Annotated in this window: 123 protein-coding genes, 1 tRNA gene and 1 pseudogene (1 of these 125 only partly in view); 83 read left to right on the top strand and 42 right to left on the bottom strand. The window is 65.6% G+C overall.

The features are described 5' to 3' along the window. Positions 1-164 precede the first annotated feature (164 nt). The 7 genes from ACLNGM_RS09665 to pyc all read left to right on the top strand — a co-directional run bounded on the left by ACLNGM_RS09665 (position 165) and on the right by pyc (position 9,259). Complete coding sequence (locus ACLNGM_RS09665; protein ID WP_416358152.1) at positions 165-572, top strand: ribbon-helix-helix domain-containing protein; 408 nt, start codon at positions 165-167, stop codon at positions 570-572. Positions 573-628: 56 nt separating this feature from the next. Beyond that, positions 629-2,395: a D-lactate dehydrogenase gene (gene dld, locus ACLNGM_RS09670; protein ID WP_416358153.1), complete on the top strand. Its 1,767-nt coding sequence runs from the start codon at positions 629-631 to the stop codon at positions 2,393-2,395. A 165-nt stretch (positions 2,396-2,560) separates the two neighbouring features. Then, the gene (locus ACLNGM_RS09675; RefSeq protein WP_090966869.1) at positions 2,561-2,956 is read left to right on the top strand and encodes a VOC family protein; all 396 of its coding nucleotides are present in this window, start codon (positions 2,561-2,563) and stop codon (positions 2,954-2,956) included. Between the two features lie 71 nt (positions 2,957-3,027). After that, entirely contained in the window at positions 3,028-3,570 is a 543-nt protein-coding gene (locus tag ACLNGM_RS09680; protein ID WP_416358154.1) for a gluconate 2-dehydrogenase subunit 3 family protein, read from the top strand. A 104-nt stretch (positions 3,571-3,674) separates the two neighbouring features. Continuing rightward, positions 3,675-5,243, top strand: a complete 1,569-nt coding sequence (locus ACLNGM_RS09685) for a GMC family oxidoreductase (protein WP_416358155.1) — start codon at positions 3,675-3,677, stop codon at positions 5,241-5,243. 126 nt (positions 5,244-5,369) lie between these two features. Continuing rightward, on the top strand, positions 5,370-5,798 hold the full coding sequence (locus ACLNGM_RS09690; RefSeq protein WP_090966863.1) for a pseudoazurin: 429 nt from the start codon (positions 5,370-5,372) through the stop codon (positions 5,796-5,798). After that, a complete protein-coding gene (gene pyc, locus ACLNGM_RS09695) occupies positions 5,798-9,259 on the top strand; it encodes a pyruvate carboxylase (RefSeq protein ID WP_416358156.1) in 3,462 nt (1,153 codons plus the stop codon). Before ACLNGM_RS09690 ends, pyc begins: the two co-directional genes overlap by 1 nt. A gap of 286 nt (positions 9,260-9,545) precedes the next feature. Here the strand turns inward: pyc and ACLNGM_RS09700 are convergent, their stop codons facing one another. The 4 genes from ACLNGM_RS09700 to ACLNGM_RS09715 form a co-directional block, all read right to left on the bottom strand. Then, entirely contained in the window at positions 9,546-10,544 is a 999-nt protein-coding gene (locus tag ACLNGM_RS09700; RefSeq protein WP_416358157.1) for an ABC transporter permease, read from the bottom strand. Continuing rightward, positions 10,528-12,021 (bottom strand): sugar ABC transporter ATP-binding protein, encoded by a 1,494-nt coding sequence (locus ACLNGM_RS09705; RefSeq protein WP_416358158.1) that lies wholly within the window; start codon positions 12,019-12,021, stop codon positions 10,528-10,530. The genes ACLNGM_RS09700 and ACLNGM_RS09705 overlap by 17 nt, the downstream gene beginning before the upstream one ends. 82 nt (positions 12,022-12,103) lie before the next feature. Continuing rightward, complete coding sequence (locus tag ACLNGM_RS09710) at positions 12,104-13,288, bottom strand: substrate-binding domain-containing protein (protein WP_416358159.1); 1,185 nt, start codon at positions 13,286-13,288, stop codon at positions 12,104-12,106. Between the two features lie 70 nt (positions 13,289-13,358). Continuing rightward, the gene (locus tag ACLNGM_RS09715; RefSeq protein WP_416358160.1) at positions 13,359-14,273 is read right to left on the bottom strand and encodes an alpha/beta fold hydrolase; all 915 of its coding nucleotides are present in this window, start codon (positions 14,271-14,273) and stop codon (positions 13,359-13,361) included. Positions 14,274-15,173: 900 nt separating this feature from the next. Between ACLNGM_RS09715 and ACLNGM_RS09720 the strand changes: the two genes are divergently transcribed. After that, complete coding sequence (locus ACLNGM_RS09720; protein WP_416358161.1) at positions 15,174-16,292, top strand: Gfo/Idh/MocA family protein; 1,119 nt, start codon at positions 15,174-15,176, stop codon at positions 16,290-16,292. A gap of 131 nt (positions 16,293-16,423) precedes the next feature. Here the strand turns inward: ACLNGM_RS09720 and ACLNGM_RS09725 are convergent, their stop codons facing one another. Continuing rightward, complete coding sequence (locus ACLNGM_RS09725) at positions 16,424-16,657, bottom strand: hypothetical protein (RefSeq protein ID WP_416358162.1); 234 nt, start codon at positions 16,655-16,657, stop codon at positions 16,424-16,426. Between the two features lie 202 nt (positions 16,658-16,859). Between ACLNGM_RS09725 and ACLNGM_RS09730 the strand changes: the two genes are divergently transcribed. Next, positions 16,860-18,371, top strand: a complete 1,512-nt coding sequence (locus ACLNGM_RS09730; RefSeq protein WP_416358163.1) for a YcaO-like family protein — start codon at positions 16,860-16,862, stop codon at positions 18,369-18,371. Here ACLNGM_RS09730 and ACLNGM_RS09735 read toward each other — a convergent pair. The 5 genes from ACLNGM_RS09735 to ACLNGM_RS09755 all read right to left on the bottom strand — a co-directional run bounded on the left by ACLNGM_RS09735 (position 18,368) and on the right by ACLNGM_RS09755 (position 23,370). Beyond that, complete coding sequence (locus ACLNGM_RS09735) at positions 18,368-19,273, bottom strand: carbohydrate ABC transporter permease (RefSeq protein WP_416358164.1); 906 nt, start codon at positions 19,271-19,273, stop codon at positions 18,368-18,370. The two genes, ACLNGM_RS09730 and ACLNGM_RS09735, sit on opposite strands and share 4 nt — an antisense overlap. After that, entirely contained in the window at positions 19,270-20,142 is an 873-nt protein-coding gene (locus ACLNGM_RS09740; RefSeq protein ID WP_416358165.1) for a carbohydrate ABC transporter permease, read from the bottom strand. Before ACLNGM_RS09740 ends, ACLNGM_RS09735 begins: the two co-directional genes overlap by 4 nt. A 40-nt stretch (positions 20,143-20,182) precedes the next feature. Next, entirely contained in the window at positions 20,183-21,448 is a 1,266-nt protein-coding gene (locus tag ACLNGM_RS09745) for an extracellular solute-binding protein (RefSeq protein ID WP_416358166.1), read from the bottom strand. 451 nt (positions 21,449-21,899) lie between these two features. After that, a complete protein-coding gene (locus ACLNGM_RS09750) occupies positions 21,900-22,826 on the bottom strand; it encodes a hypothetical protein (RefSeq protein WP_416358167.1) in 927 nt (308 codons plus the stop codon). A 235-nt stretch (positions 22,827-23,061) separates the two neighbouring features. Continuing rightward, positions 23,062-23,370 (bottom strand): GNAT family N-acetyltransferase, encoded by a 309-nt coding sequence (locus tag ACLNGM_RS09755; protein ID WP_416358423.1) that lies wholly within the window; start codon positions 23,368-23,370, stop codon positions 23,062-23,064. A gap of 26 nt (positions 23,371-23,396) precedes the next feature. Between ACLNGM_RS09755 and ACLNGM_RS09760 the strand changes: the two genes are divergently transcribed. The 5 genes from ACLNGM_RS09760 (at position 23,397) to ACLNGM_RS09780 (ending at position 26,518) form a co-directional block, all read left to right on the top strand. Continuing rightward, positions 23,397-24,496 (top strand): IS3 family transposase gene (locus ACLNGM_RS09760; protein WP_416356741.1). Its coding sequence is split into 2 segments (ribosomal slippage): positions 23,397-23,658 and positions 23,658-24,496, totalling 1,101 coding nucleotides; the frame shifts between segments, so codons are not numbered across the junction. A gap of 133 nt (positions 24,497-24,629) precedes the next feature. Beyond that, positions 24,630-24,800 carry a hypothetical protein gene (locus ACLNGM_RS09765; RefSeq protein WP_416358424.1) on the top strand — a complete coding sequence of 57 codons (171 nt, stop codon included), beginning with the start codon at positions 24,630-24,632 and terminating at the stop codon, positions 24,798-24,800. Between the two features lie 89 nt (positions 24,801-24,889). Continuing rightward, positions 24,890-25,225, top strand: coding sequence for a hypothetical protein (locus ACLNGM_RS09770; protein WP_416358168.1), 336 nt, complete (start codon positions 24,890-24,892; stop codon positions 25,223-25,225). Positions 25,226-25,276: 51 nt separating this feature from the next. Then, positions 25,277-25,480 (top strand): hypothetical protein, encoded by a 204-nt coding sequence (locus ACLNGM_RS09775; RefSeq protein ID WP_416358425.1) that lies wholly within the window; start codon positions 25,277-25,279, stop codon positions 25,478-25,480. 318 nt (positions 25,481-25,798) lie between these two features. Further along, positions 25,799-26,518 carry a response regulator transcription factor gene (locus ACLNGM_RS09780; RefSeq protein ID WP_416358169.1) on the top strand — a complete coding sequence of 240 codons (720 nt, stop codon included), beginning with the start codon at positions 25,799-25,801 and terminating at the stop codon, positions 26,516-26,518. Positions 26,519-26,539: 21 nt separating this feature from the next. Here the strand turns inward: ACLNGM_RS09780 and ACLNGM_RS09785 are convergent, their stop codons facing one another. Both ACLNGM_RS09785 and ACLNGM_RS09790 read right to left on the bottom strand, forming a co-directional pair. Next, entirely contained in the window at positions 26,540-29,197 is a 2,658-nt protein-coding gene (locus ACLNGM_RS09785) for an ATP-binding protein (protein ID WP_416358170.1), read from the bottom strand. Positions 29,198-29,752: 555 nt separating this feature from the next. Continuing rightward, entirely contained in the window at positions 29,753-30,310 is a 558-nt protein-coding gene (locus tag ACLNGM_RS09790; protein WP_416358171.1) for a hypothetical protein, read from the bottom strand. Positions 30,311-30,767: 457 nt separating this feature from the next. Between ACLNGM_RS09790 and ACLNGM_RS09795 the strand changes: the two genes are divergently transcribed. From ACLNGM_RS09795 to ACLNGM_RS09825, 7 genes are all read left to right on the top strand, one after another. After that, entirely contained in the window at positions 30,768-31,070 is a 303-nt protein-coding gene (locus ACLNGM_RS09795; RefSeq protein ID WP_416358172.1) for a hypothetical protein, read from the top strand. 503 nt (positions 31,071-31,573) lie between these two features. Beyond that, positions 31,574-32,227, top strand: a complete 654-nt coding sequence (locus ACLNGM_RS09800; RefSeq protein WP_416358173.1) for an SOS response-associated peptidase — start codon at positions 31,574-31,576, stop codon at positions 32,225-32,227. Positions 32,228-32,353: 126 nt separating this feature from the next. After that, a complete protein-coding gene (locus ACLNGM_RS09805) occupies positions 32,354-33,838 on the top strand; it encodes a sensor histidine kinase (protein WP_416358174.1) in 1,485 nt (494 codons plus the stop codon). A gap of 15 nt (positions 33,839-33,853) precedes the next feature. Then, positions 33,854-34,243, top strand: coding sequence for a response regulator (locus ACLNGM_RS09810; protein ID WP_416358175.1), 390 nt, complete (start codon positions 33,854-33,856; stop codon positions 34,241-34,243). Positions 34,244-34,377: 134 nt separating this feature from the next. Then, positions 34,378-34,650 carry a hypothetical protein gene (locus ACLNGM_RS09815; RefSeq protein WP_416358176.1) on the top strand — a complete coding sequence of 91 codons (273 nt, stop codon included), beginning with the start codon at positions 34,378-34,380 and terminating at the stop codon, positions 34,648-34,650. A 350-nt stretch (positions 34,651-35,000) separates the two neighbouring features. Next, positions 35,001-35,195, top strand: a complete 195-nt coding sequence (locus ACLNGM_RS09820; RefSeq protein ID WP_416358177.1) for a hypothetical protein — start codon at positions 35,001-35,003, stop codon at positions 35,193-35,195. Next, positions 35,192-35,773 (top strand): hypothetical protein, encoded by a 582-nt coding sequence (locus ACLNGM_RS09825; RefSeq protein WP_416358178.1) that lies wholly within the window; start codon positions 35,192-35,194, stop codon positions 35,771-35,773. Before ACLNGM_RS09820 ends, ACLNGM_RS09825 begins: the two co-directional genes overlap by 4 nt. 227 nt (positions 35,774-36,000) lie before the next feature. Here ACLNGM_RS09825 and ACLNGM_RS09830 read toward each other — a convergent pair whose 3' ends face one another. The 17 genes from ACLNGM_RS09830 to ACLNGM_RS09910 form a co-directional block, all read right to left on the bottom strand. Next, complete coding sequence (locus tag ACLNGM_RS09830) at positions 36,001-36,270, bottom strand: hypothetical protein (RefSeq protein ID WP_416358545.1); 270 nt, start codon at positions 36,268-36,270, stop codon at positions 36,001-36,003. A gap of 100 nt (positions 36,271-36,370) precedes the next feature. Continuing rightward, complete coding sequence (locus ACLNGM_RS09835; protein WP_416358179.1) at positions 36,371-36,874, bottom strand: ImmA/IrrE family metallo-endopeptidase; 504 nt, start codon at positions 36,872-36,874, stop codon at positions 36,371-36,373. 559 nt (positions 36,875-37,433) lie between these two features. After that, positions 37,434-39,116, bottom strand: a complete 1,683-nt coding sequence (locus ACLNGM_RS09840) for an SNF2-related protein (protein WP_416358180.1) — start codon at positions 39,114-39,116, stop codon at positions 37,434-37,436. Beyond that, on the bottom strand, positions 39,113-39,481 hold the full coding sequence (locus ACLNGM_RS09845) for a hypothetical protein (RefSeq protein ID WP_416358181.1): 369 nt from the start codon (positions 39,479-39,481) through the stop codon (positions 39,113-39,115). The genes ACLNGM_RS09840 and ACLNGM_RS09845 overlap by 4 nt, the downstream gene beginning before the upstream one ends. Next, positions 39,481-40,521, bottom strand: a complete 1,041-nt coding sequence (locus ACLNGM_RS09850) for a DUF5131 family protein (protein ID WP_416358182.1) — start codon at positions 40,519-40,521, stop codon at positions 39,481-39,483. The genes ACLNGM_RS09845 and ACLNGM_RS09850 overlap by 1 nt, the downstream gene beginning before the upstream one ends. Continuing rightward, a complete protein-coding gene (locus ACLNGM_RS09855) occupies positions 40,521-40,886 on the bottom strand; it encodes a hypothetical protein (protein WP_416358183.1) in 366 nt (121 codons plus the stop codon). Before ACLNGM_RS09855 ends, ACLNGM_RS09850 begins: the two co-directional genes overlap by 1 nt. Further along, the gene (locus ACLNGM_RS09860) at positions 40,883-41,521 is read right to left on the bottom strand and encodes a hypothetical protein (protein WP_416358184.1); all 639 of its coding nucleotides are present in this window, start codon (positions 41,519-41,521) and stop codon (positions 40,883-40,885) included. Before ACLNGM_RS09860 ends, ACLNGM_RS09855 begins: the two co-directional genes overlap by 4 nt. Continuing rightward, complete coding sequence (locus tag ACLNGM_RS09865) at positions 41,518-42,012, bottom strand: DUF1643 domain-containing protein (RefSeq protein ID WP_416358185.1); 495 nt, start codon at positions 42,010-42,012, stop codon at positions 41,518-41,520. Before ACLNGM_RS09865 ends, ACLNGM_RS09860 begins: the two co-directional genes overlap by 4 nt. After that, the gene (locus ACLNGM_RS09870; protein ID WP_416358186.1) at positions 42,009-42,527 is read right to left on the bottom strand and encodes a hypothetical protein; all 519 of its coding nucleotides are present in this window, start codon (positions 42,525-42,527) and stop codon (positions 42,009-42,011) included. Before ACLNGM_RS09870 ends, ACLNGM_RS09865 begins: the two co-directional genes overlap by 4 nt. After that, entirely contained in the window at positions 42,524-43,087 is a 564-nt protein-coding gene (locus tag ACLNGM_RS09875) for a hypothetical protein (protein ID WP_416358187.1), read from the bottom strand. The genes ACLNGM_RS09870 and ACLNGM_RS09875 overlap by 4 nt, the downstream gene beginning before the upstream one ends. Next, on the bottom strand, positions 43,077-43,685 hold the full coding sequence (locus ACLNGM_RS09880) for a hypothetical protein (protein ID WP_416358188.1): 609 nt from the start codon (positions 43,683-43,685) through the stop codon (positions 43,077-43,079). Before ACLNGM_RS09880 ends, ACLNGM_RS09875 begins: the two co-directional genes overlap by 11 nt. A gap of 104 nt (positions 43,686-43,789) precedes the next feature. Beyond that, positions 43,790-44,032: a hypothetical protein gene (locus ACLNGM_RS09885; protein WP_416358189.1), complete on the bottom strand. Its 243-nt coding sequence runs from the start codon at positions 44,030-44,032 to the stop codon at positions 43,790-43,792. Beyond that, positions 44,029-44,235: a hypothetical protein gene (locus ACLNGM_RS09890; protein ID WP_416358190.1), complete on the bottom strand. Its 207-nt coding sequence runs from the start codon at positions 44,233-44,235 to the stop codon at positions 44,029-44,031. Before ACLNGM_RS09890 ends, ACLNGM_RS09885 begins: the two co-directional genes overlap by 4 nt. A 240-nt stretch (positions 44,236-44,475) precedes the next feature. Further along, a complete protein-coding gene (locus tag ACLNGM_RS09895; RefSeq protein ID WP_416358191.1) occupies positions 44,476-44,907 on the bottom strand; it encodes a helix-turn-helix domain-containing protein in 432 nt (143 codons plus the stop codon). Further along, positions 44,904-45,140, bottom strand: a complete 237-nt coding sequence (locus tag ACLNGM_RS09900) for a hypothetical protein (RefSeq protein WP_416358192.1) — start codon at positions 45,138-45,140, stop codon at positions 44,904-44,906. Before ACLNGM_RS09900 ends, ACLNGM_RS09895 begins: the two co-directional genes overlap by 4 nt. A 3-nt stretch (positions 45,141-45,143) precedes the next feature. After that, positions 45,144-45,614 carry a hypothetical protein gene (locus ACLNGM_RS09905; RefSeq protein ID WP_416358193.1) on the bottom strand — a complete coding sequence of 157 codons (471 nt, stop codon included), beginning with the start codon at positions 45,612-45,614 and terminating at the stop codon, positions 45,144-45,146. Between the two features lie 618 nt (positions 45,615-46,232). Next, positions 46,233-46,973 (bottom strand): helix-turn-helix domain-containing protein, encoded by a 741-nt coding sequence (locus ACLNGM_RS09910; RefSeq protein ID WP_416358194.1) that lies wholly within the window; start codon positions 46,971-46,973, stop codon positions 46,233-46,235. A gap of 77 nt (positions 46,974-47,050) precedes the next feature. Between ACLNGM_RS09910 and ACLNGM_RS09915 the strand changes: the two genes are divergently transcribed. The 11 genes from ACLNGM_RS09915 to ACLNGM_RS09965 all read left to right on the top strand — a co-directional run bounded on the left by ACLNGM_RS09915 (position 47,051) and on the right by ACLNGM_RS09965 (position 54,383). Then, positions 47,051-47,287 carry a YdaS family helix-turn-helix protein gene (locus ACLNGM_RS09915; protein WP_416358195.1) on the top strand — a complete coding sequence of 79 codons (237 nt, stop codon included), beginning with the start codon at positions 47,051-47,053 and terminating at the stop codon, positions 47,285-47,287. Continuing rightward, the gene (locus ACLNGM_RS09920) at positions 47,284-47,889 is read left to right on the top strand and encodes a helix-turn-helix transcriptional regulator (protein ID WP_416358196.1); all 606 of its coding nucleotides are present in this window, start codon (positions 47,284-47,286) and stop codon (positions 47,887-47,889) included. Before ACLNGM_RS09915 ends, ACLNGM_RS09920 begins: the two co-directional genes overlap by 4 nt. Then, positions 47,886-48,356, top strand: coding sequence for a hypothetical protein (locus ACLNGM_RS09925; protein WP_416358197.1), 471 nt, complete (start codon positions 47,886-47,888; stop codon positions 48,354-48,356). The genes ACLNGM_RS09920 and ACLNGM_RS09925 overlap by 4 nt, the downstream gene beginning before the upstream one ends. Positions 48,357-48,729: 373 nt before the next feature. After that, entirely contained in the window at positions 48,730-49,161 is a 432-nt protein-coding gene (locus ACLNGM_RS09930) for a TerB family tellurite resistance protein (protein WP_416358198.1), read from the top strand. A gap of 7 nt (positions 49,162-49,168) precedes the next feature. Further along, positions 49,169-49,321 (top strand): hypothetical protein, encoded by a 153-nt coding sequence (locus ACLNGM_RS09935; protein WP_416358199.1) that lies wholly within the window; start codon positions 49,169-49,171, stop codon positions 49,319-49,321. A 13-nt stretch (positions 49,322-49,334) separates the two neighbouring features. Next, entirely contained in the window at positions 49,335-49,676 is a 342-nt protein-coding gene (locus ACLNGM_RS09940; protein WP_416358200.1) for a hypothetical protein, read from the top strand. Positions 49,677-49,689: 13 nt separating this feature from the next. Then, complete coding sequence (locus ACLNGM_RS09945; protein WP_416358201.1) at positions 49,690-50,082, top strand: hypothetical protein; 393 nt, start codon at positions 49,690-49,692, stop codon at positions 50,080-50,082. Then, entirely contained in the window at positions 50,079-52,607 is a 2,529-nt protein-coding gene (locus tag ACLNGM_RS09950) for a DNA methyltransferase (RefSeq protein WP_416358202.1), read from the top strand. The genes ACLNGM_RS09945 and ACLNGM_RS09950 overlap by 4 nt, the downstream gene beginning before the upstream one ends. Then, positions 52,607-52,768, top strand: coding sequence for a hypothetical protein (locus tag ACLNGM_RS09955; protein WP_416358203.1), 162 nt, complete (start codon positions 52,607-52,609; stop codon positions 52,766-52,768). The genes ACLNGM_RS09950 and ACLNGM_RS09955 overlap by 1 nt, the downstream gene beginning before the upstream one ends. After that, entirely contained in the window at positions 52,765-53,166 is a 402-nt protein-coding gene (locus ACLNGM_RS09960; protein WP_416358204.1) for a hypothetical protein, read from the top strand. Before ACLNGM_RS09955 ends, ACLNGM_RS09960 begins: the two co-directional genes overlap by 4 nt. After that, positions 53,163-54,383, top strand: coding sequence for a phosphoadenosine phosphosulfate reductase family protein (locus ACLNGM_RS09965; protein ID WP_416358205.1), 1,221 nt, complete (start codon positions 53,163-53,165; stop codon positions 54,381-54,383). The genes ACLNGM_RS09960 and ACLNGM_RS09965 overlap by 4 nt, the downstream gene beginning before the upstream one ends. An 11-nt stretch (positions 54,384-54,394) precedes the next feature. On the opposite strand, the gene ACLNGM_RS09970 is transcribed toward ACLNGM_RS09965, so the two are convergent. Both ACLNGM_RS09970 and ACLNGM_RS09975 read right to left on the bottom strand, forming a co-directional pair. Beyond that, a complete protein-coding gene (locus ACLNGM_RS09970) occupies positions 54,395-54,802 on the bottom strand; it encodes a type II toxin-antitoxin system HicB family antitoxin (RefSeq protein WP_416358206.1) in 408 nt (135 codons plus the stop codon). 45 nt (positions 54,803-54,847) lie between these two features. Next, a complete protein-coding gene (locus tag ACLNGM_RS09975; RefSeq protein ID WP_416358207.1) occupies positions 54,848-55,054 on the bottom strand; it encodes a type II toxin-antitoxin system HicA family toxin in 207 nt (68 codons plus the stop codon). Between the two features lie 89 nt (positions 55,055-55,143). On the opposite strand from ACLNGM_RS09975, the gene ACLNGM_RS09980 reads away from it, so the two are divergent. From ACLNGM_RS09980 to ACLNGM_RS10135, 32 genes are all read left to right on the top strand, one after another. Then, entirely contained in the window at positions 55,144-56,241 is a 1,098-nt protein-coding gene (locus ACLNGM_RS09980) for a helix-turn-helix domain-containing protein (RefSeq protein WP_416358208.1), read from the top strand. Further along, positions 56,219-56,839: a hypothetical protein gene (locus ACLNGM_RS09985; RefSeq protein ID WP_416358209.1), complete on the top strand. Its 621-nt coding sequence runs from the start codon at positions 56,219-56,221 to the stop codon at positions 56,837-56,839. Before ACLNGM_RS09980 ends, ACLNGM_RS09985 begins: the two co-directional genes overlap by 23 nt. A 39-nt stretch (positions 56,840-56,878) precedes the next feature. Continuing rightward, positions 56,879-57,415 (top strand): hypothetical protein, encoded by a 537-nt coding sequence (locus tag ACLNGM_RS09990; protein ID WP_416358210.1) that lies wholly within the window; start codon positions 56,879-56,881, stop codon positions 57,413-57,415. A 214-nt stretch (positions 57,416-57,629) separates the two neighbouring features. Beyond that, complete coding sequence (locus ACLNGM_RS09995) at positions 57,630-58,235, top strand: hypothetical protein (protein WP_416358211.1); 606 nt, start codon at positions 57,630-57,632, stop codon at positions 58,233-58,235. After that, positions 58,228-58,422, top strand: coding sequence for a hypothetical protein (locus ACLNGM_RS10000; RefSeq protein ID WP_090964647.1), 195 nt, complete (start codon positions 58,228-58,230; stop codon positions 58,420-58,422). Before ACLNGM_RS09995 ends, ACLNGM_RS10000 begins: the two co-directional genes overlap by 8 nt. A gap of 529 nt (positions 58,423-58,951) precedes the next feature. After that, positions 58,952-59,251 carry a hypothetical protein gene (locus tag ACLNGM_RS10005; RefSeq protein ID WP_416358212.1) on the top strand — a complete coding sequence of 100 codons (300 nt, stop codon included), beginning with the start codon at positions 58,952-58,954 and terminating at the stop codon, positions 59,249-59,251. Beyond that, the gene (locus ACLNGM_RS10010) at positions 59,248-59,580 is read left to right on the top strand and encodes an HNH endonuclease signature motif containing protein (RefSeq protein WP_416358213.1); all 333 of its coding nucleotides are present in this window, start codon (positions 59,248-59,250) and stop codon (positions 59,578-59,580) included. The genes ACLNGM_RS10005 and ACLNGM_RS10010 overlap by 4 nt, the downstream gene beginning before the upstream one ends. Then, a complete protein-coding gene (locus ACLNGM_RS10015) occupies positions 59,577-59,834 on the top strand; it encodes a hypothetical protein (protein WP_416358214.1) in 258 nt (85 codons plus the stop codon). Before ACLNGM_RS10010 ends, ACLNGM_RS10015 begins: the two co-directional genes overlap by 4 nt. A 126-nt stretch (positions 59,835-59,960) precedes the next feature. Then, positions 59,961-60,392: a P27 family phage terminase small subunit gene (locus ACLNGM_RS10020; protein WP_416358215.1), complete on the top strand. Its 432-nt coding sequence runs from the start codon at positions 59,961-59,963 to the stop codon at positions 60,390-60,392. After that, entirely contained in the window at positions 60,364-62,193 is a 1,830-nt protein-coding gene (locus tag ACLNGM_RS10025; RefSeq protein ID WP_416358216.1) for a terminase large subunit, read from the top strand. Before ACLNGM_RS10020 ends, ACLNGM_RS10025 begins: the two co-directional genes overlap by 29 nt. A 14-nt stretch (positions 62,194-62,207) precedes the next feature. Beyond that, positions 62,208-62,390, top strand: coding sequence for a hypothetical protein (locus ACLNGM_RS10030; RefSeq protein ID WP_416358217.1), 183 nt, complete (start codon positions 62,208-62,210; stop codon positions 62,388-62,390). Continuing rightward, entirely contained in the window at positions 62,390-63,688 is a 1,299-nt protein-coding gene (locus tag ACLNGM_RS10035) for a phage portal protein (protein WP_416358218.1), read from the top strand. The genes ACLNGM_RS10030 and ACLNGM_RS10035 overlap by 1 nt, the downstream gene beginning before the upstream one ends. Further along, positions 63,678-64,364: an HK97 family phage prohead protease gene (locus ACLNGM_RS10040; RefSeq protein WP_416358219.1), complete on the top strand. Its 687-nt coding sequence runs from the start codon at positions 63,678-63,680 to the stop codon at positions 64,362-64,364. The genes ACLNGM_RS10035 and ACLNGM_RS10040 overlap by 11 nt, the downstream gene beginning before the upstream one ends. A gap of 28 nt (positions 64,365-64,392) precedes the next feature. Next, positions 64,393-65,775, top strand: coding sequence for a phage major capsid protein (locus ACLNGM_RS10045; protein WP_416358220.1), 1,383 nt, complete (start codon positions 64,393-64,395; stop codon positions 65,773-65,775). A gap of 94 nt (positions 65,776-65,869) precedes the next feature. Then, complete coding sequence (locus tag ACLNGM_RS10050) at positions 65,870-66,283, top strand: hypothetical protein (RefSeq protein ID WP_416358221.1); 414 nt, start codon at positions 65,870-65,872, stop codon at positions 66,281-66,283. A gap of 86 nt (positions 66,284-66,369) precedes the next feature. Further along, positions 66,370-67,086 carry a hypothetical protein gene (locus ACLNGM_RS10055; RefSeq protein ID WP_416358222.1) on the top strand — a complete coding sequence of 239 codons (717 nt, stop codon included), beginning with the start codon at positions 66,370-66,372 and terminating at the stop codon, positions 67,084-67,086. A gap of 2 nt (positions 67,087-67,088) precedes the next feature. Then, complete coding sequence (locus tag ACLNGM_RS10060; RefSeq protein ID WP_416358223.1) at positions 67,089-67,700, top strand: hypothetical protein; 612 nt, start codon at positions 67,089-67,091, stop codon at positions 67,698-67,700. Then, positions 67,697-68,035, top strand: coding sequence for a hypothetical protein (locus ACLNGM_RS10065; protein WP_416358224.1), 339 nt, complete (start codon positions 67,697-67,699; stop codon positions 68,033-68,035). The genes ACLNGM_RS10060 and ACLNGM_RS10065 overlap by 4 nt, the downstream gene beginning before the upstream one ends. Then, positions 68,032-68,685 carry a hypothetical protein gene (locus ACLNGM_RS10070; protein ID WP_416358225.1) on the top strand — a complete coding sequence of 218 codons (654 nt, stop codon included), beginning with the start codon at positions 68,032-68,034 and terminating at the stop codon, positions 68,683-68,685. The genes ACLNGM_RS10065 and ACLNGM_RS10070 overlap by 4 nt, the downstream gene beginning before the upstream one ends. Next, complete coding sequence (locus ACLNGM_RS10075) at positions 68,685-69,080, top strand: phage tail terminator-like protein (protein ID WP_416358226.1); 396 nt, start codon at positions 68,685-68,687, stop codon at positions 69,078-69,080. The genes ACLNGM_RS10070 and ACLNGM_RS10075 overlap by 1 nt, the downstream gene beginning before the upstream one ends. Positions 69,081-69,089: 9 nt before the next feature. After that, positions 69,090-69,326: a hypothetical protein gene (locus tag ACLNGM_RS10080; protein WP_416358227.1), complete on the top strand. Its 237-nt coding sequence runs from the start codon at positions 69,090-69,092 to the stop codon at positions 69,324-69,326. 92 nt (positions 69,327-69,418) lie between these two features. Further along, entirely contained in the window at positions 69,419-69,874 is a 456-nt protein-coding gene (locus ACLNGM_RS10085) for a hypothetical protein (RefSeq protein WP_090964622.1), read from the top strand. Positions 69,875-69,981: 107 nt separating this feature from the next. Then, positions 69,982-70,341 (top strand): hypothetical protein, encoded by a 360-nt coding sequence (locus ACLNGM_RS10090; RefSeq protein ID WP_416358228.1) that lies wholly within the window; start codon positions 69,982-69,984, stop codon positions 70,339-70,341. 723 nt (positions 70,342-71,064) lie between these two features. Next, positions 71,065-73,968 carry a phage tail length tape measure family protein gene (locus ACLNGM_RS10095; RefSeq protein ID WP_416358229.1) on the top strand — a complete coding sequence of 968 codons (2,904 nt, stop codon included), beginning with the start codon at positions 71,065-71,067 and terminating at the stop codon, positions 73,966-73,968. After that, complete coding sequence (locus ACLNGM_RS10100) at positions 73,917-77,222, top strand: hypothetical protein (protein ID WP_416358230.1); 3,306 nt, start codon at positions 73,917-73,919, stop codon at positions 77,220-77,222. The genes ACLNGM_RS10095 and ACLNGM_RS10100 overlap by 52 nt, the downstream gene beginning before the upstream one ends. Beyond that, positions 77,219-78,757 (top strand): hypothetical protein, encoded by a 1,539-nt coding sequence (locus ACLNGM_RS10105; protein ID WP_416358231.1) that lies wholly within the window; start codon positions 77,219-77,221, stop codon positions 78,755-78,757. Before ACLNGM_RS10100 ends, ACLNGM_RS10105 begins: the two co-directional genes overlap by 4 nt. After that, complete coding sequence (locus tag ACLNGM_RS10110) at positions 78,754-79,644, top strand: hypothetical protein (RefSeq protein WP_416358232.1); 891 nt, start codon at positions 78,754-78,756, stop codon at positions 79,642-79,644. Before ACLNGM_RS10105 ends, ACLNGM_RS10110 begins: the two co-directional genes overlap by 4 nt. Beyond that, positions 79,641-80,747, top strand: a complete 1,107-nt coding sequence (locus tag ACLNGM_RS10115; RefSeq protein WP_416358233.1) for a hypothetical protein — start codon at positions 79,641-79,643, stop codon at positions 80,745-80,747. Before ACLNGM_RS10110 ends, ACLNGM_RS10115 begins: the two co-directional genes overlap by 4 nt. Then, complete coding sequence (locus ACLNGM_RS10120; protein WP_416358234.1) at positions 80,747-81,931, top strand: hypothetical protein; 1,185 nt, start codon at positions 80,747-80,749, stop codon at positions 81,929-81,931. The genes ACLNGM_RS10115 and ACLNGM_RS10120 overlap by 1 nt, the downstream gene beginning before the upstream one ends. Positions 81,932-81,933: 2 nt before the next feature. Continuing rightward, positions 81,934-82,581 (top strand): hypothetical protein, encoded by a 648-nt coding sequence (locus ACLNGM_RS10125; protein WP_416358235.1) that lies wholly within the window; start codon positions 81,934-81,936, stop codon positions 82,579-82,581. Between the two features lie 3 nt (positions 82,582-82,584). Beyond that, a complete protein-coding gene (locus ACLNGM_RS10130) occupies positions 82,585-83,076 on the top strand; it encodes a hypothetical protein (RefSeq protein WP_416358236.1) in 492 nt (163 codons plus the stop codon). Next, positions 83,076-83,426, top strand: a complete 351-nt coding sequence (locus ACLNGM_RS10135; RefSeq protein WP_416358237.1) for a DUF1353 domain-containing protein — start codon at positions 83,076-83,078, stop codon at positions 83,424-83,426. The genes ACLNGM_RS10130 and ACLNGM_RS10135 overlap by 1 nt, the downstream gene beginning before the upstream one ends. Before the next feature lie 3 nt (positions 83,427-83,429). On the opposite strand, the gene ACLNGM_RS10140 is transcribed toward ACLNGM_RS10135, so the two are convergent. Then, positions 83,430-83,630, bottom strand: coding sequence for a hypothetical protein (locus ACLNGM_RS10140; protein ID WP_416358238.1), 201 nt, complete (start codon positions 83,628-83,630; stop codon positions 83,430-83,432). Between the two features lie 93 nt (positions 83,631-83,723). Here ACLNGM_RS10140 and ACLNGM_RS10145 point away from each other — a divergent pair, with 93 nt between their 5' ends. Next, complete coding sequence (locus ACLNGM_RS10145) at positions 83,724-86,057, top strand: polysaccharide deacetylase family protein (protein ID WP_416358239.1); 2,334 nt, start codon at positions 83,724-83,726, stop codon at positions 86,055-86,057. 481 nt (positions 86,058-86,538) lie between these two features. Here ACLNGM_RS10145 and ACLNGM_RS10150 read toward each other — a convergent pair whose 3' ends face one another. Both ACLNGM_RS10150 and ACLNGM_RS10155 read right to left on the bottom strand, forming a co-directional pair. After that, on the bottom strand, positions 86,539-86,733 hold the full coding sequence (locus ACLNGM_RS10150) for a hypothetical protein (protein ID WP_416358240.1): 195 nt from the start codon (positions 86,731-86,733) through the stop codon (positions 86,539-86,541). A 567-nt stretch (positions 86,734-87,300) separates the two neighbouring features. Continuing rightward, a complete protein-coding gene (locus tag ACLNGM_RS10155; protein ID WP_416358241.1) occupies positions 87,301-87,549 on the bottom strand; it encodes a DUF6894 family protein in 249 nt (82 codons plus the stop codon). Positions 87,550-89,246: 1,697 nt separating this feature from the next. On the opposite strand from ACLNGM_RS10155, the gene ACLNGM_RS10160 reads away from it, so the two are divergent. Then, positions 89,247-91,784: a hypothetical protein gene (locus tag ACLNGM_RS10160; RefSeq protein WP_416358242.1), complete on the top strand. Its 2,538-nt coding sequence runs from the start codon at positions 89,247-89,249 to the stop codon at positions 91,782-91,784. Between the two features lie 200 nt (positions 91,785-91,984). Here ACLNGM_RS10160 and ACLNGM_RS10165 read toward each other — a convergent pair whose 3' ends face one another. Further along, on the bottom strand, positions 91,985-92,170 hold the full coding sequence (locus ACLNGM_RS10165) for a hypothetical protein (protein WP_416358243.1): 186 nt from the start codon (positions 92,168-92,170) through the stop codon (positions 91,985-91,987). A 90-nt stretch (positions 92,171-92,260) separates the two neighbouring features. Here ACLNGM_RS10165 and ACLNGM_RS10170 point away from each other — a divergent pair, with 90 nt between their 5' ends. The 6 genes from ACLNGM_RS10170 to ACLNGM_RS10195 all read left to right on the top strand — a co-directional run bounded on the left by ACLNGM_RS10170 (position 92,261) and on the right by ACLNGM_RS10195 (position 95,329). Beyond that, a complete protein-coding gene (locus ACLNGM_RS10170) occupies positions 92,261-93,094 on the top strand; it encodes a tyrosine-type recombinase/integrase (RefSeq protein ID WP_416358244.1) in 834 nt (277 codons plus the stop codon). Between the two features lie 71 nt (positions 93,095-93,165). After that, the gene (locus tag ACLNGM_RS10175; RefSeq protein WP_090966524.1) at positions 93,166-93,390 is read left to right on the top strand and encodes a hypothetical protein; all 225 of its coding nucleotides are present in this window, start codon (positions 93,166-93,168) and stop codon (positions 93,388-93,390) included. After that, a complete protein-coding gene (locus tag ACLNGM_RS10180; RefSeq protein WP_416358245.1) occupies positions 93,387-93,929 on the top strand; it encodes a lysozyme in 543 nt (180 codons plus the stop codon). Before ACLNGM_RS10175 ends, ACLNGM_RS10180 begins: the two co-directional genes overlap by 4 nt. A gap of 77 nt (positions 93,930-94,006) precedes the next feature. Then, positions 94,007-94,219 carry a DUF6527 family protein gene (locus ACLNGM_RS10185; RefSeq protein WP_416358246.1) on the top strand — a complete coding sequence of 71 codons (213 nt, stop codon included), beginning with the start codon at positions 94,007-94,009 and terminating at the stop codon, positions 94,217-94,219. Beyond that, a complete protein-coding gene (locus ACLNGM_RS10190) occupies positions 94,216-94,668 on the top strand; it encodes a hypothetical protein (RefSeq protein WP_416358247.1) in 453 nt (150 codons plus the stop codon). Before ACLNGM_RS10185 ends, ACLNGM_RS10190 begins: the two co-directional genes overlap by 4 nt. Positions 94,669-94,843: 175 nt before the next feature. Next, complete coding sequence (locus tag ACLNGM_RS10195) at positions 94,844-95,329, top strand: hypothetical protein (protein ID WP_416358248.1); 486 nt, start codon at positions 94,844-94,846, stop codon at positions 95,327-95,329. Positions 95,330-95,361: 32 nt separating this feature from the next. Here the strand turns inward: ACLNGM_RS10195 and ACLNGM_RS10200 are convergent, their stop codons facing one another. The 5 genes and pseudogenes from ACLNGM_RS10200 to ACLNGM_RS10220 form a co-directional block, all read right to left on the bottom strand. Continuing rightward, positions 95,362-96,570: a helix-turn-helix domain-containing protein gene (locus tag ACLNGM_RS10200; RefSeq protein ID WP_416358249.1), complete on the bottom strand. Its 1,209-nt coding sequence runs from the start codon at positions 96,568-96,570 to the stop codon at positions 95,362-95,364. Then, positions 96,560-97,213, bottom strand: coding sequence for a hypothetical protein (locus ACLNGM_RS10205; protein WP_416358250.1), 654 nt, complete (start codon positions 97,211-97,213; stop codon positions 96,560-96,562). Before ACLNGM_RS10205 ends, ACLNGM_RS10200 begins: the two co-directional genes overlap by 11 nt. A gap of 116 nt (positions 97,214-97,329) precedes the next feature. Further along, positions 97,330-98,580, bottom strand: coding sequence for a molecular chaperone (locus ACLNGM_RS10210; protein ID WP_416358546.1), 1,251 nt, complete (start codon positions 98,578-98,580; stop codon positions 97,330-97,332). Between the two features lie 24 nt (positions 98,581-98,604). Further along, a pseudogene (locus ACLNGM_RS10215) lies at positions 98,605-98,742 on the bottom strand (DUF6538 domain-containing protein); the annotation flags it as partial. Positions 98,743-98,875: 133 nt separating this feature from the next. Then, a tRNA-Ser gene (locus tag ACLNGM_RS10220) sits at positions 98,876-98,965 on the bottom strand. Positions 98,966-99,227: 262 nt separating this feature from the next. Here ACLNGM_RS10220 and ACLNGM_RS10225 point away from each other — a divergent pair. The 4 genes from ACLNGM_RS10225 (at position 99,228) to ACLNGM_RS10240 (ending at position 102,449) form a co-directional block, all read left to right on the top strand. Continuing rightward, complete coding sequence (locus tag ACLNGM_RS10225; RefSeq protein ID WP_416358251.1) at positions 99,228-99,560, top strand: hypothetical protein; 333 nt, start codon at positions 99,228-99,230, stop codon at positions 99,558-99,560. Between the two features lie 5 nt (positions 99,561-99,565). After that, positions 99,566-100,237 (top strand): peptide-methionine (S)-S-oxide reductase MsrA, encoded by a 672-nt coding sequence (gene msrA / locus ACLNGM_RS10230; RefSeq protein WP_416358252.1) that lies wholly within the window; start codon positions 99,566-99,568, stop codon positions 100,235-100,237. Positions 100,238-100,404: 167 nt separating this feature from the next. Then, positions 100,405-101,403 carry a BMP family lipoprotein gene (locus ACLNGM_RS10235; RefSeq protein WP_416358253.1) on the top strand — a complete coding sequence of 333 codons (999 nt, stop codon included), beginning with the start codon at positions 100,405-100,407 and terminating at the stop codon, positions 101,401-101,403. 110 nt (positions 101,404-101,513) lie between these two features. Continuing rightward, positions 101,514-102,449, top strand: coding sequence for a nucleoside hydrolase (locus ACLNGM_RS10240; RefSeq protein ID WP_416358254.1), 936 nt, complete (start codon positions 101,514-101,516; stop codon positions 102,447-102,449). On the opposite strand, the gene ACLNGM_RS10245 is transcribed toward ACLNGM_RS10240, so the two are convergent. Together ACLNGM_RS10245 and ACLNGM_RS10250 are read right to left on the bottom strand one after the other, a co-directional pair. Continuing rightward, positions 102,450-102,656, bottom strand: coding sequence for a SlyX family protein (locus ACLNGM_RS10245; protein ID WP_090966542.1), 207 nt, complete (start codon positions 102,654-102,656; stop codon positions 102,450-102,452). Beyond that, positions 102,653-103,087 (bottom strand): acyl-CoA thioesterase, encoded by a 435-nt coding sequence (locus tag ACLNGM_RS10250; RefSeq protein ID WP_416358255.1) that lies wholly within the window; start codon positions 103,085-103,087, stop codon positions 102,653-102,655. The genes ACLNGM_RS10245 and ACLNGM_RS10250 overlap by 4 nt, the downstream gene beginning before the upstream one ends. 156 nt (positions 103,088-103,243) lie before the next feature. On the opposite strand from ACLNGM_RS10250, the gene ACLNGM_RS10255 reads away from it, so the two are divergent. The 7 genes in view from ACLNGM_RS10255 to deoA are tightly spaced (at most 34 nt apart) and all read left to right on the top strand, a layout consistent with a single transcriptional unit that may run on beyond the window. Beyond that, positions 103,244-104,773: an ABC transporter ATP-binding protein gene (locus ACLNGM_RS10255; protein ID WP_416358256.1), complete on the top strand. Its 1,530-nt coding sequence runs from the start codon at positions 103,244-103,246 to the stop codon at positions 104,771-104,773. After that, positions 104,770-105,219 (top strand): VOC family protein, encoded by a 450-nt coding sequence (locus ACLNGM_RS10260; RefSeq protein WP_090966548.1) that lies wholly within the window; start codon positions 104,770-104,772, stop codon positions 105,217-105,219. Before ACLNGM_RS10255 ends, ACLNGM_RS10260 begins: the two co-directional genes overlap by 4 nt. Then, positions 105,216-106,355: an ABC transporter permease gene (locus ACLNGM_RS10265; protein ID WP_416358257.1), complete on the top strand. Its 1,140-nt coding sequence runs from the start codon at positions 105,216-105,218 to the stop codon at positions 106,353-106,355. Before ACLNGM_RS10260 ends, ACLNGM_RS10265 begins: the two co-directional genes overlap by 4 nt. Next, the gene (locus ACLNGM_RS10270) at positions 106,355-107,323 is read left to right on the top strand and encodes an ABC transporter permease (protein WP_090966552.1); all 969 of its coding nucleotides are present in this window, start codon (positions 106,355-106,357) and stop codon (positions 107,321-107,323) included. The genes ACLNGM_RS10265 and ACLNGM_RS10270 overlap by 1 nt, the downstream gene beginning before the upstream one ends. A gap of 34 nt (positions 107,324-107,357) precedes the next feature. Next, complete coding sequence (locus tag ACLNGM_RS10275) at positions 107,358-107,750, top strand: cytidine deaminase (protein WP_416358258.1); 393 nt, start codon at positions 107,358-107,360, stop codon at positions 107,748-107,750. Continuing rightward, positions 107,750-108,550 (top strand): purine-nucleoside phosphorylase, encoded by an 801-nt coding sequence (locus ACLNGM_RS10280; protein ID WP_416358259.1) that lies wholly within the window; start codon positions 107,750-107,752, stop codon positions 108,548-108,550. The genes ACLNGM_RS10275 and ACLNGM_RS10280 overlap by 1 nt, the downstream gene beginning before the upstream one ends. Continuing rightward, positions 108,550-109,284, top strand: the 5' portion of a protein-coding gene (deoA, locus tag ACLNGM_RS10285; protein ID WP_416358260.1) for a thymidine phosphorylase. Its footprint extends 573 nt past the window's final position; 735 of the gene's 1,308 nt are visible here — the first part of the coding sequence; it begins with the start codon at positions 108,550-108,552; its stop codon lies off the right edge, out of view. The genes ACLNGM_RS10280 and deoA overlap by 1 nt, the downstream gene beginning before the upstream one ends.

Below are 109,284 nucleotides of genomic sequence, written 5' to 3' on the forward strand. Positions count from 1 at the left end.
TCTGCTTTGGACTTTACTCCTGAAGATTGCTGCCGTTGCCGAAGGCGAACGACGTGGTGGCAAAAGCCTAACCGATCGATCTGACTGCGTAGCGGACTACTACCCATCGACCGGGAAACCGCGCAATGGTTCGAGCGGGAGTGAACGGCAGGGAGGAGGCCGGGATGTGCAGGTTGTTCGTAGGCGCGAGCGCGGACCTTTGGGAAAGCCAGACCCGATCCGTCCGGATGGACGGGATGGTCACGAGCGTTCGCCTCGAGAAGATGTTCTGGACGGTGCTCGAGGAGATCGCCGAGAAGGACGATCTCAACATCCCGCAGCTCCTCCACCAGTTGTACAACGAGTCGATCGACGAGGGACATGACCTCGGGAATTTCACGTCGTTCCTGCGCGTGTGCTGCCTTCGGTACCTGAACCTGCAACTCCAGGGCTTCCTCTCGAAGGAGCAGGGAAGCAACCTGAAGCCGGAAGAGGTCCTTGCGCTGGAGGACGAGGCCAACCGGGCTCGCGAAAGCAGGAAGGCCGCAGCCCCGGTCGTCCTGCCGCGCAAGAGCCAGAAGTACATCCTGTGACGATCTACGAACGCTCGGCGGGAGGCGTTCCGAGCCCCAGCGACCGGACATCCGCTTTGGATCGCCCACGCCAGACTTCCGTTTCCAACAACGGGACAAGCGGAGCACGAGCGGGGACGGCACTGGCCGACGAACTGCGCGCGGTGGTCGGCGAGCGCAACCTCCTGACGTCGCCGTCCCGCATGCGCCGCTACGTCCGGGGGTACCGTTTCGGCGCCGGGCACGCCAGCGCCGTGGCGTTGCCCGGCACGCTCGTCGAGCTGTGGCGCACCGTTTCCCTGTGCATCAAGCACGGTGCCGTAGTCGTCATGCAGGCAGCGAACACCGGGCTTACGGGCGGATCGACGCCCTTCGGCGACGACTACGATCGCGACGTCGTCGTGGTCGGCACGCTGCGCCTTCGCTCCCTCCTGCTGCTTGACGGGGGGCGCCAGGTTCTCGCCTTCCCCGGCACGACGCTCGACACGCTCGAGAAGGCGCTGAAGCCGCTGGGCCGCGAGCCGCATTCGGTGATCGGGTCATCGTGCCTCGGCGCGTCCGTCATGGGCGGGGTATGCAACAACTCCGGCGGCTCGTTGATCCGGCGCGGTCCGGCCTACACCGAGCAGGCCCTGTTCGCTCGGGTGACGCAGGACGGCCGGCTGGAGCTCGTGAACCATCTGGACGTCTCGCTCGGGACGACCCCGATCGAGATCCTCGAACGGCTCGACAGGGGCGACGTACCGCCCGACGCCGTCGGCCACCCAGCCGGCAGACGGGCCTCGGACGGGGAGTACGGCGAGTACGTCCGCGACGTAAATGCCGACACGCCGGCCCGCTTCAACGCGGACCCCCGTCGCCTCTTCGAGGCATCGGGTTCGGCCGGACGTCTCATCGTGTTCGCGGTCCGTCTCGACACGTTCGAGGCCGAACGGGACACCCGGGTCTTCTACCTGGGCACCAATGACCCCGGCGAACTCACTGAGTTGCGGCGCGAGATGCTGGCGAGCCCGATGCCGCTGCCGATCGCCGCGGAATACATGCATCGCGATGCGTTCCGGATCGCCGAGCGATACGGCAAGGACACCTTCCTCCTCGTTCGACGCCTTGGCACCGCGCGTCTCCCGGCCCTCTTCTCGTGGAAGAGCCGCTTCGACAGCTTCGCCGAACGGATCCCGTTCCTGCCGCGCAACCTGTCGGATCGGCTGCTTCAGGCAGCCTCGCATCTCTTCCCGTCTCATCTTCCGCCGAGGCTCACCGCCTTCCGGGACCGCTTCGAGCACCACCTGATGATCAAGGTGTCAGGCGAAGGGGCGATGGCTCTCGCCAAGCTTCTGGCCGATCGGTACCGGAACCCGCAGACCGACCACTTCGAATGCACGGCCAAGGAGGGCTCCGCCGCCTTCCTTCACCGTTTCGCGACCGCGGGAGCGGCGATCCGCTACGACGCCGTGCAGGGATGTCGCAGCGGCGGTGTGGTGGCTCTCGACATCGCGCTTCCGCGAAACGAGCGTGACTGGACGGAGCGCCTGCCGTCAGAGATCGAGGGCGAGATCGTCCACAAGCTCTACTATGGCCACTTCTTCTGCCACGTCTTCCATCAGGACTACCTCCTGCGGGAGGGAGCGGACTGGCACGCCGTGAAGGGAAGGATGCTGGCGCTGCTGGACACGCGCCGGGCTCGCTATCCCGCGGAGCACAATGTCGGGCATCTCTACAAGGCCGACCCCGTTCTGGAGCGGCACTATCGCAGCCTTGATCCGTGCAATTGCCTGAACCCTGGGATCGGGCGCACCAGCAAGCTGCTCCGGTGGCGTAAGGCGGCCGCGACTCCGGCACTCTGACGACTCGGTGGTCGCTGCGACAACCCGTCTCAACACGAGGTCCACACAGGATTTTTTACCCGCTTCGCCGTCTGTCCTACCCCTTTACTACCATCCGTCTCTGTAATCACTCTAAGCTCTCATCCATGTCGGCAAGGCGATGAAAAAGCATTCTGGGAGAGAGGCTTGGCCAAACTCATTCATTCGATGATCCGTGTCCTCGACGAGGCGCGTTCGGTCGATTTCTACAAGCAGGCGTTCGATCTCGAGGTGGCCGATCGCATCGAGTTCGACAGCTTCACGCTCATCTACATGCGGAACGCGGGAAGCGATTTCGAACTGGAGCTCACGGTCAACAAGGGAACCGAGACACCCTACGACCTCGGCAACGGCTATGGGCATCTGGCCGTTTCCGTGGCCGATCTGAAGGCCGAACACCAGCGCCTTCTCGATGCCGGGCTTTCGCCGAAGGACCTGAAGACGTTGAACGCCCCGGGCGGCGGGGCGGCGAACTTCTTCTTCATCGAGGATCCCGACGGCTACAAGATCGAGGTTCTCGAGCGCTCCTGGCGCTTCAAGTGACCGTCTAGCACTGCAACTCTGGCGCCGGTGCTGGGAGGCACGTCGCGGCGCCCTAACGGGAGGACTGAACGATGACGAGATCGACCTCGTCGGCGAACGACCTGTCGCGCCGACGTTTCCTCAAAAGTGCGGCCTCCGGCATCATCGCGATGACGGTGATGCCGAGCGGCCTCGTGACCGGCCGGGCCTTTGCCCAGATGCCCCAGGCCACCGAGCCCGAGACCTTCGCGTCCCTCGTGCAGATGTCGCGGGATTGCTACCCCCACGACAAGATCGAGGATCGCTTCTACGCGACCGCCGTGCAGATCCTCGACGAGGCCGCCCGCGCGCTTCCGGCCGAGCGCGACCTTCTCGAGAGCGGCATGGGAAGCCTGAACCAGGCCGCCGCCGACCGCTTCGGCAAGCCCTATGCCAAGGTCGAGAGCGAGGCCGACCGTGTCGAGCTCCTGAAGGTCATGGAGGACACCGCCTTCTTCCAGAAGGTGCGCGGCAACCTCGTGGTCGGTCTCTACAACCAAAAGGAACTCTGGCCGATCTTCGGCTACGAGGGCGCCTCCTACGACAAGGGCGGCTACCTCGAGCGCGGGTTCGACGACATCGACTGGCTTGCCTGATCGCGCCGGCGCGCGCAGCCCGAACCTGCAACACCGTTTGAGCCGGCGACCGCGAGCACCCGCAGGGAGGCGGGCGTGGTCGATGCCGGATGGGAGAAGAAGCCATGCCCGCACCCTATGAACTGAACGACGACAGCGTGTTCGTCATCGTCGGCTCCGGCGCCGGCGGCGGAACGCTGGGCGCCGAGCTCGCCATGAAGGGGATCGACGTCGTCGTCCTCGAGGCAGGGAAGCGTCACGAGACCTGGGACTTCATCAACGACGAATGGGACTCGTTCGCCCAGCTCGCCTGGGGCGACAAGCGCATGACGTCCGGTTCCTGGGACATTGCCCGGACCTTCCCGAACCTCCCGGCCTGGATCGTGAAGTCGGTCGGCGGCTCGACGGTCCACTGGGCCGGCGCGTCGCTGCGGTTCCAGGAGCACGAGTTCAAGACCCGCACCCACTACGGCGAGGTCAAGGACGCCAACCTCCTCGACTGGCCGATCGACCTGAAGGAGATGGAGCCCTGGTACGCCAAGGCAGAGGACCGGATGGGCGTGACGCGCACCAACGGCATCCCCGGCCTGCCGGGCAACAACAACTTCAAGGTTCTGGAGGCGGGCGCCAAGAAGATCGGTTACAAGGAAGTCCACACGGGCAACATGGCGATCAACTCGCAGCCGCGCGACGACCGCGGTTCGTGCCTCCAGATCGGCTTCTGCTTCCAGGGCTGTAAGTCCGGCGCCAAGTGGTCGACGCTCGTGTCGGAGATCCCGAAGGGCGAGGCGACGGGACGCCTGGAGGTTCGGCCCGAAAGCCATGTGCTGCGCATCGAGCACGACGCGAGCGGCAAGGTGACGGCGGTGGTCTACGCCGACGCGCAGGGCGTCGAGCAGCGGCAGAAGGCCCGTGCGGTGGCAGTCGCAGGCAACTCGATCGAGAGCCCGCGCCTGCTCCTGAACTCGAAGTCCTCAATGTTCCCGGATGGGCTCGCCAACTCGTCCGGCCAAGTCGGCCGCAATTACATGCGCCACACCACGGGCTCGGTCTACGGCGTGTTCGACAAGCCCGTCCACATGTACCGCGGCACCACCATGGCCGGCATCGTTCGCGACGAAGCGAGGCACGACCCGTCCCGCGGCTTCGTCGGCGGCTACGAGTTCGAGACCCTTTCGCTCGGCTTGCCGTTCATGGCGGCGTTCCTCGACCCGCAGAAGTGGGGCCGGGACTTCGCGGACGCGATGGACAACTACCAGAACCTCGCCGGCCTCTGGATCGTGGGCGAGGACATGCCCTGCGAGACCAACCGCATCACGCTGGCCGAGGAGAAGGACAAGTTCGGCATGCCCGTCGCGTCCGTGCACTTCGACGATCATGAGAACGACACGGCGATGCGCAACCATGCCTACAAGCAGGGCTCGGCGATCTACGAGGCCGTAGGTGCGCTCCGTAGCATTCACACTCCGCCCTATCCTTCGACCCACAACCTCGGCACCAACCGCATGAGCGAGAACGCCCGTGACGGCGTCGTCAACCGCTTCGGCCAGACGCACGACATCCCGAACCTGTTCGTGTCGGACGGATCGCAGTTCACCACGGGCGCCGCCGAGAACCCGACGCTGACGATCGTGTCCCTGGCGCTCCGTCAGGCGGACCACATCGCCGGACGCATGTCCCGCGGCGAGCTCTAAGGCGCCCATGCGGTCGCCGGGAGAGTCCGGCGACCGCTTCCGTTTTTCCTGTCCCCTGGTTGCATGGGTCGGCTCGTCCGGCAACGCCTCCACGCGCCCGTTTTCCAGAAACGAAGGTCCACGACGATGAAGCTGACTGTTCTCGCTGCTCTGATCCTACTCGCCCCGACCGCAGCGCATGCCGCCGAGATTGAGGTTCAGATGCTGAATGCCGGCGCCAAGGGGGCGATGGTGTTCGAGCCCGATTACATCGAGGCCAAGCCTGGCGACGTGATCGTCTTCAAGCCGACCAGCAAGGGACACGACGTCGAATCCATCAAAGGCATGCTCCCGGAAGGCGTCGACCCATTCAAGAGCGCCTTCAACGAGGAGTACCGACTGACGGTCTCCAAGGAAGGTCTTTACGGTGTGAAGTGCACGCCCCACTACGGCATGGGCATGGTGGCGCTCATCAAGGTAGGCGAGCCGGTGAACCAACCGGAAGCGATCGCAGTCAAGCATCCGGGCAAGGCCAAGATGGTCTTCCAAGAGCTGCTGGCGAAGTCCGGCTCCTGATGCCCATATCCAAGATCCTTGTCGCCAACCGGTCCGAGATCGCGATCCGCGTGTTTCGCGCGGCGAACGAGCTGGGCTTGAAGACGGTGGCGATCTGGGCGGAGGAGGACAAGTACGCCCTCCACCGGTTCAAGGCGGACGAGAGCTACCAGGTCGGCCGCGGGCCGCATCTGTCCCGCGACCTCGGACCGATCGAATCATATCTCTCGATCGAGGAGGTGATCCGGGTCGCCAGGGAGTCCGGGGCCGACGCGATCCATCCGGGCTACGGCCTTCTGTCGGAGAGCCCGGAATTCGTCGATGCCTGCGCGCAGGCCGGCATCACCTTCATCGGCCCGACGGCCGACACGATGCGCCGCCTCGGCAACAAGGTCGCCGCGCGCAACCTCGCGACGCAAGTCGGCGTGCCGGTGGTGCCCGCGACCGATCCGCTGCCCGACGACATGGAGGAGGTCAAGCGTCTCGCCGAGACGGTCGGCTATCCCGTGATGCTGAAAGCCTCATGGGGCGGCGGCGGGCGCGGCATGCGCGCCATCCGCAAACCGGAGGACCTCGCGCGCGAGGTGGCCGAGGCCAAGCGCGAGGCCAAGGCCGCCTTCGGCAAGGACGAGGTCTATCTCGAAAAGCTCGTCGAACGCGCGCGCCACGTCGAGGTGCAGATCCTCGGCGACACGCACGGGACGGTGGTCGATCTCTTCGAGCGCGACTGCTCGATCCAGCGGCGCAACCAGAAGGTCGTGGAGCGCGCGCCGGCCCCTTATCTTGATGACACGAAGCGGCGCGAGCTCGCGTCCTACGCGCGCGCCATCTGCGCGGCGACGAACTACGTGGGTGCCGGCACCGTCGAGTTCCTGATGGATGCCGACACCGGCGCCTTCTACTTCATCGAGGTGAACCCGCGCATCCAGGTCGAGCACACCGTCACCGAGCAGGTGACGGGCATCGACATCGTGAAGGCGCAGATCCACATCCTCGACGGGCATGCGATCGGCACGCCGGAATCGGGTGTTCCCCGGCAGGAGGACATCCGCCTCAACGGCCACGCCCTCCAGTGCCGCATCACGACGGAAGACCCCGAGCAGAACTTCATCCCCGACTACGGCCGCATCACCGCCTATCGCGGCGCGACGGGCTTCGGCATCCGGCTCGACGGCGGCACGGCCTATTCGGGCGCGGTCATCACCCGCTTCTACGACCCGCTTCTGGAAAAGGTGACGGCCTGGGCGCCGAGCCCGGAGGAGGCGATCGCGCGCATGCACCGCGCGCTGCGCGAGTTCCGCATCCGGGGCGTCGCGACCAACCTCACCTTCCTCGAAGCGATCATCACGCACCCGGCCTTCGCCGACAACTCGTACACGACGCGCTTCATCGACACGACGCCCGAGCTCTTCGCGCAGGTGAAGCGCCGGGACCGCGCGACGAAGCTCCTGACCTATCTCGCCGACGTCACCGTCAACGGCCACCCCGAGACGCGCGGTCGCCCGAAGCCGCCGGCCGACGCCCGCAAGCCCGTTGCACCCCGCTTCGACAAGCCCGTCCAGCCCGGCTCGCGCCAGCGGCTGGAGGAACTGGGGCCTAAGGGCTTTGCCGACTGGATGCTCCGGCAGCGCGAGGTGCTCGTCACCGACACGACGATGCGCGACGGCCACCAGTCGCTGCTCGCGACCCGCGTGCGCACCCACGACATTGTCGGCATCGCGGATGCCTACGCCAGAGCGTTGCCGCAGCTCCTCTCGCTCGAGTGCTGGGGCGGAGCGACCTTCGACGTCGCCATGCGCTTCCTGACCGAGGACCCGTGGGAGCGCCTTAGCGCGATCCGCGAAAAGGCGCCGAACATCCTTCTCCAGATGCTGCTGCGCGGCTCCAACGGCGTCGGCTACACCAACTATCCCGACAACGTCGTGAAGCGCTTCGTCGCGGAGGCCGCAAGCGGCGGCGTCGATCTCTTCCGCGTCTTCGACTGCCTCAACTGGGTCGAGAACATGCGCGTCTCGATCGACGCGGTGATCGAGTCCGGCAAGCTGTGCGAAGGCGCGATCTGCTACACGGGCGATCTGTTCGACCCCGCCCGCTCGAAGTACGACCTCAAGTACTACGTCAGCCTCGCCAAGGAGATGGAGCGCGCGGGCGCGCACATCCTCGGCGTGAAGGACATGGCGGGCCTCCTGAAGCCGGCGGCGGCCCGCACGCTGATCAGGACGCTGAAGGAGGAGGTGGGCATCCCGATCCACCTCCACACGCACGACACGTCCGGCATCGCAGCCGCGACGATCCTCGCGGCGGTGGATGCCGGCGTCGATGCGGTGGACGCGGCGATGGACGCCTTGTCCGGCAACACGTCGCAGGCCTGCCTCGGTTCGCTCAACGAGGCGCTGAAGGGGTCGGAGCGCGACCCCGGCCTCGACCAGGACGCGATCCGTCGCATCTCCTTCTACTGGGAGGCCGTGCGCAACCAGTATGCCGCCTTCGAGAGCGACCTGAAGGGGCCGGCGTCGGAAGTCTATCTCCATGAGATGCCGGGCGGCCAGTTCACCAACTTGAAGGAACAGGCCCGCTCGCTCGGCCTCGACACGCGCTGGCACGAGGTGGCGAAAGCCTATTCCGAGGCGAACCTGATGTTCGGCGACATCGTGAAGGTGACGCCGTCCTCCAAGGTCGTCGGCGACATGGCGCTGATGATGGTGGCGCAGGACCTGTCCGTCACTGACGTCCAGAACCCCTCGCGCGACATCGCCTTCCCGGAATCGGTCGTCTCCATGCTGCACGGCGATCTCGGCCAGCCCCCCGGCGGCTGGCCGGAAGGGCTGCAGCGCAAGGCCCTGAAGGGCGAGGCGCCGATCACCGAGCGCCCGGGATCGCTGATCCCCGACGCCGACCTCGACGCCGAACGCGCCAAGGTCGAGGAGAAGCTCGGCCGCAAGGTGAGCGACCAGGAATTTGCCTCCTACCTCATGTATCCGAAGGTCTTCACCGACTTCGCTGTTGCCGCCGACACCTACGGTCCGGTCTCGACGCTGCCGACGCCGAACTACTTCTACGGCATCGAGACGGAGGAGGAGATCCTCGTCGACCTCGAGCCCGGCAAGACGCTCGTCATCCGCTCGCTCGGCTCGGCCGATACGGACGAGAAGGGCAAGAAGACGGTGTTCTTCGAACTGAACGGCCAGCCGCGCCGCATCAAGGTGCCGGACCGCGCGAAGGGCTCGGGCTCGGGCGCCGCGCGCCCGAAGGCCGAACCCGGCAACGCGGCGCATGTCGCGGCCCCGATGCCCGGCGTCGTCTCGACGCTGGCCGTGCGGCCCGGCCAGAGCGTCAAGGCCGGCGATGTCCTCCTGTCCATCGAGGCGATGAAGATGGAGACCGCGCTCCACGCCGAGGCCGACGGCACGGTGGAAGCCGTCCAAGTCAAGGCCGGCGACCAGATCGACGCCAAGGACCTGCTCGTCGTGTTCGCAACGTAGGACACCCCCAACTCAGAAGCGGATGTACCCTAGACCCAGGAATGTCCGCTTCTGGTAGCCGGGTCTGACGCCTTTGATGTCTCCGAAGGGTCGAAACCCGTCCAACCGCTTCAGGTCGTCCGCTTCAGAGCCGCCGATCGGCGCGACCGAGTGGAAATCTGTCTGTCCTCTTCCGTGCCGACTGAATCAAAAGCAGACTTTTAACATCTCAGGTGTTGAGTGGTCGGTCGTCTTGGTTCCGAGCGTGTGCGAGAACTGACGGATTATCATCAACAACGAACTCGCGTCAGGCGGAGGCTCGCTTTCGACCGAATGCGACAGCCAGAACAATGAGCGCACCGGCAACCATGTTCTGCTCGCTGACGTCGAGGCCCATGATGATGAGGCCGTTGTTGATCGTGCCGATCAGGAGCGCGCCGACGAAGGTGCCGATGATCGTCGCCTTGCCGCCGAAGAGCGAGGTGCCGCCGAGGATCACCGCCGCGATGGCGGCGAGTTCGGCGCCGGTGCCGAAGTTGTAGCGCGCCGTCTGCATCATGCCGGAATAGAGCATGCCCGCCACCGCGCCCGCCGCACCCGAGATCAGGAAGCAGTAGAGCTTGATACGCTTGACCGGAACGCCCGAATACTGCGCCGCCACGCGGTTGCCGCCGGTCGCCAGCACCTGCCGGCCGAAGGACGTGTAGCGCAGGACGACGTGGCCGACGGCGGCGATCACGAGCGACCAGAGGAAGAGCGAGGGGATGCCCGCCACGTTGCCGGAGCCGAAGATGCCGGTGAAGGTGGTGTCGGAGATCGCCACGGGCTTGGTGTAGGTCAGGCGCATGTCGAGGCCGCGCACGAACTGCATCATGCCGAGCGTGACGAGGAACGAGGGGATGTTGACGACGGTTACGAAGAAGCCGTTGATCGCCCCGACCGCGAGGCCCGCAAGGATCGCCGCCACGACGCCGCCGACGATGCCGAAACCCGCCTGCATCACGAGGGCCGCGACGAGCGCCGAGAGCGCCGCCGTCGAGCCGATCGAGAGGTCGAGCTCGCCGGCCGCGATGACGAAGGTCATCGCGATCGCCATGACCGCGATCATCGAGGTCGTGCGGGTGATGTTGAAGAGGTTGGCGGTGGTGAGGAAGCCCTTGTCACCGATCGTGGCGGCGAAGAAGAGCAGGACGGCCGCGAAGAAGAAGTAGACGACGAAGTCGCTCCACTGGATCGTCGAGCGCCGGACCGCCGGTTTGGTGGCGGCTGCGGCCGGGGTCGCTGATGCGTTAGCCTTGGACTGCATGGTGCAGCACCTCCTCCGATGCGATGTCGCGGCGTTCCATGGTTCGAACGACGGCGCCGTCGTGCAGGACGACGAGGCGGTCGCTGAGGGCGAGAAGCTCCTCGAATTCCGAGGAGATGACGACGACGGCCGTGCCCTTGTCGGCGATCGCGCGCACGATCGCGACGATGTCGGCCTTGGCGCCGATGTCGACGCCGACCGTCGGCTCGTCGAGGATCAGGAGGCGCGGGTTGCGGGCGAGCCATTTCGCCAGCACGACCTTCTGCTGGTTGCCGCCCGACAGGAGCCGCACGACCTTGCCGAGGCCGTCGGTGCGGATCTTGAGATCGCGCACCACCGCCTCGCCCTCGTTCGCCGCCTCGCGGTCGCGCACGAAGAGGCCGCGCCCGAAGCGACGAAGGCTCGGCAGCATGAAATTGTCGTGGACCGTGTGCTCGAGAACGAGGCCCTGCCGGCGGCGGTCCTCCGGCACCAGCGCGACGCCGGCTGCCATCGCCTCGGCGGTGGACGTCACGGGCTTGCCGTCGATCTTGACGCTTCCGGCCCCGATCGGGCGCACGCCGAAGATCGCTTCCGCGATCTCGGTGCGGCCCGAACCCATGAGGCCCGCGAGGCCGACGATCTCGCCGGCCGCGACCGAGAAACTCGCGCCGCGCACCCGGTTGCCGACATCGAGGCCGTCCACCTCGAGGACGGGCGCCGCGTTCGGATCGCGCACGCGCTCGCGATAGGTCAGCGAGGCGACCGAGCCGGAGCCCAGCATCGCCTCGATCAGCCCGTCCATGCCAACATTGCGGCAGTCGTCGGTCAGCACCGTCTGGCCGTCGCGCATCACGGTCACGCGGTCGCAGATCGTGAAGATCTCCGACATGCGATGCGAGATGTAGACGATCGAGATGCCGCTTTCCTTCAGGCGCCGGGCGATACGGAAGAGCGACTGCGTCTCGGTCTCGGAGAGCGAGGAGGTCGGCTCGTCCATGATGAGGACGCGCGCGTTCTTCGACAGCGCCTTGGCGATCTCCACCATCTGGCGCGCGCCGGTCGACAGGAGCTCGACGGGCGTGCGCGGGTCGATGTCCTCGCCGAGGTCCTTCAGGATCTCGGCCGCGCGCCGGCGCGCGGCGCCGTCGTCGAGGAGGCCGCCGGCGCGGCGCGGCTCGCGGTGGAGGAAGATGTTCTGCGCGACGGTGAGCGTCGGCACGAGGCTCAGCTCCTGGAAGATCATCGCGACGCCGGCCGCCTCGGCCTCCAGCGGAGTCTGGAAGTTCAGCTCGCGGCCTTCGAGCGTCAGCGTCCCGGCATCGCGGGTGTAGACGCCGGTCAGGATCTTCATCAGCGTCGACTTGCCGGCGCCATTGCCGCCCATCAGGGCGTGGATCTCGCCGCGACGCAGCTCGAACTGCGCCTTCTTGAGGACCGGGATGCCGTTGAACGACTTCTCCATGTCCCGCATCTCAAGGATGGTCGCGTCCTGCATGCCCTCTGGCTCCTCGATGCGCAGCGAACGGCGGCTTTGGGCAAGACGGCGGAAGCGGCCGGACGCCGCTTCCGCCGGCTCGTCAGTTGGACAGGGCAGCCGACATCTCGGCCGGCAGGTCGTGGCGGTAGATCGTCTTGTAGGACGCCGGCAGGTTCTCGCGGTTGACGGCCAGCGGCGGCACGACGACGTAGGGCGGTGTGCTCTCGCCGATCAGCGCGAGGGCGCCGACCTTGGCCTCGGCCGCGCCCTGGTCGTAGGGGCGCTGCGAGGAGATGCCGGCGATGAAGCCCTTGCCCGCCATGTTGGCGGCGACGATCTGGTCGAAGTTCTCGCAGACGATCTTGAAGTTCTCCGGCGACAGGCCGGCGATCTGGGCGGCGGTCGCCGCGCCCATGGCCGGAATGCTCCAGGAACCGTAGAGGCCGTTGAGGTTGGGGTAGCGGGCGAGCAGCGCCTGCGCCACCTCCTGGCCCTTGTTCGGATCGTCGTGGCCGGCAGCGGCGACGAGCTTCACGTCGGGATACTTCGCCATCAGGCGGGCGACGAAGCCCTCGTAGCGCAGGTTGGTGACGTAGAAGTCGTTGGCGAAATACATGGCCGCGACATCGCCCTTGCCGCCGATGGCGCGGGCGAGTTCGTCGGCGATGTACATGCCGAGCGCGAGGTTGTCGGACGAGACGATCGAGACGTAGTCCTTGCCCGGATCCATGCCGTCGACCGCCTGGTCGATGAAGACGACCTTCGTGCCGGCATCGGCGATGCGCTTGTAGGCGGCCGCCGTGGTCTGGCCGTTCAGCGGGATCGAGACGAGGAGGTCCGGCTTCAGGACCGCGATGGAATCGAGGTCGGAGATCTGCTTGGCGTCGTCCCAGTTGGCGTTGGTCTCGGCCACGACCTCGATGCCGAGCGAGGCGAAGGTCTCCTTGAGGCCGTTCAGCTGCTCCGACGCCCAGTCGTCGCCGAGCCAGCCGAGCGAGATCGCGACCTTGAACTTGCCGGCCTTCACCTTGTCGATCTGTTCGGGCGTCAGCTGGATCGAGGAGCCGAGAACGCCCTTCTCACCGCGCTGGCCGTCGCTGACGACGGTCGAGGAGAGATCGTCGATCTTGGCGAGCTCGAGCGTCTTCTCGCTCGGCGCCTGATACCAGAGGGGCTGGTCGAGATCGGCCGCGATGTTGTCGGCGGCAAAGGCGCCGGTGGCAAGTGCCGAGCCGGACAGGAGCATGACGGCGGCGCCAAAGGCCGCGCACTGGAACAGGCGCATGGATTTCCTCCCAGAAGATCAGTTTTTGGTGTCGGGGGCGCGCCGGTTCCTCCCGGGCGCGCCGATCAGGTCAGGCGCGATTCAGCATGAACTCGCGCAGCATGGTGGCGAGACGCTCCTCGGCCTCCCAGGCGAGGCTGTGGCCGCACTCCTCGAAGACCTCGGAGCGCTCGACGCCCTCGGAGACTTTGAGCATCTGGTCGCGCACCAGGGGCCCGAAGAACTCGGGCGCGCCGACCGTCATGATCGGGAGCGTCAGCTTCCGCTGCTTCAGCTCCTTGTTGATGCGCCCGTTCTTGAGACCGGCGCGGTAGGTCTCGAGGCAGCCCCGCAGGCCACCGGGTGCCGACAGGCGGGCGATCCATTCCGAGATCGCCTCGTCGGAGATCGCAGTCGGGTTCCAGGTCTCGGCCTTGATCCAGAACTCCCAGAACTCGCGCTCGCGGCCCTGGATCAGCATCTCTGGCAGGTGAGGGATCCAGAAGAAGGGGATGTGCCAGACCCAGACGCCCTGCTGGCGATACTGGGCGGAAATGTTGTCCGGCGTGAAGTTCGACCACTCCTCGAGCCCCTCGCCCGAGAGGAGCATCTCGCAGAAGGAGAGCGTCTTCACCCGGTCACGCTGCGTGGCGGCGAGCACATAGGCGAACTCGGCACCACGGTCCTCGCCGTGGAGGTGGAACTCGTGATGGCCGAGCTGCGTCATCAGCTCCGCCATGTCGTTGGCGTTGGTCAGGCTGTCGTAGCCCTCCTCGACGGGCGGCTTGTCGGTGTAGCCGAAACCGCGCAGGTCGGGCGCCACCACCGTGAAGTGCTCCGTCAGGAGCGGCATCAGCTTGGCCCAGTAGTAGTGGGTCTTCGGCGTGCCGTGCATCAGGAGGAGCGCAGGGCCCTCACCAGCCGTCACGTAGTGCATGCGGATGCCGTTCACCCGCGCACGACCGTGCTTCACCGGCCGGCCAGCGTGGTCGACGATCTCAACCATCCATCCTCCCATAGACGTAAAGTGCAAGCGGCCCTGCCGTCGATCGCGGCAATTCAAGCGCATTTCCTACCATCAGCAGAATGCCGTTTCTGGAACTTTAGGTCAACACAAAAAACATATGTTCAATCATCCGTCGCATTATCCCGTCCTGCTAAGTTTCATGGGGTGCCCCTGGTTGGTCGGTTTGCCTTCTCGATGCGACACACTCAAAAAGGGGTTAAGTGCTGGATCAGCGAACGCGCTCATGCCGCTTCGCTCGCCGGGCCTCATGTCTGGCTCCGGCTGATTTGTCTTTGAAAATTCGAGCCGTTTTGATCTGGACTCTTCTACTGATGATCCTTGGAGTGAAGCGAAAAAATGTATGGGAGGGCGGACGGTCGCCAAGTCAAAAACCATGCACTACTGTCGGTCGTGCTGGTTGACCAGACATGCAAATATGAGTCCGCTGTTACGGAGGTGATGATGCAGTTGGGGCGGCCCAACCGGATGGTGTCCAGAACGACAGGTTCGATACAATTCGCACAGTGGTCCACTTGGATCTGGCGGTGTCGGCTTGGGTCGTTACCACAACTGCAACTTATCATGACATAGTGGCACCGGACGCGGGCGTACCGCATCCGTTCGAAATCTTCGCGATACCGCGTTGATACCTCAATTTGTAGCATGGCGGCGGCTGATCGAAAGGTCACGAAGATTCAAAGACTGCTTTTGGGAACGGTCGGTAGAACATCGAACGGCAGAGATGGGTCGATAGCGGTCCGTAATTATCGCTATGGAATATGCTCGCGCTAGACTTCGCATAGGGTAGTGACGCTGCCGCGCATCTGCGTAGGGGAACATCTGGACCTCTCATACCTTCCGACCTCGACGCGAAGCGATCGCGACGAGACACAGGAAGGCATGATGTTCGGAAGCAGGAAGAAGGTCCGTTACGCTGTGGTCGGCGGGGGACAGATCTCGCAGCAGGCGTTCATGCCCGGCATCGGGCGCACGGGCAACTCGGAACTCGCGGCGCTCGTGACGGGAGACCCCGTAAAGGCCGAAAAGCTGGCAGGGCAGTACGGCATCAAGGCCTGGAGTTACGAGCAGTACGGTGAACTGCTGGCGTCCGGCGAGATCGACGCAGTCTACGTCGCGACGCCGAACTTCCTCCACCGCGACCACGCAGTCCCTGCGCTTGAAGCGGGCATCCACGTTTTGCTCGAGAAGCCGATGGCCTCCAGCGTCGAGGAGGCCGAGGCGATCCTTCTTGCGCAGCGCAGGGGCGGCGCAAAACTGATGATTGCCTACCGCCTCCACCACGAGCCGGGTACGGTCGAGATGATCACACGAGCCCGCAAGGGCGAGTTCGGCGAACTCCGCTATTTCACTTCGACCTTCGCCCAGAACGTGCGCGAGGAGAACTCACGTGGCCACAACGGATACTGGGGCGGCCCGGTGCCGGATATGGGCACCTATCCCCTGAACGCGGTGCGCAACCTCTTTGGGGAGGAGCCGATCTCCGTCCACGCGGTCGGCACCAAGACGCCGAGCCGCGGCTTCAACTTCCATGACACGGTGGCAGTGACACTGCGCTTCCCGGGTGAGCGGCTGGCGCAGTTCACCGTCAGCTACGCCACCGCCCCGTCCGAATCCTTTACCCTGGTTGGTCGGAACGCCAGCATCCACGCCTCGCCCTGCTTCATGTTCGGGCCCAAGGTCGGCATCGCCTATGTCGAGAAGACCGCGGATGGGGAGACCGAGCACCGCTTCGACCCGGTCGAGCAGTTCGGCAACGAAACGGAATACTTTTCCGACTGTATCCTCAACGACCGCCACCCGGAAGCCGACGGCGAGGAAGGGCTCCTCGATATGCAAGTCCTCGAGGCGGTCGCACGGTCGTTGGACACGGGCGAGACGGTGATGCTGGAGCCGCGAACCCGCAAGCGATCCGTCGAGCCGGATCAGGCGCTGACGCTGAAGCCTGCAAAGCAGCCAACCGAAGACGACATGATCAACATCATTCCCCAGTCGGCATAGCCACCTGCGCGGACCCACAGCTCATTTTCGGCGGCGCGTCGGTTGCGGCGTGTCGCCGACGCTCCCATGCTTCCCCGTCCGTGCCGGTCCGCTGAAGGGTGATCCTGCGCGCTGGCGCGGCTTTCACGCTTCTATACGATCTGACATCGGTCAGTTTTGCGTCGTGCCGGCAAGGCAAACCCGATGATGAGCCACCGAAAGCGTTCTGGTTGGTGATGCCAAAGGCTGGCCTTGAGGGTCTGACCTATGGGCGGGCTCGGAACCTTCGGATGCGCGCGGCACGCTTCGATCAGCGGCTCCAGATCAGACCATTGCTCGTTGCTCGGCATCTGCGCGCTTCTTCTCGTGGGAAAGGCCACCGACATAGTGTCCGCTTCAACCCCTAAGCGGCATACGGACGTTCGGCTGCAGGTGCTGCCAAGCGAACCCGCTCATCCCTGCGGCTAAACATCCACGCAACAACCCTCTTGTCGCCAATCGGGGCGGGGGCCTTAGGTATCGGGCAGTCCGGTTCGCTTTGGGCCCTTCTGTGAAATGCCGGAGCTTTGCTCCAGTCTGGAGTTGCCGATGAGCCTGATGGGTCTGCCAACGCTCCCCGACGCCGCGCGAGCCTACCAGGATGCGTTACCGCCGGGGCGCTTCGTCGGATTTCCACTGCACGATCTCGACCGGACCGGCGTGCGCGCCTGGAAAGTCGCGCTGTTCCTCGACGATGGGGCGGCGCTTCCGGGCAACCTGCCGTCGGGCTACGGATACGGGTTCGACGACGACACGGCATTGATCGGGGCGTTTGCCGAGATCGCCGAAGCGATCCTGCCGACGCTGCGCCTGATCGAGGAGCCGCGCTGGATCGGTAGCTACCGAAGCCTGAAGGCCGAGCGCGGCGCGGCAGGCATCGTCGATCCCCTGACACTGTGCCTGCCGGCCGGCAGTCCGGTCACCCACGACACGCCACTCGCCTGGATCGAGGCGAGGCGGCGACGCACCGGCGAGCGGGTGCTCGTTCCCATGGACGTCGCGGCGACGGACTATTTCGAACTCCCCGATGGCTACCAGCCGTTCACGACCTTGATTACCAACGGCTTGGGCGCCGGTCCCGATCTCGACTGGGCCGTCGGGCACGGCCTCCTCGAGCTTCTTCAGCGCGACGGCAACGGGCTCGGCTTTCGCGCGCTGGACAAGGGGATCGTGCTCGACCTCGACCCGGCCGATCTCGACTCGCCGACCCGGGATCTTCTCAAGCATCTCGACGCAGCGGGGATCGAGGTGATCCCGAAGTTCGCGAGCGACGCGTTCGGCCTCGCCAATGTCTATGTCGTGGGCTTCGACCGGCCGGGCTTCGGGCCGCGCACGCCGATCATGCTGTCGGCCTGCGGCGAGGCTTGCGATCCCGACCGCGCGACGGCGCTGCGCAAGGCGCTCCTGGAGTTCTGTTCGGCGCGCGTGCGCAAGAGCTACGCCCATGGGCCGATGAGCGAGCCGCGCCGCGTGGCGCCCGAGAGCTTTATCGAGGACTTCCTCGCGCAGGCCATGCCGAGCCTCGTCGGCGGCGAGAGCCGGGCCTTCACCGCCATGCGGGACTGGTCGGCGCGCGAGGTGTCAGACCTCAAGGCCGAACTCGACGGGTCGGTCTTCTCGCGCCGCGCAACCAAGGCGTTCCGCGAGCTGCCGGCCCACCCTCTGCCCACAAGTCGCGAACGCGGGCGTTTTGCGGCGGAAGCGCTGGAGGCCGCAGGCTTCGACGTTCTGGTCGTGGACGGCTCGCCTCGCGATGCGAGCGTCGGGGTCGCCAAGGTGATCGTGCCCGGTCTCGAAGTCGAGACGATGAGCTACTACCGGATCGGCGAGCGCAACGCGCGCCGGCTGATGGAGGCGGGGAGCGATCTCATCCGGTTCGGCGCGCAAAGCGACACGCTCCAGCCCGTCCGCCTGACGCCGGAGGCTTTGGAGCGGCTCGGCGGTCGCCAGCCTCTTCTCGATACGGCAGCGGTCGATCGCGCGGTCGGGCCGCTCTATCCCCTGTATCGCGAGCCCGAAGCCCTGCATGTCGCCTGGAGCCTCGAAGCGGACGGACGCTAGCGGGTGCGCGCCGGCGAGCCGGTCAGGGCGCTGACGTAGAAGCGCTGAAGAAGGAGAAAGGCGACGATCACCGGGGCGATGGTCACGAGGATCATCGCCTGCTGCAGCGACAGCTGGCTTTCGGTGTCGAAGGCGCCCCGAACCATGTAGATGCCGATGGGCGCGGTCTGGAGTTCCGGTGCGCTCTGCGTGACGGTCAGCGTCCAGGCCACCTCGTTCCAGTGGTAGACGAACACGAAGAGCGCGAGCGTGGCGGCGGCCGGGCGCACGATCGGCAGCACGATCGACCAGAGGATGCGCCATTCGCCGGCCCCGTCCATGCGGGCGGCCTCGAGAAGGTCGTCCGGCACGCCGATCATGAACTGGCGCATCAGGAAGATGCCGTACCACGAGACGGAGAAAGGCAGGATCAACGCCGCATAGGTGCCGAGAAGCCCCGTCCCGCCCTGGCCGAAGAGGTCATTGCCTCCCAGGAGCGGCCAGTAGCGCAGGATGAAGACGAGCGGGATCAGGAACAGGAAGAACGGAAAGAGCTGCGCGACGATCACGAAGCGCAGGATCGCGTCGCGCCCGCGGAAGCGGAACTTGGCGAGCGCATAGCCTGCGGTAACGCTGGTAGCGACCTGCAGGAGCGTGATCGAGACCGTGGTGAGGGTGCTGTTGAAGATCCACAGCGCCAGCGGGTAGCGCGAGAACACATCGGTGAAGTTGCGCCAGACGGGCGTCGCCGGAAGATAGGGAGGAGGGCGCATCAGCCGTTCGGCCGGCGTGCGCAGGGCGCCGAGGAAGAGATCGGCGAACGGCACCACCATGGCGAGGGCGCCGAGTGTCAGGACGGCGATGGCCGCGAGGCGCCAGATGGGATGGCGCCGCACGCGCGCCGGCGTCGCAGCTCCGCTCACCAGGCTTCCAGCCCGCCCCGGCGCATGAGCCGCAGCTGGAGGAGCGCGATCGCAAAGACGATCACGAGGAGGATGTAGGCGCCCGCCGAGGCGAGCCCGAGACGCAGGTCCGAGAAGGCCATGGTGTAGATGTGGAGCGCCGCGACATGCGTGGAGTTGACGGGGCCGCCGCCGGTCAGAACCAGCATCAGCGCGAAGTAGCCGACGCCCTTGATCATGTTGGTCATTGCGACGAGGAGGATCGTCGGCTTCAGGAGCGGCAGGGTCACGTACCAGAACACCCGCAGCGGACCGGCACCGTCCATCTCGGCGGCCTCCTCGCAAGCCTCGTCGATCCCGTCGAGCCCGGAAGCGAGAAGCATCATGTCCTGTCCGACGTGGAACCAGACGAAGACGACCACGAGCGCGGACATCGCGAAGGCCGGATCGGCGAGCCAGGCGGGACCTGCGATGCCGATGAACGCAAGGAGCCGATTCACCAGTCCATACGGGTCGGCCAAAAGGAACTGCCAGATATAGGCGACCGCCACGACGTTGGTGACGGTCGGCAGCCAGAATGCACTGCGCCAAAGACGCTTCAGCCGGCTCCGGCGGAAGGCGAGGGCGAGCGCCAGCGCCAGCGGCACGCCGACGGCGATCGTCGCGCCGACGAACACGGCCGTGTTGCGTAGCGAGGCGTAGAACAGGGGATCGCGCGTCAGGAGGTAGCGATAGTTCGCAAGCCCCGCAAAGCGCGGTGGGGCAAGCGAGTTCCAGGTTGCAAAGCTCAGGCCCAGCGACAGAACGAGCGGCAGGACGAAGAACACCGTCCCGAGGACCAGCGCCGGCGCGAGGAACACATACGGCGCAAGCCGCCTGCCGAGCGTCATGCCCGGCAAGCGCCCCGGGCCCGGCTGACCGAAATGCCCTTCACTGCGGCAGGGCCAAGAGGTTCGTGATCTCGGCGTCCGCCTTGGCGAGTGCGTCGGCGGGGCTCATGCGGCCGAGCCAGGCCTCCTCGATCTGTGTGCGAAGGACACGGTCCATCTCGGCGGTCTGAGCAATGTTGGGATCGCTCATCGCACGCCCCGAACGCAGCGCCTCGACGAAGGGAGCGGTGAAGGCGTCGCCGAAATCCGCCTGCGATGCCGCAAGATCCGCCTTGTTGGCCGTCAGGCTGCCGAGCGAGACCAGCATGTCGCCGACGCAGGACCGTTGCCCTTCGCCCTGCGGGCTGTGCAGCCAGCGCAGAAGCGCCCAGGCCTCCGCCGGATGTGCGCTCTTGGCGTCCACGCTCTGGTAGAAGGAGTACTGGTAGGTCTTCCAGTCCGGACCGCCGGGGATCGGGGCGACGCCGACCGTTTCGTCGAGCTTGTCGCCCAGCCCCTCGCGCATCAGCTGCTTCATCCAGTTGGCGCCTGTGATCATGCCGATCCGTCCTGCCGGAAAGTCGCGGATCTGGTGCGATGCGCTGGTCAGGCCGTCGCGAAAGAGCTGCGCTTGGCCTTCCAGGGCCTCCACCGCGGCCGGCTCTGTCAGGTGGGTGCCCGCGAGGTCGTCGGTCAGGATGCTCGTGCCCTTCGAGAAGAGGAGCGTCCGGAACGGGTGCGCCGCGTTGGCGACGCTCGGCCCGAACGCGTATCCCGCAACCTCGACGCGGCCGAGACTGTCGCGCTTGGCGATCTTGGCCGCCGCATCCATCAGGCTCGGCCAGTCCTTCGGCGGTTCGGCGATGCCGGCCTCGGCGAACAGCTTCTTGTTGTAGATCAGCATGTAGAGGGCGACTTCGGCGGGGATGCCCCAGAGCTTGTCGTCGATCACCGCGGACTGCGCCGTGCTCGCCTCGAAGTTCTGGGCGATGAAGTCGAGGATCTCCTGCGGCGGTTCGGCGAGGATCGCATTGTCGACGAGGCGTTTCCCCCAGATTGAATAGACGTTGTAGATGTCGGGGTTGGCGCCTGCGACCTGCGAGGTCATGACGTTCTGCATGAAGTCCGCGATCGGCGTCTGCCGGTAGGCGATGCGGATGCCAGGGTTCTCGGCCTCGTAGCGACGGAAGCAGGCGGTGAGCGGCGCCATCTCGGTGTCGGTGTAGTGAGCCGCGAAGGTGAGGGTGACCGGCTCCTGCGCCGTGGCCCCCGGCATCGTGGCCAGCGTCGAGAGAACCGCGATCGCATACGCCTTCAGTTTCGTCATCGGTCTTAAGCCCCCGTCCTCAACCGGGCTGACCATGCCGCATCGCGAGCCCGGACAATACAGCAGACCCTTCCGCTCCCAGCCTTCAGGACGTTATGTCGCGAGTTCTTTGGCTGGCTTCAAAAGAGGAGGCGCCAGAACGGGAAGTTGCTGGGCCAAGTCGTGGCTCAAGTCGCTGTTGAATACCAACCGTGATGGTCAGTAGCGGTCGAAGCTGTCGAACGGCTTTTGGGTGTCCGCCACTGATTCACCGAGGGCTGGTGTTGGGTGAGAAATCTCCGGTCCGCTAACGGATGACAGATCGCGGAAACGGACAGTGTCAGCCAACCAGCAGCCGAGCTTGTTAGGGCGACGAGCGTCACCGACGGCACAGCCATCGTGTGATAGCGCCGCCGCAGAAACAATCGGCCGTGCCGCAAGCAGTGGACATGCGGCTCGCGAGTTGGCGTCGCTACGCGCGTGACGGGATCTCGCCCGTGGCGATCAGCGTCCGGACGTCTTCGCCGGTCTGGTTCACCGCGCCGATCTGCTCGATGAGCTGCGCCGGGCGACTTCCACGCAGTCCTGCCAGAGTCAGCTCCTTGTCGCGCACATACGTGTAGACCCCGCTGACCGCAAAGCCCGTTGCGTGGGCAACGTCCTGGCCGAGATCTTGCGTGGCGGTTTTGAAGGTGGACGATGCATAGAACTGCCGCCGTTCGAGCGGCGTGGCAAACGCCAGTTCAAGGATCGCAACCAACTCGCGCTCCGGGGGGACGTCGTGCGCGACGTCGGGGGCCGGCGGGGCAGGTTTTGCGTTGTCGTAGCGGTCCGGCAGATGCAACCGTAGCTTCAGTACGACAGCCTCGCCCGCCAGATGCCGGGCCAGCTTCTCGATGCGCGCTCCGAACGCATCCGCATCCTTGTGTGAAGCTCCCAAATGAACGTGGATCCGATCCAGCCCATCGTCTCCGTTGGGTACAGGATCGCGAGAGCGATCGACGAATGTCGTTGATCCCTTGGGCAGCGCGTAGGCGACCGTTGCCGCGAACATGTTCTGCTCGTCGGCGAAGAGAAGGCTACAGGCGTCGTTGAAGATCAATTGATCCTCAGCGCTTGCAAACCCGATCTCCACGCCGCCATCGAGGTCATAATCGCAGAAGCGCTGGATTCCGTCGATCTCCGGCCACAGATGAGCGTCCTGTTCTCGATTGAAGTGGTTCTGAACGTACCAGGCAAGGCCTGGTATACGTGAGCACAAAGGTCCGTGCACATCACGCCAGTACGTAGCGAACAGCGCATGTGGTACGCGCTCGCGGCGCAACACGGTCGTATACGTGTTGACGGCAATGGTGCGATCGCGCTCGGCGTAGTCCGGTTGGGTCGAGATCAGAGGCAAGTTCGTATCCTTGGCTTGGCCGAGAAACGAACTTGGAAGACGCGTTGCGAATGGCCAGACGGAACCAGACGGGGACATAGGCACCAACTCGTCCCCAATCGAGGCATAAGACTGGGTCGACTGGGTCGAAAGCGGGTGGTCCGCTTCCGGGCGTCCGGCGCCCCCGCGCCGATCGGCTCGACCGGGTGGTTAGCAGTCTGTCCGCTTCCAGAACCGCTATGACAAAACCGGGCGTTCAGCTCAGCTCCTTACCTTCAACCCGTAAGCCATCGGCAGGTCGAAGCATCGCCATCATGATCGCGTCGCGATAAATGCCGTCCGCGAGGAAGACGCAGCGCGCAAGTCCTTCTTCCGCGAATCCCATCTTCCGGTAGAGGGCGACGGCCGAGGTGTTGTTCGCATGAACGCTGAGTTCGACCCGCGTCATGCCGATCTCCCAAGCTCTCTTGAGTGCGGTAGCGATTAATTGCCGTCCCAGACCCTTTCCTCGTGACGTGCCTCCTGAAAAACGGACCGTTTTGAGCTGGAATTTTCCACTTATGATCCCGTGAGCGGGACGAGGAGAATTCCATGAAGAAGTCGAAGTTCACCGAGGCGCAGGTCGCGTTCGTCCTGAAGCAGGCTGACGAGGGAACGGCGATTGCGGAGGTCTGCCGGAAGGCCGGGATCTCGGAGGCGACGTTCTACAACTGGCGCAAGCGGTACGGCGGGATGATGCCGTCCGAGGTGAGGAAGCTGCGCCAGATCGAGGAGGAGAACGCCAAGCTGAAGCGGCTCGTCGCGGACCTGTCTCTGGACAAGGCCATGCTGCAGGCTGTGCTTTCAAAAAAGCTCTGAGGCCTGCTCGCCGACGCCAGTTGGTGGACGAGGTTCGAGCGTCCTGGAAGGTGTCGATCAGACGGGCCTGCTCGGCCCTGAAGGTCGGGCGCTCGCTCTACACCTACAAGTCCCGGCGCGGCGATCAGGCCGATCTGAAGACCCGAATCCAAGAGATCACGCGGACGCGGGTGCGATATGGGTACCGTCGTGTCCACGTGCTGCTACGACGGGAAGGATGGGCCGTGAACCCGAAGCGGATCTACCGTCTTTACAAGGAGATGGACCTGCAGCTTCGGAACAAGGTGCCGAAGCGGCGCGTGAAGGCCAAGCTGCGGGACGACCGGACGGTGGCGACCCATGTGAACCAGACATGGGCGATGGACTTCGTTCACGACCAGCTCGCAACGGGCCGCAAGCTGCGCATCCTGACGGTCGTCGACACCTTCTCGCGGTTCTCACCGGCGATCGATCCGCGCTTCAGCTACCGTGGCGAGGATGTGGTCCGGGCGCTGGAGCGCATCTGTGGCGAGGTTGGCTACCCCAAGGCCATCCGGGTCGACCAGGGATCGGAGTTCATCTCGCGAGACCTCGATCTCTGGGCGTATCAGAAAGACGTCGTTCTCGACTTCTCGCGGCCCGGCAAGCCGACCGACAACGCGTTCATCGAAAGCTTCAACGGGAAGTTCCGAGCTGAGTGCCTGAACACCCACTGGTTCATGAGCCTTGACGACGCGAAGGCCAAGATGGAGGCTTGGCGTAGAGACTACAACGAAGTCCGCCCTCACAGCTCGATCGGCCACAAGACCCCGATCGAGATGATGAAACGCTCGGAAGGCAGCCCGCCCGCCTGAGCAATCACCCCCGGAAATACTCCAGCCGGGCGGTCCAAAAACAGGGGGCACGTCAAGATCACGACAGGACTCTCGCTCCCGCTGGATGAAAAACGGGGGTCACGTCACTGGCAACCCGTGCAAATCGCCAGCCATGCCAAATGGCCGATGTCGAATGCACGGTGGGAAATCTAGCGGCCCCACGAAAGGATCCAAAAACGCTCTCAAGCACGGCATGCGGACGGCAGAACACATTGAGTTTCGCCGTTCGCTGAACGACCTGCTACGCAAATCGCGTGCACTCGTTGAAGAAACGCTGGCCTAGGCGCCGGTTGTCCGCGCTCCTATAAGAGCGGGCATGATCTTCATTGACGAGAACAGTCCAAGGCCGGGCTTCCGACTAGAGAGGTCCTGATGTCCCGTTCAGATGAAGGCTCCACTAATATTGAAACGCTGGACCGTCAGGTCGCCGAGCACGCTGCAAGGCATCGGCACCATCCGATCGTCCGCGTCCTCGGATGGGTTAGCGAGGTCGCCGACCAGCCGCAGCTAGCGGCCGTCTGCGGATTTACAGCGCTCATCGGGGTCGTCCGAGGCAACCGGCGACTCGCGGCGACCGGCGCCCTGATGCTGGCGGCCCACGGTCTGGCAACGCTCACCAAGGGCGCCATCAAGCGACGGATCAATCGCACCCGGCCGCGTGTCGCTATGGAGGAGGGGCGGTACGAGATGGGTCCAGGGAAAAGCTAGGACAGCGACGATCAATCTTTCCCGTCAGGGCATACGGCTAGCGCCGTGGCGGTGGCCGGGATCTTCTCGGCGCGTCATCCGCGCGCCGCGCTGCCTGCCTGCGCACTCGCCGTAGCGGTGTCCGCGGTCCAAGTACCGCGCGGAAAGCATTATCCGGGTGACCTCGCGGTAGGGCTCGTAATCGGGCTTGCCGCGTCCGGCAGCGTGCTAGCGTTGTGCAAGGTTGTGGGCTGCTCAAAGCGCCCTGGCTTTTAAGAGCGGCAAGGCTGGGGGGCGGAAATCTTTCCAGATTTTGGGCGCGTCGCTATCGAGCAGGAACAGCCGGAGGGCGGCGCAGCTTAGATGACGCCATTTCCTACCACGGCCGTACCACAGCGCCGGGGCGGCTTAGGATAGAGCGGAGCAGCGCTTTCAAAGGAATAAAAAAGGGCGGCGAGGGTACGCTAGCCTGGAGCTTTGAAGCGGGAACTGCTCGGCAAATAGCCGTGCACATATCCTGTGATTGTGCGTTTACACCTCGTTTGAATGTCGAGATCATACTCGAAGGGTGTCGGTTCAAGATGATTGCCTAACATGGACAAGAAGCAGATCGTCATAGTTGAGGATGACGCCCTTCAGAGGGAGGTCATTTCTGAATACCTCTCGCGCTCAGGGTTCGAAGTTTCCCAGACACCCAATGGAGCTGCGTTTCGCGAGCTCGTGCGTCAACGCGCCGTTGATCTGGCTATCGTCGACCTTCAGCTCCCTGATGCCGACGGTTTCGATCTGATCCGCCTGCTTCGAGACACTCAGCGCTGCGGTATCATCGTGCTGACCGCGAATGACGATCCAACGGATAGGGTCGTCGGACTTGAGGTCGGTGCCGACGATTTTGTCGTGAAGCCGCATCCTCCAAGAGAGCTTTTAGCGCGCGTCCGAAGCGTTCTGCGACGCCTCTCTGATCATGAGATGGTTGCAACGCCGCGCTTGGCCGCCGAACCACCTGCCATAGATTTCGGTGGCTGGACCCTGGATGTCATGGTGCGTGGTCTCCGCGGTCCTGCTGCCGAGCAGATCGACCTGACGGTTAGCGAATTCGCACTCCTTAAGGAGCTGCTCGCTCATCCCGGGGAGGTAATGGAGCGAGACCAGTTGATGCGCAACGTCTTCCATCGCCCTTGGAGCTACGAGGATCGTAGCCTCGACGTCTTGGTTGCACGGCTGCGCCGCAAACTCGAACCCGCAGCAGGGTCCATGCGTATCGGTTCGGTCCGGGGGACAGGCTACGTCTTAAGCGGATCGACGCTTCAGTAGTTGCCGAGCCATCATCTGGGCCTATCCAGCCAGCCGTTCCGAAGCGGGATCCTGACCTCGGAATGCAGCAAGGACGGACGCAGCATGGAGACATACGGCGGAAGCCTGACTGATCGCGACCATCACAGCGTGGAGGTCGGCGTCGGTCTGGCACGCCTTCTCAAGGTCTCGACACACCTGCGAAAGGTCTACAAAGCCAAGAACCCCCGTCAGGGACACCAACGCGTGCGCTTCTCTACCTAATGCCGCACGGTCGTCGATCATTCTTCCTACCACGAACAGACGCTCCGCGATTTCACCCAGCGATTTCTGCACTCGTGCTGGGCCGAGAAGGTCGACGACCTCATCAAACGTCTCGCGATCGAAGCTCGCAGAGCTAAAGGGTCGCCCTTCTACGGGGGCAGTGGAGGAGGGCGTCGCCCACCGCTCGACTTTGGCAATGAGGGTTGAACGTTGGATCGGCTTGGAAAGGTAGTCGTCCATTCCTGCTTTCTGGAAAGCCTCAACCCTGTCGGACATCACGTTTGCCGTGAGGGCGATGATCGGCGTCGCGGGGCCGTCACCCATCTGGCGACGCAACTCGACCGTCGTCGCTAGGCCATCCAGACCGGGCATCTGGATATCCATCAGGATAAGGCCGAACCGCTCGCGCGCAGCGAGTTCGATGGCACGGTAACCGCTCTCGGCCTGCACGACGCTGTAGCCTGCCTTTTCCAGCATGGCGGTCGCGACCTCACGGTTGACCGCTAGATCCTCGACCAGAAGGATACGATCCGAGGGCAAACCAAGCGGCCCCTCGAGCCGCGAAATTGCCCTCCGCTCCGATGGGAGGGCTTGGTCAGCATGGCGCCCATCGATCGGGTTCGCGGCCTGCTGCAGGGGCAGCGCCAGCATGAAGACCGACCCATGCCCCAGTTCGCTCGTTGCCGTAAGAGTCCCACCCATCAGCTCCGCAAGAGAGTGGGAAATGGCGAGGCCAAGTCCAGTACCGCCGAAACGCCGCTCGATCGAGCTGTCCGCCTGGTGGAAGCGATCAAAGAGACGGTCAAGCTGTTCGGGCGAAATGCCTATGCCTGTATCTCGTACTTCGATCACAAGACCGGAACAGGCGGAGTGCGACGCCGCAAGGGTGATTGATCCGGCAGGCGTGAACTTCACCGCGTTGTTCAGAAGGTTGAGAACGATCTGCCGCAAGCGGGCCATATCCCCTCGCACGAAAGACGGCACATCGGCGGCGATCGACAACTCGAGACGCAGTCCCTTGGAGCTCGACTGCACCTCGACGAGATCGAGCGTCGTGGAAAGGAGGCAGGAAGGATCAAATACGTCCTCGTTGAGATCGACCTTGCCAGCCTCGATCTTCGACCAATCCAAGATATCGTTGATGACCGTCGTCAGGGCCGAGCCCGCGCTGTGGATGAGCTTGATCCGACGCGACACGTCAGGAGCAAGGCCAGGCTCGTCCAGAAGAAGGTCGGCAAAGCCAATGACGCTGTTGAGAGGGCTGCGGATCTCGTGGCTGACGGTCGCCAAGAAATCGCTCTTAGCCTGTGTGGCTTGCTCGGCCCGCTTCCTTGCCTCTTCCAACTGCTGGGTCCGAAACAGCACTCGCTCCTCCAGGAGCGTGTTTACGGTCAGTAGCTCCTCCTCTTTCTGATCCCGGGCTCGGAAGGCGGAGGCGATGACGTCTGATAAGGCTGCAACCTCGATGAAGCTCGAGTCCGTTTCGAGACAGGAAACGTTTGCCCCCTCGCGGACCGCGGCGGCTTGATCCGCAAGCCGACTGATCGGAGTTGCAATGGCGGTTGCAACCTTCCAGCCTACGAACGCAGCAAAGGCAGCGAGGAGAATGCCGATCAAAGAGATGGCCCAAGTGAGGGTCGTCACGGGCATGAAGGCCGCCGCAGACGGCTGGCGAGCGACGACGGACCAACCAAGGCCCTTAAACTGCGCCATTCCCGCCGTCGGCGACGTCACCGTCACGAAGCCCTGTCGATTGGGGTCGAAGGTGGATCCCAACTCTGATCGAGGACCAAGGAGGATCTTGCCGTCATGCGAGATCACCAGGAGTTCGGACGCATCGAGATCCGAAATCGTCGAGAGGACGGCGCGTCGAACCTCGTCGACCCAATCCCAGCTCAAGTGGGCCGCGAGCACTCCGATGAAGCGGCCCTCGTCGTAAACAGGCGCGGTCACGTCGACGAACCGAAGCATCTCCGTCTTATCTGGCGCCAGATAGCGCTGAAGTAGCTTAGCCTCATGAACGTCGAGAGCAGCCGCGCCTTGGCGGCCCGCGGCGAACCAAGGCCGTGCCGAGACATCTTCTCCTTCGAGGAGGCCGCTAGTCGAAACAAGGACCCGTCCATCCGGGCTCGCAAGGCCAATCCATGCATAGTTCGGCACGGCTCGCTGCAGACGCTCGAGGAGCGCGCGCTGGGCATCTCTGTCCTCTCCACTAAAGAGGGTCTTCATGCCTGCTGCCGTGGTGATGTCGCCCAGGCGTTCGAACATGTGAAGATCAAGCCGCTCGCTCATCTGGTGGGCAGCCTGCGAAAGCTGGCGTTCCGCTGCATCCCTAAGACCGGTAGAAGCCCGGATCACGGCCGCAAACCCAAGAATGGTCACGAGCGCGAAGGCAAACCCCGCAAAGATCAGGGAAAGGCGTATGCGGAGCGACATGGAAGGACCGGTCACACGTTGAGGTAGAGCATCCACAATGCCATGCTCTGCACGTGCGAGGCTTGCGTTAGAGACGCAGCCGTGATGGCGGAAAGGATCGCCGGCAACTGATCCTCTTTTGACCTGTAGCGGACATGTCGCCATAGGACAGGCCGGACCAGTCGCCCCACAGTGCTCTCTAGCGTTACAAGCTATTACATTTCGCCTGAACCGTAACATCCGCTTGAAAAAGCCGCAGATTGCATCATTGGATTTCAATGTGAAACGTTCCAGCCGGGCGATTTCTTAAGTTCATCCTTCGCTGAAAAGCAGCGCTTCATTCGCCGTTTGCATATTCGCTTTCAGCAAAACGACGCAAACGGAGATGAAAATGGCTAGCTTGCTTCCGACGGGTTCGACGACATCCCCTTCGATCTTTAAGGTCGCGCCTGCCACGACCTCGGCCCTTCAGGCGTCCGGTTCGTCCTTTACGTCCTCGATGACCTCTTCCGGCAACATTGTCACTGCAACCCAGACGGCGCAGCAGACCTTCAGCTCCTCCTTCACCCAAGGCCTCTACGGGGTGCAGGCGAGCCAGTCGTCCACGCCAACCTCCGGCGCCACCTCTCCGACCTCGCCGACGGGCACGACTGCACCGACGTCCTCCACGACCCCGACGGCAGCGCCCGCCCCCTCGACGACCTCGGCCCCCACGTCGAGCTCCTCGACCGCGCCGACGTCCTCAACGCCTACCTCTTCCTCCCCTGCGACGTCACCAACGTCCTCGACATCTCCGGCTCCGACCCCTACCAGCCCCAGCACGTCGACCTCTGCCCCGACGAACGCTTCTTCCCCTTCCGCTACGACGTCGCCGACCAGTTCGTCCGCGACTGCGCCGACCCAGGCCCCTACGGCTTCGCCGTCGCCGTCGAGCACCACGGAGACCAGCGCTCCTTCTTCTGCGACCGCACCATCCGCCCCGACCTCTGCGTCCAGCTCTTCAGCGCCTTCGTCGTCTTCGCCCACGGCCACGTCGACCCAGCCCCCCGCGGCATCGTCTCCTGCGCCTTCGTCGAGCACGGCGGCCGCTGAGCCTGCTACTTCGGCTCCTTCTTCCACGACGAGCCCCAGCACGACGGCAGCTTCCGCCCCCCCGTCGTCTGACACGGCACCTCCCCAGACGTCTGCCCCGGTGACGTCTTCGCCTGCCCCCGCGCCGACCAATTCGGCTCCGTCCGAGCCAGCTGCCGCGCCTGCGCCGTCAGCTCCAGCCCCTACTCCTGACGCCTCAACGGCAGCACCGCCCCCTGCTCAAGCTCCGGCTGCAGCGTCTGAGAGCGCGGCGCCTACGACCAGCACGCCGACGAACACTGCGGCGCCGGCGACGGCAGAGGCTGAGAGCACTGCAGCGGCTTCAACGACCTCTGCACAGACGGACGCCTCGACGGCTGCTTCTACAGCATCGACGCAAGCTGCCTCTGAAACTGCGGCTGCGGCTGCGGCCTCTCCCACCACGCCGGCGCCTTTCGAACCCGCCTCGGTCGCGGAGACGGTTCCCGAGCTTGAAAAGCCGAAGGCGATCAGCGCTGCTGTGCAGGCGATCCTGGATCAGATCGCTAAGATGCCGCAGATGAAGAAGGTGGAAAATGACATGGCGATGGACCAACTGCGCCGCCTGGCGGAGACGGTCAACCGTGAGCTTGCCGACGAGGAGATGATCCGCACCATTAGCGAAGCGTCAGAAGTTTTAGCGAATGAGCTGTCCCCCGCCGCGGCAACCTCGTCCGATGGTACGGCGACAAGCGGAGCACCCGCATCCGAGCGCAACGCCACCGCTCGTTCGAATTCTTCGGCCTATGCCTACCAGATGCAGGCTTACCGAGAGAACGCCTAAGCCTCCTCGAGCAAGCTATAGCCGAACTAACGGCCTCCGAACCTCAGCGTTCGGGGGCTTTTTGATGTTCGGGCTTAGGCAGACCGTTTGGTTCCGGAAAGCGTCGTTGTCGGATGCAAAACGGAGGAGCCGACCGGGACGTTATCCCCCCTCCCTCGTCGCCCGGTCCATCATCGCGAGGATGGGACAGCAACGTCGATACCCCCACCCTCCGAAGCCGCCCATCACGCTCGGCGAGCTACGGGCCGGGAACGTGCCTCTGTCGGCCTCGTGCCCCATCTGCCTCCGCAGCGCGACCTTCTACCCTCACGCGATAGACGGCCTCGACACGGCGACCGTGGAGGACGTGACGCGCCGCCTCCGATGCACGGGATGCGGTCGGATGGGCGGCATGGGCGTATGCCCTGACGGCGAGGCATGGGTCTGGTACCTTCGGCGCACGGGGCAGCGAGACCGCCTGCCCTGGTATCGGTGCTTCGTGCGCGACGAGGGGTCATAGCGCCGTGTGTAACCTCTACTCCCTGACGAAGGGCCAAGCCGCTATCGTGGCCTTCACCCGCGCCACGAAGGACAGGACGGGCAACCTGCCGTCGATGCCCGGCATATTCCCTGACGCCGCGGCGCCGATCGTCACGACCATCGATGGTGAGCGCACGTTGCAGCTCGCCCGATGGGGCATGCCGTCGCCGCAGTTCGCTTTGAAGGGGCGCACGACCGATCCCGGCGTGACGAACGTCCGGAACACGAAGCGCCCACACTGGCGCCGCTGGCTCGGGCCTGCGCACCGTTGCCTCGTGCCGTTCACCTCGTTCTCCGAATACGACACCGTGGACGGCAAGAAGGTCCCGGTGTGGTTCGCGGCCGACGAGGACCGCCCGCTGATGGCCTTCGCCGGGATCTGGACTGAATGGACGTCGACACGGAAGAAGGCCGAAGGCGAGATCACGACCGACGCCTACGGGTTCCTGACGACCGATGCGAACGGGGTGGTCGGACCGATCCACCCAAAGGCCATGCCCGTCATCCTGACTGAGCCCGAGGAGTTTGACGTGTGGATGCGGGCGGACTGGTCCGAGGCGTCGAAGCTTCAGCGCCCCTTGCCCGATGACGTGCTCCAGATCGTCGCCCGCGGCCACAGGAGCGACGGGGACCCGTAATGCGAGGGAAAATTGCGACCCTTAGGGCGCTTCGATCACCCTTTCGGCCCACGCCGCAACAAGGTACGACGGATGGCAATGGCTAAACATTAGCCGTTGGATGTTTCGAGAACGGCGCGGCCCACCATGATGATGCATGCGGAACCCAGCGAGATCGAAGGTCTCGCGGCGCCGAGCCGGATGGCGGACCTGATCGACGCCTACGACTGGGCTTCCACACCGCTCGGTGCCCGCGCTTCATGGCCGCAGAGCTTGCGCACGACCGTCGACATCATGCTGGCGGCAGGTCGGGCCATGTGCCTGGCATGGGGGCCGGACCGGGTCTTCATCTACAACGACCTCTACGTGCAGACGCTCGGCACGCGCCACCCCGCCGCGCTAGGTCTGTCGATCAGTGACGTCTGGCCTGAAATCTGGTCCGACATCGCCCCCCTGGTCGACCGGACGTTCGCTGGCGAAACCGTGTCGTTCGACGACATGCCGCTCGTCATGACCCGGAACGGCTATCCCGAGGACACTTGGTGGTCGTTCTCATACTCGCCTGTCCGCGACGAGACGGGCCGGGTCGCCGGGCTCCTGAACATCACGTCCGAGACGACGGCAAGGGTCTTGGCGATGCGCGAGCGCGACGCCGCGGTGGCCGACCTGCGCCAACGCGAGCAGTTCCTCGATAGCGTGCTGTCGGCCTCCAACGACTGCATCAAGGTGCTCGACCTCGACGCGAAGCTCGTCTTCATGAGCGAGGGCGGCAAGCGGGTCATGGAGGTATCCGACTTCAATGCCATCGTCGGCTGCCCGTGGCCGGACTTCTGGCATGGCTCCGGAAACCTCGCCGCCCGCGAAGCCATCGCTTCCGTCCAGGCGGGGAAGCCCGCTGCCTTCCAGGGCTACGCCGAGACCATGAAGGGCAACCGCCGCTACTGGGACGTTCAGGTCTCGCCGATCTTCGGTCCCGACGGGAGGCCCGAGCGGATCCTGTCCGTGTCCCGCGACATCTCCGCCCTGAAGCGGTCGGAAGAGGCGCGCACCGTCCTCGCGCAAGAGATGGCGCACCGAATGAAGAACTCCCTGGCCATGGTTCAGGCTATCGCGACGCAGACGCTCCGGCAGGCGCGCACGATGGAAGAGGCCCGTGAGGCGCTGTCCAATCGTCTAACCGCTCTGGCGAGGGCTCAAGACATCCTGACGCGGTCGGACTTCACGGAGGCCGACGTTCGAGAGGTCGTTGACGGGGCCTTGGCTCCGCACCGAACCTCGCAGATCCAGATTGACAAGAACGCCCGACGACTGCCGCTGACGGCGCAGCAGGCTCTCGGTCTGTCCCTGGCCATTCACGAGCTTGCGACAAATGCAGCGAAGTACGGCGCGCTCTCGTGCGAGGAAGGTCGAGTTCATATATCGTGGGCGATAATCGACGGTGCGTTTAGGTTCCAGTGGATCGAAAGCGGAGGTCCGGTTGTTACGCCACCAGATCGTCGAGGCTTTGGGTCGAAGCTGATCGAACGCATCGTCGCTTCGTATTTCGATGGCGAAGGACGTCTCGATTTCGATCCGGCAGGTATTCGCTTCTCACTGACGGGCGCACGCAAGGGCGCCCCGATCGCCTCGTAACCCGGACCGCGTCGCATGGCCCAATCCTTCAATCCCGCCCGTTATGCCGTTCTCATCGTCGAGGACGACGCCTTGGTGCGTGCCGAAGCCGTAGACCTTTGCGAGGAGGCTGGCTTCACGGCATACGAGGCACGCAATGCCGACCAGGCGATCCGCCTCCTCGAACGTCACTCCGACATCCGCGTCCTGTTCACGGATATAGAAATGCCGGGCTCCATGGATGGCTTGAAGCTCGCACGCGCCGTCCGAGACCGCTGGCCGCCCGTCTCCATCATCATCACGTCCGGGCGCGTGAAGGTCGAGAAGGAAGACCTTCCAGAGAACGGGGTGTTCTTCTCCAAGCCCTACCCCCCGCAGGGCATCGTGAAGGCGCTCAACGACATCGCGGCTCAGATCTTCAACTGACGCGAGCCCGCGGGGTGCGCAAGGCGCTTCCAACTGACTTCACCGAGCGCGAATAGTAGGAGCCAAAAGGGTCGCATCCTTAGTGCGGAACATACCCTTGCCCATCGTTTCCCATCTATGCTTCCTCTCCACGCATGGGTCACAATCCGAACGGCAGCATCACCATCTCGACGCTCGGCGATTATGCCGAGTTCGGGCACACCCTCAGCGCCACGTGCGAGGGCTATGGATGCGGTCGTCGCTCCCTCGCCGTCACGCTGGGCGACCTGATCCGCATCTTCGGCGCCGACTGGCCATTCGTGGCGCACAAGCCGCCGATCCGGTGCACCGAATGCGGCAGCCGGGACATCAGCTACATCATCGGGACCGCGGGCGACGCGCGCCCAACGATGGGCCATTACCAGTGAGCGACGACAACCCCAGGCGCACCTTCCTTGCCCGTCGGGCGCACGGCGTCCGCGAGGTGCCGCCCCCCATCATCATCACGGACTAGCAGCGTCAGGAAGGCTGGGAGCGTGCCATCGACCATCTCGGGCGGGAGATGCGTCGGCTGAAGAGGGAGCCACCCAACTCGTAGACGTTCGAAGCCAATCGATTTCGCTTCAACTCCATTAACTGCGAACGCCCATCCCTGCTGGACACCTGATCCCACCCTCTCGATCATCGCCCGATCAGAGGGATGCAATGATGGAAAAACCGCCTGTCGGACCTGAACAACCACCTATTCGCCCAGCTCGAACGTCTTGGTGACGAGGGCTTGTCCGACGACAAGCTTGAGTTGGAGGTGAGGCGCGGGACAGCCGTCGCCGCGGTGGCGGACCAAGTCATCCGTGGCGCCGCACTTCGTGTGCAGGCCGCCAAAATTGCCTCGGATCACGGTCTAGATCCAACCACCTACCTCCGCTCGCTCGAACAAAAGGATGAGCGCGATCAGCAGCAGATCGAGCGATGAACCGATCGCTCCAGGATCGCTGGAACCGACTAACCGTAACGTTTTCCAAGGCAGAACTCGATTTCGTTAGCGAGAACTATCGGTTGTCGCGGAAGGCCATGTTCGACGCCTTCCAACATCGCTTTCACCGCGTTGATGTCAGCACTTGGGCTCTGGTCACCCTACGGCAACAGCATGGCTGGCTGCGTTGGGGAAGAAGGGCAGGAAATGCAGAGGGCAGTCCGCGGCCCATTCGCACCTGGGAATATGTTGATAGAGACGGCTATGTGAGGATAAGGGCTACTGAGAGGGTCGACGGCAAGCGAACCTCCAGATCGAACATGAAACATCGTCTGCTTTGGGAAGGAGTGCACGGTCCGATCCCAGACGGAATGGTCTTGCGGGCGTTGGGGCCAGTCGGCAACCCCGATCCTTCAAACTGGACGCTCGTGTCCTCAGATGTTTCGTGCCGGCTGAGCAGAATGAACGTGAAGGCCTTCAACACTCTCCCGGAGGAGCTTCAGGTAGCCATGTTGGCGCTGGCGCAGATCAAGAGCACGCTGCGCGGGTCGCGCATGAAGGGGCGTAAGCGCACCTGACGGCCGCGGTGCAGCGGTAAGACGCGGGCGGGCGGCCAGTGCCAAGCGTGGGTCGTGCCGGGGAAACGGCGCTGCCGCATGCATGGCGGCTTATCCACAGGACCGAAGACCGCAGAAGGGCGCGAGCGGATCCGAGCCGCGCAAATCAGGCGGTGGGAAAAGAAACGCTGCAGCGGAAAATCGGGCGGCTGCGAGTATGTCGTAGTGAATAACCCCGCGCGACGAAGTTACTGCTTATTGGAGGATCGCCCGAACAAAAATCCCAGCGCGGCGCTGACAAACGCGAAGGCGCGCTCGATCTGCGTGCTCCAGAACGCGACGTTCTCCTCTAGGGTGCCAGCCAGGACCATCGAGACAATCGCCATAGCAAGGCCGGCAACGACGGCTACGCCCGCGAAGAAGGTGGGCGCGTTTTTCTCGCCGCCGAACATTTTGCCGAGGCGGCCCAACTCACGGTCGGCATTCGCCTCGTCGTGTCGGTGCTTCTCCTTCAGCATGTCGAGCTGAAGGTTCGTTGCGGCAGCCAACGCAGCATCTAGCTCGGGATCCGTCGTCTCGCTGTCGCGAATTGCCCCCTTGGCGGAGGCCCGACTTACGTCAGACGCCATACTCGAACTTGAGCCTGTTGCGGATCATGGGGACGGATACGGCAAAAAGGCGGGAAAGCTCTTCGACGGAAGCAGCCTTCCAGAAGCGGTCAAGCATGCGCCGCGGCACGAGGAGGTGCGCCGCAAAGGCGTTCGCCTCCTTCTCGTGCACCTCGTCGCCGGCATAGTCTTGATCACGCAGCAGGACCCGGTATTCCGACGACTGCGCCCACTCGCGATGCAGGACAGCATGACCGAGTTCGTGGGCTATTGTGAACGTCTGGCGCAAAGGCGCCTCGTCCTTGTTCACGAAGATCATATTATCTTCGCAGTCGAAGAAGCCGGACACCCGCTCGTTCGCTCCCTCAAAGCGGACAAAGCGCAGACCGACGCCGACGCCTTCGGCAATGACGCGTGGGTCAACGGGTGGGTTAGCGATTGCGAACTCTCCGTGCAAACGCTTCACCTCTGACATTACGCGGGCGTAATTTGGCCGGGTGACCGACATCAGCATGCGACCTCCTCACCGTTAACGATCCGCTTACGGTAGATAAGCGGCCCCACGTGTTTGGTCCATGCGGCACAACCGAACATAGTGACCAATTTGCGCTCGGTCCGTGGGGCTTGAATGGAGGCGGAATTGCGGGTGGGAGTTCGCTGAAGCGCAGCGGCGACGCTGGCGCTTGGAAAGCAATCAAGTCAGTCGAGTTGGCTGCTGACCGCGAAGCCTAGCCTCAACGGAATAAAGGTTTGTGCGCAGGTTTGTCCGACGAGGATCTGCCAGCGCCGATTTTCGCAACAATTTTGGGGATTTAAATCATCTGAATGGCGGAGGGAGGGGGATTCGGAAGGCGATAGCGCCGACCCCTGAAAGCCTTACGTCGCAAGCAATTTCACTGACGCGCCAAGCATCACCGCCCCTCACATTGTCGCACGGTTTGTCGCACGGAACATGCGGTGAACTCGAACCATATGTGCACGCTGCGCGAGACGGCGCAAGATGGTGCGAACGAAAAGGCCCGCCTCGGTTGTTGCCGGGGCGGGCCTTTTCCGTTTCCCGAAGCGGGCTCGGATTATGTCGCACCGTGTGCTTCGGAATCCGCCTTCTCCAGGTACTGCGCGGCGAGCTTCTGCAGTCGGCTATCGTCGGTGTGAATGTGCTCGGTGCCCTTCATCGGGTCGAGGATGCCGCGCGACTGGCTGGACTTCAGGCCGAGCGTCTCAATAATTAGCGGATCGGAGCCGTCCTCGGACTGGAGGTAGATCGCCTCGACCGGCCGGCGCTGACCCGGCCGGCGCACCCGGCCGACCACCTGCTTATGGACCTGCGGCGACCAGTCGAACTCACCGAAGACGACGGTGGCGCATCGATGCTGCAGCCCGTCGAGGCCAGCGCCCGACCGCAGCGAGATGATCATGAGGTTCGTGCGGCCCTCCATGAAGGCCGCCTTCGCCTTGTCCTTCTGGGACTGCGATTCCGTGCCTGTGTAGAGGACCGGCTTGAGGTCGGCGAGGACCTCAATCCAGATGTCGTAGACGTCGCGGTGCCAGCCGGCGAGGAGCACGGGCTCTCCGCTCTCGACGATCATCCGCACCATCGCAGCGACCGACCGAGCCTTCGACAGGCCGGTGATGCGGCGGGCGAACATGTCGAGCTCGCGGGCCGCCTGACCGCGCTGCATGAAATCGCCGGTGGTCACTCGCAGCGCCAGGGCGCGAGCCTCGGCTTGTGCGCTCTCGACGATCCGCTCGTCGGTGTCGACGCTGCGCAGGATCGTGCTGACCGGCGGCAGGTCCGTCTCGACGTCGTGTTCGGTGCGGCGGAGGGTCAGTCCGGTTTCGAGGAGGTAGGTCCCGAGGGCGTCAGGATTGTTGACGATCCAGTGCTTGCCGGTCCACCGGCACCACTCGCGGCAGAACTCGTCGAAGCCGCCGAGCTCGCCGGGCGCGATGAAGCGCAGCACGTCGTAGATTTCAGAGCCGTAGTTGTAGATCGGGGTGGCGGTCAGGCCGATGGCCATGCCGGTAGAATCGGTGAAGACCTCGGCCGCGCGCCCCTTCTGCGTGGAGACGCCTTTCCGCAGCTCCTGCACCTCGTCGTAGACGACCGAGGCGAACGTGCCGCGCGCGGCGATGTCGGTCCATCCGGCGATGTTCGAATAGCGGAAGATGTAGATGTCGGCTGGCGGCTGGCTGTAGGGCTTGGTGCCCTTGATGATGTGCGCCGTCAGCGTCGTGAACTTCTGGACGTACTCCTTCGCCCACTGCGTCGCGAGGTGCGCCTGGACGACGATCGCAGCCGGCAGACGACGTTCGTTCGCAACCGCTGCGAGCGCCGAAATCGTCTTGCCGAGGCCGACGTCGTCGAGGAGGAGCAGGCGACCGCGCTTGTGCGCGATCTCCGCTGCGCGCGCCTGATAGGGGTAGGGCGAGCGCCCCTCGCGAAACGCGATCGGCCGCGTCGGCTGCCACTCCGGCAGGAGGATCGCGTCGATCTCCGCCTGATCCTGGAAGAGCCGGGCGCGACCGTGCTCCAGCGCCGTGCGATCCTCCGGGCTGATCTGGAGCGGGTAGCGCTCCATGAACCAGAGGAGATCGGCCGCCAGATCGTCCGCGCCGTGCAACGCGATCGGCGGCGTCGCCGTCGTCGCCACCTTCGGGAAAACGCGCTTCAGCTTCATGACAACGTGCGGCTCGGCGCGCTGCACGATCCACTGACGATCGCCCAGGCGGGCGAGGGCTCCATAGGTTCTCACAGCCAGCCGGCTCCGACGGATACGTGGCGGAAGGGCTTGCCCCCGCAGATGGACAGGTGCGCCGGCACGGCGACGGTGCCGACCAGAACGAGAGCGGTGATGTCGGGGAAGGCGGCGTAGCGTTCGAGCTGCCGCCAGACGGCGAGCCGGCCCCCGCCGATCTTCGCCTCTATGCCGATGCCATCGGCAAAGAAGTCGATCCGATTGCGCTGGTCGAGGCGATGCTCGGCCGTGGCCGGAATTTCGGCCGCGACGAGCGCGGCGCCGATTTCGGCTTGCAGACGCGCTTCCGTGTCGACCGGCATGCGGCGCGAACGCAGCGCGGCCAAGATGCGATCGAGGGCGATGTTGAGATCGGACGGCATCAGAACAGGATCTCGTCTGCCGGCGGATATCCGTCGTGCTGAACGCCGTCGAGCATCCGACCGGCAGCCTTCTTGCCGACCCCATCCACCACCCAAGCGTCTGGCCCGTATTCCATCAGCCCCGACGTGATGCTGCCGCTCGGCTTAACGATCGTCGCTTTGGGATACGGCAAGAGATCGCTGGGCTCGGCATGGCGGCGCGGTGCCCAATGACCCCACTGCTTGAAAAGGAAGGGAATACGGTCCCGAGCGCATTGGTCGCGGAGCGATCGAGCCCAGTCAGGGTGCATGGGGCGCGCGCCGTGGCCGCTCTCGCCTCCTACGACGACCCAGTCGAGTGGCGGACGATAGCTGATCATCTGACCGACCATGCCGCACTCCTCGTGGCCCATCAGGTAGTCGGAGATGTCGAGCGGTCCGAGCAGCGGTTCTGCGCTCACCCAGCGCACGGCCGCCAGCGTGTCGAGAAGCATCGGGATGCGCTCGTCGGCGCGACGTTGGTCCTCGGCAGATACGCCAAGCCAGACGTTCTGCAGAGGCCACCACGCTCGCCCGAGGGGAATATGTGCGAGAGGAACGCCGCCGATGTGAGCATTGCCCTGTCCGCGGCGAAGACGAATGATCGTGTCAGCGATACGCCCTGCCGAACGCCGGACATAATCTCGCATCCGCTCCGGCCGCTTCGTGAGAACCTGAAACGTGTGCTGCGGGGCGAGCGCCATCACCGCGAAGACATGATCGAGCATCTCATCCGTGACGCCTTCGGCGAAGAGGTCGCCGTGCGCGCAGACGAAGATCATGCGCGGCCGGCGCCAGCGCAGCGGCTGGTCGAGCCACTCGGCGTTGAACCGGATCTCGCCGGTCCAGACCGGCCCCGCCTTCGTGTCGCGCGTTAGGCCGGCCCGCGACGGGATGTGCTTCAGCCGCGTGCCGGCGAGCTTCATCGCGTAGCAGTTCGTGCAGCCGGGCGAGACGACCGCGCAGCCCGTGATCGGGTTCCAGGTCGCGTCGGTCCATTCGATCTTGGTGCCGTCGGCCATCAGAAGTTCGGCTCCTGATCGTCGTAGTCGCTGGTGTCGGATGGCGCCGGCAGGGACATGCGCGAGGGTGCGGCGTAGGGCGCATTCATCCGGAGGACGGTCGCCTCATCGGTCGAGGTTGCTGAAAAGATCGCGGCGCCGCCGTAGAAGTGCGAGGTCCACGAAACGGTGGCTAGGGCCGGGACCGGACCGTCTTCACTCGGCAACTCGACGCGTTCGACCTTCGGTATATCGATCCGCAGCATCTTCGCTCCGAAGCGTTCCTCTTCGCGCACGCGGCCGGCATGGCGTCGATGCCCGAAGATCTCGACCACCATGAACTCGAACTCTGGAGCTTCGCCGGTGGGGATGGGCTGCTCGCTCATGCGGCGATCCTTTCAGAAAGGGTGTCGATGTTGGCGCGGTGGACGGTGAAGGTGACGGCGACCACCCAAGGGTTCGCGTCCCAGCCGAAGCCACGCTTGGCGTTGAGGCTGTCCCACAGGATGCGGTAGGCGCCGGTCGCACCATCGCCGCCTTCGAAGTCGCCCGAAGCTTCCGGACGGATGCCTTCGCTCCAGGCGTCGTCTTCCGAAATGCCCTGAAGCCGCTCTACCCGGACGGCCGTGACAAGGAGGGTGAGGCGCGAGAGGGCGCGTGGCATGTGGATGCCTGGCTTCCATCGCCACGCGCCGAACGATTCGAGCGTTGCGCGGTAGGATGCGGCAGAACTGCCGCTTACGGCCGGCCGAAACGTCTCGCGCACCCACAGCCGGTCACCGACGACGTACTGCCAGAGGGCAACCTCAGGCAGGCGCATCGGTGCTCGATCGTCAGCAAAGGGATAGCCCCAGCTGTCCTCATCGTCAGCGAGACCGCTGTAGTGCTCGGGATCTGTCTCCGCGAGATTTTCGAACGGGGTGCCGTTCCAAGTGCGCAGCACACGTCGGGTCTGCGTCTTCTCGCCCGCGACGAGGGCCCGGACCATCGCGCCGGAAAACAGGATCGGTCGGTCGGTCATCGCGTGAAGCCCTCCCGCGGCATGGTGTAGGGGCGCGGATGCAGATCCTTACGGAGGTACAGCGGATGGCCTGGATCGCCTCCGTTCGTCAGCTTCAGGGCGTGCGGCTTCCCGCCGGCGGCCGCGATGATTTCGACGACGCCTTGATCGCGCTGGTGCAGACGGCCGTGCGCGCCCCAGCCGCACACGACGATCGACGAGGCAACGGCAATCTCAGCGAGGTGCCGGTCGTTGTCGGGGCCGATCGGATCGGGCACCTCGCGCAACGCGAACGGACTGGTCGAGCGGTAGGCGAAGATGTTGCCGAGCACGAGCGAGCCCATGCCCCAAGCCTTCGCGTAGCCGATGCAGCGGCGGATCGTCGGATCGTCGTTGGTCTCGTCGGCCGTCGACGGGTTGAGAAGGATGAAGGCGGCGCGCGGAAGGGCGGCATCCCAGACGCGCTCGAGACGGTACCGCCAGGTCCGGCAGGGCGAGAAGACAGCCGTCATCGGAAAAGCCTGCCGAGCTCGTCGCGGGGCGATCGCCCCGCTTTGTCCGCAGTGATGGCTTCACGGGCTGCGGCGAAAATTTCGATCGGGGTGATGAGGCGACGCGTGAAGCGGACGGGGCAATCCTCGTCGTAGAAGTCCAGCTCGGTGAAATGCCAGGAGACGATCTCGGTGAGCGCCTCGTAGGCCGTCTCCTCGTCCCACTCTGGCTCCTCGCCGCCGCTCATGGCGCCGACCATGATGGTGCCCTTGAGCGGCGTGCTCGGCGGCTCCATCAGCATGTGGCGGCCCGCCTTAGTCACGAAGCGGCAGGGCATCCCGCGCGGTGTCGACCAGCGGTTCCAGGGCACGCAGGTCGGATGGCAGGGCGTGCGCTCCCAGTGCCGGCGGTCCGGCATGAAGACGGCGTGATAGTTGCGGTGGCTCTCGGCCCGAAACTGCTCGCGCCGATCGCCGAGGAGCGGCAGGAGCGGCGCAGCAGCGGCGGACAGCTTCTTAAGAATGCGCGGGTTCATCGGCCGGTCTCCGGCCAGCGGGTTGCCGTCTTTGCATCGGGATCGATCCCCATCCGCGCGCAGGCCTCCCATGCGTAGGTCGAGCCAAGCGAGAGGAGTTCCATCGTGAAGGACCAGTTTGGAAGCCCGCGATGCTTCGGCGCCGCCATCGCGCGGGCGGCGGCGAACACCTGACGCGCAGTGATGCGGTCGTAGGTCCGGTCCATGTTCTCGGACACTATGTCGGCCGGCGCGCTCGCGGGTTCGTCCGCACGATCCATCCGGTCGAGTTCGGCCAAGAGGAGCGCGATCGCCTTCACAAGGTCGCGGCGCGGCGTCGTCGGCTTCCACCAGCTATTGGCCCAAGGCCAGCCGGACGGGCGGGTGTAGCGTCGGATGACCTCATCTGTTGCCGCGTGCTGCGCGTAGACCAGCGCCGCCTGGAGCATCTCGCGGTTGCGATGCCTGTCGTCGTCAGCGGAGGCCCACCCCTCCACTGAAACCTGGCGGACACGCTCGCGCAGTACGTCGAGCGTGCCGCGCGAGAGGCCCATGGTTGGGCCGTTCGGTTCAAGCTGCATGGCCGCGCGCCTCCGGCTCGGCAACGGCCGAAACGCTCTCGACACGAATGCCGTAGGACAGCAGCGCGAGCGCCTCGAAGAAGTCGGGCATCTGCCCAACGAGCAGAGGATTTCCGAGGCGGCTCGCGATCCCACTCATGTCGCTGTTCATGGCCGCGATCGCGTCGAAGCATGTGCTCCGGTCGACCAGCAGGACGATGCGGGTCGATCCGTTCTGCGGCGCCGCCGCGACAGCCATCGGCAGCGCCGATCCCGTTGGCTTGGCCGCCTGCTTGGCGCGGATCTTCGCGACCATCTCGGGTGTGGTGATGCGCGCGACCTCGCGGCCCGCCTCTTCCGAAATGCTGAGATTGTGCACGTTGCAGAGAGCAGCGAGCGTCACCATCACGCCGCCGACCTCCTGTCCGGGCTCGCCGGCCGGCCGACTGAAGACGTAGTCAACCAGCGCATGCGCGCGCTCGGCCGTGAAGCCGGTGGACTGCGCCAGTTCGAGTGCCTCTTCGATGAAGCGATCGTTGCGCTCGACCTTGTCGGCCGAGATTTCGGGGCCGAAGCAGTCGAACATCCATCTGGCGACGTGGAGCTGGTGAACGCGCATGTCGGCGGTCCTTCAGACGTAGAGGGAAAGGAGGATGGCAAGGCCGACGAGGATCAGGACGCTGCCGGTGGCGGCGAGCATGATCTGGGGGATGGTGAACTCCCTCATCGCGCGGCCCCGTCGGCTTCGCGCTTGAGGCCAGCAAGGGCTTCCTCGATGGCAAGCGCGGCGCGCAGGCGGAGCTCGGCGGCGTGCCGCTCCTTCCAAGCGCTGTCGGAGTGGGACGTCTTGTTGGCGAGCGCCCTGGCGACGCCGTCGACCTCATCGCGTCGCTTCGCCTGAACGCTGGCGTTGAGGCGGACGCAGCTCTTCACTGCGGCCGCATGGAGATCGTCGAGCGTGATCACGACCGGCCCTCCGAAACCTCGGTGGCCACAACGGCCTCGCGCTGATCGGCCATGGCGAGCGCGAGTTCGGCCTCGGCAGCGATCGTCCTCGCCAGATCCGGCGAGCCATTCCCGAACTCGTAGGAGCGGAGGGCGTGCGCTGCGGACTTCAGGATCCTCCGCAGAGCCTGATTCTCGGCGAGGATTACTTCTCGCTCACGCATGGCAGGGTGTCCTTCGCGGATCGGGAAAGGAGGGTCTGGTCGGCCGCGCGCTCGGACGGCGTGCCGCGGCTGGTACCCCGCGCCTGATGGTCGGCGCAGTAGCTGCGTTCGAGAGGGATGGAGCGGCCGCAGCAAAGCTTGTCGCCAAGCGGCACGTCCTCGCCCCAGAGGGGCCATGCGCATTGGCCGGCGCGCCGATCGAGAAACCGGACGCCGGCCGGATCGGGCTTGCTCAACCGCTTAGTGCGCGTAGGAGAGGGCCGGGTGGCCGTCGCGGGCGACCTCGGCGAGGTCCGCGCGGTTGTTCGGGCTGTCGAGGATCGCCTCGACGATGCGGTCGATCGCGGTGCGCTGGCCGGCCGGCAGTCGATCGACGCGTTGAGCAAGCGCCAAAGCTCGAGCGGACGGCGCGCGAGGCCGGGCGTGCTCGCTCGTCTCGACCGCGGAGACGGCGGCTGCCACCAGCTCGTCGCCGTCGAAGCCGATGAACTCGGCGAGGCGCACGGCCGTCGCGAAGGCGACGCGGTTCGCGCCGCTCTCGTACTTCTGGACCTGCTGATAGGTCACGCCAACGCCCTTGCCGACATCGGCGAGGCTCAGGCGCGCGGCCACGCGGCGCTTCCGCAGTTCCGCACCGACGGCAACGTCCATGGGATCACGTTCAGGTTTCATGCGGCATCTCCGAGGACAAGGTTGATCTCGCGATCGATGTCGTCTCCGGCGAGGAGGCGCTCGATCGCGGCGTTGCAGCGTCGCCACCAGGCGATGGCGACTTCGGTCTTGCCGTGCCGGCGGATCAGGAGGGCGCAGTCCTTCCGCGCTTGAACCCAGTGCTCTAGGGTCAGGTTTTCGTCGCGATCAGGAGTGACCGCGCGGCCGCGCCGCCTGAATGCCGGCTCGAGCATCGGTCAGGCCCGGTGGGCGTGCTTTGCGGCGAGCGCGGCGCGGTCCCTGGCGGAGCCGAGGCGCGGATCGAGGTGGATGTTGCGGATGCGGCGGCGGGCCAGTTCCGCCGTGCCGGCGTCAGCGATCGCGCCGAAGACCTGCTCGACGATCTCCGCCGACGCGTCGTCCGGAACCACATCCGAGATGATCTGACCGCCAGGGAAGCTGGCTTCTACGCGATATCCGCCCTCGACAGCCATGCAGCGGACCGAGGAAGCGGCGGGCCTCGCAGCCACCGGACGGCCGTCGTTGCCGCCGGTGGAGTGGGCCTGGGCGAGGAAGTCGGACGGGGTCTCAGCTTCCTCGAAGCTGCGACGGATATCCTGATCGAAGGCGAGGTCGTCGAACTCCTCCGGCAGCGCCTGGGAAAAGTCTTCGTCCGGCTGGAAAGGCTGGGCGGTCGAGCGGTCGATAGTGCGGCGCGGGGATGCCATGTGCTTCCATCTCCGATGCGGGCGGTGGCTCCGTCCGCTGATGGAAGAAGGCTACTAGCAGTCTTGTTGCCGGTCAACTAGCAAACTAGTAGAAATCTCGTGTGGGTCGCGAACGCGCAAAATCGAGCGCTGATCGGTGCCGTGACCGGGCGTTGCTACGCGGGGGGCTGGAAGGCTTGCAGGCGTCGTAGGGCGCGTACTGGATCCCGCTCCGAGACGCCCCAGCATGCGGGCGGACGCGACAGAGGGGTCACTCCGCCGCACGTTTCATCCCCACAATCCACAGGCGATATTCACACCCTCGACTCTCGACTTCCTGTTGGCGTCTAATAGAACAGAAAGAGAACGGAGGCGGTGGCATGGGCGAGGCTTCAGATCTGAACGGTACGCGCCTCATGTCCGAGCTGAGTTCCGTCGTCGTCTCGTGCCGCGAGTGCGGGCGCACTCGGATGATCTTCCCTAACGATCGCGCGGCGCCACCTGCCGAGCGCCCAGCGAGGGCGTTTCTAACCAGCCTCTTCTGCTCAAGCTGCAGGGATAACGGTCAAGACGGAAAGCAGGTGCTTGCCGCGCCGACTTGGCGCTGCGCCGAGGTGGAGGCCGGCCGCGCTCGCATGGCTAGACTTCTCCAGCCCACACGATCCGGTGCACGGCTATAACCTTCTCGCGCGGAAAGCGCAGAAGGAACCGGCTCTCCGAGTAGGGCTCTGGCTCGGCGACTTCAGGAGGCTGATGCTGCGCCATCACCAGCTCGCGGCTATTCCTCGAGATGAACTGCTTGACGAAGCCGGCGGGCGTGTCGCCTTCGAAATCTCCGGCGAGCTGTACCACCGCGTAGTCTTCCTGCCGGATCGGCAGATGAGGGTTCACAAATACCGCTTCGCCCTCGCGGTACCGAGGCTTCATCGAGTTGCCGTGGACGAAGACACCATAGGCACCCTGGACGCCAATCAGCATCGGCGGGCAGAGCACGTCCATGACGCGGTTGCCGTTCAAGATGAACTTGCCATCGTCGAGGCCACCGCCGGCGACAGCGCCATACATGCCGATGGTCGCGTTCGGAAAGGCAACAGGGATTGGAGGGGACGCGTTGGGTGCCGGTAGTGTCGGAAGGCTTGCTTCAGTCCTACCGATCGACAGAACGGCTGCTGAAACATCGTACTCTGGGTCGATTTCCTCGACAGCGACACCAAGCGCCTTCGCTAAGGATGGAAGGTGCTTGGTCGATAGGTTTCTACCCGACTCGATTTGCGAGATGAGCTGCTGCGACACGCCTGAAAGCTCGGCGAGCTTGGGTTGAGACAGTCGGCGCTCAGCACGGAGACGCTTCAGGTTATCGGAAATCGACATCGACGACATTCTACCAGTCGCCTTGTGACGATCTACACAAGTTTTCTAGTTGCCAGCCGCGCCAACATCTACTAGTTTCCTTGTTCATGAGCTCCTTCCGCCCCCTCGTTCAAGAAGCCGTTCGCCTCGCTGGGTCTCAGCAGAAGCTTGCTGACGCGGCGGGCTGTTCGCAGCAGCAGATCAGCTATCTGCTTCACCAAGCCGATCGCATTTCGGCTGAGATGGCTGTGTCGCTTGAGAAGGCGACCGATGGCCAGATCAGCCGCAATCACTTCCGGCCTGATGTCTTCGGGCCGCCTCCGTCGTCCGAGGCTGCCGCATGAGCACCGCCCCGCAGTCTTGGCGCTCGCGCCTCATGACCCTGCATGGTGCGCTTTTGCGAGGCCGGCGCGCCGAGCGCCTTACCCAACAGCAGCTGGCCGATCTTCTCGGCGTGGATCGCCGCACCGTGCAGCGCTGGGAAGACGGATCCTGTGATCCTTCGAGCCAAGAACTTTTCCGCTGGGCTGACGCTGTCGGTATCGACATCTTCTCGGCCCACCGCGTGGATTGCGACACATCTGCCGCTTCCACGCAGGTGAAGCCGGTCGCGCGCCGTCCTCTGCCGTTCGCCCGCCCCCTGCGTCGGAGCACCGCCTTGTCCACGACCGAACAGGCTCGCGCCTACCACATGCTGGTGGTGGAAGGGCGTCCGCACGCTGCCGTTGCCGCCGCGCTGACCGCCGACCGGCCGCACGGCGCGGCGCGCGTCACCGAGGAGGACGTGCGCGCGCTTTTTCGCGCTGAACGGTCTCTGCATTTTCGCGATGCGTTTCATAATTCGCCCAATCTGCCTGTTGTTGGCGAGAATGCGGCGAACCGACGTAGCGTTCACGGGAAAAGGCCGGGTGCCGTTTCCCCCAGCCGTTCGGGAGCCGGTCGATGATCCTTCCCTTCACCGACCTCGACGAGCGCGCGCTGAAGACGGCGACCGGCGATCTGATCGATGCGGCCGGCGGCGTTACCCGTGCCTCCGAACTTCTCGGCCGGCCAGATGGCGACCGCGTGAAGCCGTATTCGGTCAGCCGCCTGTCGGAATACGCGAACCTTTCGGACATGGAGCGGTCCATGCCGGTGCGCCTCGTATCCCGTCTCGAGATCCGTGTCGGGCTGCCGATCGTGTCGGGTTTCATGGCGGCTCGCCTTCAGCGCGACGGGAGCGTACCGGTCGGCACGCTGTGCCAGACCAGTTCCCGCAATCTGCGAAGGGCGCTGCGCGATCTCGAGGCGGAGGTCGACGAGGCGACGGCCGACGGCAACGTGACGAGCGCCGAGCGCGCGGCGATCCGCGAGGACATCACCCTCGTGGAACTGCAACTCGCGGCCCTCAAGGCCAAAGTCATGCTGCCATGAGGGCGGTTGCGTCTCCCTTCGGCCGGCGCCGCTCGATGGAATCGGCTCTCCGTCGCGTCCAACCAGCGGACGACGTTGTTGAGCTGACGGGCCCGCTCCCGGCACTGCCGAACGACACGCCCGGCGTCGTCTTCACCCACTATCTCGACCGCTCTGCCCAGCTTGCGATCGAGCACGCCACCCGACCGCGCGCCCGCGCGTCGCCTCGGTAGCTGCGCGCGGCGCCCTCCCGCCGCGTGACCGCCGGGCCGCCATCCTCCTCCCAGGCGGCCCGGCACCCCATCCCGGATGAAACCGGGCCCTTCGGCTCGCCCACCTCGCTCCGCACCCCGGCGCGTGAACGGCAGCCCCTTACCCGAAAACGGAGACTGCCATGCTGGCCAGTTTGAAACAGAAGCTCCTCGGCGGCGCCTCGCGCCTCTCCGGGCGCACCGATGCCCTCGAAGCCGTCTGCGCCGCCGCCGCGCTCGTGGCCGCCGCCGATGGCGACATCGCGGAGAAGGAGATCGCGGCGACGCTGAAGGCCATCAAGGCGAACGCGAGCCTCGCCGCCGCCTTCGACGCCCGCACGATCGAGACGGTCGCGCAGCGCATGCTGGATCGCGCCGAGGGCGGCCGGGTCGGGCGCATGGGTCTCTACAAGGAGATCGAGCAGATATCGGCCGATGCCGAGATCGCCGAGCTCGTTCTTCTCGCCGCCGTCGACGTCTCGGAAGCCGACGGCACGATCCAGGAGGCGGAGCGCAAGGTGCTTGAAGAGGTAGCCAAGCGGCTCGGCCTCAGCCTCGCGTCGGTCGGGCTCTGAGCCTGCGATGATCGGCTTTCTGAAAGTCAAGGCGCGGGCGGTGGTTCTCACCGCCGCCGGCGTCCTTCTCGCCCTCCAGATCATCCTCCCCACCACGCTCGACCTCCTGCTCGGCCTGATCCTGCTCGGCCTGGTCTGGGGCGCGACGCGGCTCACCTGAAAGGACAGGCCTCGTGACGCTGAACAATCACGCCCGCACGCCGCTGCATAAGCTGCCGACGGTCATCCTCGGCCAGATCGAGACGATGAGCGCCGCCGGCGAGGCACCGGAAGCGGTCGCTGCCGCGCTCCTGCGCGACCACGGGATCAAGCGTCGGCCGGCGACGGTGCAGTTCTCATCGCCGTTTCAGGAGGGCCGGCGTCGGCTCGCCGAAGCGCAGGCGGTTCGCGAGGCCACGGACGCCGCCGAGCAGTCGGCGCGCACCGCCGCCTGGAAGGCGCGGCACTGGCGGCACCCGGAGCATCCGGGCGTCACCCTCCCGCGCCTCACCATCCTCGCCGGCGCGCCGGCCTGACGGGGAGCGGCGCATGACGATGATTCTCGTCCATCGCCTCGAGCTCGCCGAGCGGGTCGATCTCGCGCTCGACGGGGACATGCTCGACTGGCTGGCCGATCACGTCGGCATGGGCCGCAGCGACATCTGGCTGCGCCATGCGCGCGGCATGGTCGGCGATCTCAGCGGCGCCGAGCGTCTCGTCGATGACCTCTTTCCCGGCGCGTATTGGGCAGTCGGCAAGGCGAAGGATCGCACCGACGCGGCCGAGGCGCATGCGGTCCTCATCCCGGTCGGCGCAGCCTCGCCCATCGTTTCCAGCGCCCGCTGGCCGGCGAACGCCCTGATCGCGGCGACGGTCCGCGCCTACGCGGCTGGCGCACTCAGCGTGCCCTTCGCCGCCAACGACCGCGGGAGGGCTGCATGACCGCGCCCAGCTATGCCGACTTCCTCCGCTCGAAGACGAAGATCGCGCCGCGGCTCGGCTTCGACGTCTCGCATCGCGCCTTCCATCCACGGCTGAAGGACCATCAGCGCGCCATCTGCCAGTGGGCGGTGCGCGGCGGCCGGCGCGCGATCTTCTCGCGTTTCGGTCTCGGCAAGACCGGCATGCAGCTCGAAACCCTGCGCGAGACGCTGGAGCATCTCGACGAGACGGCCGTCGGCCTGATCGTGCTGCCCTACGGCGTGCGTCTGGAGTTCGTGAAGGAAGCCGCGCTGCTCGGCATCGAGGTCCGCTTCATCCGCTCGGCCGCCGAGATCGACCCGTCGGCCTGCCGGATCTACCTGACGAACTACGAGACCGTCCGCGACGGCCGGCTCGACCCGGCGCTGTTCCAAGTCGTCAGCCTCGACGAGGCGAGCGTCCTGCGCTCCTACGGCTCGAAGACCTATCAGACGTTCCTGCAGCTGTTCGACGCCGTGCCGCTGCGCTTCGTCGCGACCGCCACACCCTCGCCGAACCGGCTGAAAGAGCTGATCCACTACGCCGGGTTCCTCGGGGTGATGGACACCGGCCAGGCGCTGACCCGCTTCTTCCAGCGCAACAGCGAGCGCGCCAACGACCTGACGCTCTACCCGCACAAGGAGCGGGAGTTTTGGCTGTGGGTGAACACCTGGGCGGTGTTCCTGCAGAAGCCGTCCGACCTCGGCTTCTCGGACGAAGGCTATGACCTTCCGCCGCTCGACGTGCGCTTTCACGAGATCGCGACCGAGATCTTCGACGGCAGCTTCGAGCGGGACGGGCAGGGGCGCCTGCTGCGCGAAGAGGGCAACGACCTGCAGGCGGCCGCGCGCGAGAAGCGGACGAGCCTCGATCAGCGCATTGCGACGGCGGCCGCGATCGTTGCCGCCGACCCGGCCGACCACTTCATCGTCTGGCACGACCTCGAGGACGAGCGGCGCGCGATCGAGAAGGCGGTACCGGGCGTCCGATCCGTGTTCGGATCGCAGGACCTCGACGAGCGTGAGGGCATCGTCTCCGATTTCGCGGAAGGCCGGCTGCAGCACATCGCGGCCAAGCCGGTGATGCTCGGCTCGGGTGCGAACCTCCAGCACCATTGCCACCGCGCCGTGTTCACCGGGATCAGCCCGAAGTTCAACGACTGGTTCCAGGCGGTACACCGGATCCTGCGCTTCGGCCAATCGCATCCCGTCCGCATCGACATCGTCCACACCGACCAGGAGCGCGGGACGATGCGCATCCTCATGGAGAAATGGACCCAGCACGAGGAGATGATGGAGACCATGAGCGCGATCATTCGCGAGTTCGGCCTCGAGCAGCTGAACATGGCCAGCGAAATGCAGCGGGCCATCGGCATCGAGCGGCAGGAGGCGGCCGGCGACGGCTGGCGCGTGGCGAACAACGACTGCGTCGAGGAGACGAAGGCGATGCCCGACGCCTCGGTCGACCTGATCGTGACCTCGATCCCCTTCGCCAACCACTACGAATACACGCCGAGCTACAACGACTTCGGCCACACCGACGACAACGCGCACTTCTGGGCGCAGATGGACTTCCTGACGCCGGAGCTCTTCCGCGTCCTCGAGCCGGGCCGTATCGCCGCGATCCACGTGAAGGACCGGATCCTGTTCGGCAACGTGACCGGCTTCGGCCGGCCGTCGGTCTCGCCCTTCCACATGGAGGCGGGCTTCCACTTCATGCGGCACGGCTTCGTCTTTTGCGGGATGATCACCGTCGACACCGACGTCGTGTTCGAGAACAACGGCACCTACCGGCTGTCCTATTCGGAGATGCTGAAGGACGGCTCGAAGATGGGCGTCGGCTCGCCCGAATACGTCCTCCTGTTCTTCAAGCCGCAGTCCGACCGCTCGAAGGGCTACGCCGACGTGCGGATCGCCAAGGACCGGGAGGACTATCCGCTCGCCCGCTGGCAGCTCGACGCGCACGCGCACTGGCGCTCCAGCGGCGACCGCTTCCTGACGGTCGAAGACCTGTCGCGGCTGCCGACCGACGTCCTCGCCCGTGTCTTCCCGAAGGAGACGCAGAAGCGCGTCTACGACTATCGCGAGCACGTCCAGGTCGCCGAGGCGCTGGAGAAGCGCGACGCGCTGCCGACAACCTTCATGGCGGTGGCGCCCGGCTCGACCGATCCGGACATCTGGCACGACGTCACCCGCATGCGCACGCTGAACGGCGAGCAGGCGGCCAAGGGGCGCGAGAAGCACATCTGCCCGCTGCAGTTCGACATCGTCGATCGCCTGATCGAGCGGTACTCGATGAAGGGCGAGACGGTCTTCGATCCCTTCGGCGGCCTGTTCACGGTGCCGAACCGCGCCATCCAGCTCGGCCGGCGCGGCGTCGCGGTCGAACTGAACGACGGCTACTACCGCGACGGCCTGCGTCTCCTGCGTGATCAGGAGCGGCGGCTGGCCGTGCCGACGCTGTTCCAGCTGCTGGACGCGGCGATGCCGGCGGAGGCCGCCGAGTGATGGCGGCCCTCCTCACCCTCGTCGCAGCTGCCATCCTCTTCGGAGGCGGATCGAGCCTCGCCTACGACGGCGAGCGTCTCACCGAGCGTGGCGCCGGCGTCGCGATGATGCTGGCCGGCGCGCTCGCGTTCGCGCAGGCCTTCTGGCTGGCCGTGCAATGAGTGTCCGCGTCACCTCTCACGCGATCATCCGCTACCTGACGCGGGTTCGCCTGCTCGACGAGAGCGAAATTCGTCAGGCGGCCGGCGAGGGCGCCTCGGATCATGGCTTGGCGAAGGCCGGCTGCGCGATGCTCAACCAGACGCTCGCCGAGGTCGCTGCCGAAATCCTGCCGCGTCATCTCGAGGCGGCCGTGATCCTCGGCGCGAGCCGCATCCAGCGCGCGGGCTTCGCGCTCGCCTGCCGGGAGGGTTTCGTCACGACGGTCGTCGACGGCGCGAGCCTGTGCCGGCCCGGCTACCACACCGCGCAGGGCTGGCACCCGCGCGCTCAGCGCCGCCGCGAGCGCCGTCCCCGCTTCCTCCTTTCAGAACACATGGCCGAGGGCGAAACCCCATGACCTCGCGCGCCCAGCCTTCGCTCTTCGACGGATCGAAGCGTCTCGTCTACGACGAAGCGGTCGAGCTGACGATCGCCTCGCTCACGGCCTACGGGCCGGCGCATGACCACTGGTGCATCGCATGGTCGGGCGGAAAGGACAGCTCCGCCCTCCTGACCCTCGTCGTTCACCTGATCGACGCCGGCCGGATCTCTGCTCCGCGCTCGCTCACCGTCTTTTACGCCGACACCCGGCAGGAACTGCCGCCGCTCCAGGCGTCCGCTAAAGCGATCATGGCGCAGCTCGCCGCCCGCGGAATCCGCTGCGAAGTGGTGATGGCTCCGATGGACAAGCGCTTCCTCGTCTACATGCTCGGACGCGGGGTGCCGCCGCCGAACAACAACACGTTCCGCTGGTGCACGCGGCAGATCAAGGTCGACCCGATGGCCGCCGCCGTCGAAGCGCGCCTCGACGAGCTCGACGGCAAGATCCTGATGCTGACCGGCGTAAGGCAGGGCGAGAGCGCGGTGCGCGATCAGCGCATCGTCATGTCGTGCGGCAAGGACGGCGCCGAATGCGGGCAGGGGTGGTTTCAGGAGGTCCTGCCGAACGCGAAGGGCGTGCGCGGCCGGATCGCGACCCTCGCCCCCCTTCTGCATTGGCGCGTCTGCAACGTCTGGGACTGGTTGCGCATCTACGCGCCCATGACGGCCTACGGCGGCTGGGCGACTGCCGCGATCGCCGACGCCTACGGCGGCGACGAGGCGGCCGAGATCGCCGCGCGCACAGGCTGCATCGGCTGCCCGCTGGCCAGCCAGGAGTTGGCGCTGGAAACGATCCTGCGCTCGCCGGGCTGGGAGCATCTCGCGCCGCTGCGCGGGCTCAAGCCACTCTACCGCGAGCTGCGCGAGCCGCGCCACCGGCTGAAGAAGACCGGGTTCGGCGAAGCCGGTGAACTGGCGACGGGCAAGAACAAGCAGCGCATGGGGCCGCTCACCTTCGAGGCTCGGCGCATGGCGCTGGCGCGCATCGAAGCAATCCAGGCGATGTGCAACGACGCGGCGGATCGGCGCGGCCGGCCGGGCGTGGACATCCTCAGCATCGAGGAGGCCACGCGCATCCGCGTACTGATCTCCGCCGGCACTTGGCCGAACGGCTGGGACGGCGACGAGCCGACAGCCGACACCCCGCTCGATAGCGTTTTCAGGGACGGCTCGGTTCAGCCGCTGATGTTGTGACAGCCGGCCGACTACGCCTCTTCGGCCAGGCGCCTGCGAGCCGCAGCCGCGAGAAAGCCAGAGCGCGATTCTCCGAACGACTGCGCGCGTGCGTCGATGCGGTCCATCAGGCGCTCGTCCATGGAGATGTTGTAGCGCTTCGCACGGCCGGGCATCTCGACGTCCACCATCGCGACGACGACCGCGCCGGCGAAGTCTTCGTGGAACTCGTGATCGGCGCGAAGGTCCTCGACGCTGCGCAGCGTCGGCAGATCGATGCCAGCCGCTACCATGGTCTCGACGTGGCCGGCCAGCGCCGCCTCGGCGCGCTCCAGCGCCTCGTCGATCGTCGTGCCGCTGCTGGTCGCGCCGGGGAGGTCAGGGAAGCTGACGCCATAGGCGCCCGGCTTGCCGTGGATGATGGCGACGATCTTGCTCATGGTCCTGTCCTTCTCGTTCTTTTCTGGGGTGGCCGGGGGCCGGGACTACCAGTCCCAGCCCGCCGCCCTGTAGATCGACCGGAGCGTGCCCACCGGTATCTCTCGGGCCCCGGTGTCCACCGTCACCACCGCCCGCATGCCGGGCTTGGTGAAGTTCCGGTGGTCGCCCTTTCCCGGTCGGGCGGTCCATCCGTCGGCTTCCAGCCTCTTGATGATCTCCCTTGGGGTTTCAGGCGTTCGCTTGGGGCTCATGTCCGTCTCCGTTTGTTGTGTAATAAATACACACGATTTGCGCAAACGTCAAGTGGTATTGCGCAAAATGTGTGTATTGCGGAGCCGCGATGACGAAGCGCGTCGGCCCCCGCTACGCTATTCTGCCGGCTGATGCAGTGACCGATCCCGCGCTGTCGGGACCGGACTTGAAGGTGCTCGCGCTGCTGGGCCGGCACATCGACAAGAAGGGCTGGTGCACGCGGGCGCAGAAGCGCATGGCGGACGAGCTGTCGATCGCGCGCGGCACGCTGCAGCGCTCGCTCGGCCGGCTCGTAGACGCGGGCTATGTCGAAGTGGAGCAGGTGCAGCGTCGCGACGGCGGACAAGCTGCCAACCGCTATCGCGTGATCCTCGACGACCAGGCGCGAGCGGACCAGCTCGACCTCTTCTCCTTCGTGACCGATGCCGTTCGGGACGAGGGCGAGGGCACCCCCTGCCTCACAGATGAGGCACCCCTGCCTCACCTAGAGAGGGCACCCCCTGCCTCACCCAGGCGAGGCACCCATAAGGAACGACCCCTCTACAGAACGTCCCCTTCTGAAGAGGCTGCGCTGCCGAGCGCACGAGTGCCCGCGAACGATGAGCCGATGCTCGCCCCCCTGCCGGATGCCGTTCCGGCTCGGAAGGCGAACCCGGCCCGTCCGACCCTCGACGACTTCGCAGCCGGTGCCGTCCGGATGCGCAGGCCGAGCCTCGAAGCGCAGGGGGCGGATGCCGTTCCTCCCGACGCGCCCGGTGACGCCGCCGAGCGCGACCGCATCCGCTTCGCCGACCTGCGCGGCCGGTTGCAGGCCGCGACGGCCGGCCGGGTCGACGTGACCGCCTTCCTCGTGCTGGCCGAGCCCTTCGGCTGGATCGCGGCCGGGTGCGACCTCGAGGCTGACATCCTGCCGACCGTGGAGGGGCTTTGCGCCCGCCAGCGCGGCGGCGTCATCCGCTCTTGGTCCTATTTCGCCGCAGCCGTCGCCGAGGCGCGCGACCGCCGACAGGCCGCCATCAACCGTCCGCCCAAGCCGGCGGCCGGCACCATCGTCCCCTTCGAACCGAATGGAGCATCCCATGACAAACCTGCCCACGGTACGGCCGGCCGGCGCCCCGGTCGCTTCGCTGCCATTGCCGAGCTCCGACGCCGCCAACTCGCTGGTGACGACCCTGGAGGCGCGTAGGGTCAGGCTCGGGCCGGGCCTCTACCGCTGGCCGGCCGGCGGGGCGCTGACGGCAGTCGAGCGCCGCACGGTCCTCGGCGAGCTGGCGGACCTACGCGGTCTCCTGCGCACCACCGTGCCGGGCGACGGTGGTATGATCGTCGAGGAGGTCGCCGACCAGATCTGTGCCTCGTTCGCCAAGAAGGAGGGGGGCAACGACGATGCGGTCTACGACGGCTTCCTGATCGCGCTGCCCGGCCGATCCTGCGCAGCCGTGCGCGAGGCGGTGCGTCGACTGATCCGCTCGGAGGCCCCGAAGAAGTATTCCCGCAAGTGGCGGCCGGAGCCGGCGGAACTGGCCGAACTCACCCAGGCGATCGAGACCGAATGGACGGTGGCCGAGCAGCGGCTGCTCCGCCTGCTTGAACTGGAGGAGGAGGCTCGGGTCGAACCGGAGCCCCAGCCTTCGGCCGAGGAGATGGCTGCGGTGCGCGAGAGGGTCAAACGGTTGACGGCCGGCGTGGCAAAACGGCGGTTCGTGAGGAAGCCGGCGGACGATCCGCAGGCGAGGGCGCGCGAAACCATAGCCGAGGTAGAGGCCGGCTCGCAGGCGACATGAACCATTGCCCGACTCGCTCTGGGTGTGTTCAGTCGTGGCATGTCACAGCCCGCCCCCTATGAGCTCGCCTATCCCCTTCGCCTACGCTGGACGAAGCGGCAGGACGAGCGTGGGCAGACGACGTGGCGCGCGTTCGACGGTCCATGGACGATCGGCTATGTCGCGGACCTCTCCGGCACCTTCCCGGCCGGCACCCGGACGTTCACGTGGCAGATCCAGATGCTGTCCTCGCGCCAGTTCCGCGGCAGCATCCAAGGCCGGGAGTGGACGAGCCGGGAGGCCGCCGAGAACCTCGAAGAGACGTTCTTCCGTCTGCTGCCCGAAGCGCACAGCTTCGAAGGCAGCCTGGAGGACGCAATCGCCTATGCCGAGTGGCTCGGCGTCCCCATCCCCGTCGCGACCGACTGGATGCGCCGCCGCCATATCCTCGGCGAGAATCCGTTGCCCGTCGCGCCGCTCAGAGGCGCGCTGACCGTCTGGGGCGAAGAGGAGCGCCGGCGGGGTCGGACGGGATCGCTCTCACCCAGCCTCATGACGCAGACCTACGGTGCGGAATGGCGCGCCAAGCTCTGCTGAACGGAACCCTATTCTGCCTGCCTGGAGGCGATGCTCTCCTAGGAGATCGAACCGTGAACGGATTTGCGCAAAAGCGTTCGGTCGGGCATATCTGACGTGCAACATACAACGGCCGGCTCCAGTGCCGAGGAGCAAGGCCAGCATGCCCGACTTTTCCCACCCTTCGACCGGGGATCAGACCGCCGCTCCTGAGCAGGAGACGGCGATCTCGCGCTTGACCGGCGCTGGCGTTCGCATCGCCACGGGCAGCTTTGCCAAGTCGCCAGTCACGCACTACCGGCCGCGCCTGGCGCAACCTGTCCAGTTCACCAACCTTGGCGTCGACGTTCGCATGGCGGAGGTCGACAACCCCTACTATTCCCGCGCCCATAAGGATGAGGCGGAGGATCCGACAAACCCGCGGAAGATCGCGGCAGCTCGGAACTCGAACGAGAGCCCGCTTGTCCGCCTTGAAATGATCGGCTCGCTGGACCCGCGACAAGCTCGCGCCGGACACCTCTTCCGACAGGTCTACGAGCGGATGATGGCCGGTCAGGCTTCCCCCTCGTTTATTCAGGAGCGGGTCGACGGCGGATCGGCGCCGGATGCCTTTACCGAAGGGCGGGCCCGTGCCTCGCGGCAGCTGCGCATTATCTCAGAGGCCATGACGGAAGCGGACTATAACGTCGTACGCTTCGTGTGTGGAGAAGGACGCTCACTGCGTGAGCTCGATCGCGTGCTCGAAGTTCGGAAGGGGACGTCCAAGGGCCGATTGCTCGCGGCGCTCGATAGGCTGGCCGATGTCCTCGGCCTCGGAAAGCCGAAGCAGCGCGATGGCTGAACCGACCGCTCCCTTTCGCCGTCAAGCCGACACCCTCGACGACCTGGCGCGCCGGGTCGATCGCCTGAGCGTCTCGCGACATGATCCTGAGGCGTTCTTCGAAGAGCGGTCCGAGATCGTTGCGGCCCTCCGGAAAGAGGCGGGGAAACTGCGGACGAGCGATCGAAAAGAAGCGCGAACTGGCTAGAATCGCCTCGCGCAGATGCCGATTTGACATCGGGGGTCGCTAAGGGCATAGATTGTCCATGGTCGGAAGCTGCGTCGAGAACGCGCCTCCGGCCTTTTTCGTATCCGTTTGATGGTTTGCGGCGCGCCGACGCGTCGCCTTCGAGCTTGCCGCCGGGATGGTCCCGCGGCGAGACGCCCGGCCGGTGCATGTTGCAGCGGGAGAGGCGAACCCGGCACGGTTCTGCCTCTCCCAACATGCGACCGGGTATGAGGCGTCAACGCGCAACGCGAATTTCAGTTTCCCCCGCCCGGTTCCGCCGGGCTAGTTCCCCAACACTTTCCGGTTCCTCCTGGGTGGCGAACGCGAGGAGCCGGCGCGCACGCCGCGCCTACAGGCGGGTAGAAGCGCGACAATCGGCCCTGCAACGCCGGCGTGGTGGCAGGGGACGCGCCGGAAGCTCGGGAGAGCGGTCAGTCCTTGCCCTCGCGGTCCAAGGAGGCACGGGGACACGCGGGCGGAGGGACAGCCGGCATTGATGGAGCGCAGCATGAGACCCTCGTGGCGTCGACGCATCGAGACGCCCTTGGCGCGTGTGCGTCGCATCATCTCCGAACGCGCTGCGTCACTCGCAGCTGCGGCCCTTTTAGCGCGCATCGAGGTCGCTGACGGCGACATCCTGACCCTGACGATGGGTAATAGCCTGAGGCGAGTGGACGAGATCCGTATGCAGCTCGCGCTGCGCAAGCGTCTCGACGACCGCGGCTTCTACCGCGCGTCGGTCGTGCTGCTCGACGCGGACATGGTTCTGCGCGTCGAGCGGATCGGTTTAAGGCCGAGCGCGGAATGATGGTACGGGACCGCCGCGGCTCGTCCGCCGAGCGTGGCTATGGCTCGCGCTGGCAGAAGGCACGAGCACTCTTCCTGGTCGAGCACCCACTTTGCTGCCGATGCCACGAACGTGGCGTCGTCGAGCCTGCGACAGTGGTCGATCACATCGAGCCCCACAAGGGCGATCAGAAGCTGTTCTGGGATCGCGGGAATTGGCAGCCGCTGTGCAAGCCGCACCACGACCAGGACAAGCAGGCGGAGGAGCGTCGAGGCTATCGCGCCGGCAGCGACGTGGACGGACGCCCGCTCGATCCGAACCATCCATGGCGCCGCGGAGCCCCGACATGATCTCGAAGCGCATCGAAGGCGAGACGCGCTGCATCGGGCGAAGCCAAGGCTACCTCGGCCTGTCGATCCGTGACGTGACGATCGACTGTGCCGTCAACGGGCCCGAGACGCCCGCGATGATCACCGCTTGGGAGCCGACGCCGGCCGAGCTGGCGCGCCTCAACGCGGGCGCCTCGGTCCACCTGAGGATCCTGGGCACGGGCCATCCGCCCGTCATGCTCGAGGTCGGGCCGACGCCCAACGAGGCCGCCTGACCCCCGCAGGGGGAGGGGTGGGTCGGATCTCTAGGGCCTTGGGGGGCTAGACCCGTGGGGCAGCTTCCTTCGCACTAACCGAAAAAAACCGAAAGGGGGTTTCGCCATCCCCGTAGGGGATGACCCATGACGTTGACGACGATCGACGGCGGCGACGGCGTTCCGCCCGAGCCGGACTGGCAGCAACTTTACGTCGACGTGCTCGACATCGCCTTGGCGAACGAGCAGTGGGGCAAGGTGCTGCGCGAGATGCAGGACATGGGCACGCTCTCGATGGCGAACGGTCACATGATTGAGCGCCTCGTCCTCTACCGCGTCCAGTTCGAGCGTGCGTCGCGACAGGTCGCCGAAGATGGTCCGATCGTAAAAGCGAAGCGGACCGGCGTTCCCCAGATCCACCCCTGCTGGACCGTCATGCGGCAGGCCGGTGAAGAAATCCGCATCCTCGAGGTCGAGCTTGGCATTCCGCCGACGCGCCGCGGCAAGACGACGAAGGTCGTGAAGCACAAGAAGGTCGAACGGGCGCGCGATGCCTTCCTCAAGCCGGTGGCCAAATGACCCGACCTCGGCATGGGCGCAGGACGTCGTCGACGGTGACATCGTTGCCGGCGAGCTCGTCCGCCTAGCAGCCGAGCGGCATCTTCGCGACATCCGCGACGGCGCCGCACGCGGCCTCTACTGGCGGCCTGAGAAGGCGGCGCGGGCGCTGGCGTTCTTTCCGGCCGTGCTCTCCATCACCGAGGGCGCCAAGGCGGGAAAGCCCTTCCATCCGCTGCCCTGGCACACCTTTGCGATCGGCTCGCTGTTCGGCTGGCGCACCGCGTCGGATCGCATGCGCTGGCGATCGGCCTGGATGGAGACCGGCAAGGGGCAGGCGAAGTCGCCGCTTATGGCCGGCGTCGGGCTCTACATGATGGGCTGGTACGGCGTGCCGCGCGCGAAGGTCTTCGCGATCGGGCAGGACCGGAACACCGCGAACGTCCTCTTCAAGGATGCCGCCGCCATGTGCCGCGCCCCGATCCCGGTCGAGGACGGCGAAGAGGTCGATGACGGCGACACGTTGGAAGCCAACGGCGACGTCATCATTCGCGGCGAGGGCGACAACGCCTGGAAGATCGAGCACCCGGAAACGGGCTCGCTGTTTCAGGCGCTCGCGAACGGCGACGCGCCGTCGGGCCCGAAGCCGACGCTGGTTTGCGCCGACGAAATCCACGAGTTCAAGTCGAACGTGAGCCTGGAGATCTGGCGCGCCGCCATCGCGAAGATGCCGGGCGACGCGCTGATGATGCTCGGCACAAACACGCCGGCGTCCACCCAGTTCGTCGGCACCGACTACAGCGAGCTTTACCAGAAGGTGGCGCGCGGCGAGATCCGCGACGACGAAGCCTTCTCGTTCATCGCCCGCGTGGACAAAGCCGACCGCGAAACCGTCTTCGACAACGAGGCGTGCTGGCAGAAGGCTCTGCCGGCGCTTGGGATCACCTTCCCGATCGAGAACATCCGCGGCCAGGTCAACACGGCCCGGCAGATGCTTTCGACGGCCCTCTTCGTGAAGCGCCTGTACTTCGGCATCCCGATCGGCGCGTCCGAGTTCTGGATCGCCGAGGAGGCATGGAACGCGGTCCAAGGCGAGGTCGACCCGGAGACGCTGAAGGGCTGCAAGTGCTGGCTCTCGCTCGACCTGTCGCAGAAAAACGATCTGACCGCGCTCACGGCCGTCTGGCTGGGACCGGACGGCCGGCTCTACGTGAAGACCTGGTACTGGACGACGAAGGATGGCTTGGCCGACCGGGTGCGTAAGGATCAGGCGCCCTACGACCTTTGGGTCGAGCAGAAGTATCTGACGGCCGTCGACGGAGCGGTGATCGACAAGACGTTCGTCGCAGCCGAGGTGGCGCGCCTCTGCGCCGAGCACGACGTCGAGTTCATGGCATTCGATTCCGCCGGCATGGGGGACTTCGAGGCGGCCTGCGAACACATCGGCTTCGCGACCTGGCGCTTCAAGGGGCCGGACGAGCCTGAGGGAACGGGGCTCAAGCTCGTGGCGCACGGGCAGGGTGTCAGGGTGATTTTCGAGGATAAGGCGCTGTCGATGCCGCGATCGATCGAGCGCCTCGAGGACCGCATCCTGAAGAAGGGCGTCGTGATCGACCGCTCGCCGGTGACCTACTCGTGCGCCGCGAATGCGTTCGTCACGTCGGACGGCATGAAGAACCGGGCCTTCGACAAGAAACGCTCGCGCGGGCGCATCGACGGAATGGTGACCATCGCCATGGCGGTCGGCGCGGCCCGAAACGAACTGAAACCCGGCGGCCGCTCCTTCTGGGAGACCGCCGATCTCGACGAACTGCTCGGCTGAAGGGCTCCAACCGCATGGGGAAGACGATGTTCGCCCTGCGCTGGGCCTTCACGACGGGTCTTCGCGACGCGATCGGCCTCACCGGGGCCGGTTCGATCGTCTACGGCGTCCATCTGATGCACGCACCGTCGGCATTCCTGGTCGGCGGCGCGATGATGGTGTCCGTCGCGGTCGCCGCAGCTCGGAAATCCGCCTGATGGGGGGCATTTTCGGGCTCTTCGCGGGGTCGCGGGAGCAGAAATCAGCCTCCGGCACCTCCTACGGCGCCGTCGACGAGCTTTGGGGCGCCTTTCTCGGCTCGCGGCCGACTTCGAGCGGCGTTTCCATCACCTGGAAGCGCGCCTTGGAAGTGACGACGGCGCTTCGATGCGCTGCGATCGTCGCGGAAGGCATCTGCTCGGTCCCGTTCAAGCTCTATCGGCGCGAGAAGGACGGGAAGGGCCGCTGGTCACGCGTTGAGGCACGTGACCATGCCCTCTACGACCTCATCACGGCAGCGCCGAACGATTTTCAGACGAGTTTCGAGCTGCGCGAGACGCTCTCGATGCACACGCTCTTCTGCGGCAACGCCTACGCCTTCGTGAACCGCGTCCGCGGGGAGGTCCGCGAGATCATCCCTCTCGAGGACGCCTCCGTCGAGCGCTTGCCGGACTGGTCGCTCGAATATCGCGCTACCAGTCCTGGCGGCCAGCTCGAGGTCTTCGGCTCGGATCAGATCTGGCACCTGCGCGGCCGCTCGTGGAACGGCTACAAGGGTCTGGAGACCATCCAGCTCGCCCGCGAGGCCCTTGGTCTCGCTGTCGCGATCGAAGAAGGCCAAGGAGCGATCCACAAGAACGGCGCGCGTCCGGGCGGCCTTCTGTCGATCGAGGGCACGCTTGATGAGCCGGGCTTCAAGCTTTGGCGAGCGCTCATCGACAAGCAATACGTCGGCCGGGTCAACGACGGCAAGGCGATGATCCTCGATCGCAACGCCAAGTTCACGCCGCTCCAGTTCTCCGCTGCCGACGCGCAGACGATCGAGACGCGCCGGTTCCAGATCGAGCGGATCTGCGAAGCGTTCGGCGTCCTTCCAATCCTGGTCGGCGCCGGGGACAAAAGCGCGACCTATGCGTCGTCCGAGCAGATGTTCCTGGCCCATCTCGTCCACACGGTGCGGCCCTGGCATCGCCGGATCGAGCAAAGCGCTGATCGCTGGCTCCTTACGAAGAAGGAGCGCGAGGCCGGCTACTACTTCGGCTTCGTCGATACGGAGCTGCTGCGCGGCGATCACAAGGCGCGCGCTGAATACTACCGGGCCCGGTGGAGCATGGGCTCCATGACCGGCAATGAAATCCGTGGCTACGAGGACGAAGCGCCCCTCGACGGGCTGGATCGCCCTTGGGCACCGATGAACTCGGCCCCGATCGGCGCCGATGGCCAGCCTATCCTGCCGCCGAAGGCCGCGCTGGCCGCCGATCCGGCCCCAGAAAAGGACGATCCGGATGCAGATTGACCACCATCAGGTCGGCTTCGAGGTCAAGTTCGCCCAGGATTCCGCCGACGGCACGTTCAGCGGTTACGGCTCGATCTTCGGCAACGAAGACCTTGGCGGCGATATGATCGTGAAAGGGGCCTTCACGCAGACGCTGCGCGACTGGAAGGCCAAGAAGAAGCTGCCGAAGATGCTTCTGCAGCATGGCGGCTTTTTTTCGTCCTCGGACATGGTGCCGATCGGCCGGTGGACCTCGATGGAGGAGGATTCCAAGGGCCTCGCCGTCGAAGGCAAGCTGATCGCGCTCGACACCGATATCGGGAAGCGCGTCTACGCCGCCATGAAGGAAGGCGAGCTCGACGGCCTGTCTATCGGCTACCGCGCGAAGGAATATTCCTGGGGCACGAAGCCCGAGGAGCCGAACCGGACGATCAAGAAGCTCGACCTCCACGAGGTCAGCGTCGTCCTCTTCGGCATGAACGACAAGGCGCTCGTCGAGGACGTGAAGTCCGAGATCGACGGGCTCAAGACCCTCTCCGATTGCGAGAAGTTCCTGCGAGAGGCAGGCCACTTTTCGAAGAAGGCGGCCACCGACTTCCTGTCGGTCGCCGCACGCATCGCACGGCGCGAGGCTGGGGCGAGCAAGAGCCTGGACCGGCTCCTCGAGACGATGCGCTCGATCAACCGTCCGAACTGACCTCGATCCCACAAAACAGGAGGCCACGATGGCCGATATCGAAACCGTGCTGGCGGACGTTCAGCGCGAGGTGAAAGCGTTTGGCGACAACACAGCCGAACTCCGAAAGTCTCTGGAGAAAGACCTCTCCGACGTCCGCAAGATGGCCGAGGACGCTGGCAAGAAGGCGGCGACCGATCCGGAGGTTCGCAAAGATCTGGACGCACTTTCGCGCGGCGTCGAGGAAAAGCACATCGCGCTGGAAGCGCAGGTCAAGAAGATCCTCGACGAGGCGAAGGCCGGTGTCGACCGCCTTGATGGCTTGGAGAAGCGTCTGAACCGGCCGGGCGCTGGCGGCGCGGCCGGCCAGAAGACCCTGGTGGACCAGGCGATGGAGTTCAAGCGGGTGGCGCTTGCCCGCCGCGGCGAGCTGAAGTCCACCACGATCCTGACGCCCGACAGCGTCAATGTCGACGAGTACAAAGCCTACGAGGCGACCTTCGGGCGCATGATGCGCAAGGAAATGTTCGAGCTGACCGGCGACGAGCAGAAGGCTATGTCGGTCGGCTCCGATCCGGACGGGGGCTACCTCGTCCCGACGGCCGTCTCCAGCCGCATCATCACGCGCGTCTACGAGACCTCGCCGCTCGACGAACTGGCCACGCACGAGACCATTTCGACGGACGCGATCGAGATCCCGATCGACACCGACGAGGCGGGTGCCGGCTGGGTTGGCGAGACCGAGGCGCGCCCGGAAACCTCGACCCCGCAGGTCGGCGTTCAGCGCATTCCGGTGCACGAGCTCTATGCGAAGCCCAAGGTGACGCAGCAGCTGCTCGAAGACGCCGGCGTCGACATCGAGGCGTGGCTCGGCCGCAAGGTCGCCGAGAAGTTCGCCCGCATGCGAGCGGCCGCCTTTGTGACCGGCAACGGCATCAAGAAGCCGCGCGGCATCCTGACCTATGCGGCCGGCAACAACGGCGTGCGCGGAACGATCGCCCAGATCCCGTCGGGTGCACCGACGACGCTGACGCCGGACGGCCTCATCGCGCTGATGTTCGCGCTTAAGGACCGCTACCTTGCCAACGCGAACTGGCTGATGAAGCGCGGCACCGTCGCTCAGGCGATGCTCTTCAAGGACGGCCAGGGCCAGTACATGTGGCGTCCGGGTCTGCAGGAGGGTCAGCCCTCCATGCTGCTCGGCCACTCGATCCGCCGCGCCGACGACATGCCGGGCGTTGCCGCCGGTGCCCTGCCGATCGCATTCGGCGACTTCCGCGCCGGCTACCTCGTGGTCGACCGGCTCGGCATCCGCGTGCTGCGCGATCCGTACTCCTCGAAGCCCTTCGTCGAGTTCTACACGCGCACCCGTGTCGGCGGCGACGTCGTCGACTTCGAGGCCTTCGCTACGCAGGTCATCGCGACCAACTGATCGGTTCGCTTACCGACCGGCCGCTTCAGAGCGGCCGGTCGATCGCGGCGAGCCGCACGGCGCGCCAGTCCTTTCCGCAGCACTGGAGACTCCCATGCGCGACATCGCTTCCCGCTTGGATTTCAAGCCCGGCCTGACCCCGGCCGCGCCCATCACCGACAACACGCCGCTCGTGTCCCGAATCCTCGACCGCATCGGCTACGAATCGGCCGCGTTCGTCGTGATGACGGGCCAGCTCGTCGATGCCGACGCCACCTTCGCGGTCACCGTCGAGCATGGCGATGCGGCGAACCTGTCGGATGCGACGGCTGTTCCTGCCGACCAGCTCAACGGCACCTTGACCGGCGCGTCGTTCAATTTCGCGGCCGACGATACGATCCGCAAGATCGGCTACGTCGGCGGCAAGCGCTACGTGCGCGTCACCATCACGCCGGCTGCCAACAGCGGCAACGCGTTCATCGCGGGCCTCTGGGTCCTCGGTACGGCGAACCTCAAGCCAGTCGCCTGACCCGCCAGTGCAGGCGTCGTACGCGGCGCCTGCGCTTCATCCTCCGAACTGGCGCGGTCGATCCGTCCGCCCTGAAAGGAAATGCCATGGCCAAGACCGGCATCGTGCTAGAATCCTTCCGCTACGCCGCTGACGGCGTGAACGTCGAGACCCTCGCAGTGGGACGCGTCCTCAGCTTCCCCGATCTGATCTTCGGTGGGCTGAAGGATGACGGCTTCGTGGAAGCCTCCGACCTGACGCCTGAGAACTCAGTGTCCGAGGCTGAAAGCCGCGACGCGGCCGGCGCCGACGGACCTGGCGGCATCGTCGCAGAGATCCGCGACCGCCTGAAGGTCGCCTCGGATCAGGAACTGAAGGACATCATTGCCCGGCGCGGCTTCCCGGTGTCCGGCAACCTCGTGCATGCCGAGCTCGTCGCAGCGGCCGTCGAACAGCTCCGCCTCGAGACCGAGGGGAAGACGCCCGTGCGAGGGGTCGACCCGAACGCCGGCGTCACCGAGCAGCCGCTTGCCGCGCCCGGCGCTCCCACGCCGCCTTCGGCAGTCCCGACCGTCGAGCAGGCGCTCTCGACAACGGGTCAGAACACGGTGCAGTCCGGTCAGGACGGAAGCAGCGCTTCCGAAACCGCCGAGCCCTCCGCTGCCAACGGCGCGAATGAAGGGGCGACCGACGGCCCTTTGCTCGAAGGTGAGATTGCCGCTCCGGCTACCGCCGAGAACGGCGAGACCGCGCCGGAAGCCGAGACCGACGAACCGGCCGTCGAGCCGCGCACGTCCGGCCGTCGCCGCGGGACGCGCGCCTGATCATGCTGCGCCTTCTGATCCCGGCAACCGACCGCAACCTCCTCTCGATCGAGGAACTGAGGTCGGCTGCCGGTGTCACGGGCGCTGAACAAGACGCCGAACTCCGCCGTCTTGGTCTCCAGGTTTCCGACATGATTGCGGCGGCATGCCACATTCCTCGCGCTGGTGTGTCGCCGCCGACCTTGTTGCGTGAGACGCTGGCGCAGACGTTCGACGCTTGCTCGCAGCGCCCGCTGGTCCTGTCCCGCCGTTTCGTTGAGCTCGTTTCGGTTCAGTCCGAGGCTGACACGATCGATCCCGATACGGTCGAACTGGATTTCGCCAGCGGCATGATCCTGCGGCTTGGTGACGGGGTCAGCCCCGCTCGGCCGCTTCGGATCGTCTACAATGCCGGCTTCCCCGAGACGCCGACCGACGTCGCCTACGCCGCGATCCTGGCGGTACGCGAGTTCTGGTCGGCCTCCTCCCGCGACCCGCTTCTTCGCGCCGAGGCGTCGGACGATGTCGGGCGATTGGAATATCAGGTTGGGGCCAGCAACCGGGGCGGCGCATCGCCACTGCCGACGGCAGCGCTGGCGCTTCTCTCCCCATATACGTCGGTGGCGGGGGTATGAGCTTCGCGAAGTCCTATCGCAGGATGTTCGATCGCTTCGGTCGGCGGGTTTCAATCGAGCGCACCGTGGCCAACGCCGATCCGCTCATCGCGCTGAACGTGCGCGCTCGTTTGACCGAGGCTCGTCCGATCGAAGTTGCCGGCGGTGTGACGTCCACCGAGCGTCGGGTGCTGATCCTCGCAGAAGACGTCCCGCCGACGCTGTGCCCGCTACGCAAGGGCGATTACGTGGTGGTGGACGGTCTGCGCTTGCGGTTTACCGACCGCCCCGACGATCAGACCCGTCGCGACGGCGAAACCCTGATCGCCTTCGAAGGCTGGGCCGCCGGCGGATGAAGATCGACCCTTTCAACAAGCAGGTCGCGGTATTCCTAGCCGACCTAAAATCCCCGAAGGCGCGCTCTCAGCGCCTCGCGCAGGTCGCGAAGGAGGGGATCGCCGACATTCGGGCGCGGAACCGGGCCGCCATCGGCTCCGATCCGACGCCACAGGTCTTCGTCGACGGCCACGAGGGCGCCCCGCTGGAAAGCGTGCGGCCTGAAGGCGTGATCGTTGCAAACTTCAATCCGTTGCTGGCCGCGCTGGAATGGATCGGGGAGCAGCTGCTTCTGGTATCGCCGCGTCTGACCGGCAAATATCAGCGGAGCCACGTTCTCGAGATCGACGGGGCGCCGTGGGACGGCATCGGACCGATGCCCACCGGCGAGCGCTTCGTTTTTATCAACACGACGCCCTACGCCCGCAAGATCGAACCAAAGGAGCGCATCGTCCACCGGCGCGCGCTCTACGGCGATCGGCGGCGTTTCCACAAGGACGTCTATCACGACTTCGGCCAGTCCGATCAGGCGCCCGACGGCGTCTATGCGGCCATTGCGGTCACGGCCGACATGCGGTTCTCGAACATCGCGAATATCCGCTACTCGATCAACAACTTCCGCGAGGAAACGGGTCTGTCGCACCCGGCCATCATCGTGAGGCCCTACTGATGGCTGACCTGTCGGTCGTCCAGGCTGTCGAACGTCGGATTCGCGCGAGTTTCACGCGCTGCCCGATCCTCGTCGAGAACTCCAACGAGGAGACGCCCGAAGATGCTGGGCCGTGGCTGCTGATCGATTTCCCTTGGTCGCAGTCCGAATGGGTAACGGCGGACGAATTCGAAGAGCGAGGCGGTTTTCGCGTCATGCTTTCTGTGGTGGCCGGCGTCGGCACACACGAGGGCCGCGCGTGGTTGGAAGAGATCGCTACGCTGTTCCGCGGTCAGTCCTTCGAAGGAGTTCAGTGCATGGCGCCCCAGTCGCCCGTCACGAGCGATCGAAACGACGCGGCCGGCTACTTCCGCCTCGAGATCACCGTTCCCTACCAGACCATCATCATCGGATAGGAGGCCCTTATGGTCCATGTCGCCAACATCTCGCACATCGTCCAACGTCTGACGGACAAGGCCGGAGAGGTCCACGAAATTGAGCCGGGCGAACACGCCAACGTCGACGTCGACCGCGACAATCCTCACGTCGAGGCGAAGGTGACCGCCCGGCTGATCGAGCTGGGCGGCAACGAGCGCCAGGCGGCGAAGGCCGCGCGCGAGAAGTCCCCCGTCACGGCCGGCGCCGAGAAGCCCGCCGAATAGCGGCACGCCGCTCCCGCATCTCGCATCCCGCGAGACCCATGGCCGCCCTCTGAGGCGGCTTTTTCTTTGCCATCGTCAGAAGGAACAAGGTCATGGCGAACAACCCCTTGCCGGTCGCGCGCACGCGCATCTCGATCGGCGGCCCGACGGCCGACTACACGCAGACGGCGCTCGCGGCGGACACCTACAAGAAGATCGGCGGCGTGCGCTCGGTGCCGGGCACCGGCGACACCTACCAGTCGATCACCGTCGAAGAGGTCGAGGACGCTCGCGCCCGGTTCGCCAAGGGTACGGCCAGCGCCCAGGCGATGGACATCGTCTGCTCGCGCCGTGCGACCGACGTCGGCCAGATCGCCTGCCAGGCGGCCGCCGACAGCCTCGCGTCCTTCAATTTCAAGATCGAGGAGCCGAACGCCGACGGCACATTCTCGGTCACGTACATCTCGGCCCTCGTGATGGGCAAGCCGCGTGGCCGCGGCGGTCCGAACGACACGCAGACGGTGACCTTCACCCTGCAGCCGAACGAGGCCCCGATCGAGGTCGTCTGAACGACCTCCTGAACTCTCTCGCGAGAGACGGGCGGGCGGCGTTGTCGGGGCGCCGTCCGTCCACCCCCGATCCCCGGCACCATCCATGAACCCGACAGGATCCTCCGATGTCTAAGCAGACCCTCTCCGCCGGTGTCGCCATCACGCTCGGCGATGAAGAATACGAGCTCAAGGCTTCGCTGAAGGCAGCGACGGCCGTTTCCAACCGCTTCGGCGGATTTGCCAACGCTCTTGCGGCCGTCGCCGGCTCCGATCTCGCCGCCATCCAGTTCGTGGTGCGTCAGGGCGTGCCGCTCCGCGATATTTCCAGCAAGGACCTCGACGAGGCGGTCTGGCTGGCCGGCACGCGCCATCTGATGGGCGACGTCATGAGCTACGTGACCCGCCTCGCCAACGGCGGCCGCGATCCGGACCTCGAAGGCGAGGAAGCCGAGAAGGCCGAAGAGGGCGCCGAGGGAAACGGCTAATCACGCCTGAAGAGGCGCTGGAATCGACCTACCGGGCGGCGATCTTCGCGCTGCCCGGCTGGTCCGACGACGCGATCGTGGATTGCGACCTTCTCAGGCTTCATGCCGCGATCAAGTCGGCGAACGACAGAATCGCGTCCGACTGGCGCCAGCGGGCCCGGATCGCTGGGCATGACGTCCCGGAGCCGGAAGACGAGACGGAACCGCAGACGGACGAGGAGTTCAACGCGCAGTTCCGGCAGACGCTGGCACGCTTTAGGCGCGCTGCCCCTGCGCCGTAAGGGACGAAGCTGTCGAGGATCTGCTTGTCATCTAGCTCTCAGCACCCTTTGAGGCGGCCATCGACACCGTAGGCTGTTGGGTCACGAAACCCGCTTGCCTCCTTGAGGCGAACTTTCGCCAAGCGCTGTTCGCACTCTTCGATGTACTCGCGAGCTGCTCTTTCCGCGGCAGCTTTGGCATCTGCTGGCGCTCGGGCGGCGCGATCGAAACGGTCCATCAACACGAAGTACGCCGCCGCTCCAATTAGCACGACGCACGTCACCCCTATCAGGAAGCTTCGAGGGCTGGGCCTTTCCTGGCCTTCGCTTCGTTGCGCATGATTGGGATCGTACATCATCACCTCCAGCGTGTGGCGTTCTATCCGCCACGGCCATCGCTTGGTGTCCATAGTTCAGAATGCAGCGAGGCGCTCGAAAGAGCGCCTTTTTCTTTTGAGGCCTCATGAGCAACCAGACCATCACGACTGCAACCTTCCGAGCCGAAGAGCAGGGGGTCGAGCAGACCGCTGCCGCGCTGGGAAAGCTGCAGGGTGCGGCTGGGGGCGCCGCGAAGGCGACGGACGATTTCACGCGTTCAACCGATACGTCCGCGAAGAAGATCGGCACCATTGAGCGTGAGGTCGATCGCCTCCAGCGTCAGCTCGCCGGCGCACCGGCCGCCTGGACGGCCTATGAGCGCGGAATGCGTGCAGCTTCGAGTGGTCTGGAAGCCGGCAAGCTCACGGTCGCGGAGTATCAGCGCTCCATCCAGCAGTTACAGCAGCAGCTTCAGCGTGTCGTTGCGCCGCAGTTGCGCATGGATGTCGATACCTCCGGTCTGGCCGAGATGCTGGGCGCCACGCAGAAGGTGTCTGCGGCAACGCGTCAGGCGACGAACGATCTTCTTCGTACCGCTCAAGCCAAGCAACTTGCGGATGCGGAGCTTGCTCGTGGACAGGAGGCGCTCGCCCGTGAGACGGCACGCTACTCCGCCGAGATCGAAAACCTCCGCGCCGCTTACGATCCCGCCTACGCCTCGGCCCAGAAGCTGAACAGCGAGCTGGAAGGCTTGGCTCGGCTGGAGCGGGAGGGCATCCAGATCACAGGCGGTTATGCCGCCGCGATGGATCGGCTTGTCGAAAAGTACGATGAGACTGGCCGGGCCGCGCGACAGGCGCTTCAAGCGCAGGCCGACTTCGTCCGCCAGGCCCGCGAAGCGCAGATGCAGGCGAACGCGGCGATGGACGCCCGCCGCTCGGCCGAGGAGGGGCAGTCTCGATACACGGCACCGGCGTCGTTCGGGGTTGCGGGGAAAGGGAGCAGCTGGCTTGCGAACCAGCCGGACGGGCTTTCTCGATCGGCCAAGGAAAGCGCGTCAGTCTTCGAGGAGGAAGCGCGCGCCGTCGCCCAGTTGCGTGCCGAGATCAACCCGCTCGGCGCTGCCTTCGAGAAGATGACGGCGCAAATCGCGACCTACGAGGACATGGCTCGTCGGCAGGTAATCACGTCCGACGAACTCGCGCTGGCGACAGGTCAAGCTCGGAAGGCTTTTGACGATACCGCGAAGGGACTGCCCGACCTCAACGGCAAGGTGAAGCTCACCGCCGAGCAGATGCGCAACCTCGGTTACCAGACCAACGACGTCGTGACGATGTATCTAAGCGGCTCCAGTCCGTTCCAGATCATGGCGACGCAAGCCGGTCAGGTCATTCAGGCCCTGCAGGATGGTCCGGGACTGCGCGGATCGTTGACCGCGATCGGCGACATGGCGAAGGGTGCCCTCAGCTTTATCGGGCCGGGCGGTTGGGTCGTGGCCGGTCTGACGGCCGCTGCGGCTGCAGCGACCTTATTCGGAACGCGCGCCGAAGATCGCATGGAGCGCGCAAACAAGGCTGCCGAGGGCTTCGGGAGGACGCTCGCGGACATCCGAAACAGCAATGCCGGTCTAGCGGACACCATCGAGCAGATCGCTGCGTCCGCTTCTAAGCTGACGCCCGGTGACGCCGCGAACAAAATGGCCGCCGACATCAAGGCACAGCAGCGTGCCATCGAAGAAGCGCGTCAGGGTGCTGCTCAAGCCGCCCTGAGCACTGGCGGCGGCATGCGCGAACTCTTCGGCCTTGGGGGAAACCTCATGGGTCGTGACGACCTAACACAGGTCGGTTTGGCAAGTTTGACAGACGGTTTTCTCCGTGGATCGAAGACCGCGAAAACGCTTCGTTCCGAACTGCTCGCCCTGCAGGCTGCGGGGAGGGTGCCGAACTACCTCAAGGAAGCGGTCGACGGCGTACTCGCCTTTGCGAACGCGGCGGCCGAGGCCGGCGGCAACATCGAAGGGTTCGAGAAGGCCCTCCGCCGCATGAAGGTCGAGGCGTCCCAGTTGCGGATGGACAAGGCCTTCGACGGTCTGGGAGCGATGCTGCCAGACGTCAGCGAAGTGCAGAAGGTCGAGCGCGCCTATCTTGCAGCGCTGGCGAGCATTAACCAGTCCATCGGTTCTGATAAGGCCCTCGATCGCGACGGCTTGCGCGAGACCGCGCGGCGTCAGCGTGACCAGGCGCTGGCCGAACTGTCCCGGCCCGCGAAGGAATCGCTCAAGGCGGTCCAAGACAGCCTGAGCAATCTCGATCTTTCGCCGCTCCAGCGGCAGATCGCCGAGACGACGCAGGAGTACGATCGTCGGATCGAAGCCTACAAGCGTTCGACGAACGACGCTGCCGGACTGGCGGACCTCCTGAAGGAGAAGGAGGCGGCGCTCGGCATCGTCCGCACTGAAGCCAGTCGCGCGGAAGATGCCCGCCAGGCCGCCTACAAGCTCCAGCTCGCTTCGATCAACGACGTGACGGCTGCGCAGCGCGCGGCGACCGCTGGCCAGCAGGCTTACAACGAGGCCGTCGCAGCAGGGCAGACCGAAGCCTATGCTCGCGACCGGCAAGCCGAAGCCGCCACTCTGTCCATGGCCGAGGCGCGCCAACTGCTTTCCGAGGCCGGTCGCCAGCAGACCGAAGCAACGCAGCGGCAGATCGAACAGGCGCAGCTCGAGTACGACCTCGTTGGCAGGTCCGCAGGCGAAGTCGCGCGTCTGCGCACTGAGTTCGACCTCCTCGCCCAGGCGAAAGATGCTGCTCGCGCAGCTGGCTTCGATGAGGCGCAGGTCCAGCTGACGGACGAGATGCGGCGCCAGGCAGCCGAGGTCGGCCGCCTGACGGAGGCGACGCAGCGTTTGAACTTCGACGCGATCTCCTCTTCGATCGTCAGCAGGCCACGCGCTCGCCCGAAGATCAGCAGATCGCCGAGCAGCTCCGCGCGATCGGCGTGGATTTCGAGAGTGCGCAGGGACGGGCTGACGCGGCGCAGCTGCGCCTGAACAAGCGTCTTCATGAGACGAACGACGCGCTTTACGAGATGCGCGACGCTGGCAAGGCTGCCATCCTCGACCTCATCGATTCCATCGGCTCTGGCGAAGACGCGCTCGGCGCCTTCGCGAACGCTTTTGCCGGTCTCGGCCGGCAGATGGCTGCCTCCGGCCTCGACAAGATCATGGACGCGCTTCTCGGCGGTTCGACCGCCGGCGGGCGGACGGCTGCAAACGACAACCGGTCCGGAGGTGGGATCGTCGGAGCCATTGTCGCGGCAGTGACCGGCAACGTCCCAATTCCGACGTCACGCCCTTCCAACTCGAACATCCCGGTTCCGACCCCGAGCCCCGGCTACCAATCGCCGTCCTACCCCTACGCCGACAAGTATTCGGTGCCGGCACTCACCAAGGCGACGGCGAGCTTGGATGCGGCGGCCAAGGCGATCCGGACGATCGAGAGCGGATCGGCCGCGGGAAACTACAGTGCGCTGGGACCCATCACGCGCACCGGCGACCGTGCCTACGGCGCCTATCAGGTGATGGGCGCAAACATCCCGCAGTGGTCGAAGCAGGCCATCGGCCGTGTCGTCTCCAACGTCGAGTTCCTTGGCAGCAAGGAGATCCAGGACGCGGTGTTCAAAAGCCGCTTCGGGGACAACTACGCTGCCAAGTACGGCCTGGTCGGCGCTTCGCAGGCGTGGTTCGCCGGTGAAGGCGGGATGCGGAACCTCGGCGCAAAGGACGTCGTCGGGACCTCCGTCAGTGCCTACGGGTCGAAGTTCAGCTCGCTGCTGGATAAGCACAGCGGCACGGACACCAACGATCAGAAGATCGTCGCCAAGGGCGTGAGCCAAGGCTTGGAGGACTACCAACGCAAGCTGGGCCCGGAGAACCATGCCGCCGGCCGTTTCGATCCCGGTGGAGCGTCTTCCGCGACGGGTGGCCTATTCGGTCCCCGCGGGCAGGCGGGCATGCAGGTGCTAGGCGCAGGGCTCGGCGCTTTTGGCGCGGGCTACCAGTCCGGCTCGCCCGTCTCTGGCGGCATCACGGGCGCGCTCGGAGGCTACCAGGCAGGCGGCGCAATCTCGACCGCTCTCAACATCGGCCCGATGGCAGGCGGCGTCCTCGGGGTCGTCGGCGGTGCCGCGCTCGGCATCCTCGGTGGCATCCTCGGCGCCCGGAAGCAGCGTGAGCAGGCGCACCGCGACAAGGCCGCGAAGTGGGAGGAGCTGCGTCCGCAGTACGAGGCCTTCGACAAGTCGCTGTCCGGTGACGGCAACGGTCAGCTGCGGCAGTGGATCACGACGCAGAAGGGGCAGCTCGACCAGTACATGAAGGTGGGCGGCGACGCCTGGAAGTACGGCTCCGGCAACTCGTCGGCGCAGTTCGCGTCGACCGGGACCAAAATGTACACGCGCTTCATGGAGATGATGGAGGAGTACCGCGAGGGCTTCACCGACATGGTCGAGGACCTCACCTCCGGCGAGGGTCTCGGCGGCGCGTTCGCTAAAGGCCGGGCGGCGACCAAGGACCTGAAGAAGCAGATCAAGGACATGATCGACGACGTGTCGATCGCGTTCAACTCGAACGATATCGGCGTGCCGACCTCAGCGGAATGGGATGCCGTCTCAAAGGGCTGGGAAGAGCAGCGGAACAAGGCGATCGCGGACGCCAAGAAGGCAGCGGGCGAATATTCCCTGTCGCTGCTCTACACAGCAGAGACGACTTCGGACGTCGAGAAGAGCCTCGACGGCTTCCGCGGCACGGCGGCCGGGCTGCAGAAGGTGCTCACCGATCTCGGCTGGACGGCCGAGGCGGCAGCGACCGACATCGACGACCGGCTGAAGCAGGCGATCGCCAAGATGGGCGAGACGTTCACGGACGGCTTCCAGGCTCAGATCAACGATCTGTCGGGCCTCAGTTACCTCAACGACGCGAAGGACCTCCTGAAAGCCCGCGACACCGCGATGAACGATGCCAAGCTGCTCGGCGTCGATCCGGAGATCGTGTCCCGCTGGTTCAAGCTGGCAAGCCAGGATCTCGTCGACGGCTCTGAGCTCGTAGGCTCGGCCTTCGACGACCTGATCAAGGCCTTCCCGGAACTCTCCGGCGTCGTCCACGCCTTCACCGGTGCCACGCGCACGCAAGCTGAAGCTGCTCGCGCTGCCCAGCAGGCTTACTCGACCGCCTACGAGGCCGCGCGATCGCAGATCCAGAGCGTCTACCAGACCGTCCTCAGCTTCCGTGACGGCCTCCGGTCCTACCAGGACCAGCTGAAGGTCAGCGACAGCTCGACCCTCAGCCAGGCGGACCAGGTGCGCGAGGCGCAGCGGATCTATGACGAGACGCTGGCGAAGGCGAACGCCGGCGACAAAGAGGCCATGAACGGGCTCACCGGCGCGGCCGGCGACCTCCTGTCCAAGGCGAAGGACTATTTCAAGTCGAGCCCGGAATACGTCGCCATCTTCGAGAGCGTCAGCGCGTCGCTGAAGGCGGCCGAGGGCAAGGCGACCGATCAGCTGTCGGCCATGGAGCGCTCGGCGTCGTGGCTGAAGGACATCGCAGGCTCGAACCTCGACATCGCCAAGGCGGTCGCCGACCTCGGCGCATCGCTGAAGAACCTCAACGGCAGCCGCCAGTGGGGCGCGATGGCCGACCAGAACAAGGCGATCTGGAAGGACCTGCAGTCGCAGGGCATCGACTACACCGGCAACTTCGGCGGCGGGCAGTTCCTCGACTGGGTGAAGACGCAGCTGCCGTCGCAGCAGGCGGTGATCAACGCGATCGTCGCCAAGTGGAGCGCCGTCTACGCGCCGAAAGCTGCCATGCGCTTCGGCGGGATCGTCGGCGCCTACGCGGGCGGCGGTGTCGTCGGCAACGGCATCTGGGACCGCGACAGCGTGCTCGCGCGCTATGCTGGCGGCGGCGAGATCGCGCTGGCGGGCGGCGAGGGCGTCATCAACGCCTCGGCGATGAACAAGCCCGGCGTCGCCTCAATGGTGGCACGCCTCAACCGCGGCGTCCCGGATCCCTATCCGCGCACCGAGATGCTGCGCCAGCAGGCGGCCAACGTGAACGCCGAAGGGTCGTTCGCCTCCCGCGGTGACATGCGCGAGGTGACGGCACGCCTCGACCGGATCGTCGACACGCTGTCGGAAGGCTTCGGCGGCTCGATCGAGGCGACCAACCGGCTGTCGAGCAACGCGCAGCAGTCGGCCTATGCCGCCCGGCGCGCGGCGATCAAGGCAGGGAAGGCCGCATGATCATCCTCGTCGAGATTGACGCCGTCGACGAGGTGTCGGGCGAGGCGATGACGCTGCGCTTCGGATCGAAGCCCTACGTCACCAAGCCGACCGACACGCCGGCCAATGCGGTGTTCCGCTCGCGGCTCAAGGATCCGGGCAACTACGAGCGCCACCTGTTCGGCGAGGGCCGGACCTACGGCGCGAGCGAGGTGGGTGTCGGCGAGGTGGTCCTGAACAACGCCGACGGCCGCCTCGACGTCTTCGACCGCCTCGCGCTCGACGGCCGCGAGATCCGCATCTGGTCGGTGAAGCGATCGAACAGCCCGTGGGCTTCGCGCGAGACGGTTCTGATCGGCACGATGGATCAGGCGAGCTTCACCGGTCGCGAGGTGCAGGTGCGGCTGATGGATCGGCTCGAGCTTCTCCGCGAGGCGATCCAGCCGCTGGCCTATCTCGGAACCACGACGAGCGGCGGCCTGACGGTCGCCGAGGGGAACGTCGACCTGAAGGACGTGAAGAAGCCGATGCTGTTCGGCAGGGCGCTTTCGATCTCGCCCGTTCTCGTCGACCAGTTCGACAACGTCTACCAGGTCGCGAGCAACGCGCTCGCCGTGATCGAGAACGTGCGCGACGGCGGCGTGAAGCTGCAGTTCAAGCAGGACTATCCGACGCTCGCCGCGCTGAAGGCCGCCAGCATGGTCGGCGGTCAGTACGCCACCTGTCTGGCGCTCGGCCTCCTGCGTACCTACTCGCGCCCCGACGGCACGCTGACGGTGGATGCGGCGGAAGGTGCGACGATCGCCGATCGCTCGGCCGCTCGCATCGCCCGGCGCATGCTCGGCACGCTGGCGCCCGTGAACGCTGCGACCTTCAACGCGCTTCACACGGCGAACCCGGCCGAGTGCGGCTTGTGGATCGCGCAGGGCGAGACGACGGTGCTGGCGGCGGCGACGACGATCCTCGGCTCGGTCGGCGGCTGGCTGCTGCCGGACCGCTTCGGCAAGTTCTCGACCGGGCGCCTGGAACTGCCGGCCGGCACGCAGACGGCGGCTCTGACGCGGAATCGGATCATCGATCGCGGCGAGGGCTTCGCCCGGCTGCCGACCAACGATCCGGGCGAGGGGATGGCGGCGAAGAGCCTGACCGTCCGCTTCGGGCGAGCCTACACGACGTTCTCGGAAAGCGACCTGAAGGAGGTCGCGAGCGATGACGCGTTCCGCACCTTCGCGAAGGAGGAGTGGCGTCAGGTCAAGGTCGAGGCCGCGGAGACGGCCGCGCTGCACCCCCGCGCGATCGAGATGCTGTTCGAGACGTGCCTCGTTTCGGAGACCGACGCGCGCGCCGAGGCGAACCGGCTGCTGGCGATCTACCGCGCGACCCGGCGCCGCTTCCAGATCGTCCAGGCCAGCCCGACCGTCGCCGGCGTCGAGCCCGGCGACTGCGTGACGCTTCAGGTCAACCGCTACGGCCTCGACGACGGTCGCCTTATGCGTGTCCTCGGCATCGCTCCGACCTACGGCACCAACCTCACCACGCTGGACGTCTGGGCATGAACGATCCCCGCATCCTGAAGCTGTTCTACGACAACAAGTCGGACCCCGCCTACGCCGGTCGGTTCGGCCAGATCCCCGGCGCCACCCTCTCGGGCGGCTCCTGGGTCATCCCGCTCGCCAACCTGCAGGATCCCGAACTCGGCCTGATCGCTCGCACCGCCTCGGCTGACACGGACGACGCGCGCTTCACGATCACCTTCACGAACCTCGCGAAGCTGTCCGCCTTCTTCCTCTGCAACACCAACCTCAGCGTGAACGCCCGGATCCGGCTGGTGGGCTACTACGAAGCGGCCCGGACGGAACTGTCCTTCGATCTGACCTTCGACGCCTATCCCGGCATCGGCTTCACCGAGGAGCTGGAATGGGAGGACGAAAACTCCTGGGACGGCAAACCGCTCAGCAAGGACCTTGAGGGCCTGACGCAGAACGCCTGGACGGTGTTCCCGGACGACGTTCGCGCGTCGGTGCTGGACGTCCAGATCCTCGACGAGAGCAATCCGGACGGCTTCATCGATCTCGGCCGTCTTCTGTGCATGTCGGGCTGGCAGCCGGCGCGCAACCCGCTGCTCGGCAGCTCGCTCGGGATCGAGACCGACACGACGGCCGAGAAGTCCATGTCCGGCGCCGAGAGCTTCGATCGTCGCGAGCCGTTCCGGGTCTACCAGCTGAACTACGGCTACCTGCCCGAGCAGGAGACGCTGGATCGCGGCCTCGAGATGGCCCGCCGCATCGGCATCGACGGCGAGGTCTTCGTCGTCAACGACAGCCGATCGGTGAACCTGCACCGTCTCAGCTTCCTCGCTCGCCTTCGCCAGCCGCCAGCGTGGGAGCGGTCCGCGCCCCGCATGGCGAACATCGCATTCCAGTTGAAGGAACGTCTTCCATGAGCCTCACCACCGACCAGGAAGACGCGGCCGGGCGGCTCGATCTCGTCAACGATAGCCCGTTCGACGAGATCAACAACCCCTACGGCCTCTCGCGTGGCGGCAACAGTCGCGGCGTCTTCGTGCGGGCGCTCCGGGACTTGGTGACGCTGGTCCGCGCGGCGGTCGGCTTTGCCGAGACCGCGACGACGCAGGCTTCGAGCGCCACCGCAAGCGCCAGCGCGGCAGCTAGCAGCGCGACGCAGGCGGCGGCAAGCGCGGAGCGGTTCCAGGGGACGTCCACTTCCAACGTGACGCCGGGGCTTGGCAGCCGTACCTTCTTCACGCAGACGAACAAGGCCTTCACGATCGGCACCAACCTGCTGATCCAGTCGCGTGGGCAAATCGCCTCGTGGATGTTCGGCAAGGTCACCGCCTACAACTCGTCGACCGGTTCGCTGACGGTCTCGGTCGAGGCGGTCGGCGCTGCGACGGCGCGCACCGACTGGGATATCCTCGTCACCGGCGCGCGCGGTATCGTCGGGCCCGACAGCTGGGCGTCGCCGGTCGCGTGGGATGCCGGCGTGACCTATTCGGCCACGCCGCCGCGGTCGACCGTCACCTATGACGGCGAGACCTACGTCGCGACGGTGACGCATACGTCGGGGGCGACCTTCAACGCTGCGAACTGGATCAAGATCGCGGCGCGCGGCACGCAACTGACGAAGGCGACCGGCACTGACCTGCGCGCGCTGACGGACGACGCGGTCTACCTGACGCCGAAGGTCATGGCCGACGCCATGAAGTTCTTCAACACGGGCGCCAGCACGACGATCACCCCGGACTTCGGGGAGGCCTTCAACCGGGTCTATCTGATGGGCCTTAACGCGACGCTCGGGCAGCCCCTCAACATGAAGGACGGCGAGCCGATCGTCCTCTACTTCCTGCAGGATGCGACGGGCGGCCGGACGCTCTCGTTCAACGCGACCTATCACAAGTTCGCCGGCGGCATCGTGCCGACGCTTTCGACGGCGCCGACCGCCGTCGACCGCCTGTCGGGCATCTGCCGTCAGCGTAGCGGCGGGCTTGTCGTCGAATGGGGCTCGCTCGAGCGGGACCTGAAATAATGCTGCCGTTCTCCAACCTCCTCGGGACGATCCCGATCAACACGGCCGACGGCGGCCACGTCGTCTACGAGACGCCCGGCACTTACCAGTGGATCTGTCCGGCGGGCGTCTTCACGGTCGCACTGCTGGCCGTGGCCGGTGGCGCCGCCTACCTCGCTTCGCAGAGCGGCGGCGGCGGCGGCGAGCTTCGCTGGAAGAACCGCGTCCGCGTCGAGCCGGGGCAGGCCTATGATGTCGTCGTCGGCGCGGCTGGCGGCGTCACCAGCTTCTCATTCGCCGGCCAGACGTTGCTCCTGGCTAATCCGGGCGTCGGGACGGTCGGCGGATCGGGCGGTATCGGCGACGGCGGGGGTCACGGCGGCACAGGCGGGCCGACCAACGCAGGCGGTCAGGGTGGCGGCGGCGCGGGTGGTTACAGCGGGCCGGGTGGCAACGGCGGCAGCACGAGCGTGGCTGCTACTGCCGGTCAAGGTGGCGGCGGTGGTGGCGCCGGCGGGGCATCCGGTTCCGGTTCGTCTGGCGGCGGCGGTGTCGGCAAATGGGGTGAGGGGCCAAGCGGGGCGGCCGGACCAAGCGGAACGGCAGGCAACCCTGGTATCGGCGGTTCCTACGGACAGAGCGGTCAGCAGCTTTCGACAGGTGGAAGCACGACAGACCAGGGCGGTTTCTACGGCGGCGGCGGTGCGCGTCATGGTCGCGGCGGCAAGGGCGTGCTGCGCATCGTCTGGGGTAAGGGCCAGGACAACGGTGGGCGCGCGTTTCCGTCGAGCCTCGTCGACAGCGCCGAGGGCCATCAGGGCAACGCGACCGCGCTCTATTCGCTCTCCGACGCGAGCGGCAACACGGGCACTTCGGAAACCAACATCCCCGCGCTCTACGACGGTGATCGATCGCAGACGACAACGCCCGTGCCGCTGGTATCTACCGCGGCATTCCCCGTCGTCCGCATCCGCTTTCCGGAAGGCGAGCGCGCCTTCTTCGGGTTCGTCTTCCAGAGCAACGTGCAGACCACCTGGAGCTATCGCATTCGCAAAGACGGCGTCTGGGGTAGCTGGCTGGGAACGGTGAATACGACCGGCGACACCATACGGAACAACAACTTCAAGGGTGACGCGATCGAGTTCCGGCGCGACAACTACAGCGCCTTCAACATGTACGAATTCGCGCCGTTCTACAGGGATTGACCATGGCACAGGCACAGAAGATCGACGGCGAATGGCGCAGCGTCTCGGGAGGCCCGGTTCGCTCGATCGTCGAAGGCGAGGAGGTCGTCGCCTCGTTCGAAACCATCATGCTGTGGTCAGAGGACGAGCGGGAGGCCTTCGGCGTCTTCCCGGTGGGCGAGGGCGATCCGGTGCCGGCCGGCAAGCGGGTCGTCTCCTCGCGCATCGTCGACCGGAACGGCCGTCCGGTCTGGCTCAGCCTGTTCGAGGACGAGCCGGCCGAGGACGTCGGCGCCGCGATCGAGGCGGAGAAGGTGCGCCGGATCGAGGCGGGGTTCCCGTTCCTCGGCAAGGTCATCCAGAGCCGCGCCGAGGACCGCGAGAACATCGCCGGCGCGAAGTCGGCCGCGCAGGACGCCAAGCTTCTTGGCGCCGAGACGGGCGAGCTGTCCTGGCAGAAGCGGCTCGACGCCACGAAGGGCGCGGAGGTCTTCGCGTGGATCACGCTCGACAACTCTCTGCTGCCGCTCGATGCCGACGCGATGATCGCGATGGGCTACGCCGCCATGCTTCACAAGCAGCGGCTGATCTTCGTCGCGAAAAGCATCAAGGATCGCATCGCCGCGGGGGAGGCAATCGCCGACGTCACGGCCGACGCGCTCTGGGGGTGAGCCATGGCGGGCGAGCGATACAAGCGCATCGCGCAGCCCGGCGACTGCAAGCCGGGCCTGCAAACGGGCGACCATGACGGCTGGCTGCTGCTCGACGGGCGCACCATCACCCGGAAGGCCTATCCGCAGTTCTTCGCCAAGCTGAAGATCGTCGGCGACGAGGCGGTGCTGCCGGATTCTCGCGATCGGCTCCTGATTGGCGCCGGCGGCAAGTTGAAGGTCGGGGAACGGAGCGGCTCGTCCACGCTGACGCTGACGGCTGACCATCTGCCGGCGCACAAGCATGCAACCGATAAGGTGGCGACGGCCGCCACAGCGTCGCAGAAGGCGATCCTGACTGGCGTCGGCCTTGGAGACGTGACAAAGCCGCCGACGACGTCCGTCGTCGCTGGCGAAGCTCAGACGGGCTCGACAGGGGCTGGGAAAGCGATCGATCTTCCGACCCCGCCGCACTTGGCGCTTGCCCTCTTCGTCTTCACCGGCCAGGGCGGCTGATGGGCGCCTACACCGACGCGCCGATTGTCTTCGAGCGGCTGGATGGCATCCGCTATCGCCAACACGGCCGCACGAGCTGGGAGCTCGGGCACAAGGGGTCCGGCCACTGGGAGCATGCCGAGGACGGCACGGTCTTCGACGTCTCGATCCCGTGGGCGCTGCGCTGGATCTTCGACCCGCGCGACCCGCGATACCTCAAGGCGGCCGCGCTCCACGACGAGCTGCTGCGCCGAGGCTTCGACCGCGTCACAGCGGCCGGTGCGTTCAATGAGGCGCTGAAGGCGGACGGCGTGTCGGCTGCGCGCCGCTTCGCCATGACCGCGGCGACGGCATTCTACCGATGGACCTGACGCTCACATGTCGTCGAGGGCCCCGCGTAGGTCCGCCAGTTCCTGAAGCACGCCTGTCGGCAGGTTGCGCTGGCGGGCGAGAGCTTCCGCTTTCTGCAGCTTCGCCATGACTTCGTAGCGGTTCGGCATTTCGGCAATCAGAACTGAGATGATGAGGCGCAGCCCATCGATCCACTCGCCGAGTTCGTCGATCTCTTCCCGCATGGGGATCCTCCTCATCGCGCAACGCCCAACCGAACATCGTCACCGGCCGCCTTGTGCGGCCATTTCATTTTCCGAAGGGGAGCGCTGCTCAACATGGCCACGGAAACCGTCCAGATCGCCTTAGACCGCAATTGGAAGCTCATCTCAGGGGCTGTCGGCGGGGCGTTGCTTGCTCGTACTCTGAGCCAGTTCGACGCACAGTTCTACGTCGGATCTAGCGCACCGAGCTCGACTGAGGTGAACAGGCGCGCGACCTCCGTCTTCCGGGTGGCTTCCCAGGCAGATAAGGTCTGGGCACGCTGCGCTCGCGCTTTGAGCGATACCCTTCAGGTCACTCGGGTCGTGGACGCTGGAAATCCGGCGCTTCCGAACCCTCAACCTGTCACTCTATCGAACACAACCATCCCGGCCGGCGCCGAACCCCTTTCTGCGCTTGGTCAGTTCGTTGGGCTCGTTGAGGGCGACGAGGTTACTGGCATTAGCCCAAACGACGGTCGCGTCTTGCTCTCGCCCGACCGGACGGGGCTTCTGGTCGGTCGTTCATCGCGTGCGGACGGGACCTTCGACCTCACGGTAAGGATCCGCAACACGCTCGCCGAGCCGAACCGTCGATCGGTCACGCTCACTATCTCCCTCGGCGCGGGTGGTGGTGGGGTTACGCCGCCGCTCACCGCCGCGATCTACGGCCTCGTCACCAAGACGGCGGACGGTTCGGTCGGCCAGACCTACACCGGCCCCGCTTGGTCGGGCATACAGTGGTATCGGGAGACGCTTGCGAAGCCGAAGACCCGCACGGCCATCGCCGGGGCGACGTCCCGCAACTATGTGGCGACCGCCGACGACCTGAACACGCGGCTCGTGATGGGCGGCACCGATGCCGGCGTCGCCAAGTTCGCGACGACGTGGGCGATCGTCCTTCCGGCCCCGATCGTCATCGAGAGCTTCGACAGCACGGCGAACTTCCTGACGACCACAGCTGGCAACCCCGCTCTGTCGATCGACACGACTGAGAAGGTGCAGGGCACCGGCTCGCTGATCGCGGCCTCGCAGGGCGTCGGCAATCGCCTGATGAAGTCGATCGGCCCGCTGACTGCGATCCCGGGCGTCGGCAACCTGGCCGGCCTTGGCACACTCGCCTGGCTGGCAGAGGAGCTTGATCCCTACAGCGGCAAGAGCAACGAGAACACACTGCGCCTCGACCAGACCGGCAGCACTCCGGCATCCGGTGGCAGCATGACCGGCGCGAACAACGCCAACGTCCACAAGGGCAAGTTCTGGAACAGCGTCCGGCCGGATCAGCTTGCCTTCCTTCAGGCTAAAGACCCGGCGCAGGCCTGGAAGTTCTCGTACGATCGGTCGTCTTCAACCGCAGCGCCGCAGGCGCAGAAGGTTCGCCTCGACGCGATGGTCGCCAAGGCCGACTGCCGCTCCAAGCTGCTGCTGCGGTTCGACGACGGCTATCGGATCGATGAAGTGATCGCCGAACTGGTCAAGCGAAACATGCGGGCAACAGCCTACATTCCGTCGCAGAAGATCATCACCGCGACGAGCTCGAGCATCATGCGGTGGTCTCACGTCATCGAGGCGCAGGCTGCCGGCATTGAGATCCAGGCCGATGGCACGCCGACCGACGGCAGCATGGTTCTTGGCGCCGCGAACCCGGCCGAGGCGGTCGCGCTGCTCAAGCAGTGCCGAAGCGAGATCATGGCGAACGTGCCGGGGGCCGACCCGCGGCACTTCTGCTATCCGAACGGGCATACCGACATCTACTTGGCGAACAGCCCGAACCCCGCGCCGGACCACCGCACCTATGCGGATGCGGCGACGGGATCGAGCGGATCGGCCAGCATCACCGGCATGGTGACGTCGAAGATGACGGGAATGGCGAACGGTATGAAGGTCGGCGGCTTCGGCGTCCAGCCTGGCACGACCGTCCAGGCGTTCGACTCGTCCGCCGGCACGATGACGCTCTCGCTGCCGCTCACCGCCGCACTGTCGTCGATCGCTGTCTGGGATGACAGCCATCCGTTCTTCCTGGACAAGCTTCAGGACGCGATCCGAGCGGACGGGACGTTCTACACCGGCAGCACCGTCACCGTGGACAGCTTCCACTCGCGGTTCGGGTTCGCTGGGCGCGCGCTCCTACGCCCTGCGGGGTCCATGGCGAACGGTGGTGTCGGCAACGCAACGCCGGAGCAATTGGCGGCGAATGCGATCGCCCGAATGGACGCCGCGATCGCGCGGAAGGAAAGCCTCGAGTTCTACCTCCACCAGGTACAGGAGGGGGCGACCTTCATCCACACGCCGCTGTCGACCTTCATCACCTTCCTTGATGCTGTCGTCGCTCGTCAGGATGCCGGTCTGATCGACGTCGTGACGGCGAGCGAGCTTTGGGCGGTCGACGGCGGCGCCAGCTTCCCGGCCTGACCCTCGCCCCCTGCTTCATCTGAGCGCAACCCACCCGGTCGCAGTTGCGAGTCCGGCACGCTCTTCGCGTCGAGATCAATCAAATGCTTCATGCCAAGGTTCACGCAAAACGCGTAACACCTAGACGGGTACAATTTAAACGCTAGAGGGGGTTCGAAATATGGTATGACGCACGAACGGTCGAAGGCACTTCAGCCTTCACCAACGGTTGGGGTCACCATGTTCCTTCCGGATGAAGACGACACGATCCTAAGTGCCGCCCGTAAGCGACTCTACCTGAAAGATGCAATGCGCCGGTGGCCATGGCTGACCATCTTCGACTGCCTGGATGTGCAGACGGAGGAGCAATTCATCTCTGCGGTTCAACGCGGGTCGCCAGGGGCGGCCGTTGATACCGCAGCAGAGGTCACTCTTTGGATGCGTGGAAAGACGTTCTAGGAAGCCGCCTGGCAAGATCGTCCCTGTGGAGTCACCAGCGTGTTCAAAGGCTGGGATCGGCATCCGGCTGAAACCGCTTCTCCAGTTCGTTCATCAGCTTGACGACCCGTTCGCATTCCTCGAGCGACATCCTAGCCATGTATTCGCCAGATAGGGGCTGAAGGTCACCGCCTTGATGATCAACGACGTCCCAGAGGCCGCTGCCGTAGTGACGGATCGCATAACGAGCATCGGACACGGCGCTACCCCTCGTCCCGCTCGTTAAAGCGATCCGCCCGGAATAAGCGGGGCCGGACGGATCTTCGCGTCGAGCCCGTAGGAGACGCAGCACGACGCGATGCCGACAGAACGCGCTTTATTATGGACACTGTCAACGTAGCCAAGAAAATTAGGGCCGGAGGTGCGGTTTTGTGCTATCCACGGCAATGACAGAACACCTGGACGAACGCGACGTCTTGCCTCGGCTATGGTACCGTGCGGCAACAACTTCGCATCTTGAGGACAAGAAGTTGTTCCTCGAAGCTGCGAACCTCATCATGCAACTGCGCAATCTCTATGGGTTTGCGCAGGGCGTCGACGAAAAGGTCGCTTTCCAGCTTGGCATCCGCCCGAAGCTAGGTGACAGCTAAACGCCGCACTCGATCGGCTTAGAAGTGCGACCCGCTCGACCACGCTAGGTGGGGCCGAGGATCGAGCGGATCTTCGCATCAAGCCTGTAGGAGACGCACACGGCGCGATAGATACAGGACGCGCTTCATCCAAGGCGGCGTCAACTTCAGATCATAGGGAGGGCAATCGCCGATAATCAGATGGAAGCGGCCTGGGGAATGAGGTCCTTTGCCCACTCAACATGAACGACCTCGCCCTTCTCATTGCAAACCTCGACTTTGGATGTGACCGGGAAAGCTCGTCCAAATCGAAGCTCTTCAACGGCGACGCCTCTGCAGTCGGCCCGTGCTTCGAGCATGGCGTGCTCGAGGTCCGCGAGCTCGGTGCCTTCGGTGTCAGGAACAGACCGGTTATCGATGGTAAGGCGAAAGAAAAAGCGGGGCATCAAGTCACCTCTAACGCGCTGGATCCAAACCAACGTGAGGCCTGCGGTGATGTGCCGTTTCGCTAAAGCCTAAGTGTGCAGCCGGCCATAGTTAGGTGCCTCGTCAGAGTCACCTGCGTATTCATCTGGTGGGAGGCGACCCATCCGGTCGGGATGGCGAATCCGGATGGGTCTTCGCGTCGCGGCGGTTGAGACGTCGCGACGCGATTAGATGACGACATGCCTGCTTCTGCGCGTATTTGCCCTACGCTTCTACGGTAGGATCCCGACGCGTTTAGAACAGCCCACCAAACAGGTTCACCATCGTCATCGCTATGATGGCAATTGGTAGGCCAAACAGAAGGGCATATAGCCCACGCTGAGTTCCATCTCTCGGCGTGCCGATCGCCTGATTGGCGGTGATCGCTGTAGGTTTAGGCTGCGGATGACGCAGGCGCCTACGCGAGGGACTTGTGGGCTGGTTGCCCCCATCGTCGTTCCAGACATCGATCGAACCGCTGTCAGCGAATGGAAGCTTTGTTCTTGGCATATGGATATTTCGCGCTGGGCGAGTGATCTTGTCACGCGGTTGCGTGGAAAACCCAGAGAGTTGAGATGGGCTTGAGCCCGTCTATTGGACGAGCCTTAGGAAGATGGCTTGTTCCAGGCGATGCATCGATCTCGCAATGCCTTCTGAAGCACCTTCTGCTGCGCCTTTGCGGAGTAAGCTTGGTAGCATGCCCCCGTCCGATACGAGGACGGAGGAGTCAAAGGCGCAGCCATTGCGTTCATGAACGCGTCATAGACGCCGATTGGTCGGGGCTCATCGGCCGATGGGAGATCTGGGAGCGTCGTCGCGTCCAGGCGTTTCCGGTAGATACGCATTTCAGACACCCTTGCTCTAGAGTGATAAAAGTCGCGCCGATGACCTCGGTGATTACAGAGTGTGTGATTAACTCCAATGACGGTGGCGATCATCAATCGCTACATCGAATTGGGTTGGGTATGCGGTTAGTTCAATGCCTCGGAAATAATTGATTACGACGAGTAAAATCCGTTCGGCTGGGGGAATATATATCTAAATAATCGGGATGATGGAACAAAGATGCATAGGGAGGGTTTAGATAAGACGGAAAACGGGAGGAATAAATGAAGATCGCGCCATTTTACGCCGCAGCGTTTGTCTGCGGCCTCGCAGCACTCTCAGCAGGATCAGTGTTCGCTCAAACGACGACGCCAACTCCCACAGCGGCGGGATCGCCTACCGAGATGGGGTGGCTCGGCTTCGACCCTGGGTGGCTTGGTCTAATCGGACTGCTAGGTTTGGGAGGTCTGGTGCGCCAGAGGGACTCCTCTGACATAGGCCGAAAGACGGATGTGCGGGGACGACCGCTAGTCTGATAGCAAATCTGAAAATCACATTTTAGCCCGCCTGGTTCGCTCGGCGGGCTTTTTCGTGCCGACGGACACCTGAAGGTTCAAATGGCGACCCGCTCGGCCGCGAGGCTCGGTCGACAGGCCGAGCGGATCTTCGCGTCGAGCCCGTAGGAGACGCACGCGGCGCGATAGATAGAGGACGCGCTTCATTCAAGGCGGAGTCAACTCCGGATCAAATGACACCAGTACGTGTGCGCTTTTAGTCATCGTGAACCGCTGACAACTCGTCTAAAGCTAACGCAACGGAAGAGGGCGCGGGGCGCCTGCGTTGGGAGGCTGGCATGGCAGGCGGTAACGGCGGCAACGGCTCGGGCGGCGTTGGTGGGGGACTCGGCGGACAGGATGGATTTGCTCGTAACAGCGCCTCTAACGGCGCCGATGGTTCAACTAGCGGAAGTGTAGGGGCCGGCGGCGGCGGCGGCGGTGCTGGATTCACCTTATCTCGTGATGGGGGAATGGGAGGAGCTGGTTCCGGGGGCGGTGGGGCTGGCGGCGGAAATGGCGGCGGAGCAATTGTCCTTACCGCGGGTGCGGTCAATGCAAGCAGTGGCAGCGATGGCGGGTCAGCGACCAACCTCGGCGCGGGCGGCGGCGGCGGCAGCGGCGGCACCTCCATATATCGTTCGCTTGACGCAGATTTGGGCGATGGTACCAGGGTTCACACGGCAGGCTCGGGTGGATCCGGTGGTGCAGGCAATGGAGAGGGCGGCGGCGGCGGCGGCGGAGCCGGCGGATACGCGCTTGTTCTGGACAATAGCGGCAACTATGCACTGACGACCGGCCAACTGATTGGCGGCAACGGCGGTGCAGGCGGTGCTGCGGGCGGTTCCATCGGTTCGTTCGGCGGTAACGGCGGCACAGGTGGTATCGGTCTCTTTGCTGGCGATGCTAAGACATTGACGATCGGCAATACCGTCACGGGTGGCGATGGTGGTGCGGGCGGTTCGGGTGGCGTAAACGGCAGCGCGGGCGTTGCTGGCACAGGCGGCGCTGGCGTTGTCGGCTCGAACCTGACGATCACCAACACCGGCACGATCACCGGTGGCACAGGGCTCGGCGGCCAGGCCGATGCCATCACGTTCACCGGCGGGACGAACACGCTTGCGCTGGGAAGCGGCGCGACGCAGGGCTCGCTGAACGGTGGCATCGGCATCACCGGCACGCTGACACTAGATGGCAACGGTGATGGCCGAACCGTAACAAACATCATCCACGATGTGACCGCTGCGGGTTCTGTAACCGCGACTGGCGGTTTTGCAATAGCTCTCGATGGTGTGAATACGTATTCCGGCGAAACTCAAGTCGTAGGTGCCGGCACGTCGCTTCAGATTGGTGCGACGGGCTCGATCCTCAATTCAAAGACGATTACTGTCAGAGACTTTGCTGATTTTGTCATTCAGTCGGGAAATCAGATTGCAGCGGACACTGTCCTGACACTTGAAGATTTCTCCACATTCCGGGCTCAATCATCTTTCGAGGTCGGCTCACTGAATGATGTGTCCGGTTCGGCTTCGATAATCGTTACATCTGGTTCAGTGATAACGACGGGCCGCAATGGCTCCACGGACACTTTCGCCGGGAATCTTGGTGGTGTTGTTGGGAATGGGTCTCTGACGAAGATTGGTACCGGGACTTTCACTCTCTCCGGAGCAAACAGCTATCTTGGTGCAACGCAGGTCGATAGGGGCACGCTACGTGTCGATGGCTCGACAGCTTCCGCCTCGACGACGGTCGATAGCGGTGCGACGTTCGGCGGCGATGGCACGCTGGCAGGGACGCTTTCCGTTCTCGCCGGCGGCACGCTAGGCGCCAGTGCAGCCGGTTTCGCAGACGGTATCGGAGCGTCGGCCGGCTCGCTGGCGACGGGCGATCTGACGCTTGTGAGCGGTGCTTTCTTCGAGGCTGAGATCGGCGGGTCATCGGCGACGGCCTATGATCAGGTCAACGTCACAGGCACCGTTACCCTCGGCGGTGCGACGCTGGACGCCAGCGAGTTCGGCAGCTTCGTGCCGACGGTTGGCCAAAGCTTCGTGCTGATCTCCAATGACGGTGCAGACGCGGTGTCCGGCACGTTCGCAGGGCTCGCTGAGGGCTCGACAGTGACGATCGGCGGTGTCGCGACGACCATCAGCTACCGTGGCGGCGATGGCAACGACGTGACGCTCTCCGTTCCGGTGGTCGCACAGCCAGGCGATCCGCTCGCAGGCCCGAACCTTCTCGATGGCTCGAACGGCCCGGACGTCCTGTCCGGCGGTGCCGGCAACGACACGATCTTCGGCAACCAGGGCAACGACATCCTGAACGGCAACCAGGACGACGATGTCCTCTACGGCGGTCAGGGCGACGACCAGGTCTATGGCGGTATGGGGAACGACACCCTGTTCGGCGACCGCGGCAACGACGTCGTGTTCGGGGGCATGGGCGACGACAACATCAACGGCGGTCAGGGCAACGATCTCGTCAACGGCAACCAGGGCAACGATACCGTCCGCGGTGGCCAGGGTAACGATGAGGTGCGCGGTGGTCAGGGTGACGACTTCGTCTTCGGTGACCTCGGCAACGATCAGGTCTGGGGCGATCTCGGCAACGACACGCTGTCGGGCGGCGGCGGCGCGGACACGTTCCGCTTCGCGGCGAACTCGGGCAACGACATCATCGTCGACTTCAACCAGTCCGAAGGCGACCGGCTAGACTTCCAGGGCCAGACCTTCACGGTCTCGGAGGTCAACGGCTCGACGGTGTTCGACCTGTCGGGCGGCGGCACGATCGTCCTGCAGGGTGTCACCCCGGCAAGCCTCGGTGACTACCTGATCGCCTGACGGTCAGCGCCTATCCAAGCAAATGGCCCGCCCGGTTTGCCGCGGCGGGCTTTTTCGTGACCAGAGTTAGCTGCGTTTCAAATGGCGACCTATCCGTCTGAGCGTGCTTGAACAGACGGATAGGTCTTCGCGCCGAGCTAGGTGGAGCACCACGCGATGAGCGAGAAAGTCGCGCGCTAGAAGATAGAGTCAACCCTGCATCAATTGGCGGTGGCCTTCCGGCCCTTCGCGAGCGTCTTCTCGCGGAGGGTGACCTCCTTCTCCAGCGCCTCCCGCAGGAAATCGGAACGGTCCTCGCCGTCGCGAAGGACCGCGTCGATCCGGCCCTTCGCGCCCTGGGGCATCTTCAGGAGCATGGTCTCGTGCCAGAGCTTCGGTCGTCCCACGTTAACCACTCCTCGCGCTCGTCGTTGCGGGGTTTCGCATATGCGTTACTTATAACGCATAGACGTTACTCCACAATGAAGAGGTGCGAAATGGTCGGGTTCGGAGCGACGAAGGTCACCTTCGATGAGGCGGCGGATAGCTACATCAAGCATGGCGGCGAGGCGCGATACCTGCCGAGGATCAGGGCGCATCTCGGCGATCGGCTCCTGATCGAAATCCCACCGGCGGCGATCCGCGAAATGGCGTTGAAACTCTATCCGGACGCCATGCCGTCGACCCGCAACCGGCAGGCCGTCACGCCCGCCAGCGCGGTGATGTTCCACGCCCATGACATGGGCTGGGCGCCGCCGCTCCGCATCCGCAAGTTCAAGGCGCCGCGCTCGACGAAGCACTCGCCCGTCAACGCCGCCTGGCTGACCGCCTTCCTCGCGCAGTCGGACGCCGACCGGCTCTACCACCTGTCGGCGCTCGTCATCTTCATGAACCACACGGCCGCGCGCGTCTCCGAGGCGATCGAGCTGACCGGGGAGTGGGTCGATTTCCGCACCCGCACCGCGACGCTGGTGCGGACGAAGACCGACCGCATGGAAAAGCGCGTCCTGACCGACGAGCTCGTCTTCCGCCTGCACAATCTCGGCCTGCGCGAGGGCGAGCGTGTGTTCCGCTACACGAACCGCGCCTCGGTGAACGAGCGCATCCGCGCCGTCTGCAGGCGGGCCGAGATCGACTTCCGACCAACGCATTCGGTCGGCCGTCACTCGTTTGCGACCAACGCCATGAACCTCGGGCTCGGGATCAAGACGGCCATGGAGGCGGGCGGCTGGCGATCGTCGAAGGTCTTCTTGGAGACCTACACCCATTCGGAGAACGCCGGGCGCATCGTCGCCGAGCGCTTCAACCTGCAACGGTACGGCGGGATGTGACGTCCAGCCGACCCGACTACCCAACCGCAAGCCCGGCCATCGTGCCGGGCTTCGTCGTTTAAGGAGCACCTATGTCCCTCGTCGCCAACTGGCGCCAGCTGCTGAAGCGTGCCTGGTCGTTGCGCTTCATCGCGCTGACGTTCGCGCTCATCGCGATCGATGTCGCCCTGCCTGCATTCGAAGACGCGCTGGGCCTACCTGCGCGCACCTTCGCCGTCCTGTCCGGCCTGTGCTCGGCAGCGGCGTTCGTCGCGCGGCTCCTGCCGCAGCCGTCCATTTCGGGAGACGAGCAGTGAGCGCCGCGGGAAAGGGCGGGCGCGTCGCCCGCGTGAAAAGCCGCTACCTCGCCGGCGGCGCAGCTGGCGCTGCGCTCCTGGCCCTCGCCACGACCTACACGGCGGGTTGGGAGGGCACGAGCTACAAGGCCTATCTCGACACGATCGCTCAGCCGCCGGTCTGGACGATCTGCCAGGGCGACACCTACGGCGTGAAACCCGGCATGGTCGAGACGAAGGCCGGTTGCGAGGTGCGCCTGCGTCGTCAGATCCTCGAGCACGAGGCGCGCATGCTCTCCTGCGCGCCCGAGCTGCTGAAGGTGCCGGGAGAGACCTACGTCGCCATCAACGATTGGGCCTACAACGTCGGCACCGGCGCGGCATGCCGCTCGTCTCTGATCCGCAAGGTGAAGGCCGGCGATCTCCGCGGAGCCTGCAACGAACTCAGCCGCTGGGTCTTCGCCGGCGGCAAGATCGTGAAGGGCCTCGCCAACCGCCGCGTGAATGGCTTGCCGGGCCTCATCAGCGAGCGGGCGCTGTGCCTGCGAGGGCTTGGCTGATGGCCGCGCGCGGTGTTCTTCGAACGGTTCGAGGGGGTGGGCTTCTATTCCACTGTCCGGGGTGCGATCGCAAGCACATGGTCACGACGGATCCGGGCAACGCGTTGGGCTGCTGGTCGTTCAACGGCGACTATGACCGGCCGACCTTTCGCCCATCCCTTGTCGTCCGTGGCACGGGGACCCTTTGCCACTCCTTCGTGACTGATGGGCAGATCGAGTTCCTTGGCCACAGCGAGCACGCGCTGGCCGGACAGACGGTGCGCCTGCGTCCCGCAGGGGGCCAAGCATGATCGGCGCCTTCGAGGCGATCAAAGCGGCGATCGCGGTCGTGTTCGGCGTGATGCTCGGCTGGGCCGCCTCCGCGCTCTATGCCGAGACCGTCTCGCTGCCGGCGGCGCGCGAGGCCGGCCGGGCCGAGGAGCGCATCGTCCACGAGGAGCAGCGCCGGAAGGCCGAAGCGCGGATCGAAGCCGACCGGCGCGCTGCCCAGCTGGAGATCGACACGATCGAGCGCCGGTACCACGAGCGCGCCGCGGTCGACGCGGCGCGTGTCTCCGCCCTTGAGGCGGCCATCGACCAGGAGGACGCCCGTGTCCAAGCTCTACCCCAAGCCGCACCACAAGCTCGCGCTGGCGCTTGCCGTCCTGCCGTTCCTAGGGGCCTGCGCGACGCGCTCGACCCCATCGGTCGCGCCGAGGCTCGCGACCATCCCGCAGGTCCTCCTGCTGCCATGCGCTGAGGCGGTGCCGCTGCCTGCGCGTGATCTGACGACGACTGAGACGGTCCGGCTCTGGGGCCAGGACCGTCTCGCTCTGGGCGCCTGCCGGGAACGGCATGACGCTCTGGCCGGTGCCGCGGCCGCTCTCGAACGGCAGGGGCAGTCCGCCCCTGCCGACCATCCTTAGGAGCGCGCGATGAGCGACACGGAACACGACCGGCCGGAGCCGGTCGAAGAGCAGGACGGCATGACGATCTCGACTAAGCACCTTGTCGCGATCGCGCAGGCCCTCGGACTGGCGGTGGCCTTCGCCTCAGGCATCAGCGCCTGGAACGGCATCGGCAACGACATCGCCCGCATCGATCGCGAGATCGCGACGCGCTCGCAGGCGCGCGACGCGTGGGTCGCCGCCCATGAGACGCTGCATAAGGAGCGTCTCGCCGAGGTGCGAAACCGGGAAGGGGCGGTGGATGCCCGCCTCTCGGCGATGGACGGCCAGATCCGCAAGCTCGACGAGCTGTCGTTCCGCGTCGGCGCGACCGAGCAGAGCGCGAAGACGACGGCCGAGGCGATCAAGAACCTCGAGGCGACGGTCAACGACCAGTCGGCCAATATCCGGGTGATGCGCGAGATCCTGGAGCGACAGGAGGAGCGTCGGCGCAGCGAGGTGAAGCCACGGTAGGAGGAGGCGCTCCTACCGCAGCGCGCGGAACACTATCGAACCGGCTTCAACGACGGTTGAAAATCAACGGTCTGTACAGGACTGGTCAAAAACCCGCTGGGTAGGCCTGTCAGTTGCTCAACCGTCGTTGGAGAGAATGCGAGGAGTTGAGCAATCTCCTCACGCTGCATTCGACCTGTCTCGATGATCAGCTCTACGATACGCCGAAGAAGGATAGGCTGCTCGATCGGCAACCCGGCAGGGCCGTCCAGAGGTTCCATCGTTCGCCACCGTTTGGCGGAGATCTGCTTGTAAAGGCTTGTCACCTGCAGGTCGTCGAAGATTCCAAGCGTCTTGCACCGATAGATCATCGATTGGATCGAAACCTTCCATCGAGCCTTCAGGTCGACGAAGGCACCTAGGCGAGGGGAGTAGACCTCGTTCGGAAACGACTTCCGAGGGAGCAGGAACGCTGAAGCGAAGCGGTCGGCCTCGCGCTCGATCTCCTTCAGGCGTACCTTGTCCTCAATTTCGTCGGCTCCAATCCATCGATGCAGGACGAGGTGACCCAACTCGTGTGCTGCATCAAAACGGGCGCGAGCACCACTTCCCTTTTCAGATGCCAGGAAGACAAACGGTCGGGAGCCGCTCCAGAAGGAGAAGGCTTCAACGTTCTCTCCCTCCATCTGCACGCGACAAACGATCACGCCTTTGGCTTCGAGCAGCCGGACGACGTTGGAAATCGGGCCCAAGCCGAGACCAAAACGACTGCGAACCGCTTCGGCGATCTCCTCGATCTCCTCACCCTCATAGCCAGGCGACTTGGCATCTGAAGGCTCGAAACTGGGAAGGTCGACAGCCGGATAATTCGCCAAGCCGTCGAAGGCGTAGGCGGTCTGCGAGAACCAGCGAGCTAACACCTCGCAGGCTAGATTTCGTCGCTTGGTGTCAGCTCCCACCTTGCGGAAAAAGTTCACACTGTGCTCGCCGAACCCCGCCGAGGTTTCCCTCGTGAAGAAAGAGATCGGCTGATCCAGAGCAGTCGCCAGAGCGCGGACAGTGTCCGGCTCCGGCAACTTTTCGCCTAGTTCGTAGTAGGAGATCGCCTGGCGGCTCACGCCCACTTTGGCAGCCAACTCAGTTTGGTTCAGGCGCTTGGCAAGCCTCGCCTCGAGCAGCCGTCCGGGTACAAGCCTCCGCGCCCGCTCTGGCGCGCCGGCGCCAGGATGGGCGAAACGGACGACATTACCCTCAACTGCCATTGTCTCTCTGCCACTTCTCGATGTCTTGCTTCAGAAGGTCCGTCGCGGTGAACTCGAACTCGGTGTCTTCCACGTCCGGTCCGACCGTGGGGACCTCATGGACCAAGTGCAGGAGATTGTCCGATCTGAACCTGTAGTCACGATGATGCTGCGGGTGAGGCACTGCCAAGTGCGCGAAGTCAAGGCTACGGTGGCCATGAACTAGGAGCAGGTGAGGCAGGCCTTTGACCCGCTCCTCCTCCTCAAATTCCGGCAGGTCGAACATCGGCTGATTGTTCAACCGCCCGTTTTCACGGAAGCGGACCGATCGCGGTTGCTTCTCGCGGATCGCCACCTGACTGATCGACAAAACGGAATGCGAAAGCTGGATCTCCAAGTAGCTGCCGGTCGGCTTGGCGAATGGCTTCCATCGGCATTCGAACGGGAGGCGTCCGCTTTTAACAAGCTGCTCGAAAGCCCGATCGGTCGCCCAGGTGACGACACGTCCACGATTGTCAGCAGCGCTCTGCACCTGGAGGATCGGCTGCTCTTTGATCATCGCATCCGCGGCGCTGTATGCGGCCTTCAACGTGGTGGGAATCAGCGGCCAGTGCTTGCGGGGAAACTGATCGAGGAGGAACTCGCGGGGATCTACGGTAGTCATTACACCCTCGGTGGTTGCTCGCTCGTCTGTGCAACCATATCGGAAATTCACCTCGTTTTGTCAACCGTCACCCGTCGAAGGGCGACAACCCTTCGCCCATGTTCGCGACATGTAGGCTAGAAATCTTGCGCGGTCGGATAGATCGCGATCTTGAGGATCCACTCCAGCTTCTTCGCGAGAGTGGGTCCGCTGCCATAGTCCGGCCGCTCGAACTTGTGGCCCATCAGCTCAGAATCGATGAGGTCCGGCGCGTCCGCGTCTGTCAGCCGATCCTTGAAGCCGTGACGGAGGGAGTAGAGCGTGTGCCGCTTGGTCTCGCGCAGGTCGTTTTCCGACAGGAACTTGTTCACCGTCGCTGAGAGTGTCCCACCCTGGTCCTTATAAATGCCGCCGGCCGCCAGCAGCAGGCGGGCGCCATCGAGCGAAGGTCCGACAAGAGGCAGGTCGCGCGCGGAGTACTTCGTTTTCAGCTTCCGACCGCGGTACTGGATGATCGTGATGAACGGGATGTCCGCCTCGAGATGGATGTCCTCGACGCGCAGCGCAGCCAGCTCGCTCGGGCGGGCACCGGTGTTGACCATTGTGAGCACCACGCCGCGGGCGGCTTCGTTTAGCCCGTCCAATGCGCCGGGTGCCAGCAGCTTGTCGCGGATGAAGTCGGCGGAGTAGGGAGGCCGCTTTTCGTCGTCCCCTTCGTCGGAGAACCGCAGGCCTCGGAAACGGCGCGGCAGGTCGAGATCGTGCCGATCCGAAACCTTGGCGATCATCTTCCCGATGTGAGTGAGATCCTTGTTGCCTGTCTCGGCCTTAAGCGGTCGCGGCTTCTTCGTTTTCCCTCCGGCGACGGTGCTCTCCTCCGCGTTCTCGGCTTCCTCCTGGATGCGTTCGAACCACCAATCCCGAAACGCGACCGCATCCGAGCGCGAAAGGTCCGCGATCGGCTTGTCGCCCAGAACGCTGATGATGTTGCGCACGGCGCGGTGGAGCGGCAGGCGCCACTTCCGCACCTGCATGTCGGACATGGTCAGCCGTTCGTCGCGGGTGGCTTTCTCATATTCCTCGACGAGAGTGGAAAGGAGGATGGCCGGCTCGGGCACGGCCCCGGTCAGAGCGGCCACAAGCTGCTTCTCATCGACGGGGATCTTCGGCCCATCGGTCGCGCCGTCGCCTTCCATGGCGACCCCAAGCTTTCGAAGCCGCGCGATCAGTTCGTGGTCGGGGAGGTCAAGCGAAGTCAGCGCTGCCGGCTGGCGATAGATGAAACCCTCCAGTCGGGCGCGGTCGACGGCCGCTTGGTACCGGGCGCGAGCGTTCGGGTCTGCGCCTTTGGCCAGCGACGCCCAGTATCCTTCGACAGCGTCGTTCACGCGGTCTCGCGCGACCACGGCCTCAGCGAGGTCGTCGGTCTCGAGGCTGATCCGAACCTGCTTGCGTGGATCCTTGTCGGCGAACTTCGTCGGGACGCGGCGCTCGTAGTGCCATCGGCCGTCCCGCCGCTTCAACCATTTGAGATCCTTCGAGCGCGTCACGCTAGATCGCCTGACGCTCGAAATGTCGCACGGAATGTCTCACGGCTCGGCCCTCGCTCGATCCCGCCTGTCGGCTGGGAACGCTGCAAGTCCTGTCACACAAGCGATCTGGCGGTCAATGGTGGATGAAAACTGGCGGAGGGAGGGGGATTCGAACCCCCGATACGGTTTCCCGTATACACACTTTCCAGGCGTGCGCCTTCAACCACTCGGCCACCCCTCCTGACCCGCGGATCGGAAGCCTTGGAGGCTCGGGCCGACGCCGGTACGGTGGCGCGGACTATCACTGGAACGCTTCGTCTGGCAAGCGGTTTCGTCGCCAGAGCGCTCGTGTTCGGCTGCATATGCCTGCGGTGCGAGGTGTCGGACGACGTTGCGAGGCGCGTGAGGCGACACCATATGCGGGCTATCATGCTGGCCCGGTCGAAGCGGCGGCGGCCACTGGTCGATCGCGCCGCGTTCCTTTGGCGGAGGAGGACGAAGCGATGCGGCTTTTGGCTTGGGTGGTGCGCGTTGCCGGATGCCTGATTCTGGCGGCCGCGACGGCGCTCGCGGTGGGCGACATCGCGCGCTCCCTCGCATCGGGCGCGACGACCCTGATGCCGCTCGAGACCGCTGCGCGCATGGCCGGTCTCACCGTGTTCGACGCGGCGAGCAACGCGGTGGCGGCGAGCGGCGTCTTCGCGTCCGAAGGGCGCGGCGCGAGCCTTGCCACCGAAATCGGCCGCCAGCCCGCATCCATTGTCCTCGGCCTCGCCGGGGTACTCCTTCTAGCCGTCGGCCGGCCGCCGCGCCGCGTTACGCGAACCCAGAGGTGAAATTCATGTCCTTTCTCGACCGACTGATGAAGAAGACGACGCTCCCCACCGCCGAGGAGGCGCTGCCGGGCCGCCCGACCGCGATCCCGACCGCCGAGCGCCATTTCGTGTCGGGCGCGCCGATCAAGGGTCCGTTCCCGGCCGGCACAAAGACGGCGATTTTCGGCCTCGGCTGCTTCTGGGGCGCGGAGCGCAAGTTCTGGCAACTGCCGGGCGTCGTCACGACGGCGGTCGGCTACGCCGCGGGCTCGACGCCCAATCCGACCTACGAGGAGGTCTGCTCGGGCCGCACCGGCCATAACGAGGTTGTGCTCGTCGCCTACGATCCGGCGAAGGTGTCCTACGAGACGCTGCTGAAGACGTTCTTCGAGGCGCACGATCCGACGCAGGGCATGCGCCAAGGCAACGATGTCGGCACGCAGTATCGCTCCGGCATCTACTGGACGGACGAGGACCAGCGCGAGGCGGCGGAAGCCGCGCGCGATGCCTATCAGGCGGCCCTCGCGAAAGCCGGGCATCGCGGGCAGATCACGACCGAGATCCTGCCGGCGCCCGAGTTCTACTATGCCGAGGACTATCACCAGCAGTACCTCGCCAAGAACCCGCGCGGCTATTGCGGGCTCGGCGGCACGGGCGTCAGCTGCCCGGTCGGCCTTGGGGCCGTTGCCGCCGAATAGGCGGGGAAGCCGCCTCCTCGCGCCCTTGCGGGGCGCGGGAATTTGAGTTGAGTATGGCGGCCGGCCATGCCAGTCCGACGGACGGCATGGCCGGCCTTTTCATTTGCGGGATACGCCGCGGGATCGGCCGTCAGCCGTCTTCGCGAAACAGGGACATGACCCGACCCATGAAGCATCTTCTCGCCGGCCTGATGGCCGCCTGCACGATCGGCCTTGCCGGCCACGCGCTTGCCGCCGAGTTCAAGCCCGCCGTGATCTTCGATCTGGGCGGCAAGTTCGACAAGTCCTTCAACGAGGCGGCCTTCAACGGCGCGGAGCGCTTCAAGAAGGAGACGGGCGTCGCGTATCGCGAGTTCGAGATGCAGAACGAGACGCAGCGCGAGCAGGTGCTGCGCCGCTTCGCGCGCGACGGCCATTCGCCGATCATCGGCGTCGGCTTCGCCCAGCAGGCGGCGATGGAGAACGTCGCGAAGGAATATCCCGACCTCCAGTTCGCCATCATCGACACCGTGGTCGACCGGCCGAACGTGCGCTCGATCCTCTTCAAGGAGGAGGAGGGGTCCTACCTCGTCGGCATGCTCGCGGCGCTGAAGTCGCAGACCGGCACGGTCGGCTTCGTCGGCGGCATGGACATTCCGTTGATCCGCAACTTCGCCTGCGGCTACAAGGGCGGCGTGCTCGCGGCCAAGAGCGACGCCAAATATCTCGAGAACATGACGGGCACGACGGCGGCCGCCTGGAACGATCCGGTGCGCGGCGGCGAACTCGCCCGCTCGCAGATGGACCAGGGCGCGGACGTCGTGTTCCACGCCGCGGGGGCGACCGGCATCGGCGTGCTGCAGGCCGTGGCGGACGCCGGCAAGCTCGGCATCGGCGTCGATTCCAACCAGAACATGCTGCATCCCGGCAAGGTCCTGACCTCGATGGTCAAGCGCGTCGACAACGCCGTCTATCAGGCGTTCAAGGATGCGCAGGGCGGCCAGTGGACGGCCGGCACGCAGACGCTCGGCCTGAAGGAGGACGGCGTCGGCTACGCGGTCGACGACAACAACAAGGCGCTGATCACGCCCGAGATGATGGCGGCGGTCGAGAAGGCCAAGGCCGACATCATCGCCGGCACGATCAAGGTCCACAACTACAACAACGACAACGCCTGCCCCTACTGAAGGCACGGCTCGTCTCGAACGACCCCGGCGGCGCCCCTTGCGGGCGCCGTTTCGCGTTCCGGGCCACGCGATGCTATGCGCGGCGTGAACGACATGACGGAGGCTTCACCTTGCGCAAGATCATCTTCGACACCGACCCGGGACAGGACGATGCGATCGCGATCCTCGCCGCGCTCGGCTCGCCGGAACTCGACGTTCTCGGCATCGTCGCGGTGGCCGGCAACGTGCCGCTGCATCTGGCCTCCGCCAATGCGCGGCGGATCGTGGAGCTGGCCGGGCGCGCCGACATCCCGGTCTATGCCGGGGCCGAGCGGCCGTTCCTGCGCCCGCTGGTGACGGCCGAGCATGTGCATGGCGAGACCGGGCTCGACGGCCCCGACCTGCCGCCGCCCGCCAACCCCTTGCGCGAGGGCCACGGCGTCGACTTCATCATCGACACCGTGCGCTCGCACGAGCCGAAGAGCGTGACGATCGCCGCCCTCGGGCCGCTGACGAACGTCGCGCTGGCGCTTCTGAAGGCGCCCGACCTCGCCGAGCGGCTCCAGGGCATCGTCCTGATGGGCGGCGCCTATTTCGAGGTCGGCAACGTGACGCCGACCGCCGAGTTCAATGTCTACGTCGATCCGGAAGCGGCGGCCTCGGTCTTTGCCAGCGGCGTCGATATCACGGTCCTGCCGCTCGACGTGACGCACCAGATGCACTCGACCCCGGCGCGGAACGAGGCGTTCGCCAGGCTCGGCAACAAGTCGGGCGCGGCGGTCGCGGCGATGCTGTCGTTCTCCGAGGTCTACGATCTCCAGAAGTTCGGCTGGGAGGGCGCGCCGCTGCACGACCCCTGCGTGACCGCCTTCCTCGTGAAGCCGGAGATGTTCGAGGGGCGACGCGTCAACATCGAGGTCGAGACCGGCAGCGCGCTCACGCGCGGCATGACGGTCGTGGACTACTGGGGCGTCACCGAGCGAGCGAAGAACGCGTTCTTCGTGCGCTCGGGCGATGCGGACGCCTTCTACGCGCTGCTCGTCGAGCGCGTGGCGCGGCTGCCCTGATCAGTAGTGCGGCGGCCGGGTGATCTCCGCCCGCGGCGTCGCGCTCTCCTCCAGTTCGAGGAGCCGCTGGACCAGCGCCTTCAGCGTCTTCTCCAGCCGCTCGATGCGCTGGCCCTGCGCCGCCATCTCGGACGAGAGCTCCTCGACCGTATGGGTCTGGTGGGCGAGCGCGATCTCGAGCTCGGTGATGCGGGTCTCGTCGCTCATGCGGCAAGCGCCTCCAAAGCGCGGCGAAGAACGCCCCGCACCGGCGCCGGGCGGCGGGTCGCCTTGTCGACGTGAACGTGGACGAACAGCCCTTCGGCGGCGGCAAGATCCTCGTCGTTGCGGAAGATGCCGATCTCGTAGCGGATCGAGGTCGTGCCGAGGTGCCCGACCCGGAGGCCGACACGAACGCGATCGGGATAGGCGACCTCCGACAGGTATCGGCAGCCGGTCTCGGCCACGAAGAACATCGAATCCTCGGCCGACAGGCCTGTGCCGAACAGCCAGTTCGTCACCGCCGTGTCGAAGAAGGCGTAGTAGGCCGCGTTGTTCATGTGGCCGTACATGTCGTTGTCGGACCATCGCGTCGTCACGTCGACGAAGGCGCGGTAGTCGGCGAGGCTCTGGCGGGGGCGTCTGGGCGTTTCGGACAAGGGGCACCGTCGGGTTCGTCTCGATTCGCCACATGGGGCCGACACGGTCTGTGGATCAAGGCCTCGTGCGGCCTACTTCAGCGGGGCGGGCGGTCTGGCGCTTCGCTGCGCGGATCGATAACCTGACGCAAACGTAAGAACGGCGATGGGATCGGTATGACCCCTGCGATCGAGCTGATCGGCATCTCCAAGACCTTCGGCGCCGTGCGCGCCAACCGCGACATCAACCTTGTCGTGGAGAAGGGCACCATCCACGGGATCGTGGGCGAGAACGGCGCGGGCAAGTCGACGCTCATGTCGATCCTCTACGGCTTCTACCAGGCCGACGAGGGCGAGATCCGGGTCGGCGGCAAGCCGGTTGCGATCCCCGATTCCAACGCGGCGATCGCGGCCGGCATCGGCATGGTCCACCAGCACTTCATGCTGGTCGAGCCCTTCACGGTCCTGGAAAACATCATGCTCGGCGCCGAGCAGTCCGGCCTCCTGTCGCCCGGCATCCGCCGCGCACGCGCCGAGCTTCTGCGCCTCGAGAAGGAGCATGGGCTGGCGATCGACCCGGACGCCGTGGTCGAGACCTTGCCCGTCGGCCTTCAGCAGCGGGTGGAGATCCTGAAGGCGCTCTATCGTGGCGCCGAGATCCTAATCCTCGACGAGCCGACGGGCGTGCTGACGCCCGCCGAGGCCGACCAGCTCTTCGCCGTGCTCCGCCAACTGCGGGCCGAGGGCAAGACCATCGTCCTCATCACCCACAAGCTCCGCGAGATCCTCGACGTCACCGACAACGTCTCGGTCATGCGTCGCGGCGAGATCGTCGCGACGCGCAGGACGCGTGAGACGAGCGCCGGCGAACTTGCCGAACTGATGGTCGGGCGCCGGGTTCTCCTGCGTGTCGACAAGAAGCCGGCGGCGCCCGGCGCTCCGCTTCTGGAGGTCGAGGGACTGTCGGTGCGCGACGGGCGCGGCGTCGCGATGGTCGACGACGTGTCCTTCGCCGTGCGCGCGGGCGAGATCGTCGGCATCGCCGGGGTCGCGGGCAACGGCCAGTCCGAGCTTCTGGAGGCGCTGTCGGGCATCCGCCGCGCCGAACGGGGCCGGATGCGGCTGAAGGGCGAGGCGCTCGATCCGACCGGCGTGCTCGATCCGGCAGAGATGCGGACGAAGGGGCTCGCGCACGTGCCGGAGGACCGGCACCATGTCGGTCTCGTCCTGCCCTTCCGGGAGGTGGAGAACGCCGTCCTTGGCTACCACCGCGATCCCAGCCTCGGCTCCGGTCCGTTCCTCGACCCGAAGGCGATGCGCCGGGACGCCGAGGCGAAGATCGCCGCCTACGACATCCGCCCGCCGTCGCCAGACCTTCGCACCGCCAATTTCTCCGGCGGCAACCAGCAGAAGATCGTGCTGGCGCGCGAGATGGAGCGCGATCCTGCCGTGCTCCTGATCGGCCAGCCGACGCGCGGCGTCGACGTCGGCGCGATCGAGTTCATCCACCGCCGCGTCGTCGAGATGCGCGACGCCGGCAAGGCCGTGCTCCTCGTCTCGGTCGAGCTCGACGAGATCCGCTCGCTCGCCGACCGCATCCTCGTCATGTTCGCCGGCCGCATCGTCGGCGAGGTCGGGCCGGAGGCGGACGAGGGCGAGATCGGCCTTCTGATGGCCGGCGAGACCCGCCTCGAGGCCGCCGAATGAGGGACGCGCGCGTCTCGCTCATCACGCTCGGCGTTGCCGACCTCTCGCGATCCTCCCGCTTCTACGAGGCGCTCGGCTGGACGCGCACGGACGCCGGAAACGACAAGGTCGTCTTCCTGCAAGGGGAGGGGGTGGTCCTGTCACTCTTCGGTCTGAACGACCTCGCGGAAGACGCCGGCCTCAACGCCGGGCCGTTGCCGCGCTTCCGGGGCATGACGCTCGCGATCAACCTCACGTCCGAGGCCGAGACCGACCGGCTGTTCGCCGCAGCGATCGCGGCCGGAGGCGACGCCGTGAAGCGCCCCGAGACGGTCTTCTGGGGCGGCTATTCCGGCTATGTCGCCGATCCGGACGGCCATCTCTGGGAACTCGCCCACAACCCGTTCTTTCCGCTCGACGCGCAGGGGCGCATCGACCTGACCCCGCCTTCCGAGGAGCCGGCATGAGCCGACCCTATGCCAAGCTGCCCGCCTGGATCGACCATGGCGTGATCCCCCTTCTCAACGTCGTCGTCGCGTTCCTCGTGGCAGGGCTCGTGGTGCTGGCCGTCGGCGAAAGCCCGGTCGAGGCGGCCCGGCTCATGCTGCGCGGTGCCTTCGGCTACGGGGAGGGCTTCGGCTTCACGCTGTTCTACACGACCAATTTCATCCTGACGGGCCTTGCCGTCGCCGTCGCCTTCCACGGCGGTCTCTTCAACATCGGCGGCGAGGGGCAGGCCTATGTCGGCGGGCTCGGCGTCGCCTTCGTGGCGCTCAATCTCGGCTCGGTGCTGCCCTGGTGGGTGAACCTGCCGCTGGCGGTGGTCGCCTCCTTCGCGGTCGGCGCGGCCTGGGCCTTCCTGCCGGGCTATCTTCAGGCCAAGCGCGGCAGCCACGTCGTCATCACGACGATCATGTTCAACTTCATCGCCTCGGCGCTGATGGTCTATCTCCTCGTCGGCCCCTTACGGCCGATCGGCACGATGCAGCCCGAAACGCGCCAGTTCGATGCGGGCGGGCAGTTGCCCAAGCTCGGCAGCCTGTTCGATGCGCTCGGCTTCGACCTCGGCGGCGCGCCGCTGAATGTCACGTTCTTCGTGGCGCTTCTCGCCGCCTTCGCCGTCTGGGTGCTGATCTGGCGAACCCGGCTCGGCTACGAGATCCGCACGCTCGGCTTCTCGCCGTCCGCCGCGCGCTACGCCGGCATGAATGAGACGCGCCTCGTCGTCACCATCATGCTGATCTCGGGCGGCCTTGCCGGCATGATGGCGCTGAACTCGGTGATGGGCGACCAGTACCGGCTCCAGCTGAATTTCCCGGCCGGCGCCGGTTTCGTCGGCATCGCCGTCGCCCTCATGGGCCGCGGGCATCCGGCCGGCATCATCCCGGCCGCCCTTCTCTTTGGCACGCTCTACCAGGGCGGGGCGGAACTCGCCTTCGACATGCCGACCATCTCGCGCGACATGATCGTCATCATCCAGGGGCTGGTGATCCTCTTCGCAGGCGCGCTCGAGAACATGCTGCGTCCCGGCGTCGGGGTCATGTACGGGTTCCTGCGGTTGCGAGAGACCGGGCCGAAGCCGTCCGGCGGGGAGGCACGCTGATGGATCTCGCCGGTCTCCTCAATCTCCTCGATTCCACCATCCGCCTCTCGACGCCGCTGATCTTCGCGGCGCTCGCCGGGCTGTATTCCGAGCGCTCGGGCGTCTTCGACATCGGCCTCGAAGGCAAGATGCTGGCCGGCGCCTTCGCCTCGGCCTCGGCCGCCGCCGTCACCGGCTCGGCGATCCTCGGTCTCCTGACCGGCGTCGGCGTTGCCGTCCTGTTCGCGCTGGTCCATGGCCTTGCCTCGATCACCTATCGCGGCAACCAGATCGTGTCGGGCGTCGCGCTGAACTTCATCGCCTCGGGCCTCACCATCATTCTCGGCAGCGCATGGTTCATGCAGGGCGGCGTGACCCCGCCGCTCGGCCCCGACCAGCGCTTCCTCGGCATCGAGCTGCCCGGCGCGGAGGCCCTGCGCGACGTGCCGGTCGTCGGCTTCCTCTATTCCGGGCTCCTGTCGGGGCAGAACGCGCTGGTCTGGCTCGCCTTCCTCGCCGTCCCCTTCACCTGGTGGGTGCTCTATCGCACGCGCTTCGGCCTTCGCCTCCGGGCGGTCGGCGAGAACCCCGGCGCCGTCGATACGGCCGGCATCTCGGTCGCCTGGCTGCGTTATCGCGCCGTCATCATCTGCGGTGTCCTCACGGGCCTCGCCGGCACCTATCTTGCGATGGCGCAGTCGGCCGGCTTCACCCGCGAGATGACGGCGGGGCGCGGCTATATCGCGCTCGCCGCCCTGATCTTCGCCAACTGGAAGCCGGTGCCGACGCTGCTCGCCTGCCTCCTTTTCGGCTTCCTCGATGCCGCCTCGATCCGGCTGCAGACGACGCCGCTGCCGGGCATCGGGCAGATCCCGCCGCAGTTCGTCCAGGCACTGCCCTACATCCTGACGGTGATCCTCCTGGCCGGCTTCGTCGGCAAGTCGCGGCCGCCGAAGGCCGGCGGCGTGCCCTACGTCAAGGAGCGCTGACGCCCGCTCCCTCCTCGAACGCTTGAGTTTTCCCATGTCCGAAGACCTCTTCCTCAAGGCCCGCGCGGCGATGAAGAAGTGCCATGCGCCCTATTCGAACTTTCCCGTGGGCGCGGCTCTGCGCACCGAGGACGGGCGCATCTATTCGGGATGCAACATCGAGGTCGTCAGCTTCCCCGAGGGCTGGTGCGCGGAGACGACCGCGATCGCCCACATGGTGATGGACGGCGGCGGCAAGATCGCCGAGATCGCGGTCGTCGCCGAGCGCCTGCGCGCCTGCTCGCCCTGCGGCGGCTGTCGCCAGCGCATCGCCGAGTTCGCGCGGCCCGAGACGCGGGTCTTCCTGTGCGACGCGACCGACGGCGTCATCGAGACCGTGCTGATGGACGAACTCCTGCCCAAGGCCTTTCCGAAGGACGCGGTCTGATGGGCGAACTTGCCGACGCGCTGCGATCGCAGCTCGGCGCGCGGGCGCCGCGCATCGCGCTGGTCCTGGGGTCCGGCCTCGGCGCGCTCGTCGACGCCGTGGAGGAACCCAAACGCGTGCCCTATTCCGCGCTGCCGGGCATGCCCGTCTCGGCCGTCAGCGGCCACGCCGGAGAGGTCGTGATCGGCTGGCTCGCCGGCGTCGAGATCGTGATCCTGTCCGGCCGCATCCATTACTACGAGTCCGGTGATCCCGCCGCCATGCGTCCCGCGCTGGAGGCTTTGAAGGCGATCGGCATCGAGATCCTCGTCCTCACCAATGCCGCCGGTTCGGTCAATCCGTCGATCCAGCCGGGCGAGGTCATGCTGATCGAGGATCACATCGCCTTTTCCGGACGAAACCCGCTGATCGGCGAGCCGTCGGACGCCCGCTTCGTCGGCATGACGACGGCCTACGACGAGGCGCTGCGCACGGCGATGCTGCGCGGCGCGGTGAAGGCGGAGGAGGGGCTGCACCGCGGCGTCTACATGTGGTTCTCCGGCCCGTCCTTCGAGACGCCGGCCGAGATCCGCATGGCGAAGGTGCTCGGCGCCGATGCGGTCGGGATGTCCACGGTGCCGGAGACGATCCTCGCGCGCTTCCTCGGCCTTCGCGTCGTTGCCGCCTCGGTCATCACCAACATGGGCGCCGGCATCACGGGCGACGAGTTGAGCCACACCGAGACCAAGGAGGTCGCCCCACGCGGCGGCGCTCGCCTCGCCCGCATCCTGGCGGCGGCCCTGCCGGACATCGCCGCCTGATGCTGCCGCAGGAGATCATCCGGCAGAAGCGCGACGGCCACGCCCTGTCCGCCGACGAGATCGCGGCTTTCGTCTCCGGCGTCGCGGAAGGGCGCGTCAGTGAAGGGCAGATCGCAGCCTTCGCCATGGCCGTCTTCCTGCGTGGCATGGACGCGGGCGAGACGGTCGCGCTGACGCGGGCGATGCGCGATTCCGGCGAGGTCCTCGACTGGTCGGACCTGCCCGGCCCCGTTCTCGACAAGCATTCCACCGGCGGCGTCGGCGACAACGTCTCGCTGATGCTGGCGCCGATCCTGGCCGCCTGCGGCGCCTTCGTGCCGATGATCTCGGGCCGCGGGCTCGGCCACACCGGCGGTACGCTGGACAAGCTGGAAGCGATCCCCGGCTACGCCGTGACGCCGGACCGGGACACGCTGCGGCGCGCCGTGCGCGAGGCCGGCTGCGCCATCGTCGGGCCCAGCGCCCGGCTGGCGCCGGCGGACGGCCGGATCTACGCCGTGCGCGACACGACGGCGACGGTGGAGTCGATCCCGCTCATCACCGCTTCGATCCTGTCGAAGAAGCTCGCCTCCGGCGTCGACACGCTTGTGCTCGACGTGAAGACCGGCTCCGGCGCCTTCATGGCGGCGGCGGACGACGCGCGGGCGCTGATGCGCTCGCTGGTCGAGGTCGCGCGGGGCGCTGGCCTGCGCTGCACCGCGCTCCTGACCGGCATGGACGAGCCGCTGGCCTGC

It is taken from the genome of Aureimonas phyllosphaerae (genome assembly GCF_047943035.1).
Lineage (GTDB): Bacteria > Pseudomonadota > Alphaproteobacteria > Rhizobiales > Rhizobiaceae > Aureimonas > Aureimonas phyllosphaerae.

Bases quoted from the DNA above. Each gene is read 5' to 3' on its own strand.
- ACLNGM_RS09710 (WP_416358159.1), bottom strand. From the start codon at position 13,288: ATGCGCCTGTTCCAGTGCGCGGCCTTTGGCGCCGCCGTCATGCTCCTG.
- ACLNGM_RS10035 (WP_416358218.1), top strand. From the start codon at position 62,390: ATGGGGGGCATTTTCGGGCTCTTCGCGGGGTCGCGGGAGCAGAAATCA.
- ACLNGM_RS09930 (WP_416358198.1), top strand. From the start codon at position 48,730: ATGCTGGCCAGTTTGAAACAGAAGCTCCTCGGCGGCGCCTCGCGCCTC.
- ACLNGM_RS09835 (WP_416358179.1), bottom strand. From the start codon at position 36,874: ATGCTGATGTCGGTCACCCGGCCAAATTACGCCCGCGTAATGTCAGAG.
- ACLNGM_RS10025 (WP_416358216.1), top strand. From the start codon at position 60,364: ATGCCTTCCTCAAGCCGGTGGCCAAATGACCCGACCTCGGCATGGGCG.
- ACLNGM_RS10005 (WP_416358212.1), top strand. From the start codon at position 58,952: ATGAGACCCTCGTGGCGTCGACGCATCGAGACGCCCTTGGCGCGTGTG.
- ACLNGM_RS10060 (WP_416358223.1), top strand. From the start codon at position 67,089: ATGCTGCGCCTTCTGATCCCGGCAACCGACCGCAACCTCCTCTCGATC.
- ACLNGM_RS10245 (WP_090966542.1), bottom strand. From the start codon at position 102,656: ATGAGCGACGAGACCCGCATCACCGAGCTCGAGATCGCGCTCGCCCAC.
- ACLNGM_RS10160 (WP_416358242.1), top strand. From the start codon at position 89,247: ATGGCAGGCGGTAACGGCGGCAACGGCTCGGGCGGCGTTGGTGGGGGA.
- ACLNGM_RS09805 (WP_416358174.1), top strand. From the start codon at position 32,354: ATGATGATGCATGCGGAACCCAGCGAGATCGAAGGTCTCGCGGCGCCG.
- ACLNGM_RS09855 (WP_416358183.1), bottom strand. From the start codon at position 40,886: ATGAGCGAGCAGCCCATCCCCACCGGCGAAGCTCCAGAGTTCGAGTTC.
- ACLNGM_RS09865 (WP_416358185.1), bottom strand. From the start codon at position 42,012: ATGACGGCTGTCTTCTCGCCCTGCCGGACCTGGCGGTACCGTCTCGAG.
- ACLNGM_RS09780 (WP_416358169.1), top strand. From the start codon at position 25,799: ATGGACAAGAAGCAGATCGTCATAGTTGAGGATGACGCCCTTCAGAGG.
- ACLNGM_RS09890 (WP_416358190.1), bottom strand. From the start codon at position 44,235: ATGCGTGAGCGAGAAGTAATCCTCGCCGAGAATCAGGCTCTGCGGAGG.
- ACLNGM_RS09720 (WP_416358161.1), top strand. From the start codon at position 15,174: ATGATGTTCGGAAGCAGGAAGAAGGTCCGTTACGCTGTGGTCGGCGGG.
- ACLNGM_RS09935 (WP_416358199.1), top strand. From the start codon at position 49,169: ATGATCGGCTTTCTGAAAGTCAAGGCGCGGGCGGTGGTTCTCACCGCC.
- ACLNGM_RS09955 (WP_416358203.1), top strand. From the start codon at position 52,607: ATGGCGGCCCTCCTCACCCTCGTCGCAGCTGCCATCCTCTTCGGAGGC.
- ACLNGM_RS10170 (WP_416358244.1), top strand. From the start codon at position 92,261: ATGGTCGGGTTCGGAGCGACGAAGGTCACCTTCGATGAGGCGGCGGAT.
- ACLNGM_RS10070 (WP_416358225.1), top strand. From the start codon at position 68,032: ATGAAGATCGACCCTTTCAACAAGCAGGTCGCGGTATTCCTAGCCGAC.
- ACLNGM_RS09920 (WP_416358196.1), top strand. From the start codon at position 47,284: ATGAGCACCGCCCCGCAGTCTTGGCGCTCGCGCCTCATGACCCTGCAT.
- ACLNGM_RS10125 (WP_416358235.1), top strand. From the start codon at position 81,934: ATGGCACAGGCACAGAAGATCGACGGCGAATGGCGCAGCGTCTCGGGA.
- ACLNGM_RS09960 (WP_416358204.1), top strand. From the start codon at position 52,765: ATGAGTGTCCGCGTCACCTCTCACGCGATCATCCGCTACCTGACGCGG.
- ACLNGM_RS09770 (WP_416358168.1), top strand. From the start codon at position 24,890: ATGTCCCGTTCAGATGAAGGCTCCACTAATATTGAAACGCTGGACCGT.
- ACLNGM_RS09830 (WP_416358545.1), bottom strand. From the start codon at position 36,270: ATGCTGAAGGAGAAGCACCGACACGACGAGGCGAATGCCGACCGTGAG.
- ACLNGM_RS09730 (WP_416358163.1), top strand. From the start codon at position 16,860: ATGAGCCTGATGGGTCTGCCAACGCTCCCCGACGCCGCGCGAGCCTAC.
- ACLNGM_RS10190 (WP_416358247.1), top strand. From the start codon at position 94,216: ATGATCGGCGCCTTCGAGGCGATCAAAGCGGCGATCGCGGTCGTGTTC.
- ACLNGM_RS09910 (WP_416358194.1), bottom strand. From the start codon at position 46,973: ATGTCGTCGATGTCGATTTCCGATAACCTGAAGCGTCTCCGTGCTGAG.
- ACLNGM_RS10200 (WP_416358249.1), bottom strand. From the start codon at position 96,570: ATGGCAGTTGAGGGTAATGTCGTCCGTTTCGCCCATCCTGGCGCCGGC.
- ACLNGM_RS09765 (WP_416358424.1), top strand. From the start codon at position 24,630: ATGCCAAATGGCCGATGTCGAATGCACGGTGGGAAATCTAGCGGCCCC.
- ACLNGM_RS10085 (WP_090964622.1), top strand. From the start codon at position 69,419: ATGGCGAACAACCCCTTGCCGGTCGCGCGCACGCGCATCTCGATCGGC.
- ACLNGM_RS09925 (WP_416358197.1), top strand. From the start codon at position 47,886: ATGATCCTTCCCTTCACCGACCTCGACGAGCGCGCGCTGAAGACGGCG.
- ACLNGM_RS10155 (WP_416358241.1), bottom strand. From the start codon at position 87,549: ATGCCCCGCTTTTTCTTTCGCCTTACCATCGATAACCGGTCTGTTCCT.
- ACLNGM_RS10110 (WP_416358232.1), top strand. From the start codon at position 78,754: ATGAACGATCCCCGCATCCTGAAGCTGTTCTACGACAACAAGTCGGAC.
- ACLNGM_RS09725 (WP_416358162.1), bottom strand. From the start codon at position 16,657: ATGTCGGTGGCCTTTCCCACGAGAAGAAGCGCGCAGATGCCGAGCAAC.
- ACLNGM_RS10010 (WP_416358213.1), top strand. From the start codon at position 59,248: ATGATGGTACGGGACCGCCGCGGCTCGTCCGCCGAGCGTGGCTATGGC.
- ACLNGM_RS09915 (WP_416358195.1), top strand. From the start codon at position 47,051: ATGAGCTCCTTCCGCCCCCTCGTTCAAGAAGCCGTTCGCCTCGCTGGG.
- ACLNGM_RS10030 (WP_416358217.1), top strand. From the start codon at position 62,208: ATGGGGAAGACGATGTTCGCCCTGCGCTGGGCCTTCACGACGGGTCTT.
- ACLNGM_RS10270 (WP_090966552.1), top strand. From the start codon at position 106,355: ATGGATCTCGCCGGTCTCCTCAATCTCCTCGATTCCACCATCCGCCTC.
- ACLNGM_RS10050 (WP_416358221.1), top strand. From the start codon at position 65,870: ATGCGCGACATCGCTTCCCGCTTGGATTTCAAGCCCGGCCTGACCCCG.
- ACLNGM_RS10265 (WP_416358257.1), top strand. From the start codon at position 105,216: ATGAGCCGACCCTATGCCAAGCTGCCCGCCTGGATCGACCATGGCGTG.
- ACLNGM_RS09845 (WP_416358181.1), bottom strand. From the start codon at position 39,481: ATGCCGTCCGATCTCAACATCGCCCTCGATCGCATCTTGGCCGCGCTG.
- ACLNGM_RS09950 (WP_416358202.1), top strand. From the start codon at position 50,079: ATGACCGCGCCCAGCTATGCCGACTTCCTCCGCTCGAAGACGAAGATC.
- ACLNGM_RS10135 (WP_416358237.1), top strand. From the start codon at position 83,076: ATGGGCGCCTACACCGACGCGCCGATTGTCTTCGAGCGGCTGGATGGC.
- ACLNGM_RS10075 (WP_416358226.1), top strand. From the start codon at position 68,685: ATGGCTGACCTGTCGGTCGTCCAGGCTGTCGAACGTCGGATTCGCGCG.
- ACLNGM_RS09970 (WP_416358206.1), bottom strand. From the start codon at position 54,802: ATGAGCAAGATCGTCGCCATCATCCACGGCAAGCCGGGCGCCTATGGC.
- ACLNGM_RS10280 (WP_416358259.1), top strand. From the start codon at position 107,750: ATGGGCGAACTTGCCGACGCGCTGCGATCGCAGCTCGGCGCGCGGGCG.
- ACLNGM_RS09945 (WP_416358201.1), top strand. From the start codon at position 49,690: ATGACGATGATTCTCGTCCATCGCCTCGAGCTCGCCGAGCGGGTCGAT.
- ACLNGM_RS10120 (WP_416358234.1), top strand. From the start codon at position 80,747: ATGCTGCCGTTCTCCAACCTCCTCGGGACGATCCCGATCAACACGGCC.
- ACLNGM_RS10105 (WP_416358231.1), top strand. From the start codon at position 77,219: ATGATCATCCTCGTCGAGATTGACGCCGTCGACGAGGTGTCGGGCGAG.
- ACLNGM_RS10000 (WP_090964647.1), top strand. From the start codon at position 58,228: ATGGCTGAACCGACCGCTCCCTTTCGCCGTCAAGCCGACACCCTCGAC.
- ACLNGM_RS09980 (WP_416358208.1), top strand. From the start codon at position 55,144: ATGACGAAGCGCGTCGGCCCCCGCTACGCTATTCTGCCGGCTGATGCA.
- pyc (WP_416358156.1), top strand. From the start codon at position 5,798: ATGCCCATATCCAAGATCCTTGTCGCCAACCGGTCCGAGATCGCGATC.
- ACLNGM_RS09700 (WP_416358157.1), bottom strand. From the start codon at position 10,544: ATGCAGTCCAAGGCTAACGCATCAGCGACCCCGGCCGCAGCCGCCACC.
- ACLNGM_RS10140 (WP_416358238.1), bottom strand. From the start codon at position 83,630: ATGCGGGAAGAGATCGACGAACTCGGCGAGTGGATCGATGGGCTGCGC.
- ACLNGM_RS10040 (WP_416358219.1), top strand. From the start codon at position 63,678: ATGCAGATTGACCACCATCAGGTCGGCTTCGAGGTCAAGTTCGCCCAG.
- ACLNGM_RS10090 (WP_416358228.1), top strand. From the start codon at position 69,982: ATGTCTAAGCAGACCCTCTCCGCCGGTGTCGCCATCACGCTCGGCGAT.
- ACLNGM_RS09665 (WP_416358152.1), top strand. From the start codon at position 165: ATGTGCAGGTTGTTCGTAGGCGCGAGCGCGGACCTTTGGGAAAGCCAG.
- ACLNGM_RS09685 (WP_416358155.1), top strand. From the start codon at position 3,675: ATGCCCGCACCCTATGAACTGAACGACGACAGCGTGTTCGTCATCGTC.
- ACLNGM_RS09815 (WP_416358176.1), top strand. From the start codon at position 34,378: ATGGGTCACAATCCGAACGGCAGCATCACCATCTCGACGCTCGGCGAT.
- ACLNGM_RS09745 (WP_416358166.1), bottom strand. From the start codon at position 21,448: ATGACGAAACTGAAGGCGTATGCGATCGCGGTTCTCTCGACGCTGGCC.
- ACLNGM_RS09870 (WP_416358186.1), bottom strand. From the start codon at position 42,527: ATGAACCCGCGCATTCTTAAGAAGCTGTCCGCCGCTGCTGCGCCGCTC.
- ACLNGM_RS10260 (WP_090966548.1), top strand. From the start codon at position 104,770: ATGAGGGACGCGCGCGTCTCGCTCATCACGCTCGGCGTTGCCGACCTC.
- ACLNGM_RS09715 (WP_416358160.1), bottom strand. From the start codon at position 14,273: ATGGTTGAGATCGTCGACCACGCTGGCCGGCCGGTGAAGCACGGTCGT.
- ACLNGM_RS09690 (WP_090966863.1), top strand. From the start codon at position 5,370: ATGAAGCTGACTGTTCTCGCTGCTCTGATCCTACTCGCCCCGACCGCA.
- ACLNGM_RS10130 (WP_416358236.1), top strand. From the start codon at position 82,585: ATGGCGGGCGAGCGATACAAGCGCATCGCGCAGCCCGGCGACTGCAAG.
- ACLNGM_RS10115 (WP_416358233.1), top strand. From the start codon at position 79,641: ATGAGCCTCACCACCGACCAGGAAGACGCGGCCGGGCGGCTCGATCTC.
- ACLNGM_RS10185 (WP_416358246.1), top strand. From the start codon at position 94,007: ATGGTCACGACGGATCCGGGCAACGCGTTGGGCTGCTGGTCGTTCAAC.
- ACLNGM_RS09825 (WP_416358178.1), top strand. From the start codon at position 35,192: ATGAACCGATCGCTCCAGGATCGCTGGAACCGACTAACCGTAACGTTT.
- ACLNGM_RS09785 (WP_416358170.1), bottom strand. From the start codon at position 29,197: ATGTCGCTCCGCATACGCCTTTCCCTGATCTTTGCGGGGTTTGCCTTC.
- ACLNGM_RS10225 (WP_416358251.1), top strand. From the start codon at position 99,228: ATGCGGCTTTTGGCTTGGGTGGTGCGCGTTGCCGGATGCCTGATTCTG.
- ACLNGM_RS10080 (WP_416358227.1), top strand. From the start codon at position 69,090: ATGGTCCATGTCGCCAACATCTCGCACATCGTCCAACGTCTGACGGAC.
- ACLNGM_RS09810 (WP_416358175.1), top strand. From the start codon at position 33,854: ATGGCCCAATCCTTCAATCCCGCCCGTTATGCCGTTCTCATCGTCGAG.
- ACLNGM_RS09875 (WP_416358187.1), bottom strand. From the start codon at position 43,087: ATGCAGCTTGAACCGAACGGCCCAACCATGGGCCTCTCGCGCGGCACG.
- ACLNGM_RS10255 (WP_416358256.1), top strand. From the start codon at position 103,244: ATGACCCCTGCGATCGAGCTGATCGGCATCTCCAAGACCTTCGGCGCC.
- ACLNGM_RS10045 (WP_416358220.1), top strand. From the start codon at position 64,393: ATGGCCGATATCGAAACCGTGCTGGCGGACGTTCAGCGCGAGGTGAAA.
- ACLNGM_RS10275 (WP_416358258.1), top strand. From the start codon at position 107,358: ATGTCCGAAGACCTCTTCCTCAAGGCCCGCGCGGCGATGAAGAAGTGC.
- ACLNGM_RS10055 (WP_416358222.1), top strand. From the start codon at position 66,370: ATGGCCAAGACCGGCATCGTGCTAGAATCCTTCCGCTACGCCGCTGAC.
- ACLNGM_RS10020 (WP_416358215.1), top strand. From the start codon at position 59,961: ATGACGTTGACGACGATCGACGGCGGCGACGGCGTTCCGCCCGAGCCG.
- ACLNGM_RS10015 (WP_416358214.1), top strand. From the start codon at position 59,577: ATGATCTCGAAGCGCATCGAAGGCGAGACGCGCTGCATCGGGCGAAGC.
- ACLNGM_RS09850 (WP_416358182.1), bottom strand. From the start codon at position 40,521: ATGGCCGACGGCACCAAGATCGAATGGACCGACGCGACCTGGAACCCG.
- msrA (WP_416358252.1), top strand. From the start codon at position 99,566: ATGTCCTTTCTCGACCGACTGATGAAGAAGACGACGCTCCCCACCGCC.
- ACLNGM_RS10175 (WP_090966524.1), top strand. From the start codon at position 93,166: ATGTCCCTCGTCGCCAACTGGCGCCAGCTGCTGAAGCGTGCCTGGTCG.
- ACLNGM_RS09895 (WP_416358191.1), bottom strand. From the start codon at position 44,907: ATGAAACCTGAACGTGATCCCATGGACGTTGCCGTCGGTGCGGAACTG.
- ACLNGM_RS09680 (WP_416358154.1), top strand. From the start codon at position 3,028: ATGACGAGATCGACCTCGTCGGCGAACGACCTGTCGCGCCGACGTTTC.
- ACLNGM_RS09880 (WP_416358188.1), bottom strand. From the start codon at position 43,685: ATGCGCGTTCACCAGCTCCACGTCGCCAGATGGATGTTCGACTGCTTC.
- ACLNGM_RS09990 (WP_416358210.1), top strand. From the start codon at position 56,879: ATGTCACAGCCCGCCCCCTATGAGCTCGCCTATCCCCTTCGCCTACGC.
- ACLNGM_RS09900 (WP_416358192.1), bottom strand. From the start codon at position 45,140: ATGCTCGAGCCGGCATTCAGGCGGCGCGGCCGCGCGGTCACTCCTGAT.
- ACLNGM_RS10195 (WP_416358248.1), top strand. From the start codon at position 94,844: ATGAGCGACACGGAACACGACCGGCCGGAGCCGGTCGAAGAGCAGGAC.
- ACLNGM_RS09705 (WP_416358158.1), bottom strand. From the start codon at position 12,021: ATGCAGGACGCGACCATCCTTGAGATGCGGGACATGGAGAAGTCGTTC.
- ACLNGM_RS09965 (WP_416358205.1), top strand. From the start codon at position 53,163: ATGACCTCGCGCGCCCAGCCTTCGCTCTTCGACGGATCGAAGCGTCTC.
- ACLNGM_RS09740 (WP_416358165.1), bottom strand. From the start codon at position 20,142: ATGACGCTCGGCAGGCGGCTTGCGCCGTATGTGTTCCTCGCGCCGGCG.
- ACLNGM_RS10095 (WP_416358229.1), top strand. From the start codon at position 71,065: ATGAGCAACCAGACCATCACGACTGCAACCTTCCGAGCCGAAGAGCAG.
- ACLNGM_RS10235 (WP_416358253.1), top strand. From the start codon at position 100,405: ATGAAGCATCTTCTCGCCGGCCTGATGGCCGCCTGCACGATCGGCCTT.
- ACLNGM_RS09975 (WP_416358207.1), bottom strand. From the start codon at position 55,054: ATGAGCCCCAAGCGAACGCCTGAAACCCCAAGGGAGATCATCAAGAGG.
- ACLNGM_RS10205 (WP_416358250.1), bottom strand. From the start codon at position 97,213: ATGACTACCGTAGATCCCCGCGAGTTCCTCCTCGATCAGTTTCCCCGC.
- ACLNGM_RS09905 (WP_416358193.1), bottom strand. From the start codon at position 45,614: ATGGCATCCCCGCGCCGCACTATCGACCGCTCGACCGCCCAGCCTTTC.
- ACLNGM_RS10145 (WP_416358239.1), top strand. From the start codon at position 83,724: ATGGCCACGGAAACCGTCCAGATCGCCTTAGACCGCAATTGGAAGCTC.
- ACLNGM_RS09860 (WP_416358184.1), bottom strand. From the start codon at position 41,521: ATGACCGACCGACCGATCCTGTTTTCCGGCGCGATGGTCCGGGCCCTC.
- ACLNGM_RS10065 (WP_416358224.1), top strand. From the start codon at position 67,697: ATGAGCTTCGCGAAGTCCTATCGCAGGATGTTCGATCGCTTCGGTCGG.